Annotated in this window: 103 protein-coding genes and 1 other annotated feature (2 of these 104 only partly in view); of the genes, 46 read left to right on the top strand and 57 right to left on the bottom strand. The window is 63.6% G+C overall.

Going from position 1 to position 112,398, the window contains the following annotated elements; all coding sequences use genetic code 11:
• The 5 genes from kdsB to HV753_RS02110 all read right to left on the bottom strand — a co-directional run.
• Window positions 1-825 carry the 5' portion of a 3-deoxy-manno-octulosonate cytidylyltransferase gene (gene kdsB, locus HV753_RS02090; protein WP_175172764.1) on the bottom strand. 471 nt of this gene lie to the left of the window's left edge, so only the first 825 of its 1,296 coding nucleotides appear in the window; its start codon is at window positions 823-825; the stop codon falls past the left edge of the window.
• Window positions 826-835: 10 nt separating this feature from the next.
• Window positions 836-1,690, bottom strand: coding sequence for a 3-deoxy-8-phosphooctulonate synthase (gene kdsA, locus HV753_RS02095; protein WP_175172765.1), 855 nt, complete (start codon window positions 1,688-1,690; stop codon window positions 836-838).
• An 81-nt stretch (window positions 1,691-1,771) separates the two neighbouring features.
• Complete coding sequence (locus tag HV753_RS02100; protein WP_175172766.1) at window positions 1,772-3,103, bottom strand: aminotransferase class I/II-fold pyridoxal phosphate-dependent enzyme; 1,332 nt, start codon at window positions 3,101-3,103, stop codon at window positions 1,772-1,774.
• A gap of 20 nt (window positions 3,104-3,123) precedes the next feature.
• The gene (locus tag HV753_RS02105) at window positions 3,124-10,743 is read right to left on the bottom strand and encodes a type I polyketide synthase (RefSeq protein WP_175172767.1); all 7,620 of its coding nucleotides are present in this window, start codon (window positions 10,741-10,743) and stop codon (window positions 3,124-3,126) included.
• Window positions 10,744-11,469: 726 nt separating this feature from the next.
• Complete coding sequence (locus HV753_RS02110) at window positions 11,470-12,066, bottom strand: RBBP9/YdeN family alpha/beta hydrolase (RefSeq protein WP_175172768.1); 597 nt, start codon at window positions 12,064-12,066, stop codon at window positions 11,470-11,472.
• Window positions 12,067-12,336: 270 nt separating this feature from the next.
• Here HV753_RS02110 and HV753_RS02115 point away from each other — a divergent pair, with 270 nt between their 5' ends.
• The 5 genes from HV753_RS02115 (at window position 12,337) to HV753_RS02135 (ending at window position 17,895) form a co-directional block, all read left to right on the top strand.
• Entirely contained in the window at window positions 12,337-13,464 is a 1,128-nt protein-coding gene (locus HV753_RS02115; RefSeq protein WP_175172769.1) for a branched-chain amino acid ABC transporter substrate-binding protein, read from the top strand.
• Window positions 13,465-13,685: 221 nt separating this feature from the next.
• Window positions 13,686-14,387, top strand: a complete 702-nt coding sequence (locus HV753_RS02120) for a response regulator (protein ID WP_175172770.1) — start codon at window positions 13,686-13,688, stop codon at window positions 14,385-14,387.
• Window positions 14,380-15,687 carry an ATP-binding protein gene (locus tag HV753_RS02125; protein WP_175172771.1) on the top strand — a complete coding sequence of 436 codons (1,308 nt, stop codon included), beginning with the start codon at window positions 14,380-14,382 and terminating at the stop codon, window positions 15,685-15,687. The genes HV753_RS02120 and HV753_RS02125 overlap by 8 nt, the downstream gene beginning before the upstream one ends.
• Before the next feature lie 141 nt (window positions 15,688-15,828).
• Window positions 15,829-16,929 (top strand): serine hydrolase domain-containing protein, encoded by a 1,101-nt coding sequence (locus HV753_RS02130; RefSeq protein ID WP_175172772.1) that lies wholly within the window; start codon window positions 15,829-15,831, stop codon window positions 16,927-16,929.
• Between the two features lie 63 nt (window positions 16,930-16,992).
• On the top strand, window positions 16,993-17,895 hold the full coding sequence (locus HV753_RS02135; protein ID WP_246288121.1) for a MipA/OmpV family protein: 903 nt from the start codon (window positions 16,993-16,995) through the stop codon (window positions 17,893-17,895).
• A 92-nt stretch (window positions 17,896-17,987) separates the two neighbouring features.
• Here HV753_RS02135 and HV753_RS02140 read toward each other — a convergent pair whose 3' ends face one another.
• The 4 genes from HV753_RS02140 to ugpB form a co-directional block, all read right to left on the bottom strand.
• Window positions 17,988-19,076 carry a sn-glycerol-3-phosphate import ATP-binding protein UgpC gene (locus HV753_RS02140; RefSeq protein WP_175172773.1) on the bottom strand — a complete coding sequence of 363 codons (1,089 nt, stop codon included), beginning with the start codon at window positions 19,074-19,076 and terminating at the stop codon, window positions 17,988-17,990.
• A 46-nt stretch (window positions 19,077-19,122) separates the two neighbouring features.
• Window positions 19,123-19,974 (bottom strand): sn-glycerol-3-phosphate ABC transporter permease UgpE, encoded by an 852-nt coding sequence (ugpE, locus tag HV753_RS02145; RefSeq protein ID WP_175172774.1) that lies wholly within the window; start codon window positions 19,972-19,974, stop codon window positions 19,123-19,125.
• A gap of 21 nt (window positions 19,975-19,995) precedes the next feature.
• On the bottom strand, window positions 19,996-20,877 hold the full coding sequence (gene ugpA / locus HV753_RS02150) for a sn-glycerol-3-phosphate ABC transporter permease UgpA (RefSeq protein WP_175172775.1): 882 nt from the start codon (window positions 20,875-20,877) through the stop codon (window positions 19,996-19,998).
• 260 nt (window positions 20,878-21,137) lie between these two features.
• Window positions 21,138-22,451: a sn-glycerol-3-phosphate ABC transporter substrate-binding protein UgpB gene (gene ugpB / locus HV753_RS02155; RefSeq protein WP_175172776.1), complete on the bottom strand. Its 1,314-nt coding sequence runs from the start codon at window positions 22,449-22,451 to the stop codon at window positions 21,138-21,140.
• A 193-nt stretch (window positions 22,452-22,644) separates the two neighbouring features.
• Here ugpB and proC point away from each other — a divergent pair, with 193 nt between their 5' ends.
• The 7 genes from proC to HV753_RS02190 all read left to right on the top strand — a co-directional run bounded on the left by proC (window position 22,645) and on the right by HV753_RS02190 (window position 29,413).
• Complete coding sequence (gene proC, locus HV753_RS02160; RefSeq protein ID WP_175172777.1) at window positions 22,645-23,478, top strand: pyrroline-5-carboxylate reductase; 834 nt, start codon at window positions 22,645-22,647, stop codon at window positions 23,476-23,478.
• Entirely contained in the window at window positions 23,475-24,029 is a 555-nt protein-coding gene (locus tag HV753_RS02165) for a queuosine precursor transporter (protein WP_175172778.1), read from the top strand. Before proC ends, HV753_RS02165 begins: the two co-directional genes overlap by 4 nt.
• A gap of 450 nt (window positions 24,030-24,479) precedes the next feature.
• Window positions 24,480-25,595 carry a high-affinity branched-chain amino acid ABC transporter substrate-binding protein gene (locus tag HV753_RS02170; RefSeq protein ID WP_175172779.1) on the top strand — a complete coding sequence of 372 codons (1,116 nt, stop codon included), beginning with the start codon at window positions 24,480-24,482 and terminating at the stop codon, window positions 25,593-25,595.
• 191 nt (window positions 25,596-25,786) lie between these two features.
• Entirely contained in the window at window positions 25,787-26,713 is a 927-nt protein-coding gene (gene livH / locus HV753_RS02175) for a high-affinity branched-chain amino acid ABC transporter permease LivH (protein ID WP_175172780.1), read from the top strand.
• Window positions 26,713-27,948 (top strand): high-affinity branched-chain amino acid ABC transporter permease LivM, encoded by a 1,236-nt coding sequence (locus tag HV753_RS02180; protein ID WP_175172781.1) that lies wholly within the window; start codon window positions 26,713-26,715, stop codon window positions 27,946-27,948. Before livH ends, HV753_RS02180 begins: the two co-directional genes overlap by 1 nt.
• Complete coding sequence (livG, locus tag HV753_RS02185) at window positions 27,945-28,712, top strand: high-affinity branched-chain amino acid ABC transporter ATP-binding protein LivG (protein WP_175172782.1); 768 nt, start codon at window positions 27,945-27,947, stop codon at window positions 28,710-28,712. The genes HV753_RS02180 and livG overlap by 4 nt, the downstream gene beginning before the upstream one ends.
• Entirely contained in the window at window positions 28,712-29,413 is a 702-nt protein-coding gene (locus HV753_RS02190; RefSeq protein WP_175172783.1) for an ABC transporter ATP-binding protein, read from the top strand. Before livG ends, HV753_RS02190 begins: the two co-directional genes overlap by 1 nt.
• A 775-nt stretch (window positions 29,414-30,188) precedes the next feature.
• Here HV753_RS02190 and cuyB read toward each other — a convergent pair.
• The 3 genes from cuyB to HV753_RS02205 are packed head-to-tail and all read right to left on the bottom strand — an operon-like array spanning window position 30,189 to window position 33,401.
• Window positions 30,189-30,932 (bottom strand): cysteate racemase, encoded by a 744-nt coding sequence (gene cuyB / locus HV753_RS02195; protein ID WP_175172784.1) that lies wholly within the window; start codon window positions 30,930-30,932, stop codon window positions 30,189-30,191.
• Window position 30,933: 1 nt separating this feature from the next.
• Window positions 30,934-32,415 (bottom strand): N-acyl-D-amino-acid deacylase family protein, encoded by a 1,482-nt coding sequence (locus HV753_RS02200; RefSeq protein WP_175172785.1) that lies wholly within the window; start codon window positions 32,413-32,415, stop codon window positions 30,934-30,936.
• Between the two features lie 8 nt (window positions 32,416-32,423).
• Window positions 32,424-33,401: a Bug family tripartite tricarboxylate transporter substrate binding protein gene (locus tag HV753_RS02205; RefSeq protein WP_175172786.1), complete on the bottom strand. Its 978-nt coding sequence runs from the start codon at window positions 33,399-33,401 to the stop codon at window positions 32,424-32,426.
• Between the two features lie 119 nt (window positions 33,402-33,520).
• On the opposite strand from HV753_RS02205, the gene HV753_RS02210 reads away from it, so the two are divergent.
• On the top strand, window positions 33,521-34,489 hold the full coding sequence (locus HV753_RS02210; protein ID WP_175172787.1) for a LysR family transcriptional regulator: 969 nt from the start codon (window positions 33,521-33,523) through the stop codon (window positions 34,487-34,489).
• A 67-nt stretch (window positions 34,490-34,556) separates the two neighbouring features.
• Here the strand turns inward: HV753_RS02210 and HV753_RS02215 are convergent, their stop codons facing one another.
• Complete coding sequence (locus tag HV753_RS02215; RefSeq protein ID WP_175172788.1) at window positions 34,557-35,168, bottom strand: glutathione S-transferase family protein; 612 nt, start codon at window positions 35,166-35,168, stop codon at window positions 34,557-34,559.
• Between the two features lie 193 nt (window positions 35,169-35,361).
• Between HV753_RS02215 and HV753_RS02220 the strand changes: the two genes are divergently transcribed.
• Both HV753_RS02220 and HV753_RS02225 read left to right on the top strand, forming a co-directional pair.
• Window positions 35,362-36,477 (top strand): PQQ-dependent sugar dehydrogenase, encoded by a 1,116-nt coding sequence (locus tag HV753_RS02220; RefSeq protein ID WP_175173638.1) that lies wholly within the window; start codon window positions 35,362-35,364, stop codon window positions 36,475-36,477.
• A gap of 3 nt (window positions 36,478-36,480) precedes the next feature.
• On the top strand, window positions 36,481-37,119 hold the full coding sequence (locus HV753_RS02225) for a glutathione S-transferase family protein (RefSeq protein ID WP_175172789.1): 639 nt from the start codon (window positions 36,481-36,483) through the stop codon (window positions 37,117-37,119).
• Window positions 37,120-37,148: 29 nt separating this feature from the next.
• On the opposite strand, the gene HV753_RS02230 is transcribed toward HV753_RS02225, so the two are convergent.
• Window positions 37,149-38,057 (bottom strand): DMT family transporter, encoded by a 909-nt coding sequence (locus HV753_RS02230; protein ID WP_175172790.1) that lies wholly within the window; start codon window positions 38,055-38,057, stop codon window positions 37,149-37,151.
• Window positions 38,058-38,127: 70 nt separating this feature from the next.
• Window positions 38,128-38,505, bottom strand: a complete 378-nt coding sequence (locus tag HV753_RS02235; protein ID WP_175172791.1) for a DUF423 domain-containing protein — start codon at window positions 38,503-38,505, stop codon at window positions 38,128-38,130.
• Window positions 38,506-38,655: 150 nt separating this feature from the next.
• Here HV753_RS02235 and parS point away from each other — a divergent pair, with 150 nt between their 5' ends.
• The gene (parS, locus tag HV753_RS02240) at window positions 38,656-39,141 is read left to right on the top strand and encodes a type II RES/Xre toxin-antitoxin system antitoxin (RefSeq protein WP_175172792.1); all 486 of its coding nucleotides are present in this window, start codon (window positions 38,656-38,658) and stop codon (window positions 39,139-39,141) included.
• The gene (locus tag HV753_RS02245; RefSeq protein WP_175172793.1) at window positions 39,138-39,650 is read left to right on the top strand and encodes an RES family NAD+ phosphorylase; all 513 of its coding nucleotides are present in this window, start codon (window positions 39,138-39,140) and stop codon (window positions 39,648-39,650) included. Before parS ends, HV753_RS02245 begins: the two co-directional genes overlap by 4 nt.
• 119 nt (window positions 39,651-39,769) lie before the next feature.
• Here the strand turns inward: HV753_RS02245 and HV753_RS02250 are convergent, their stop codons facing one another.
• Together HV753_RS02250 and HV753_RS02255 are read right to left on the bottom strand one after the other, a co-directional pair.
• The gene (locus HV753_RS02250) at window positions 39,770-40,831 is read right to left on the bottom strand and encodes an alcohol dehydrogenase (RefSeq protein ID WP_175172794.1); all 1,062 of its coding nucleotides are present in this window, start codon (window positions 40,829-40,831) and stop codon (window positions 39,770-39,772) included.
• Window positions 40,832-40,868: 37 nt separating this feature from the next.
• Window positions 40,869-42,077, bottom strand: a complete 1,209-nt coding sequence (locus HV753_RS02255; RefSeq protein ID WP_175172795.1) for an ABC transporter substrate-binding protein — start codon at window positions 42,075-42,077, stop codon at window positions 40,869-40,871.
• Window positions 42,078-42,303: 226 nt separating this feature from the next.
• Between HV753_RS02255 and HV753_RS02260 the strand changes: the two genes are divergently transcribed.
• The gene (locus tag HV753_RS02260; RefSeq protein ID WP_175172796.1) at window positions 42,304-43,044 is read left to right on the top strand and encodes an IclR family transcriptional regulator; all 741 of its coding nucleotides are present in this window, start codon (window positions 42,304-42,306) and stop codon (window positions 43,042-43,044) included.
• 17 nt (window positions 43,045-43,061) lie between these two features.
• Here the strand turns inward: HV753_RS02260 and rocF are convergent, their stop codons facing one another.
• A complete protein-coding gene (rocF, locus tag HV753_RS02265) occupies window positions 43,062-44,000 on the bottom strand; it encodes an arginase (protein ID WP_175172797.1) in 939 nt (312 codons plus the stop codon).
• Window positions 44,001-44,022: 22 nt separating this feature from the next.
• Window positions 44,023-45,258, bottom strand: a complete 1,236-nt coding sequence (rocD, locus tag HV753_RS02270; RefSeq protein ID WP_175172798.1) for an ornithine--oxo-acid transaminase — start codon at window positions 45,256-45,258, stop codon at window positions 44,023-44,025.
• Between the two features lie 203 nt (window positions 45,259-45,461).
• On the opposite strand from rocD, the gene HV753_RS02275 reads away from it, so the two are divergent.
• On the top strand, window positions 45,462-46,244 hold the full coding sequence (locus HV753_RS02275) for a MetQ/NlpA family ABC transporter substrate-binding protein (RefSeq protein ID WP_246288173.1): 783 nt from the start codon (window positions 45,462-45,464) through the stop codon (window positions 46,242-46,244).
• A 13-nt stretch (window positions 46,245-46,257) separates the two neighbouring features.
• On the opposite strand, the gene HV753_RS02280 is transcribed toward HV753_RS02275, so the two are convergent.
• Window positions 46,258-47,454, bottom strand: a complete 1,197-nt coding sequence (locus tag HV753_RS02280; protein ID WP_175172800.1) for an MFS transporter — start codon at window positions 47,452-47,454, stop codon at window positions 46,258-46,260.
• 91 nt (window positions 47,455-47,545) lie between these two features.
• Between HV753_RS02280 and HV753_RS02285 the strand changes: the two genes are divergently transcribed.
• Window positions 47,546-48,016, top strand: a complete 471-nt coding sequence (locus tag HV753_RS02285) for an Lrp/AsnC family transcriptional regulator (protein WP_175172801.1) — start codon at window positions 47,546-47,548, stop codon at window positions 48,014-48,016.
• A gap of 22 nt (window positions 48,017-48,038) precedes the next feature.
• On the opposite strand, the gene HV753_RS02290 is transcribed toward HV753_RS02285, so the two are convergent.
• The 8 genes from HV753_RS02290 to HV753_RS02325 form a co-directional block, all read right to left on the bottom strand.
• On the bottom strand, window positions 48,039-49,211 hold the full coding sequence (locus HV753_RS02290) for a metallophosphoesterase (protein ID WP_175173639.1): 1,173 nt from the start codon (window positions 49,209-49,211) through the stop codon (window positions 48,039-48,041).
• A 99-nt stretch (window positions 49,212-49,310) separates the two neighbouring features.
• Window positions 49,311-50,537: an alpha-hydroxy acid oxidase gene (locus HV753_RS02295; protein WP_175172802.1), complete on the bottom strand. Its 1,227-nt coding sequence runs from the start codon at window positions 50,535-50,537 to the stop codon at window positions 49,311-49,313.
• 143 nt (window positions 50,538-50,680) lie between these two features.
• Window positions 50,681-51,550: an archaetidylserine decarboxylase gene (asd, locus tag HV753_RS02300; protein WP_175172803.1), complete on the bottom strand. Its 870-nt coding sequence runs from the start codon at window positions 51,548-51,550 to the stop codon at window positions 50,681-50,683.
• A 109-nt stretch (window positions 51,551-51,659) separates the two neighbouring features.
• Window positions 51,660-53,291 (bottom strand): ATP-binding cassette domain-containing protein, encoded by a 1,632-nt coding sequence (locus HV753_RS02305; protein WP_175172804.1) that lies wholly within the window; start codon window positions 53,289-53,291, stop codon window positions 51,660-51,662.
• 261 nt (window positions 53,292-53,552) lie between these two features.
• Entirely contained in the window at window positions 53,553-54,422 is an 870-nt protein-coding gene (locus tag HV753_RS02310) for an HpcH/HpaI aldolase/citrate lyase family protein (protein ID WP_175172805.1), read from the bottom strand.
• Window positions 54,423-54,459: 37 nt separating this feature from the next.
• Window positions 54,460-55,179, bottom strand: a complete 720-nt coding sequence (locus HV753_RS02315; protein WP_175172806.1) for a response regulator transcription factor — start codon at window positions 55,177-55,179, stop codon at window positions 54,460-54,462.
• Window positions 55,180-55,524: 345 nt separating this feature from the next.
• Window positions 55,525-56,010 carry a hypothetical protein gene (locus HV753_RS02320; protein ID WP_175172807.1) on the bottom strand — a complete coding sequence of 162 codons (486 nt, stop codon included), beginning with the start codon at window positions 56,008-56,010 and terminating at the stop codon, window positions 55,525-55,527.
• Between the two features lie 119 nt (window positions 56,011-56,129).
• On the bottom strand, window positions 56,130-56,729 hold the full coding sequence (locus tag HV753_RS02325) for a GNAT family N-acetyltransferase (RefSeq protein WP_175172808.1): 600 nt from the start codon (window positions 56,727-56,729) through the stop codon (window positions 56,130-56,132).
• Window positions 56,730-56,837: 108 nt separating this feature from the next.
• Between HV753_RS02325 and HV753_RS02330 the strand changes: the two genes are divergently transcribed.
• Window positions 56,838-58,076 carry an NAD(P)/FAD-dependent oxidoreductase gene (locus tag HV753_RS02330; protein WP_175172809.1) on the top strand — a complete coding sequence of 413 codons (1,239 nt, stop codon included), beginning with the start codon at window positions 56,838-56,840 and terminating at the stop codon, window positions 58,074-58,076.
• Between the two features lie 24 nt (window positions 58,077-58,100).
• On the opposite strand, the gene HV753_RS02335 is transcribed toward HV753_RS02330, so the two are convergent.
• Window positions 58,101-59,228 carry a 3-deoxy-7-phosphoheptulonate synthase gene (locus tag HV753_RS02335; protein WP_281370963.1) on the bottom strand — a complete coding sequence of 376 codons (1,128 nt, stop codon included), beginning with the start codon at window positions 59,226-59,228 and terminating at the stop codon, window positions 58,101-58,103.
• 283 nt (window positions 59,229-59,511) lie between these two features.
• On the opposite strand from HV753_RS02335, the gene HV753_RS02340 reads away from it, so the two are divergent.
• Together HV753_RS02340 and HV753_RS02345 are read left to right on the top strand one after the other, a co-directional pair.
• Window positions 59,512-60,732, top strand: a complete 1,221-nt coding sequence (locus tag HV753_RS02340; protein ID WP_175172810.1) for an EAL domain-containing response regulator — start codon at window positions 59,512-59,514, stop codon at window positions 60,730-60,732.
• 139 nt (window positions 60,733-60,871) lie between these two features.
• Complete coding sequence (locus HV753_RS02345) at window positions 60,872-62,182, top strand: ferredoxin reductase family protein (protein WP_175172811.1); 1,311 nt, start codon at window positions 60,872-60,874, stop codon at window positions 62,180-62,182.
• Window positions 62,183-62,189: 7 nt separating this feature from the next.
• On the opposite strand, the gene HV753_RS02350 is transcribed toward HV753_RS02345, so the two are convergent.
• Both HV753_RS02350 and HV753_RS02355 read right to left on the bottom strand, forming a co-directional pair.
• The gene (locus HV753_RS02350; protein ID WP_175172812.1) at window positions 62,190-63,833 is read right to left on the bottom strand and encodes a mucoidy inhibitor MuiA family protein; all 1,644 of its coding nucleotides are present in this window, start codon (window positions 63,831-63,833) and stop codon (window positions 62,190-62,192) included.
• Between the two features lie 180 nt (window positions 63,834-64,013).
• Window positions 64,014-64,913: a LysR family transcriptional regulator gene (locus HV753_RS02355; RefSeq protein ID WP_175172813.1), complete on the bottom strand. Its 900-nt coding sequence runs from the start codon at window positions 64,911-64,913 to the stop codon at window positions 64,014-64,016.
• A gap of 105 nt (window positions 64,914-65,018) precedes the next feature.
• On the opposite strand from HV753_RS02355, the gene HV753_RS02360 reads away from it, so the two are divergent.
• Both HV753_RS02360 and HV753_RS02365 read left to right on the top strand, forming a co-directional pair.
• Complete coding sequence (locus HV753_RS02360) at window positions 65,019-66,308, top strand: MFS transporter (protein ID WP_175172814.1); 1,290 nt, start codon at window positions 65,019-65,021, stop codon at window positions 66,306-66,308.
• A gap of 11 nt (window positions 66,309-66,319) precedes the next feature.
• Complete coding sequence (locus HV753_RS02365; protein ID WP_175172815.1) at window positions 66,320-66,718, top strand: VOC family protein; 399 nt, start codon at window positions 66,320-66,322, stop codon at window positions 66,716-66,718.
• On the opposite strand, the gene HV753_RS02370 is transcribed toward HV753_RS02365, so the two are convergent.
• Window positions 66,715-67,161, bottom strand: a complete 447-nt coding sequence (locus HV753_RS02370; protein WP_425485868.1) for a flagellar transcriptional regulator FlhD — start codon at window positions 67,159-67,161, stop codon at window positions 66,715-66,717. The genes HV753_RS02365 and HV753_RS02370 overlap by 4 nt on opposite strands.
• A gap of 163 nt (window positions 67,162-67,324) precedes the next feature.
• Between HV753_RS02370 and HV753_RS02375 the strand changes: the two genes are divergently transcribed.
• The 3 genes from HV753_RS02375 to HV753_RS02385 all read left to right on the top strand — a co-directional run bounded on the left by HV753_RS02375 (window position 67,325) and on the right by HV753_RS02385 (window position 71,641).
• Window positions 67,325-68,041 carry a DUF2325 domain-containing protein gene (locus HV753_RS02375; protein ID WP_175172817.1) on the top strand — a complete coding sequence of 239 codons (717 nt, stop codon included), beginning with the start codon at window positions 67,325-67,327 and terminating at the stop codon, window positions 68,039-68,041.
• A gap of 72 nt (window positions 68,042-68,113) precedes the next feature.
• The gene (locus HV753_RS02380) at window positions 68,114-71,119 is read left to right on the top strand and encodes a PAS domain S-box protein (protein ID WP_175172818.1); all 3,006 of its coding nucleotides are present in this window, start codon (window positions 68,114-68,116) and stop codon (window positions 71,117-71,119) included.
• Between the two features lie 165 nt (window positions 71,120-71,284).
• Window positions 71,285-71,641, top strand: a complete 357-nt coding sequence (locus HV753_RS02385; protein ID WP_175172819.1) for a superantigen-like protein SSL4 — start codon at window positions 71,285-71,287, stop codon at window positions 71,639-71,641.
• A 110-nt stretch (window positions 71,642-71,751) separates the two neighbouring features.
• On the opposite strand, the gene HV753_RS02390 is transcribed toward HV753_RS02385, so the two are convergent.
• Together HV753_RS02390 and HV753_RS02395 are read right to left on the bottom strand one after the other, a co-directional pair.
• Window positions 71,752-73,209, bottom strand: a complete 1,458-nt coding sequence (locus HV753_RS02390; protein WP_175172820.1) for an RNA polymerase factor sigma-54 — start codon at window positions 73,207-73,209, stop codon at window positions 71,752-71,754.
• Window positions 73,210-73,362: 153 nt separating this feature from the next.
• Window positions 73,363-74,307, bottom strand: coding sequence for a sigma-54 interaction domain-containing protein (locus tag HV753_RS02395; RefSeq protein ID WP_281370968.1), 945 nt, complete (start codon window positions 74,305-74,307; stop codon window positions 73,363-73,365).
• A 266-nt stretch (window positions 74,308-74,573) separates the two neighbouring features.
• On the opposite strand from HV753_RS02395, the gene HV753_RS02400 reads away from it, so the two are divergent.
• Window positions 74,574-75,953, top strand: a complete 1,380-nt coding sequence (locus HV753_RS02400) for a sigma-54-dependent transcriptional regulator (protein WP_175172821.1) — start codon at window positions 74,574-74,576, stop codon at window positions 75,951-75,953.
• A 51-nt stretch (window positions 75,954-76,004) separates the two neighbouring features.
• On the opposite strand, the gene HV753_RS02405 is transcribed toward HV753_RS02400, so the two are convergent.
• Entirely contained in the window at window positions 76,005-76,373 is a 369-nt protein-coding gene (locus HV753_RS02405; RefSeq protein WP_175172822.1) for a hypothetical protein, read from the bottom strand.
• A gap of 134 nt (window positions 76,374-76,507) precedes the next feature.
• Between HV753_RS02405 and HV753_RS02410 the strand changes: the two genes are divergently transcribed.
• Together HV753_RS02410 and HV753_RS02415 are read left to right on the top strand one after the other, a co-directional pair.
• On the top strand, window positions 76,508-76,729 hold the full coding sequence (locus HV753_RS02410; RefSeq protein WP_175172823.1) for a hypothetical protein: 222 nt from the start codon (window positions 76,508-76,510) through the stop codon (window positions 76,727-76,729).
• A gap of 97 nt (window positions 76,730-76,826) precedes the next feature.
• Complete coding sequence (locus HV753_RS02415; protein WP_175172824.1) at window positions 76,827-77,417, top strand: hypothetical protein; 591 nt, start codon at window positions 76,827-76,829, stop codon at window positions 77,415-77,417.
• 12 nt (window positions 77,418-77,429) lie between these two features.
• Here the strand turns inward: HV753_RS02415 and HV753_RS02420 are convergent, their stop codons facing one another.
• On the bottom strand, window positions 77,430-78,317 hold the full coding sequence (locus HV753_RS02420) for an SDR family oxidoreductase (RefSeq protein ID WP_175172825.1): 888 nt from the start codon (window positions 78,315-78,317) through the stop codon (window positions 77,430-77,432).
• A gap of 178 nt (window positions 78,318-78,495) precedes the next feature.
• On the opposite strand from HV753_RS02420, the gene HV753_RS02425 reads away from it, so the two are divergent.
• Entirely contained in the window at window positions 78,496-78,672 is a 177-nt protein-coding gene (locus HV753_RS02425; RefSeq protein WP_175172826.1) for a CsbD family protein, read from the top strand.
• Window positions 78,673-78,699: 27 nt separating this feature from the next.
• Here HV753_RS02425 and HV753_RS02430 read toward each other — a convergent pair whose 3' ends face one another.
• Complete coding sequence (locus HV753_RS02430; protein WP_175172827.1) at window positions 78,700-79,041, bottom strand: ElaB/YgaM/YqjD family protein; 342 nt, start codon at window positions 79,039-79,041, stop codon at window positions 78,700-78,702.
• 77 nt (window positions 79,042-79,118) lie between these two features.
• Window positions 79,119-79,451, bottom strand: a complete 333-nt coding sequence (locus HV753_RS02435; RefSeq protein WP_175172828.1) for a four-helix bundle copper-binding protein — start codon at window positions 79,449-79,451, stop codon at window positions 79,119-79,121.
• A gap of 145 nt (window positions 79,452-79,596) precedes the next feature.
• Here HV753_RS02435 and HV753_RS31190 point away from each other — a divergent pair, with 145 nt between their 5' ends.
• The gene (locus HV753_RS31190; RefSeq protein WP_246288123.1) at window positions 79,597-79,860 is read left to right on the top strand and encodes a hypothetical protein; all 264 of its coding nucleotides are present in this window, start codon (window positions 79,597-79,599) and stop codon (window positions 79,858-79,860) included.
• Window positions 79,861-79,881: 21 nt separating this feature from the next.
• On the opposite strand, the gene HV753_RS02440 is transcribed toward HV753_RS31190, so the two are convergent.
• Window positions 79,882-80,913, bottom strand: a complete 1,032-nt coding sequence (locus tag HV753_RS02440; RefSeq protein ID WP_175172829.1) for a DNA topoisomerase IB — start codon at window positions 80,911-80,913, stop codon at window positions 79,882-79,884.
• Between the two features lie 187 nt (window positions 80,914-81,100).
• On the opposite strand from HV753_RS02440, the gene HV753_RS02445 reads away from it, so the two are divergent.
• From HV753_RS02445 to HV753_RS02455, 3 genes are all read left to right on the top strand, one after another.
• Window positions 81,101-81,262: a hypothetical protein gene (locus HV753_RS02445; protein WP_175172830.1), complete on the top strand. Its 162-nt coding sequence runs from the start codon at window positions 81,101-81,103 to the stop codon at window positions 81,260-81,262.
• A gap of 61 nt (window positions 81,263-81,323) precedes the next feature.
• Window positions 81,324-81,476 carry a DUF3309 domain-containing protein gene (locus HV753_RS02450; protein WP_006222114.1) on the top strand — a complete coding sequence of 51 codons (153 nt, stop codon included), beginning with the start codon at window positions 81,324-81,326 and terminating at the stop codon, window positions 81,474-81,476.
• Window positions 81,477-81,638: 162 nt separating this feature from the next.
• Window positions 81,639-82,595, top strand: a complete 957-nt coding sequence (locus HV753_RS02455) for a 2-hydroxyacid dehydrogenase (RefSeq protein ID WP_175172831.1) — start codon at window positions 81,639-81,641, stop codon at window positions 82,593-82,595.
• A gap of 21 nt (window positions 82,596-82,616) precedes the next feature.
• Here HV753_RS02455 and HV753_RS02460 read toward each other — a convergent pair whose 3' ends face one another.
• The gene (locus HV753_RS02460) at window positions 82,617-83,453 is read right to left on the bottom strand and encodes a universal stress protein (protein ID WP_175172832.1); all 837 of its coding nucleotides are present in this window, start codon (window positions 83,451-83,453) and stop codon (window positions 82,617-82,619) included.
• 127 nt (window positions 83,454-83,580) lie between these two features.
• Window positions 83,581-85,719 carry an FUSC family protein gene (locus HV753_RS02465; RefSeq protein ID WP_175172833.1) on the bottom strand — a complete coding sequence of 713 codons (2,139 nt, stop codon included), beginning with the start codon at window positions 85,717-85,719 and terminating at the stop codon, window positions 83,581-83,583.
• Between the two features lie 340 nt (window positions 85,720-86,059).
• Here HV753_RS02465 and HV753_RS02470 point away from each other — a divergent pair, with 340 nt between their 5' ends.
• From HV753_RS02470 to HV753_RS02480, 3 genes are all read left to right on the top strand, one after another.
• Window positions 86,060-86,971 (top strand): EAL domain-containing protein, encoded by a 912-nt coding sequence (locus HV753_RS02470; protein WP_175172834.1) that lies wholly within the window; start codon window positions 86,060-86,062, stop codon window positions 86,969-86,971.
• A gap of 164 nt (window positions 86,972-87,135) precedes the next feature.
• Window positions 87,136-87,315 carry a hypothetical protein gene (locus tag HV753_RS02475; protein ID WP_175172835.1) on the top strand — a complete coding sequence of 60 codons (180 nt, stop codon included), beginning with the start codon at window positions 87,136-87,138 and terminating at the stop codon, window positions 87,313-87,315.
• A gap of 232 nt (window positions 87,316-87,547) precedes the next feature.
• Complete coding sequence (locus HV753_RS02480; RefSeq protein WP_175172836.1) at window positions 87,548-88,651, top strand: DUF748 domain-containing protein; 1,104 nt, start codon at window positions 87,548-87,550, stop codon at window positions 88,649-88,651.
• 6 nt (window positions 88,652-88,657) lie between these two features.
• On the opposite strand, the gene HV753_RS02485 is transcribed toward HV753_RS02480, so the two are convergent.
• From HV753_RS02485 to HV753_RS02520, 8 genes are all read right to left on the bottom strand, one after another.
• The gene (locus tag HV753_RS02485) at window positions 88,658-90,115 is read right to left on the bottom strand and encodes a SulP family inorganic anion transporter (protein WP_175172837.1); all 1,458 of its coding nucleotides are present in this window, start codon (window positions 90,113-90,115) and stop codon (window positions 88,658-88,660) included.
• Window positions 90,116-90,204: 89 nt separating this feature from the next.
• Window positions 90,205-90,257: a sequence feature (sul1 is cis-regulatory element that is thought to sense ions involved in sulfur or methionine metabolism; They are found in Alphaproteobacteria), on the bottom strand.
• Window positions 90,258-90,338: 81 nt separating this feature from the next.
• Window positions 90,339-92,474 (bottom strand): TonB-dependent receptor, encoded by a 2,136-nt coding sequence (locus tag HV753_RS02490; protein ID WP_175172838.1) that lies wholly within the window; start codon window positions 92,472-92,474, stop codon window positions 90,339-90,341.
• A 48-nt stretch (window positions 92,475-92,522) separates the two neighbouring features.
• The gene (locus tag HV753_RS02495; protein ID WP_175172839.1) at window positions 92,523-92,927 is read right to left on the bottom strand and encodes a DUF2946 family protein; all 405 of its coding nucleotides are present in this window, start codon (window positions 92,925-92,927) and stop codon (window positions 92,523-92,525) included.
• 45 nt (window positions 92,928-92,972) lie between these two features.
• The gene (locus HV753_RS02500) at window positions 92,973-93,686 is read right to left on the bottom strand and encodes an MgtC/SapB family protein (protein ID WP_175172840.1); all 714 of its coding nucleotides are present in this window, start codon (window positions 93,684-93,686) and stop codon (window positions 92,973-92,975) included.
• 207 nt (window positions 93,687-93,893) lie between these two features.
• Window positions 93,894-94,277, bottom strand: coding sequence for a hypothetical protein (locus tag HV753_RS02505; RefSeq protein ID WP_175172841.1), 384 nt, complete (start codon window positions 94,275-94,277; stop codon window positions 93,894-93,896).
• Between the two features lie 344 nt (window positions 94,278-94,621).
• Window positions 94,622-95,536, bottom strand: coding sequence for a c-type cytochrome (locus HV753_RS02510; protein ID WP_175172842.1), 915 nt, complete (start codon window positions 95,534-95,536; stop codon window positions 94,622-94,624).
• Complete coding sequence (locus HV753_RS02515; protein ID WP_175172843.1) at window positions 95,533-97,305, bottom strand: GMC family oxidoreductase; 1,773 nt, start codon at window positions 97,303-97,305, stop codon at window positions 95,533-95,535. The genes HV753_RS02510 and HV753_RS02515 overlap by 4 nt, the downstream gene beginning before the upstream one ends.
• Window positions 97,298-98,113, bottom strand: a complete 816-nt coding sequence (locus HV753_RS02520; protein WP_175172844.1) for a gluconate 2-dehydrogenase subunit 3 family protein — start codon at window positions 98,111-98,113, stop codon at window positions 97,298-97,300. The genes HV753_RS02515 and HV753_RS02520 overlap by 8 nt, the downstream gene beginning before the upstream one ends.
• 115 nt (window positions 98,114-98,228) lie before the next feature.
• On the opposite strand from HV753_RS02520, the gene HV753_RS02525 reads away from it, so the two are divergent.
• From HV753_RS02525 to HV753_RS02540, 4 genes are all read left to right on the top strand, one after another.
• The gene (locus HV753_RS02525; RefSeq protein WP_175172845.1) at window positions 98,229-98,621 is read left to right on the top strand and encodes a hypothetical protein; all 393 of its coding nucleotides are present in this window, start codon (window positions 98,229-98,231) and stop codon (window positions 98,619-98,621) included.
• Window positions 98,622-98,983: 362 nt separating this feature from the next.
• Window positions 98,984-100,561: a TerC family protein gene (locus HV753_RS02530; protein ID WP_175172846.1), complete on the top strand. Its 1,578-nt coding sequence runs from the start codon at window positions 98,984-98,986 to the stop codon at window positions 100,559-100,561.
• A 265-nt stretch (window positions 100,562-100,826) separates the two neighbouring features.
• Entirely contained in the window at window positions 100,827-101,810 is a 984-nt protein-coding gene (locus HV753_RS02535; protein WP_246288125.1) for a DUF1254 domain-containing protein, read from the top strand.
• Window positions 101,811-101,831: 21 nt separating this feature from the next.
• A complete protein-coding gene (locus tag HV753_RS02540; protein WP_425485869.1) occupies window positions 101,832-102,815 on the top strand; it encodes a SphA family protein in 984 nt (327 codons plus the stop codon).
• Between the two features lie 88 nt (window positions 102,816-102,903).
• Here the strand turns inward: HV753_RS02540 and HV753_RS02545 are convergent, their stop codons facing one another.
• The 3 genes from HV753_RS02545 to HV753_RS02555 all read right to left on the bottom strand — a co-directional run bounded on the left by HV753_RS02545 (window position 102,904) and on the right by HV753_RS02555 (window position 104,604).
• A complete protein-coding gene (locus HV753_RS02545) occupies window positions 102,904-103,317 on the bottom strand; it encodes a hypothetical protein (protein WP_175172847.1) in 414 nt (137 codons plus the stop codon).
• Between the two features lie 223 nt (window positions 103,318-103,540).
• Window positions 103,541-104,161 (bottom strand): FMN-dependent NADH-azoreductase, encoded by a 621-nt coding sequence (locus HV753_RS02550; protein ID WP_175172848.1) that lies wholly within the window; start codon window positions 104,159-104,161, stop codon window positions 103,541-103,543.
• Window positions 104,158-104,604: a GNAT family N-acetyltransferase gene (locus HV753_RS02555; RefSeq protein WP_175172849.1), complete on the bottom strand. Its 447-nt coding sequence runs from the start codon at window positions 104,602-104,604 to the stop codon at window positions 104,158-104,160. Before HV753_RS02555 ends, HV753_RS02550 begins: the two co-directional genes overlap by 4 nt.
• Window positions 104,605-104,700: 96 nt before the next feature.
• Here HV753_RS02555 and pdxR point away from each other — a divergent pair, with 96 nt between their 5' ends.
• A complete protein-coding gene (pdxR, locus tag HV753_RS02560; RefSeq protein ID WP_175172850.1) occupies window positions 104,701-106,143 on the top strand; it encodes a MocR-like pyridoxine biosynthesis transcription factor PdxR in 1,443 nt (480 codons plus the stop codon).
• Here the strand turns inward: pdxR and HV753_RS02565 are convergent.
• Together HV753_RS02565 and HV753_RS02570 are read right to left on the bottom strand one after the other, a co-directional pair.
• Entirely contained in the window at window positions 106,140-106,619 is a 480-nt protein-coding gene (locus HV753_RS02565; protein ID WP_175172851.1) for a carboxymuconolactone decarboxylase family protein, read from the bottom strand. The genes pdxR and HV753_RS02565 overlap by 4 nt on opposite strands.
• A 98-nt stretch (window positions 106,620-106,717) precedes the next feature.
• On the bottom strand, window positions 106,718-108,043 hold the full coding sequence (locus tag HV753_RS02570; protein WP_175172852.1) for an ATP-binding protein: 1,326 nt from the start codon (window positions 108,041-108,043) through the stop codon (window positions 106,718-106,720).
• Window positions 108,044-108,342: 299 nt separating this feature from the next.
• On the opposite strand from HV753_RS02570, the gene chrA reads away from it, so the two are divergent.
• Window positions 108,343-109,599 (top strand): chromate efflux transporter, encoded by a 1,257-nt coding sequence (chrA, locus tag HV753_RS02575; protein WP_175172853.1) that lies wholly within the window; start codon window positions 108,343-108,345, stop codon window positions 109,597-109,599.
• On the opposite strand, the gene HV753_RS02580 is transcribed toward chrA, so the two are convergent.
• Both HV753_RS02580 and HV753_RS02585 read right to left on the bottom strand, forming a co-directional pair.
• Window positions 109,596-110,390: an enoyl-CoA hydratase gene (locus HV753_RS02580; RefSeq protein ID WP_175172854.1), complete on the bottom strand. Its 795-nt coding sequence runs from the start codon at window positions 110,388-110,390 to the stop codon at window positions 109,596-109,598. The genes chrA and HV753_RS02580 overlap by 4 nt on opposite strands.
• A 30-nt stretch (window positions 110,391-110,420) precedes the next feature.
• Window positions 110,421-111,611 carry a multidrug effflux MFS transporter gene (locus tag HV753_RS02585; RefSeq protein WP_175172855.1) on the bottom strand — a complete coding sequence of 397 codons (1,191 nt, stop codon included), beginning with the start codon at window positions 111,609-111,611 and terminating at the stop codon, window positions 110,421-110,423.
• Window positions 111,612-111,710: 99 nt separating this feature from the next.
• Between HV753_RS02585 and HV753_RS02590 the strand changes: the two genes are divergently transcribed.
• Window positions 111,711-112,034 carry an Rdx family protein gene (locus tag HV753_RS02590; protein ID WP_175172856.1) on the top strand — a complete coding sequence of 108 codons (324 nt, stop codon included), beginning with the start codon at window positions 111,711-111,713 and terminating at the stop codon, window positions 112,032-112,034.
• A gap of 116 nt (window positions 112,035-112,150) precedes the next feature.
• Here the strand turns inward: HV753_RS02590 and HV753_RS02595 are convergent, their stop codons facing one another.
• Window positions 112,151-112,398, bottom strand: partial view of a tripartite tricarboxylate transporter permease gene (locus tag HV753_RS02595; protein WP_175172857.1) — the 3' portion only. Its footprint extends 1,282 nt past the window's final position; only the last 248 of its 1,530 coding nucleotides appear in the window; its start codon lies beyond the right edge, outside the window; it ends in the stop codon at window positions 112,151-112,153.

The following is a 112,398-nucleotide window of genomic DNA, read 5'->3' on the forward strand; positions in this document are numbered from 1 at the left end:
CAACTGGCCGTTGGTCAGAACTCCGTCGACATCAGTGATGACAAGGCGAACGTCGGCCAGTGAGGGAGCGACCTTGATAGGACGTCCGCTGATCAACGCGCGGACTCGCTCAAGGCATTGTGGGGTGTCGACGCCTGGGCCGGTTGGATCAACGCGAAAGGCGCGAATTCGCATGCCTGCGGCTAGCAAGCGAAGCTGTTCGAGTTTTTCTGTCTGTTCCATCCGTGGCTGAGATAAGGTCGCATACTGGATAACGACATCGCGCCGGTACGCATAGACGCCAACGTGCTTGAGATAGCCAGGTTTGGTGTCGTTGTCGCGTGGATAGGGGATAGGGGCGCGACTAAAGTAAAGGGCGTCACCGTTGTCGGCGAGTACCACTTTCACCGTATTGGGATCGAAAGCCTCGTTGGCTTCGATTTCATGGCAGAGCGTTCCCACGTGAACGTTGGGATCTGAGAGCATGCCTTTAATCAACAGGTCGATATCTGAAGGGCGAACCAAAGGTTCATCGCCCTGCAAATTGACGTAGATATCAGCTGACACGGACTGTATGACTTCGCTCAGGCGATCCGTACCCGATTGGTGATCGGTGGATGTCATCAAGACATGTCCACCAAACGCCTTAACGGCATCCGCTACTCGTAGATCATCTGTCGCGACTACGACGACGTGCGCCGCTGAAACTTCAAGGGCGCGATCGTGGACATGTTGAACCATGGGTTTGCCAGCAATGTCGGCGAGCGGCTTGCCGGGTAGGCGGGAAGAGTCATATCTTGCCGGGATAACAATCGCAACGCGCGGCGCTTGAAAAGGAGTGGTCATGTCTCTTTCTTCACTCGATGATAAGCGGCGGGAAAGACTTGACCAGATCGTCAATGGCTTTGACCTGAGTCAGATAGGCTTCCAGATGCTCCAATGGCAGGGCGCTCGGGCCATCACATTTTGCCTTGCTAGGTTCCGGATGAGCCTCTAGAAACAAGCCGGCCAGATTCAGTGCCATGGCCGAGCGGGCAAGCTCCGCACTTTGCGCGCGGCGACCGCCAGAAGCGGCGCCACCAGGATCCCGCTGCTGCAATGCGTGGGTTACATCGAAAATGATCGGGAGATTGCCGCTGGTCTGTTTCATCACTCCAAAGCCCAGCATGTCGACCACCAGGTTGTCATATCCGAAGCAGGAGCCACGGTCGCAAAGAATGAGCTTGTCATTGCCAGCTTCACGGAATTTCTCCACGATATGGCTCATTTGCGACGGGCTAAGGAATTGAGGCTTCTTGATATTGATGACCTTGCCGGTCTTGGCCAAGGCGACAACCAAGTCCGTCTGGCGGGCCAGGAATGCTGGCAATTGCAATACATCGGCAACTTCGGCAACCGTGGCTGCCTGCCAGGATTCGTGTACGTCGGTGATCACGGGGACGTCGAATTCGGCCTTCACCGCCTCGAAAATTCGCATGCCTTCGTCAAGCCCCGGCCCGCGGTACGAGTGAATCGACGATCGATTGGCTTTGTCAAAGCTGGCCTTGAAGACATACGGAATTCTCAGTTTCTGAGTGACGCGCACATACTCAGCGCAGGATCGCAGGGCGAGATCCTTGGATTCCAGGACGTTAATGCCTCCAAAGAGGACAAAAGGGGAATCATTGCTGACTTGGATGTTGTCACGAATAGTGATGACGTGCGCACTCATTGGATACTCCGTAGTTATTCTGATTTTGCGGGCTTACCTTGAAACATGCTTCGATGCATCGTTGGCCCGCGCGTGCAGGCTCTATAGCAGCTCACCCACGATTTTTACCGTGGCACGAACTTGCTCTTCCGTATGCATGCAAGAAATAAAAAACCTCAACCGCGCCGATTTCTCCGGCACCGCGGGGTAAAGAATTGGCTGCACGTTGATCCCTTGCTTGAACAACGCTGCTGACATGCGTGTCGCCTTCAACGAACTTCCCGTGATCGCCGGCACGACAGCCAGCCCGCAGCTCGTCCCCGTATCAATCCCCGCTGCCTTGGCCTGTTCCAGGAAATACTTCCCCCGCGCCTGCAACGTTGCCACTCGATCCGGCAGTTCCTTCATCCGTCGCAACGCCGCCAAGGACGCTGCCGCAACGCTAGGCGGCATGCCGACGCTATACAGAAAACCAGGCGCCAGGAACTTCAAATGCTCCACCAGCGCCGTCTCTCCTGCGATGTATCCGCCGCAGCCCGCCAGCGTCTTGCTCAGCGTGCCCATCCAGATATCGACGTCCTTGCCTTCCACGCCAAAGTGCTCGCGGATGCCATAACCGCGGGCGCCCATGACGCCTAGCGAGTGCGCTTCATCGACCATCAGAAAGGCGCGGTGCCGTTGCTTGATCTCGATGAAGCGAGGCAGGTCCGGGTAGTCGCCGTCCATGCTGTAGATGCCTTCCAGCACGATCAGCACCCGTTCAAATTGGTGGCGTTGCTCGTTCAGGATGGTGTCCAGCGCTTCCCAATCGTTGTGCGGGAAGGGCAGGCGGCGGGCGCCCGACAGTTGGATGCCTTGCAGGACGCTGTTGTGGATCAGTTCGTCATGCAGGACCAGATCTCGCGGGCCGAACAAGTAGCCGATGGTCGATACGTTCGTCGCGTGGCCGCTGACGAAGGTGATGGCGTCGTCCACGCCGTATAGCGCGGCGATTTCTCGTTCGAGTTCGCGGTGCACGGGACGTTCGCCCGAGACCAGGCGGCTGGCGGAGACCGAGGTGCCGTAGCGGTCGATGGCGGCTTTCGCCGCGGCCGTCACCACCGGGTCACCCGACATGTTCAGGTAGTTGTAGCTGGCGTAGTTGATGAACCCCTGGCCGCTGATTAGCGTATCGGCGCCAGCGGTGCCTTCGTGCAGCTTGAAGAACGGGTTCTTCACGCCCAGGCGCTTGGCGCCGTCGTTGATGATGCGCAGCTGCTGGTAGCCGGGATGCAGATGAAACCGGTAGTGTTCTTCCGGCACTTCAGCTTTCTTCTCGGCGGGGCGCACGGGCGCCTGGCCGCCAGGAGCCGTGGCCTGGCGCAGTTTGCGCTCCAAGGCCTGCTGGATCAGCTTGTCTTTGATGCCGGCCGCAAGGCCCGGCAACTTCTTCATGGTGCTCAATTAATTCTGGCCTACTGGATCATGCGTTGCATGGGGAGACTGCCGTTCATCTTGATTTCGTCGACGAAATCCGACACGGTGCCGGACCCGACTTCGGCTGCGTGGTTCGCAACGACTTGCTGAACGCTGGCGGCCACGGCGTCGCTTTGATCATCGTGTTCGTCGCGTAGCAGCAGCACCAGTCGTTCTGCCAGCTTGGCGGGCGTGGGGCTTTCATTGAGCGCCATCACCGGCAGGCGGATGCCGAAGCGGTTCTCCAATGCAACGACCAATTCCACCCCCATGAGTGAGTCCAGGCCCATGTCGTAGACCGAACGGGTGGCTTCGATCTTGTCCGAAGACACGCGCAGGATCTCGCCGATTTCTACCTTGAGCATGTCGGTGAAGCGTTCGTGCAGGGCGGCATCATCCAGCGTGGCGATCAGGTGGGCGATATCGTCAGCGCCGCCATCGTCGTCAGCGTTGTCGCCTGCCTGACGCGCGATTTCAGAGAACTTGGGCAGATTGGCCGTGGGAAGAAAGCGGCTAAGCGCGCGCCATTCGAGCTCCAGCACGCCAAGGCCCGACGTATCCGCGATCACCATGGCTTCAAGTGCATCCAAGGCGACTTGCGATGCCAGGGCACCACCGCCCATGCGGCCTTGCAGCGCGTCCTTGATCTTTTGGTTGCGGGCAAGGAAACCAACATCGTCGATGGCGCCCCAGCGCACGCAGGTGGCGGGAAGCCCTTCCGCTCGACGTTGGGCGGCCAGCCGCTCAAGCCAGCTATTGGCGGCGACGTAATTGCTTTGGCCGGGATTGCCGAACAAAGTCGTGGCGGACGAGTAGACGATGAATAGATCCAGCGGCAGGGCGCGAGTCAGTTCATGCAGGTGTTGGGCGCCAAGGACCTTGGCAGCGAGCGTGCGCTCAATCTGCGCAGGGGTCGTGCTGCGGGCCAGGCCGTCGTCGATCACGACCGCCGCGTGAACGATGCCCTTCAGGGGAGGCATGGTACCGGTGGTTTCGTTGAGCAAAGAGGCCAGTGCATGGCGATCGGTGACGTCGCAGGCGGCGGCGTGGACCCGCACGCCCTGGGCCTTGAACGCCGACAAGGCGGCTTGCGCGGCGTCGCTGGATGGGCCGCTGCGGCTGATCAGGATCAGGTTGCGGGCGCCCTTGTCGGTCAACCATTGGGCCGTGCGCAGGCCGAATCCACCCAGGCCGCCCGTAACCAGATAGGTGGCGTCAGCCGGCAGGCTAAGGCCGGAGGCTGCGTGGGGGGCTGGCGTGTGCACGCCGCTGATGCCGTTGCGGTAGGTGACGACGATCTTGCCAACTTGGCGAGCCTGCTGCATGTAGCGGAAGGCGTCGACGATGTTGTTCGCGTCAAAGACGGAATAGGGCAAGGGGTGCAGTACACCCTGGCGGAACAACGCCATCATCTGACCGAACAGGCGTTGGGTCAGGTCCGGGCGTTCGTTCATCAGTTGATCGGCATCGATGCCGAAGTAGCTGATGTTGTTGCGGAACGGACGCAGGCCGATGCGCGTGTTCTCGTAGAAGTCGCGCTTGCCCAGTTCCAGGAAACGTCCAAACGGTTTCAGGACGCGCAGATTGCGATTGATGGCTTCACCGGCCAACGAATTCAACACGACATCGACGCCACGACCACCCGTGTCGGCGAGGATCTCGTCTGCGTAGGAAAGCGAGCGCGAGTCATAGATATGGCGCACGCCCAACAGGCGCAGCAGGTCGCGCTTTTCGTCGGAACCGGCAGTGGCGTAGATGTCCGCGCCCAGCCATTGCGCAAACTGGATGGCGGCGATGCCGACGCCGCCGGCTGCACCGTGGATCAGGATCTTTTCGCCTTCTTCCAGCCGTGCCAGGTGGTGCAGGGCGTAGTAGACCGTGAAGAAGGTGCTGGGGATCGTGGCCGCGGCCTCGAACGAGAAACCCTCAGGGATATGCGAGATGGCGCTGGGCTTGGTGAGCACGCGGTCGCCGAAGCTGGCGGGGCCGAAACCCACGACGGCATCGCCCACGGCGTAGCCTTCCACGTCCGATCCAACCCGGATCACGGTACCCGAGAATTCCAGGCCCAGCGTCGGGCCGGCAAAGCCGTTTTCGATGGCTTCGTCGGACAGCAGGCCCAGCGCATACATGACATCGCGGAAGTTCAGGCCGGTGGCCTCGATGCGCACCTCAAGCTCATCGTCGGCGGGGGCAGGCGCGGGGCACGATTCCCAGCGCAGATTGCGCAGCTGGCCCGGGAACTCGAAGCCCAGGCGCACGGCTTGTGAGGCCTGGGCGTCGGCCACGGCGGGCGTTGGGCGTGAGGTCTGACGCAGGCGCGGGGCGTAACGTGCGCCGGTTTCGTCGAAGATGATTTCGTCTTCGCTATCGACGCAAGTGAACTCGCGCATCAAGGCATCGGTCAGGCTGCCGGCCTGGGCCAGCGGCAGATCAACCATCCGGATGCGGAAATTGGAGGCTTCGTTGGCCAGCGTGCGGCCATAGCCCCAAAGCGCGGCATCGTTCAGCGCGTGCATGGCGGCCGGCGAGTCGGGCGCTCGGCGTAGATACTGCACGGCATCCGCGGTGATCAGCCATACGGTCGCGGCCGTCTGCGTGCGTTCGCACGCTTGGATGACGGCAGCCGCTGTTGCGCAACGCCGGGTTTGCAGGGTGAGCAATTCGTCTGGTGTCTGGTGGGCGTCGGCCCAGGTCAGACCATCCAGGTGGATGACGTGGTTGACCGGACCCGTGGCACCGTTGCGCAGCAAGCCGTCCAGTTCGTCCGCCGCGGTCAGCGTGGCCAGGCGGACGTGATGTCCGGAGGCTCTCAACTTGGCTTCCAGCGACAGCGCCAATCCCGCGCCATGCTCGGGGTTGTGGTCGGCCAGGATCAGCCAATTTGCGGGGGTGTTTCCGGAATCGGCCTCTGGTGCGGCTGCTGAGGCTTGCTCGCCATCCAGACGAGCGGTCAACAAATACGCGCCGCTTGAGAACGACGGCGAGAATTCAAGCGGGCTGTCGCAGACGAACCCCAGCGATCGGAGTTCGTCCTGCCAGAAATCGGCGGGTTGCTGCGTGGACAGTTGTTCGCCGCCTTCTCCGGTTTGCCACCAATTCTGCCTGCCGCCAAACACGAAGTCGCCCCAGGCTGCCGGGTGGGCAGCGCAGAACAGCAAGACGCCATCCGCCCGCAGGCTGGCGCGCGCATGGCGCAAGGCCGCGCGGGCGGCTTCCAGCGTGTCGAATTCGCAATGGAAGATGGCCAGATCGTTCAGCGCCGTGGGAGCTACGCCGCCTTCGCCGATGAGCTCAGTCCGGGCATTGGGGTAGCGTTCAGACTGTTGATGGACGACGTGATCCAGCACGTCTGCGCTGTTCGATGCATAGCAGTAATCCGCGACGTTGAAATCCAGCGAGTCGCAGCAACTGAAGGCGAAAAGTGGTGCGGCCTGGCCCACTTCCAGGATGGCCAGGCGTTGGCCGGGCTGGCGATTGGCCTGTGCTTGTGCCAGTACGGTCTGCAAAGCGGTGCCCAGGCGTTGGCTGCTGGCGGCGCCTAGCGCGCTGCGGCTGATCGACGCGGGTGTGCTGGCACGGGGGCAAGTGGCGTCCAGTGTGGCTTCACCGCGTAACAGGGCAGGCAGGTGCAGGCCGATGCGGCCCACCGCATGGACGATCTGGGCGTAATCCGGATATTCACGCAGCAGCGTATTCCAGATGTCCGTGGTGCCGCTTTCATTGTCGCTGCGCAGCGGCAGATGGATGCCGGCGGCGCTGGCTTCAGCGTAGCCGGCGGCCGTCAGGCGCGAGATGGTGTGCTGGAGCAGTAGCGCGGAGTCGGGCGCGTAGCGGCTCAGTTCGAAGACCAGGGCTTGTGGCAGAAGCACGCCATCAGGCGCGATCTGACGCAGCGCATCCAGGGAGAAGCCGTCGCACAGGCTTTCCAGCAGGGGGTCGACTTCCTCGGCATAGCGGGCGTGCGAGCCATCTTCCATGCATTGCGCAAGCGCGCTGGACAGCACGGTGCGCAGCAGGTCGGCGTTCAGCGGATTGGGGCCAAACGGCGCATGCGGGCGTGGCGTGGCAACCGTATCCAGGAAGTTCAGGTGGTCGGCGGCCGGTTTGCGCAGGCGGATGCTGCGGAAACGGGCTTGCTCGACGGCCGCGATCTGTTCGCCGGCGGCGTTGTAGAGTTCGAAACTGGCAGTGAGCGAGTGAGGCGCGCGGCGTTCCAGCCGCACGCGGGCGGCCGCAGGCTGGCCGGCGTGCGCTCGCAGGCTCAGACGCCCGATCTTGGCCGGTACGAAGGCAATGCCCTGGCCCATCGCGGGATCATCGCGCAGCAATTGAATGATCAATTGGAAAGCGCAGTCGAGCAGCGCGGGATGCAGGTGTGTCGCGCCAAGTTCGCTTGCAATGCAAGGGTCGGCTTGCAAGACCGCCAGGACGCTGCTGTCGGATTCCATCCAGCCATGCGTCACGGCGCGGAAGGCTGGACCGTAGTCCAGGCCCACTGCGCGCGTCAGGGCATTATGGGTGTCGCCGGTAAAGTCGGGGGCACGGTTGGGCAGCGTCAGGGTGGGCTGGGTCAGCCGCGCTGGACGCGCTTCGCGCAGCAGGCGGCCGCTGGCATGCTTGCTCCACGGTTCCGTGCTGTTCGTGTCTTTGGCGTTGATGCGGAATCGGCCGTCGGAGTCGTCCAGCACAAAGCGAGTCAGCTTGCTGGGCGAGGCGTTCAGCAGCAGCGGGGCGTGGATTTCCAGCTCTTCAAGTTCGGCACAGTCGCCGTCTTGCCATTGCAGAGCCGCCGCCAGCGCGATTTCGGCGAAACCGGTGCCGGGGAAGACCACGGCATCGCCGACGACGTGGTCGGCCAGCGCCGGATGCGACTGGGTATCCAGCTGGTTTTCCCAGGTGTTCTCATGCTGCTGCAAGGCATAGCCCAGCAGCGGGTGTACGTGGCGCCGCGATAGCAGGCCAAGCGATTCTGCGGTGGTGGGATGCCAGTGGCGCTCGCGCTGCCATGGGTAGGTCGGCAGTTCGACCGCCGGGCCTTCCCAGGGAAAGAGCGATTGCAGATCGATCTGGCCGCCGCTGACGATGACTTGCCCGGCTGCCGTCCAGATTTTCTCGGGATCGTCGCCGCCGCGGGTGGCGGTGCTCAGTACGCGCCCGTGCATGTCGGCCGTCTTGAGCGTGTCGTTCAGGTAGGAACGCAGCAACGGGTGCGGGCCGACCTCGACGAAGATGTTATTGCCTTCGGCTGCCAATTGATTGGCGGCTTGCTCGAAGCGCACCGGCTCGCGCACGTTGTGCCACCAGTAATCGGCGGTCAACGCGGTGCCTTCCAGAAGCGCGCCGGTGACGGTGGAGTAGAAGGGGATGTCGTTCGCACGCGGTTGGATGCCGGCCAGCGCATCCTGGATGCCCTGTTCGATGGCATCCATCGCGGGGCTGTGGAAGGCGTAGTCCAGGTCCAGGCGACGGAAGAACAGTGCCTGCTCGCCCAGTGCGGCCTCAAGCAGGCTCAGGGCTTCCGGTGAGCCGGCCACGGTGGCGCCTCGGCTGCTGTTGAAGCCGGCCACGCACAGGCGGTCGCCCAGGTTGTGCTGGGCGATCAGCGCCAGCGTTTCTTCCCCGTTGATGCCAACAGCCGTCATGCGGCCCTGGCCCTTGGTTTCGCCTTGCAGGCGGCTGCGTTGGAAGATGACGCAGACGGCGTCGGGCAGGCTCAGCGCGCCGCAGGCCCAGGCCGCGGCGACTTCACCGACGCTGTGGCCAATGACGGCCGACGGCACAACGCCGCGTTGCGCCAGCATCCGTGTGATGCCTACCTGTAGCGCGAACAGGGCGGGTTGGGCGATTTCGGTGCGTTCGTAGCGGTCGTCGCCGTTTTCACCGGCCAATTCCTTGTGCAGCGAGAAATCGGCGTATTGCGAAAACAGGGCGTCGACTTCGTCGATGGCCGTGGCGAACACGGGATCGGACAACAGGCGTCGGCCCATGTTGGCCCACTGCGAGCCATTGCCTGAATAAACCATGACGGGGCCGCGCGCTTGCTTCAACGCGGTGCCGATCGTCACTTCGTGCCTGGGTTCGGCGTCGTCACCGAACTGCTGAAGCAGGTCGGCGATGGTATTGCATTGGGTGCCAAAGACGACGGCGCGTTCCGTGTGCCAGTCACGCCGCATCGCCGCATGATAGGCCGCGTTGTAAAGAAACTTGGCCGGCTGATCGCGCAAGACGGCTGCCATCTGAAGCGCAGCGGCTTTCAGGGCTTGGGGCGATTTGCCCGACACCAGCACCGGAATCGGCGCGGTCTTGGCCATTTTGCCTTCGACGGCCGGGCTGCGCGGAGGGGCGCTTTCCAGGATCACGTGGGCATTGGCGCCGCCGAAACCGAACGAATTCACGCCTACGACAAGCTTGCCTTTCTGGCGCAGCTTGCGGTTCTGGGTGACGACATCCAGATTCCAGTTCTGGAATTCAATCTTGGGATTGAGTGTTTTGATGCCAATGGTGGCTGGCACCTCGCGGTGGCGCAGCACGTACATGGCCTTGACCAGGCCAGCCACGCCCGAGGCCGCTTCCAGGTGGCCCAGATTGCTTTTGACCGAGCCGATGGGCAGCGGCGCGTCTTTGCCGCGCTGCTGCGCCAAGGCTGCACCGATGGCGCGGGTTTCGATCGGGTCGCCGACAGCCGTGCCGGTTCCGTGCGCTTCCAGGTAATCGATATTGGCGGGTGAAATGCCTGCCTGTTCGTAGACCTGGCGCATCAGCGCGGCCTGCGCGTCGGCGCTGGGCACGGTCAGGCCGGACTTGCGGCCATCGGTATTGACGGCTGATCCCGCCACGACGGCCAGGATGTTGTCGCCGTCGGCAACGGCTTGGTCATAGTCTTTCAACAGAAAGATGCCGCCGCCTTCCGACCGGACATAGCCGTCGCCCGCGGCGTCAAATACGTTGCAACGCCCGCGGGGCGACAACATCGATGCCTTGGAGAAGGTAATGAAGCCGTAAGGATGTAGGTGCAGACTCACGCCGCCGGCAAGGGCCTGGCTGCATTCGCCGGAAACGATGGCGCGGCACGCTTGGTGGAATGCCACCAGGGACGACGAGCACGCGGTGTCCATGGCGATGCTGGGGCCGCGCAGGTCGAAGAAATACGACAAGCGGTTGGCGGCGATGCTGGCCGTGTTGCCCGTCGCCATCGATGCATCGACGGCATTCAGGTCTTCGGCCAGGCGATAGGCGTAGTCAGAGCTGGCGATGCCTATATAGACGCCGCAATTCGTGCCGCGCAGGGTGGACGGTCGCACGCCCGCTTGCTCCATGGCTTCCCAGCTCATTTCCAGCAACAGGCGTTGCTGGGGGTCCATGAGCGCGGCTTCACGCGGGGAAATACCGAAGAAGCCGGCGTCGAACCCGGCAATGTCACCGATGGAGCCGGCGGCAAAGGTGTAGGCGGTGCCGGGATGGTCCTTGGCGGGGTGCAGATAGGCGTCGGCGGACCACCGGTCCTCGGCAACGCGGGAGACCAGGTCACGGCCCTCCAAGAGAGCAGGCCAATAGCTGTCCACGGTGGTGCTGGGGAATCGGAACGATAGTCCGATGATGGCAACGCGCTTAGCCATGCAGTGTCCTTCTAACCCCGTCGACGCCCGACGCGGTATATGAGTGCGGTCTCGCCGCAAGGGGAAATAGGGGCCGGTTGTGGCCTAGGTGCCGGAGTGGTCGACGCCTTGTCAATCAGACCAAGACTGAATCTGTGGCTGACGTTCAAGTGCGGCCGATACGGCCCGATTTGGCGGTTCTCCCTATTGCTGCCATCTCGAGGATGGCCCCCGTACTGTCTTGGACACTGCGTTGGCGCCGCTGCCGGAGCGCCATGAAAATGCTCGTTATGCTCATTACCTGATTTGTCTGTTTTCCTGTCCGACCAACAATGGCTTCTTCTCCTCTCGCGTTGCAAGCGGTGGGCCTTCGTATGATGTTCGCGCAGAAACAAATTGATTTTAATTGCGTGATTTTACTGTATTTGAAGGCTTCAACCGCCAAGCTCCCGGCGCGTGGAACCGCATGGCCTCGGGGGCAACGTACGCAACGGCCCTTTCATTTCGCTGTCTTAATGCTTCTGGGGGCGTAGGATATCAATCATTTGTAACTTGTATTGGGCAAGATTAATCAAAACGATTCAGGCGTGACGAAAATCGAGCCCATTACTGTCAAGACCCGCAAAACTTGCAAGAATCAGCTAAAAGTCAGGTGAAATTCGTGCCAGGCTAGGGAAACTAACCCAAAATTTTCGACAAAAAAAAGCGCGCATGTTGCGCGCAATCCATCAGGCGTTACAAAAAGATTCACGGCAGGCCGCATACGGGCACGGGTGAAATGCGCTTGCCCGGCGGGGCGATGCGCCATGAGGCGCGGCGGCGTAACGCACCGAAGATCTTCAGGCCCTGGGGCCAGTCGGCCAAGCCGCTATCCGCGTTGATGTGTCCGGCGCCCGACAACACAATCACCCGGCTGCCCCAGTCTTGGGCAAAGGCGCGGGCACGCTCCAGACGGCAGTAGGGGTCGTCGTCACTGGCGATCACCACGCTCTGGAATGGCAGGGATTGACGTGGGATGGGGGCGAATCCGCGTAGGCAGGCTGGCGCGTCGGCGCGTTCCACGTCGGCAGGGGCGACCAGCAGCGCGCCTGCCACCTTGGCGCGCAATGGGACGGGCAGGGCGGCACTGATCAGACAGCCCAGGCTATGGGCAATCAGCAATACCGGGCTGCGAGCCTGGTCGACTTCGGAGGCCAGCGTGGAGATCCATTCAGGCGCTTCCGGGTTTTCCCAGTCGCGTTGTTGGATGCGCACGGCGTGAGGCAACAAGGTCGCCCAGCGCGATTGCCAGTGGTCTGGTCCGGAGTTTTTCCATCCGGGGACGATGATCGGTTGGAGTCTCATGGCGGCCATGATGCCGCGACGCTTTAGTAACTCAAACGAATAAATCGTCTTTTGCATATACGTTGGTGGGCATAAGGTGGCAGGCCGGCGCGATGCGGCACCCAACCGCCTGAAGGCCACGGGAAGTCGGGCCGGATGGGCTCCAGATGCCAGGTTTTTTCAGTGTATGCTTGCCGTGCAAATGCACAGTAACGGGGCGTGACCACATCGCTATCCGGCGTCCGCCCAGTTCAAAAACCAACGATTACAAGCGATTAGAGGAGTCCACTCATGAAGCCAGTATTTCGTCTGACCCCGGTCATTGCGGCGCTGGGAGTCGCCGCTGGCCTGACGTTTGCGGCGGGAGCGCAAGCGCAAACCATCAAGATTGGCGTTGTCGGCCCCACCACCGGCGCCGTCACCCAGTACGGCGATATGGTCCGTGAAGGTGTTGATACCGCGGTCGAGCGTATCAATGCGGCTGGCGGCGTGAACGGCAAGAAGCTCGAAACGGTGGTGATCGACGATGGCTGCGAGCCCAAGCAGGGTCCGGTTGCCGCCAATCGCGTCGTCAACAGCAAGATCGGCTTCGTGGTGGGCCACGTGTGCTCGGGCGCGACCATCGCCGCCGCGGACATCTACAACAACGAAGGCGTCGTCATGGTGACGCCGTCGGCGACGGCGCCTGCCGTGACCGATGGCAAGAACTATGAGTTCATCTTCCGCACGATCGGCCGTGATGACCAGCAAGGTCCCGCGGCCGCCAAATTCGTGCTGGAGAAGATCAAGCCGAAGAAGGCTGCCGTGCTGCACGACAAGCAGTCGTATGGCCAGGGCATCGCCACGGCCGTCAAGAACGACCTGGAAAAGGGTGGCGTGCCGGTCGCGGTGTTTGAAGGCATCAATGCCGGCGACAGCGACTATTCGGCCGTGATCACCAAGCTGAAGAGCCAGGGCGTGGATTTTGTCTACTACGGCGGCTATCACCCTGAAATGGGTCTGTTGCTGCGTCAGGCGGCCGAGCAAGGCGTGAAGGCCAAGTGGATGGGACCGGAAGGCGTGGGCAACCCGGACATCAACGCCATCGCCGGCGACGCCGTCGAAGGCATGTTGCTGACCCTGCCGGCCGACTTCACCCAGAACGCCGCCAACGCTGACATCGTGAAGTCGTTCGAGGCCAAGAAGCGCAATGCGGGCGGCGCCTTCCAGATGACGGCCTACACGGCCACTCAGGTCATTGCGGATGGCATCAAGGGCGCTGGCTCCGATGACCCGACCAAGGTTGCCAAGTACCTGCACGCCAATTCCTTCGATACCCCGATTGGCAAGGTGTCGTGGAACAAGCAAGGCGACTTGACGAACTTCTCGTTCGACGTGTTTACCTGGCACAAGGATGGTTCCAAGACCGTCTTCAAGTGATGCGCTGGCGGGCTCGGGGTCAATAGCCCTGATGCCCGTGGCATCAAATGTGGGCACGCAAGCGTCCACATGACCGCCGGGCCGGAAGCCACAGTCTTCCGGCCCGGCTTTTGCATTGGCACGCCGCCCGTCGGGAACCGGATTGCAGCCCCGGTGTCGAACGGCCGGACCACCGCACGCGAAAGCGATGCGACCCCTAGACCTACTCTTGTCCGCCTACTATGACCAAGGCCCTGCTAGTCGAAGACGATCCCAAGCTGTCGCGCCTGATCGCGCAGTTCTTGGAGCAACATGGGTTCAACGTCGCCCAGGCTTATCGTGGCGACCATGCCGTGGAAGCCTTTCGTCGGCATGATCCGGCGATCACCATTCTGGATCTGATGCTGCCCGGCCGTGATGGCCTGCAAGTGTGTCGAGACCTGCGCGCGTTCTCTTCCGCGCCCATCTTGATGCTGACTGCGCGCGAGGACGACCTGGATCAGATCCTGGGGCTGGAGTCCGGCGCTGACGATTACGTCATCAAACCCGTTGAACCCCGGGTGTTGCTGGCGCGGATCCGGGCGCTGATGCGCCGTCACAACCAATTGGACGAGCCGCCGGAACATCTGGAGTTCGGGCCGCTTGTCATCGACCGGCGAACGCGCGCCGTCGTTCACGCGGGGGTCGAAGTCGATCTCACGACGATGGAGTTCGAAATGCTCTGGGCCCTGGCCAGCCAGGCCGGCCAGGTGCTGACCCGCGACGATTTGCTCAACGCCGTCCGGGGTATCGAGTTCAACGGACTGGATCGCAGCGTGGACGTGTGCGTCAGCAAGCTGCGCCGCAAGCTGGACGATGACCCACGCGATCCCGCGCGCATCAAGACCGTGTGGGGCAAGGGCTATCTGTTCTCGCCGAAGGCACACGAGGGTGGCGATGCTTAAGTTCGTCCTGCGGCTCTTCGTGGTGCTGGCGATCGGTTTCGTCATCTCCAACGAAGTGGTGGACCGAACCGCCAATTACTTCTTTGAGCCGGTCAACGCGGCGTATGCGCGTGAAGCGGTGCGAGGGCAGCTTCATAGCCTGACCCAAGAGGTGGGCAAGATTGCGCCGGAGGCGCGCGCCGACTATGTGCGCGATGCCCTGGTGCCGCACTACGGCCTGGGCTTGAAAGTGCTGGCCCCCGCCGACTACGAGGCTGCAAGTTATCAACTGACGGATGATGAGCGCAAGACGATCGCCGAAGGCGGGTTCTTGCAGCGCGACAAGCTGATGACGTTTGTGACCGCCATCCCGGGGCCGGGGGCGCAGTGGCTTGAAGTGAAGATGCCGCCAGAACCGCCCATTGGCCCGTGGGTGATCGCCGCGATCTATTCCGCGCTTGGCCTGCTGCTTTGCGCGTTCATGCTGGTGTGGGCGCTGCCCATTTGGCGTGACCTTGAAGCCCTGAAGACGGCGGCCCAGCGCATGGGCCAGGGGGATCTGCAAGCGCGGGCGCGGTTGTCGCGGCATTCCAGCATTCGCAATCTGGGTGACACGTTCAACCAGATGTCCGACCGCATCGGCGCACTGATCAGCAATCAGCGCGACCTGACCAATGCCGTGTCGCATGAGCTGCGCACCCCGATTGCCCGCCTGTCCTTTGAACTGGACATGATCGACCGCGAAGGCGACCCGGCTGCGCGCAAGCGGCTGGTCGAGGAAATGAAGAGCGACGTGGCCGAGCTGGACAGCATGGCTTCCGAGCTGCTGATGTACGCCCGCCTGGAGCACAAGAACGATGATGTCGCGCTGCGGGCGCAGGATGCGCGCGGTTGGCTGGATTCCGTGGTGCAGCATGCCGCCTACGAGGCGGGCGTGTCCGGTGTGCATTGTGTCGTGTCGCAATGCGACGTGGCCGACGTGCGGCTGCATCAGCGTTACATGACGCGGGCGCTGTTGAATCTGCTTCAGAATGCCATCCGCCACGCGGGGGGCCGTGTTCAAGTTTGCCTGACCAGTCCGGCGCCGCAGGAATACGTGCTGACGGTGGATGACGATGGTCCGGGAGTGCCCCCCGCCGATCGCGAACGCATCTTCGAGCCCTTCATCCGTCTGGACGAAAGCCGAGACCGCGGCACGGGCGGCACCGGGCTGGGGCTGGCCATTGTGAGCCGCGTGGCAAGGTGGCATAACGGCACGGCCGTCGCGACTGATAGCCCCTTGGGCGGCGCACGTTTCATCGTCAGCTGGAAGGCGGCCTGACAGCCGCCTGCGCGCAGGCGTAAAGAAACTTCACAAAGCGTTCCTCCAATCTTCACAAACTCCATACAAAGCGGGAAAGATCCGGTTTAGGCCCGTGGATAGCATGACGGCATTCTCCTGTCTTAGGGTTTGCAGCAAGTCATGTTCTCTCTTAGCCGCCTGGTTGCCATCGGGTCGTTGCTGGTCGCCGCAGGCGGCTGCCAGCATCTGCCGCCGTCCGCGCCGCCCACGGTCGCCAAAGGCGACTACAACGCGGTCCTGGGCTACCTGGAGCAGCGCATCCCGTATGACATGGGCAGGCACAAGGTGCCGGGCCTGTCGATTGCCATCGTGGATGACCAGCGTGTGGTCTGGAGCACGGGCTTTGGCTACGCGGATGCCCACCGGCATCGCACCGCAACCAGCGATACGCTGTATCGCGTAGGCGCCATCAGCAAGATCGTCACCGCGGCAGGGGTATTCCGCGCGTCGGACGAAGGCCGGCTGCCGCTTGATGCGCCTGCCGGCCAGAGCTTGCCAGACTGGCAGCTACAGCCCCGTCGCAATGCGATGCAGTGGATGGGGGCAGACCCGTACACCGCCCGCAATCTGCTGACGCTGCATCCGGCGACCCTGGAAGACACCATGGGCCGTGCGCGTGCCGACATGGCCTATGCCTTGTTGGGCGACATGGTGGCGTACGCCGCCAAAGAGCCGCTGGACACCTATGTCCGGCGCACCATCCTGCAACCGTTGAATATGCCGCGCGCCGGCTATCAGGTGAATGCCCGCATGCTTGAGTTGCGCGCGGCCGGATATCGCCTTGGGGTGCCCTGGGCCGAAACGCCTCAGCCCAATGAGGCGGCGGACGGCCTGTGGATGAGCACGGCCGAGATGGCTCGGTTTTCAAGCATGTTGTTCGCCGGGGGCGTATTCAGGGGCGCGCGCGTGCTCAAAGATGAATCCGCGCAGGCCGTGTTGAACCTGGAAACGGTATCGGGCGCCAGCCTGGACCTGAGCTGCCGCTTGGCGCTGTCCTGGCTGGCCGCGCCCTGCGGCGAAGACCTTGTGGGCGGCGGTTCCCTGCGCGAGCACAGCGGCGCCACCGAAGCCTTCCACGCCCGGTATCTGCTGGCGCCTCAAGACAAGCTCGCCGTTTTGGTCATGAGCAATTCCGATACGAGTGAGCCGTTGGTGGCCGCCGTGTCGACGTTGGCCATGCGCTTGATGCAGCAGGCCAAGCAAGGCCCCGACATCCACTGATTTTCACCCTGCGGGCGCCTGACGCCCGTCTTTTTTTCAACCTCGTTTCCTCTGGATGCTGTTATGAAGCGATTTTTCCGTTTGTCTTTCGTCCCACGTCGTGTCGCCGTGGCCGGCCTGTTTGCCGCCGTGCCAGTGCTGCCAGCGGCCGCTGGCGAACTTGTTGTGGCGGAAGCCAGTTCGGTCTACGGGCAGCGGGGCGCAAGCTCCCGGGGGTTGACGGTGGCAACCGGCGAGGACCGCCCCGAAGGGCAATGGACCTTCTACGGCACGGCCGGGGTGGGCTATGCGCCGCGCTACAGCGGTAGTGACGAGAGTTCGGTCGCGCCGATCGTGGGCCTGGGTGTGCGCAGTCCGAACGGCTTCTTTCTGGGCACGGATCACGGCTTGGGGTGGGAGACACAGGCGCTGGACAGCACCTTCCGCTTCTATGTGGCGCCCAGTGCGTCGCGCAAGGATCACAAGAAGGGGTTTCAAGGGTCGGACAAGCTGCGCGGCATGGGCGATATCAAAAGCCGTGCGCAGATCGGCATGGACGCCGAGACGGCGCTGGGGCCTGTCGTGCTGTCTGCGACCGTGGCGCACGCATTCAAGAAGGGTGACGACAAGGACGTCGGTAGCGCCTATACGATGTTCAACCTGGGCGCCAGCACGACGGTGTATGAAGGATCGGCGGGTTCGGTGTCGCTGGCACTGAGCGGCACGCTTGGCGACGGCAACTACATGCGCACCTGGTATGGCGTCAGCGGCCAGCAATCGGCGAAATCCGGGTATCGCCGCTACAACCCGAAAGGCGGCCTGGAAAGCGTGGGCTTGGGGGCGACGTGGACGCTGCCGGTCACCGAGTCCTGGTCGTGGACGGTGGCGGCCGAAGCGCGGCGATTGTTTGGCGATGCGGCCGACAGTCCCATCGTGAAGGACCGCAACCAGTACTCCATCGGGACGATGGTGACGTATACGTATTGAAGATGGGGAAGAAACCGCCCCAGGACGGGGCGGGTTCGGAGGGGAGGGCAGGCCATCCGGCCGCCGGTGCCCCTCCGGGCGTGCAGAACCGCTTACAGGCCTTGGACGCGGCGGCCGGTGTCGGCTTCAAACCAATGCAGCGGATGGCGGCCGTCCGGGCCCACATTGACGCGATCGCCCACCTTGGCGGACGACTCGGACAATTGGCGGGTGGTGCAGCGCACGACAAGCGTGGTCTTGCCGCAACGGCAGTGCACCAGCTGTTCGGAGCCCAGCGTTTCGACCATTTCAACTTCGGCCGGCACGCCTTGCGTGTTCAGCAACATGTGTTCGGGCCGCATGCCCATGATGATCTTGCGGCCACGCACCTGTGCGGGCACTTGCAGCGGCGAGATCTCCAGTGCCATGCCGTCCGTGGTTTGCACGGTGCCGTCGCCGGAAACCTGGACTTCCATCAGGTTCATCGGGGGCGAGCCGATGAAGCCCGCGACAAACGTCGAGGCGGGCTTCTCGAACACCTCCATCGGGGTGCCGATCTGTTCGGGCACGCCTTGGTACATGACGATCATGCGGTGGGCCAGCGTCATGGCTTCCACTTGATCGTGCGTGACGTACAGGCTGGTGGTGCCCAGGCGCCGATGCAGCTTCATGATTTCCAGGCGCATCGCCACGCGCAGTTTGGCGTCCAGGTTCGACAAGGGTTCGTCGAACAGGAATACCTTGGGTTCGCGCACGATGGCGCGGCCCATGGCGACCCGTTGGCGTTGACCGCCGGACAGGGCGCGCGGGCGGCGATCCAGCAGGTGGCCCAGTTCCAGGATCTGCGCGGCGATGTCCACGCGCTTCTTGATCTCGTCCTTGGAGAACTTGCGGATCTTCAAGCCGTAGGCCATGTTCTCAAACACGGTCATGTGCGGGTAGAGCGCGTAGTTCTGGAACACCATCGCGATGTCGCGTTCGGCCGGCTCCAGGGTGTTGACGACCTTGCCGTCAATCACGATGTCTCCGCTGGTGACGGATTCCAGGCCGGCGACCATGCGCATCAGCGTGGACTTGCCGCAGCCAGACGGGCCGACGATGACGATGAATTCACCGTCTTTGACATCCATGTCGATGCCGTGGATGACCGGCACATTGCCGGCATAGGTTTTCTTGACGTTGCGGAAGCTGAGAGTAGCCATGTTTATTCGTGTTCGGAGTCGTGTTCGGGTGGGCGCGGCGTGGGGGTCATTTTTCCGTGTCGACCAGACCCTTGACGAACCATTTCTGCATCAGGATGACGACCAGCGCCGGCGGAATCATGGCAAGCATGGCGGTGGCCATGGTGATGTTCCATTCGGTCACGCTGTCACCGCCGCTGATCATCCGCTTGATGCCGATGACGACGGGGTACATGTCTTCCTGGGTGGTGACAAGCAGTGGCCACAGGTATTGGTTCCAGCCGTAGATGAACTGGATCACGAACAGGGCGGCAATGCTGGTCTTGGACAGCGGCAGCAGCACGTCGAAGAAGAAACGCACCGGACCCGCGCCGTCGATCCGGGCGGCTTCAATCAGCTCGTCCGGGACCGTCAGGAAGAACTGGCGGAACAGGAACGTGGCCGTGGCCGAGGCGATCAGTGGCAGGGTCAGGCCGGCGTAGCTGTTGAGCAGGCCCAGGTCCGCCACCACCTTGTAGGTAGGCGCGATCCGGACTTCAACGGGCAGCATGAGCGTGACGAAGATCATCCAGAAGAAGAACATGCGGCCGGGAAAGCGGAAGTACACCACCGCGAAAGCCGACAACAGGGAAATCGCGATCTTGCCGATGGAAATGCACAGCGCCATGATCAGGCTGACGTACATCATGCGGCCCACGGGAGCGCCCGACGAACCGCCGGACGAGCCGCCGAACAGCGCCTGCATGTAGTTATCGACAAAATGCGGACCAGGAATCAGCGACATCGGCGCTTGCGCCACTTCCTGGGCGGTCTGGGTAGACGCCACGAAAGTGATGTAGAGCGGAAATGCCACCATCGCCACTCCGCAGAGCAGAATGAAGTGGGCCAGAATATCCAGCCAGGGACGGCGTTCAACCATTGTTATTAGCCTCGAACAAAATCAATACTGCACTTTGCGGTCGACGTACCGGAACTGTACGACCGTCAAGGCAACCACAATGAACATCAGCACCACGGACTGGGCCGCGGAAGAACCCAGGTCCAAGCCACGGAAGCCGTCGCTGTACACCTTGTAGACCAGGATCGAGGTCGACGTGCCGGGACCGCCTTGCGTGGTGGTGTCCACAACGGCAAAGGTGTCGAAGAAGGCGTAAATGATGTTGACGACCAGCAGGAAGAACGTGGTGGGCGACAGCAGCGGGAACACGATGCTCCAGAAGCGGCGGGCAGGGCTTGCGCCGTCGATCGCAGCCGCTTCGATCAGCGAACGCGGGATCGATTGCAGGCCAGCCAGGAAGAACAGGAAGTTGTACGAAATCTGCTTCCAGACGGCGGCAACCAGCACCAGCATCATGGCCTGGTTGCCATCCAGCCGGGGGTTCCAATCGACGCCGGACTTGCGCAAGGCCACGGCCAGGATACCGACGGAAGGCGAGAACATGAAAAGCCAGAGCACGCCGACGACGGCAGGCGCCACGGCATACGGCCAGATCAGCAGCGTCTTGTAGAGTCCTGCGCCGCGGATCACGCGGTCGGCCATGACGGCCAGCAGCAAGGACACGCCAAGACCGACCACCGCCACCAGGATCGAGAACACGGCGGTGACGCGGAAGGAATCGAGGTAGGCCTGTTGCGAGAACAGTTCCATGAAGTTGTCCAGTCCGACGAACTCGGAGGACAAGCCGAAGGCATCCTCCAGCCGCATGGACTGCCACATGGCTTGTCCGGCAGGCAGGAAGAAGAAGACCACGGTAATGATCAGCTGCGGCAAGAGCAGCAGATAGGGCAAGGTCTTATGCCCAAATACAACACGTTTTTCCATAGGGGGAACCCAAGGTACAGAAAAGCGGCGGTTGGATTAACCGCCGCTTGAAACCGCTTTCATAAAAATACGATAGGCTTAAAGCCCTAAAAAAACCAGGGCTTTAAGCCTTGCGCTTGCTTTCCGCGTCGGTGTCCGTAAGGGGTTCCCAGGGGGGCCTCGAGGCGATCCGTGCGGCGATCCGGTCCAACCGCTAAGTGCCTGTCATTGCATGAGAAATGCATATTGACGAGCCCCTGCGGGTGTCCCGGAAAAGGGCGTTACTTTACACTCTTCTCGAACTTCTCCAGCAACTCATTGCCGCGCTTGACGATGTTCTCGGCGCCGTCCTTGGCGGTAACCTTGCCGGCGACGATGCGTTCGATTTCAGCGTCCTCGATTTCACGGATCTGCGGCAGGAAGCCCAGGCGCAGGCCACGCGATTGCGCGGTGGTTTCCACGTTCAGCTGCTTCACGCCGACTTCGGTGCCCGGGTTCTTGTCATAGAAGCCGTCTTTCTTGGTCAGTTCGTAAGCCGCCTTGGTGACCGGCACATAGCCAGTCTGCTGGTGCCAGCGAGCGGCGATTTCCGGGCTGGCCAGGAACTTGAAGAACGCGGTCACGCCCTTGTACGTTTCCGGCTTCTTGTTGGCGAAGACCCACAGCGAAGCGCCGCCGATGATGGTGTTCTGCGGTGCGCCTTGCACGTCGGCGTAGTAAGGCAGGGTCGACGTGCCGAATTCGAACTTGGCGTTCTTGGCGATGTTGGCGCGCAGGCCGGACGAACCGGTGATCATGGCGCACTTGCCGCTGATGAACAGCGAGTTCGGCTCATCGCCGCGGCCGCCGTACATGAAGATGCCTTCCTTGCCCAGCTTGGCCAGGTTTTCCAGATGGCGCACGTGCAGCGGGGTGTTGATGGCGATACGGGCGTCCAGGCCGCCGAAACCGTTGTCCTTGGTGGCGTAAGGCACGTTATGCCAGGCCGAGAACGTTTCCAGCTGGACCCACGACGGCCACGACGTGGTGTAGCCGCATTCCTGACCGGCGGCCTTCAGCTTCTGGCCAGCGGCGGCAAGCTCTTCCCAGGTCTTGGGCGGCTTTTCGGCGTCCAGGCCAGCTTTCTTGAAGGCGTCCTTGTTGTAGTAGAACACTACGGTCGAGCTGTTGAACGGCATCGACACCAGCTTGCCTTCGGCCGACGAGTAGTAGCCGGCGACCGCGCCGATGAATTCCTTCGGATCGATCGGGTTGCCGACTTCTTCCGACATTTGCTGTACCGGCTTGATGGCGCCCTTGGCGTACATCATCGTGGCGGTACCGACTTCAAACACCTGGAGGATGTCCGGGGCGTTGCCCGCGCGGAACGCGGCGATGCCGGCGTTCATGGACTCACCATAGTTGCCCTTGTAGACGGCCTTGATCTGGTAGTCAGGGTTCTTCTTGTTGAACTCGTCAACCAGGCCGTTCACGCGATCGCCCAGCGCGCCTTCCATCGAGTGCCAGAACTGGATCTCGGTGGCGGCATGCGCGGAGGCGCCTGCGAAAGCCGTCATGATGGCGGCAAAGGTTAAAGCAATACGGTGGGATCGCATGATTAGGTTCCTCCAGTTGGGCGTGTCGCGACCGGGTTGTCCGGGCACGGAAAACACGACACCTTATGAATTGTTTGTGACAAAACCGTGACTTTCACATCACTCTAAACGCCTGTCAAATTGCGCGTTTTAGGCGCGAACGAACATTTGATTATTTTTCCCCAACGAAGCCGACCGTTTACAATGCGCAGCTATGAAAAACGAACTTTCGATTGCGTTCATTGGCGGCGGCAATATGGCGGCTGCCCTGGCCTCCGGCCTGGCTGGCAAAGTATGCCCCGCCGGGAACATCCATGTCATTGACATTAATGAGGATGGGCATGCGGCTTGGCAGGCCCGCGGCATGACCACCGCGACAGCTCCCGGCGAGGCCTTGGCGCGATGCCGGGTATGGGTGTTCGCAGTCAAGCCACAGAACATGAAAGATGTTGTGGCTTCCACACGTCAGTGGTTGCGCGACGACACCTTGGTGGTAAGCGTTGCCGCCGGAATCCGCGCCGATACGATGGCCGGGTGGCTGGGCACGCCCGAGGCACCTTTCCAGCGTCTGGTGCGTTGCATGCCAAATACGCCGGCGCTGGTCGGCGCGGGCATCACCGGCCTGGCCGCACTGGATGGCGTGGATCAGGCCGACCGCGAGTTGGCCGCCCGTTTGCTGGCCAGCGTGGGGCAGGTGGTCTGGGTGGCGGACGACGCCGCGCTGGACGGCGTGACCGCATTGTCGGGCAGTGGTCCGGCGTATGTGTTCCTGTTTTTGGAAGCGCTTGTCGCGGGCGGCGTGAAGGTCGGGCTGACCGAGGCGCAGGCCAAGCAATTGGCATTGGGCACGCTGGCCGGCGCGACGAAGCTGGCGGCGGAGTCTTCCGAGCCCTTGGCGGTGCTGCGCGAGCGCGTCACATCCAAGGGGGGCACCACGGCGGCTGCCTTGGCCGCATTCGGTGACGCGGGATTCGCCGGCATCGTGGCGGATGCCATGGCCGCCGCTGCCCGCCGTTCACGCGAATTGGCGGAGGAGTTCGGCAAATGAACACGGTAAGCCCGGGCTTTCCTGCCATGAGCCGCGTGCAGTTCGGCATTGCCGTGCTGAGCATGCTGCTGGTGGTGGTGGGCTCGAATATCCTGGTTCAGGTGCCGCTCAACGACTGGCTGACCTGGGGTGGATTGTCGTACCCGGTGGCCTTCCTGGTGACCGACGTATTGAATCGCCGCTTTGGCCCGGCGGCCGCGCGCCGCGTCGTCTGGTTTGGTTTCGCGGCGGCGCTGGTGGTGTCGTTCTGGGTGGCATCGCCGCGCATTGCCTTGGCCTCGGGCCTGGCCTACCTCTGCGCGCAACTGGTCGACATCCAGGTCTTTGACCGTTTGCGGGACCAGCGCTGGTGGCGTGCGCCATTGGTATCGGGCGTGCTGGGCGCGATCCTGGACACGGCGGTGTTCTTCAGCGTGGCGTTCGCCGCCACCGGGGCACCATGGACGACCTGGATGATGGGGGACCTGGCGATCAAGCTCGTCGTCAATATCAGCATGCTGGCGCCGTTCCGTGCGTTGATGTGGAATCTGGCCAAGCCGGCCAACGCCTGATCGCAGTTTGCAGGTGGCGGGCGGCGCTGAAGAGGCGCGCATCAGGGCGATTAATGCCGCCCTGATGCGCGCTTTTTTATTGGGCCGATAATCATTATTCGTAAGTCCCGCGTAAGGACTGTATTTAAATGCATTGTCGAACAGTGTATTAATGATTTTTCATATATTGCGCCAAGCACAAGTCCTAGTGTCACACCATTGGATAACTAAGGGAAAGTTGCGATTTATCCAGGGAATTCATGGACTTGCCATCTGGATCCGTCACGATTAAAGGTTCGGCGGAAAATATTGGGGATTACACGCAGTGACAGTATGGCGGCTTGCTTCCAGAATACCGCCCACACCGTGTTTTTGCCCAAGAAGCCGGCGACGCGCGATACGGATTGCGGGGTATCCACCCGATAACCCGTCTCGATCAGAGCCGCTCAAAACCTCGCTGGAGAACTCCGCATGAAGTTTCTGAATCGCCTTACCCCGGTAGCCATGGCGCTTGGGGCACTTGCCTTGGCTGGCGCCGCGCACGCCGCCGATACGATCAAGATCGGCATTCCCCAGCCCATGACCGGTCCCAACACGCAATATGGCGACCAGATCCAGGCCGGCGCCTTGACCGCCATCGAGACCATCAACGCCAAGGGCGGCGTGAAGGGCAAGAAGCTTGAGCCGATCCTGATCGACGACGGCTGCGAACCCAAGCAGGCCGTGCCGGCCGCCAACCGCGTGGTCAATTCCGGCGCCAAGTTCGCCGTGGCCCATGCGTGCTCGGGCGTGACCGTCGCCGCCGTGAAGGTCTATGAGGAAGAGGGCATTGTCGGCATCACCCCGGGCGCCACGTCGCCCCTGGTGACGGACACCATCAAGCCGCATTATTTCTTCCGCACGATTGGCCGCGACGACCAACAAGGCCCGTATGCCGCCAGCTACATTGCCAAGACGCTGAAGCCCCAGAAGGTCGCCGTGCTGCATGACAAGCAGACTTACGGTTCGGGCGTGGCCACGCAGGTCAAGGATTCCCTGGCCAAGGAAGGCGTGAACGTTGCCATGTTTGAAGGCATCAACGTCGGTGACAGCGATTACTCGGCCATCATCACCAAGCTGAAGTCCGCAGGCGTGGACCTGGTCTACTTCGGTGGCTACCACCCCGAACTCGGCCTGCTGCTGCGCCAGGCGCGTGAACAGGGCCTGAAGGTTCAGTTCATGGGTCCGGAAGGCACGGCCAACCAGGATCTGGTGGCGATCGCCGGCCCGGCGATTGACGGCCTGCTGGTCACGCTGCCGGCTGACTTCACCAAGCTGCCTGGCAACGAGAGCATCGTGAAGGCCTTCAAGGACGCCAAGCGCGATCCGGACGGCGCCTTCCAGATGCCGGCGTATGCCGCCGTGCAGATCCTGGCTGACAGCATCAACGCGGTGGGTGAGGATCCCGCCAAGGTGGCTGACTACATGCACAAGACCACGTTCAACACCGGCATCGGCAAGGTCGAGTACGACGCCAAGGGCGATTTGAAGAACTTCGAATTTGCCGTTTACAAATGGGACAAGAACGGAAAGAAGACCCAGCTGTAAACTCGCGATCCCGCCGGCGCGGTGCCGGCGTGTAGGGCCTGTCGTCTTCGTTGTGCCGTAATCCGCGTAGCGATGCGCCAAAAGCGCTGTGCGGCCGGCATGGGTTGACCACAGGCTCTTATAAAATACGCCCAGGTTTCCGGCTCCGGGTCTCTCCACCGGGGCCGGAACCATTTGGAGCAAGAGAAATAATGTCCGACCTCATACCCCAACTTACCCAGCAATTCTTCAACGGATTGTCCCTGGGCGCGATCTATGCGTTGATTGCCATCGGCTACACAATGGTCTACGGCATCATCGGTATGATCAACTTCGCCCACGGCGAAATCTATATGATCGGCGCCTATGTCGGCCTGGTCACCTTGACGTCCATCGGCACCAATAGCGGGCTGCCGGTGCCTTTCATCATCGCCGCCATGCTGCTTGTCGCGATTACCGTGACCGGCATCTACGGCTTCTCCGTTGAGCGCGTGGCCTACCGCCCCGTCCGAGGCAGCCCCCGTCTGGTGGCCCTGATCTCGGCCATCGGCATGTCGATCTTCCTCCAGAACTGGGTTGCGCTGGGCCAAGGCGCGCGCGACATGGCTGTGCCCTCGCTGGTATCGGGCGCCGTGCAGTTCCACATGGGGACTGATTTTGATGTGACGGTGCCGTATTCGCGCATCATGATCATCGTCGTGACGGTGGTGCTGATGATCGCGCTGACCCTGTTCATCAAGTATTCCCGCATGGGCCGTGCCTCGCGCGCCTGCTCGCAGGATATGCACATGGCCAATCTGCTGGGCATCGACACCAACCGCGTGATTTCCTTCACGTTCGTGATGGGCGCGATCCTGGCGGCAGTGGGTGGCGTATTGATCGCCATCACCATCGGCAAACTGAATCCCTTCATCGGCTTCCTGGCCGGCATCAAGGCCTTTACGGCAGCGGTGCTGGGCGGTATCGGCAGCATTCCCGGCGCGATGCTGGGCGGCGTGCTGCTGGGCTTGGCCGAAACCTTCGCGGCCGCCTATATCTCGTCACAGTACAAGGACATCGTGGCGTTCTCGCTGCTGGTCCTGATTCTGTTGTTCCGTCCCACCGGGCTGCTGGGCAAACCTGAGGTGGAAAAAGTCTGATGTCGAAAAACAATATTAAAAACGCCACGATGGCGGCCGTCCTGACGGCGGTCATCGTTACGCCGGTCTTCGGACTGCAACTGATTCGTCAGGGCGCGCGCACGTCGATGGAATCGCACTGGGGGCTGGTGGCGCTTGCCGCTGGCGTGGTGTTCCTGTTCCAGATGCTGCGTCCGTGGATTGCCTTGCCGTTCAAGAAGCTCAAGACGGCGCTGCCGACCTTGCCGTCGGCACCTGCGAAAAGCCACAAGGGGCTGGCGCTGTTGCTCTTGGCGATAGCGGTCGTATGGCCGTTCTTCGCCGGGCGCAGCTCGGTCGACATTGCCACCTTGGTGCTGATCTACGTGATGCTGGGCCTGGGCCTGAACATCGTGGTGGGTTTTGCCGGCCTGCTGGACTTGGGCTTTGTCGGCTTCTATGCCGTGGGCGCCTACACCTACGCCTTGCTGTATCACTGGGGCGGCTGGAGCTTCTGGGAAGCGCTGCCGTTCTCGGGTGCGGTCGCGGCATTGTTCGGCTTCGTGCTGGGCTTTCCGGTGCTGCGCCTGCGAGGCGACTACCTGGCGATCGTGACACTGGGGTTCGGTGAAATGATCCGGCTGCTGCTGATCAACCTGAATACGTTGACCGGTGGTCCGGATGGCATTTCCGGGATTCCGAAGCCGACCGTCTTCGGCCTGGAAATGACGCGCCGCGCCAGTACCGAGGGGGGCACGACCTTCCATGACTTCTTCGGCCTGACGTTTCAGAACCAGGACATGGTGATCTATCTGTACATGATGGCGCTGTTGCTGGCGCTGATCACGCTGTTCGTGTCGACGCGCCTGATCCGCATGCCGGTGGGACGCGCCTGGGAAGCGCTGCGCGAGGATGAGATCGCGTGCCGTTCGCTGGGGTTGAATCCCACGCGCATCAAGTTGTCCGCGTTCACGCTGGGCGCCACGTTCGCTGGTTTTGGCGGGGCGTTCTTCGCCGCGCGCCAAGGCATGGTGAACCCGGAGTCCTTCACCTTCATCGAATCCGCGCTGATCCTGGCCATTGTGGTGCTGGGCGGCATGGGCTCGCAGATCGGGGTGATTCTGGCAGCCGTGTTGTTGACGGTGTTGCCGGAGCTGGCGCGCGAATTCGCCGAGTACCGGATGCTGATGTTCGGTCTGGTGATGGTGTTGATGATGATGTGGCGTCCGCAGGGGTTGTTGCCCATGAAGCGTCCCCACGTGGAGCTGTCTAAATGAGCGAGGCATTGCTGAAAGTATCCGGACTCACCATGCGGTTCGGCGGCCTGTTGGCCGTCGACAGCGTGGCGTTTGAAGTCAAATCGGACGAGGTGTTCGCCATCATCGGCCCCAATGGGGCGGGCAAGACCACGGTGTTCAACTGCGTGGGCGGCTTTTATGCGCCGACCGCAGGCGACATCATCATGGACGGCAAGTCGATTACCGGCCTGCCCAGCCATAAGGTCGCCCGTCACGGGCTGGTGCGCACGTTCCAGAACGTGCGCCTGTTCAAGCAGCTGACGGTGTTGGAAAACCTGTTGGTGGCGCAGCACACCCAGGTCGAATCGCGGCTGTTGCCCGGGCTGTTGAAGTTAAAGAGCTACCGTCAGTCGGAAACCGACGCGCTGGCGCGTGCGGCGCAGTGGCTGGACTTCATGGGGCTGCGCGAATTCGCCAACCGCGAAGCGGGCAACCTGGCATACGGCCACCAGCGCCGCCTGGAGATCGCGCGTTGCATGATCACCAAGCCGCGTTTGTTGATGCTGGACGAGCCGGCGGCGGGCCTGAATCCTCAGGAAAAGCGCGATCTACAGTCGCTCATCGATCAGTTGCGACGCGAGTTCGGCGTCGCGGTGCTGCTGATCGAGCACGACATGAGCCTGATCATGGGCATTTCGGATCGGATTCTGGTCATGGAGCACGGCAAGCCCATCACGACCGGCACCCCCGAGCAGGTGCGCAACGACGAGCGCGTCATCAAAGCGTACCTGGGGGAGGAATGATGCTTAAGCTGGAAAACATACACACCTACTACGGCGCGATCCAGGCGCTGAACGGCGTGTCGGTGGACGTCAATAAAGGTGAGATCGTCACGCTGATCGGGGCCAACGGCGCCGGCAAGACGACGCTGCTGATGACGGTCTGCGGCAACCCCCGGGCGCGTGAAGGAAAAATCACGTTTGAAGGCGAGGACATCACCAACAAGGACACGCACCACATCATGCGCAATGGCATTGCCATTTCGCCGGAAGGTCGTCGCGTCTTCAAGGATCTGACCGTTGCCGAAAACCTGATGATGGGCGGCTTCTTCTTGAAGCGCACGGAAATCGAGGCAGGCATCGAGCACGTCTACGGTTTGTTTCCGCGCTTGAAAGAGCGTTCCAGCCAGCGCGCGGGTTTGATGTCGGGCGGCGAACAGCAGATGCTGGCCATCGGCCGGGCGCTGATGACCCGTCCGCGCTTGCTGTTGCTGGACGAGCCCACGTTGGGCCTGGCACCGCTGGTGATCGCGCAGATCTTCGACATCATCCGCGAGATCCGCGAACAAGGCGTGACGGTGTTCCTGGTGGAGCAGAATGCGAACAAGGCGCTAGGCGTGGCCGATCGCGGCTATGTGCTGGAGAACGGCCGTGTCGTGCTGCAAGACACGGGTGCCAATTTGCTGGTCAACGATCAAGTCCGCCGGGCTTACCTGGGCGGCTGACGATCAGTTCGACATTCCCCGCGAAGGGAAATTGGGGCGCATCGAGAGATGCGCCTTTTTTTTCGATGGGGAAGTGATGGGTTGCGCGCGCTGATCAGCGGCGTTCCATTGTCATTCGTCTCGCGCTACACCCATCCTACGAGAACCGGTCCGCGCTTCGTAGGATGGGTGTAGCGCGCGGAAGACAAGCGCAAGAACAAGGTCTCCAACGCGCGCAACCCATCAAGCGACCCGTCCAACATTCCCCGCCAAGGAAAACAAGCGCACATCGAATATGCATTTCTTTCCACCCGTAGGATGGGTGTAGCGCGCGGAAGACAAGCGCAAGAACAAGGTCTCCAACGCGCGCAACCCATCAATCGACCCGTCCAACATTCCCCGCCAAGGAAAACAAGCGCACATCGAATGTGCATTTCTTTTCACCTGTAGGATGGGTGTAGCGCGCGGAGGAAAATCATAAGCACAAGGTCTCCAACGCGCGAAACCCATCAGGCGACCCGTCCAACATTCCCCGCCAAGGAAAACAAGCGCACATCGAATGTGCATTTTCTCCACCCGTAGGATGGGTGTAGCGCGCGGAAGACAAGCGCAAGTACAAGGTCTCCAACGCGCGAAACCCATCAGGCGACCCGTCCAACATTCCCCGCCAAGGAAAACAAGCGCACATCGAATGTGCATTTTTCTCCACCCGTAGGATGGGTGTAGCGCGCGGAGGAAAATCATAAGCACAAGGCCTACACAGCGCGCGAAACCCATTCTCAACGCGCGAAACCCATCACGCCGCGATCAGTTGTTTTGCCAAATCTGCTTCGTAATGCGCGATGGCCGCGCGGGCGAGGGCGTCGATGGAGTCTGTCAGCGTCACGCCCAGGCTTGGGCGCAGAGCGTGTGGCACGGCCAGCGGCAGTTCGGTGCAGCCGAGCACGACGGCGTCGGCGCCGCGGGCCTTCAGGAGGGCGATGCAATCGGCGGCAGGCGCGAAGGCGGCTTCAAGCTGGTTGCCTTTGACGGCGCGGATCGACCCCATGCAATAGCGTTCAACTTCGTCGTCGTCCGGCACGATGCATTCGTAGCCTTGGGCCTCGAGGTGCTTTTGGTAAAGGCCTAGTTTCAAGGTGGCCGCCGTGCCCATCAGGCCGATGCGGCCGCGTGGCAGGCCTAGCCGGCGCAGATCGTCGATCACGGCCTGGATGATGTGCAGCACGGGCAGGCGAGTGGCTGCGGCGATCTCGTCGTACCAAAGGTGCGCCGTGTTGCAAGGGATGGCGATCAGTTGCGCGCCCGCTTGTTCCAGGAAACGTACACCGCCGACCATGTAAGGCAGGGGGCTTTCGCCACCCGCCATGTAGGCACTGGAACGATCAGGGATGCGGGGGTCGTTGCGCAGCAGGGTGGGGATGTGCTGCTGGTCGATCGCGGCGGGGGTAAGCGCCGCCAGGCGCAGGGCAAAGGCCGCCCCGGCCATGGGGCCCATGCCGCCTAATACACCCAGGTAGCAATCCTGGGAAAACGTCTTCACTTTATAAACTCCGTGGTAATGCATCGCCGGGCGTCAGGACCTGGCCCGGGCGTTCAGCGCTGGTCCGTTCCCCGTCCCAGACACGCTTGCCGTTGACCCACACCGCGTGGACGCCCTGGCTTGCCTGAATGGGAGCTGAAAAAGTGGCCACATCTGTCACCGTGGCGGGATCGAACAGCACCAGATCGGCATGATAACCCTCGCGCAGCGCTCCGCGCTCGGCGATGCCGTATTGGTCAGCCGCCAGGCCGGTCATCTTGTGGATCGCGGCCTCTAGCGACAACAGCTGTTGTTCGCGCACCATGGTGCGCAGCACGTTGGTGAACGTACCCCATTGGCGGGGGTGCGGATGCGGGTCGAAGGGCAGGCCGTCAGAACCGACCATCGTCAGCGGATGCGTGAAGATGCGGTTGACGTCGGCAGGGTCCATCAGGAAGTAGATGGCGCCAGCAGGGGCCAGCCGCGCCACGGCGGCCTCGTCGTCCAGCCCCAGTTCTTGCATGACCGCGCTGAAGTCGCGCCCAGTGGCTTCGGGGTAGCCCTTGGACCAGGTGATCATCGTGCGGCTGGCCAGCCGCGCGCGATCCAGGCGCAACATCGTGGAGGTCGCCGGGTAGGGGTGGCAGTCCAGGCAGACGGGCTGGTTGGCGGCCGCGCGGCTGATCAGGTCCAGCGTTTCGCGGGTGCGGCCGTGATTGCGTTCGCCCGCCAGCTTGTGGTGCGAGAACACAACGCGGCAATCCAATTCGCGGCCAATCAGCAGCGCCTCTTCCATGGCCGGCACGATGTGGTCGGCTTCGTCGCGCAGGTGCGTGGCGTACAGGCCATGGCGGCCCGCGGCCTGCATGGCCTTCAAGGGTTGGCAGACATCGATGATTTCGTCGGTGGGCGCGGCGCTGGCTGGCGGGTAGAACGTGCCGGTGGAAACGCCGAAGGCGCCGGCGTCCAGCGCTTCCTGCATCAGGTCGCGCATGGCGGCGCGTTCGGCGTTGTTGGCAGCGCGCGAGGTGTCGTCCATGACGGCCACACGCAGGGTGGTGTGCCCGACCAACGGAATGACGTTCACGGCGGCCGGCGTGGCGCGCAGGGCGTCCATCCAGGCGCGGAACGTGCCAAAGCGGAACAGATCGGGCGGGCCGAGCAGGTCCAGCGGTTGCGGGATGGCATCGCGCTGCAAGGGCGCCAGGCTGATGCCGCAATTGCCGGTGACAACCGTCGTGATGCCTTGCGATACCTTGGGCAGCATGTCGGGATGCGCCAGCAGGTAGCCATCATCGTGGGTGTGCGAGTCGATGAAGCCCGGAGCCAGCACCTGGCCCCGGCCGTCGATCACCGGCACGCCCGCAGGGTGGGCGAAGCTGCCCACCGCCACGATGCGCTCGCCCAGTACCGCCAAGTCACCCTGGCGCGCGGGCCCGCCAGATCCGTCGATGAGCGTGGCGCCGGCCACGATGAAGTCTGCCTGCAAGGTGCGATCCGTCATGGGGCTGCTTAGTCCAGTTTTTCGATGCCGGCGGTTTCGATGATCTTCTGCCACTTGGCGGTTTCACGATCGATCAACTGCTTGAATTCCTCGGGCGTGCCGGTGGCGGGTTCGGCGCCAAGCGTTGCGAGGCCCGTGCGTACTTCAGGGGCTTGCAGGGCTTTCTGAATGGCGGCGTTCAGCGTGGCCACCACGTCGGCGGGGGTGCCTTTGGGGGCAACGACGCCACCCCAGGCGACCGTCTCATAGCCCTTCAAGCCGGATTCGTCCAGCGTGGGCACGTCGGGCATCAACGACAGGCGTTTCAGGCTGCTGACGCCAATGGCACGGACCTTGCCGCTCTTGACCAGCGGTGTGGCTTCCGAGGTATTGACGAAGAGGTAGTCCAGGCGGCCACCCAGCAAGTCCTGGATGGCGGCGGGGCCGCCGTTGTACGGGATGAACATCACGTCGACCTTCGCCATGCTTTTGAAGAGTTCGCCGCCCATGTGGCCGGTGGTGCCGACGCCCGAGGCACCGTAGGACAGGCGGCCGGGCTGTTGGCGTGCACGCTCGATCAGGTCTTGCACGCTCTTGACGGGGGAGTCAGCCGGCACAATCAGCGCGTTGTACAGGTCGAACATGTGGGCGACCGGCGTCAGGTCCTGGTCCACGTCGTAGGGCAAGCGCTTGAACAGCGAGCGGTTCACGGCCAGCGTGTTGATGTTGCCGTAGCCCACGGTATAGCCATCGGCGGCGGCGCGCTTGACTAGCGCGATACCGATGTTGCCTGCGGCACCCGGACGGTTTTCAACGACCATCGTGGCGCCCGTGTCGCGGGCCAACTGCGTGGTGATCAGGCGCGACAATACGTCGGGCGAACCGCCGGCGGCGGACGGCACCACGAACGTGATGGGCTTGTCGGGATAGGTGCCGGCGGTGGCGGTGCCGATCAGGACGGCGCTGACCGCCAGGGCCGACAGGCTTCGGAAAAAAAGGTGGCGCATGGTGGAATTCCCCTTGTTTTGTTGTGTTGAGGGGCGCAGATTACACCTGCATTGCGGCGCTGCATCATCGAAAAATGTGGCAATCCTATAATCCGCCGTTATCGATCAAGGGGAAAAATTTGGATGCGGATGTCTACGGGGACGAGGTTGGCCCAAGCGCGGGACGGCCGTTGAATCTGCGCCAGATCGAGGTGTTCCGGGCCATCATGATGTCCGGTTCGATCAGCGGTGCGGGACGCATGCTGCATGTGTCGCAGCCCGCTGTCAGCCGGGTGCTGGCGCTAACGGAAAGCCGTCTGGGCTACCGCCTGTTTGAGCGCGTGAAAAGCCGTCTGTCGCCCTCGGCCGAGGCCCGCAGGCTGTATGCGGAAGTCGAGCAGGTCTACGGCGGCATCCAGCGCGTGAATGATCTGGCGGCCAGCTTGGGCCAATCGGGCGCGGGCATGCTGAAGATCGTGGCCAGCGCCAGCTTCGGCCAGCGCCTGATTCCGATGGCGCTGGAGCGCTTCCGTGGCCGCAATGCGGATGCGCGGGTGGATTACCGCAGCGTCACGTTCGACGAACTGGCGGCGTACTTTCTATCTGGGCAGGCGGACATCGGCATTTCCATGCAGCCTCCCGATCACCCCAACTTGACTTCGGTTCGGCTGGCACGGGTGCCGGTGGTCTGTGCATTGCCTGCGTCCCATCCGCTGACCCGCCGCGATGTGGTGCGCCCCGAGGACTTTTCATCGGCGGCGTGGATTGGCTATCCGCGGGATACGCCGTTGGGGCGCGCGTTGCAGCCGTTTTTTGGCGGCGGCCCGCGTCATGCCGCAGCGATAGAAGTGCATTCGCCCGTGACGGCCTGTTCGTTTGTACAGCAGGGGCTGGGACCGGCGCTGGTGGACGCCTGGTGCATCGCGCCTGACCAGGCGGCGCACATGGCGCTGCGGCCCATCGAGCCTCAGGCCCACGTCGAGATCTGGGCCACGCATTCAAACCTGAGCGCGCCACCGCTGTTGGCGCGGCGCTTCCTGGCGGCGGTGAAGAAAACGCTGGATGGGGAGGCGCAACCCGGCATGGCCGGTGCGCCGGAGGAGGACTGAGGCAGGCGGTCACACAGGCTAGGGCGACGCCGGAGAGCCCGCGATCGCCTTCGCCCTTGATGGTGCGTTACAGGCCTTCGGCTTTCAGGGCAGCCTGGACGCCCTTGTCGGCTTCCATGCGCTTGAAGAATGCCGCCAGATTCTCCAGGCCGGACAGATCCACTTCCTTGGCATGCGCCCAGCGCAGCACGACATACAGATAGGCGTCGGCGATGGAAGGCGCGTCGCCCGTCAGGTAGGGCTTGCCGGCCAGTTGCGCGTCCAATTGCCCGAACAGCTTGGTCAGCAGCTTGGAGGCCGAGCCGGCCAGTTCCTTCTGCGCGCCTTCCTCGGACAGGAAGCGCTGCGCACCAAAGATCATCGAGAAGGTCTTGTGGATGTCGGAATTGATGAAGCCCACCCACCGGCGTACTTCCGCCCGCGAACGGGCGCTGCCGTCGCCCAGCAACTTGCTTTGCGGGGCTTGTTCGGCGATGTATTCCAGGATGGCGGCGTTTTGCGTGACGGCCCAGTCGCCATCAACCAGCGCGGGCACGGCGCCCAGCGGATTCACCTTCAGAAAGTCGGGCGCCTTGAGCTCTTCACGGCTGAGCTGATGCGTTTCGTAGGGCTTGCCAACCCACTCCAAAACAATGTGGGAAGCGAGCGAGCACGCGCCGGGCATGTAGTACAGTTTCATGTGATGGAGTCTCCTGAGAGGAAGGACGGGAGGCACCCGTCCCTGGGCGCTATGGTACGCCACACGCGGCGCAGGCTGCGTCTTGCCACCACGCCATCCGTGCCCGCATTCAACCCAGTTGCCGCCGGAGATCTCCATGCCGTCACGTCCCGCCGCGAGCACGCGCGCGATTCCTCTGTTTGTTTCCTTGTCGATGACGGTTGCGGGCGCCGCGTATCTGGCCGCGCCTGCCCAGGCCGCGCAGGAACCTCCGTCGGTTGCGGCTCGTGTCACGCCCGTCGTGGGTGGACTGGAACATCCTTGGGCGATGGCCTTCCTGCCCGACGGCGGCGTGCTGATCACCGAACGGCCCGGTAATCTGCGTTTGCTGCGCACGCCGGGCGGACTGTCCAAGCCGTTGACGGGGCTACCCAAGGTGGCCGCGCAGGGGCAGGGAGGCTTGCTGGACGTGGCGCTGTCGCCGGATTTCGCGACCGATCGTTTCGTGTATTTGTCTTATGCGGAGTCTGACGGCGATAAAAGCGGCACAGCGGTTGGCCGGGGGCGTTTGTCCGATGACGCGACGGGCCTCCAGGACTTCAAGGTGCTATTTCGTCAGGCCCCAAAACTGTCGTCCGGCCTGCATTTTGGATCGCGCCTGGTGTTTGACGGCAAGGGTCACCTGTTCATCTCGCTGGGTGAGAACAACCAGCGTCCCACGGCGCAGGACCTGGACAAGCTGCAAGGCAAGGTCGTGCGGATCAAGGTGGACGGCACGGTGCCGTCCGACAATCCTTTTGTCGGCAAAGCCGGCGCCCGGCCCGAGATCTGGTCGTACGGGCATCGCAATCCGCAAGGCATGGCGCTGAACCCGTGGTCCGGTGATCTATGGGAAAACGAACACGGTCCTCGTGGGGGCGACGAGATCAACCTGATCCAGCCGGGCAAGAACTACGGTTGGCCCTTGGCGACTTACGGCATCAATTATTCGGGCCAGCCGATACCCGAGGCCAAAGGAGAAACCGCGCCGGGCACCGAGCAGCCGCTGTTCTGGTGGGCGAAGTCTCCGGCGATCAGCGGCATGGCGTTCTATGACGCGGATCGCTTTCCCGCGTGGCGCAATTCCGTGTTCATCGGCGCGCTGGCCAATCAGAATCTGATCCGCCTGACGCTGGACGGCAATCGGGTGGTGGCGCAGGAGTGGTTGCTGGTGGACCGCAAGAGCCGGATACGCGACGTGCGGCAGGGGCCGGACGGTTATGTGTATGTGTTGACTGACGCATCGCCCGGCCAATTGCTGCGGCTTGCGCCGGCGGAATCGGGAGGGTGAGCGATGAAAACCTATGAACTGATCGGCTCCGCCGGCTGTGGCTCGGCCATTGTGGAGATGGCGCTGGTGCTGGCCAATGTGCCGCATACGCTGACGGACGTGCCCTACCAGAAGCCCGGTCTCGAGCGCGACAGGCTGCTGCATTTGAATCCCTTGGGTCAGGTACCGACGTTGATTACGCCGGATGGCGAGGTCATGACCGAAAGCGCGGCGATGATCCTGCATTTGCACGACGTGGCGCCGCAAGCTGGCCTGGCGCCGGGGCCAGACAAACCCGAGCGAGTGCACTTCCTGAACCTGTTGCTGCGCCTGGTCGCGGCCATCTACCCAACTTTCACCTACGGCGACAACCCGCCGCAATGGACCACGGAAGGCGCGGCGGCGGATCTGTTGCGTGAGCGCGTGCACACCCGGCGAGCCGAACTCTGGCAGGAACTGGAGCGCCAAGCCGGCACGCCGCATATGCTGGGACGGCGTTTTTCGGCGCTGGACTTATATGTGACGGTCATGACGCACTGGCGGCCCGGGCCCGCGTGGTTCGGCGCGGTGTGCCCGGCGTTGACGGCCGTTGCGCGTGAAGCCGCCTTGGAACCCAACGTGGCGCGAGTACTGCGCCGCAATTTCCCGCCGCCAACGGAATAGCCTGCCAGGGGGAGCGGGCTGGCGTGGCGCTAGGCCTTGCCGCGCCGCTTGCCTTTCGCCCGTGCTTCGCGCACGGCGATGTAGACGCCGCTCCCCGCAATGAACAGCGCGCCTACATAGGCGAAGGCGTCAGGCGCTTCGCGCCAGAAAATCCAGCCCAGGATCGTGGCCCAGATCAGGCCGGTGTAGTCGAACGGCGCCACGACGGAGGCCGGACCAATCCGAAATCCCTGCGTGATCAACGCCAGCCCCAGCGTGCTGAAGAGCGCGACGCCGCCGAAGTACGGCAAGTCTTCCATGGCTGGCGTCTGCCACACCCAGGGCAGCCCGATCGCGCTGCAAACCAGTTGCCCCAGCACGATGTAGAACGTGGTCGTCAACATGCCTTCGGCCCGGCTGATGCCGCGTGCGGTAATCATCATGACGGCGTAAAGCAATGCGGTCGTCAGAGGAAGCAAGGTGGCGGGCTGGAACGCCGCGGACCCGGGGCGCACCACGATCAACACGCCCACGAAACCCGCCAGCACGGCCAGCCAGCGCTTGCCGTCCACGCGCTCTTTCAGGATCAGCACGGACAGCGCCGTCACGAATAGTGGCGCCGCGAATGCGATGGCGGTGGCCTCGGCCAGCGGCAGGGCGCGCAAGCCCAGGTAGAAGCAACAGGCCGACACCACGTTGATGGCGCCGCGCGTCAGGTGCAGGCCCGGATGCGTCGTGCGCAGCACGCGGCGTCCGCCCAGCGACAAGGCCAGCGCGGTGACGAAGGGCAAGGCGATCAGGGCGCGCAGGAACAGGATTTGCAGCGGGTTGTAGTGGGCGCCCAGCCATTTGGCGTTGGCGTCACTGAGGGTCAGGAAGAATATGCCGCCCACCACGCAGGCGATGCCTGCGGCGGCGGAGTGGTCCCGGGCGGCGGGTAATACGGTCGAGGAAGACATCTGAAACCTGCAAGGGCGGCGGTTCCTGCCGCCGTGGGGAAAGGGAACGTGCGTAGTGATGGGCCGACGGTCAGCCTTGGGCGCGGTAGGCGGCCAGGGCCACCATGGCCCAGGCGGCCAGGAAGGCCGCGCCGCCGATGGGCGTGACGGCGCCCAGCCAGTGCGTGCCGGTCAGCGACAGCAGGTACAGGCTGCCCGAGAACAGCACGATGCCCGCGAACATGACCAGGCCGGCAGCCGACAGCAGGGGCGAACCGAAGCGGGCGCCCAGCAGTGCAATGATGAACAGACCTAGCGCGTGGATCAGGTGGTACATCACGCCGGTTTGCCAGACGGACAGCAACTCCGGGGTCAGCATGCGCTTGAGCCCATGGGCGCCGAAGGCGCCTGCGCCCACCGCCACCATGAGATTCAACGCCGCGAGTATCGTGAGCTGCCGATCCGTCATTGCCAGTCCTTGTAAGTGATCGTGTGTAACGCTGCCTATGATATGCCCAAATGCGGTGCACGCTGGGGTAGGCCGACGGAAATCAAGGCCTTGAAATGGAAGTTCCAAATGGGATATTATAAATTCTGTTTGGAAATTCTTGGAGCCGTCATGAGCATCGCTATTGCTGGAAAGGCTACGGACAAGCGGGGCGCCACCGCCAAGCGTCCGCCGCGCCATACGGCAGTCCGGGCCAAGCAGCTATTCCTGGAATTGGTCGATAGCCCATTGAGCGACATGGCGCGCGACGTGCGGCGCGGCCTGCCCGCGCAAATGGTCGATGACGCCGCCGACTTCCTCCAGGTGCCCAAATCGGAAATCATGGCCATCACCGAGGTGAAGGCCGCATCGCTGTCTCGGTGGACCCGTGAAGGGCAGATGTTGCCGTTGGGGGAGTCCGACCGGTTGGCGCGGGTCGCGCGCGTGGCGCGGGTGGCCCGCCAAGTATTGGGCAGCGACGAAGAGGCGGTGCTGTGGCTGAATACGCCGGTGCCGGCGTTGGGTAACGTCAAGCCGCTGTCGTTGCTGACGTCGGACGCCAGCAGCCGCATCGTGGAAGACACCTTGGCGCGTGCCGCAGCCGGCGTTTACGCATGAGGGACTACGTTTCGTTATGGCGCATCGGCACCACGGCGGGAACGTATCGGGCGGATGATCTGAGCGGCGCGGGCGCGGCGGCAGTGGGCGGACGTTACAACAGCCCTGGCACGGCGGTGGTCTATACCTCGGCCAGCGTGGCGCTGGCAGTGCTGGAGACGGTGGTGCATTTTGCCGCCCGCGCTTCCGAGCAAGCCAACCGATATCTGATCGAAGTCGCCGTGCCGCAAGCCATCTACGACGCCAGGCAGGCGCTGACGGTGGATCAGTTGCAGCGCGACTACCCGTTCTGGGAAGCGGTGCCGTTTGCGGAAGCGTCGCAGGCCGTGGGCGACAACTGGGTGGCCTCCGGTGTGTCGGCCTTGCTGGAACTGCCCAGCGCCATCGTCGGATACCGTGGGGTGCCCGATTGCAATGTGCTGATCAATCCGGCGCATCCGGACGCCGAACACATCGTGGTGGTCCGGCGAGAACGCTTTATCTACGATCCCAGAATTCGGCCGGGATAGAGACAGATTCCCCCACGCCTGGCGCGCGTGCTGCCCGCCATGCGGGCGGTTTTGCCTAAAGGCGGCCTGGCAGTAAAAAAGGGAGCGCAAGGCTCCCTTTGTTTCAGGCGAAGCGGCGATCAATCCACTGTCAGCACGGCGCGGCCCACCACCTTGCCGGCCCGCAGCGCGGACAGCACGCTGTCGGCTTCGGCCAGGGCGTGGCGATGCACCGGCATCGGCGGCACCTTGCCCGCGCGCACCAGTTCCATCAACTCTTGCAGTTCGGTCAGGTTGCCTACGTAGCTGCCGATGATGGACATGGCCTTCATCGGGATCAGCGCGATCGGCCACGCCGAGGCGCCACCGAACAGTCCCACGATGATCAGCTTGCCGCCCTTGGTCAGGAAATCGAACGCCAGCGACGTCGTGGCGGGCGCTCCCACCAGGTCGATCGCGGCCTGAACGGGCTTGCCGCCGGCGGCCTTGATGATCTGCTGCGCGGCGTCGGGCGCGGCGCCGTCAATGGCGGCCAGCGCACCGGCATCCAGCGCGGCTTGCCGCTTGGCGGGGTCGATATCAACCACGATGGCGCCCGCGCCGCCCAGCGCCTTGATCAAGGTCAGGCTCATCAGCCCCAGGCCGCCTGCACCGAAGATCACGACCGGATGCTCGCGATAGATATCGGCGCCGATCTTCTTGAGCGCGGAGTACGTGGTCAGGCCCGAGCAGGCGTAGGGGGCGATCTGCGCGGGGTCCAGGTCTCCGATGTCGATCAGGTATTTCGGATGCGGCACCACGATGTGGTCGGCATAGCCGCCCGCGCGGTGGACGCCCAGGCATGCGGGCGCGCTGCAATGGTTCTCCATGCCCGACATGCAAGACGGGCACTTGCCGCAACCGATCCACGGGTAGACCAGGTAATTGCGATCGTTGGACAGCCCCGAGGCTTGCGGGCCGGCCGCCACGACGGCGCCAACCGTTTCATGGCCCATCGTCAGCGGCAGCGACACGCCACGGTCCTTCAGCGACAGGGTGCGTCCCTGGCCCAGGTCGTAACCGCCTTCCCATAAGTGGATATCGCTGTGGCAAACGCCCGCCGCGCGGACCTTCAGCAGCACCTGCGTCCCTTGCGGGGTGGGCGTGGGCTGCTCCATTGCCTGCAAGGGTTCGCGGAAGTTGACGACGCAATAGCACTTCATGGGATTGTCTCCTTTAGTGATTCTTATGGCCGGGGCACTACTTTTTTACCAGCGGGCATTCACTGTCGGCCAGCGACACGAACACCTTTTCGCCGGGCACCGTGGACAGAATACGGTAGAAGTCGCCGGGATATTTGGATTCGGCGGGCTTCTTCACTTCCACCAGGTACAGGTCCATGATGACACGCCCGTCCTCGGGGCGGATCCGGGCATTCTTGATCAGTTTGGTCGTGATGGGCAATTCACGCATCTTTTGATTGACCGCGGCGCCGTCGAAGGTGCCGGCGGCCTGGGCCGCTTGCAGGTAATGCGTGGTGGCGACGTAGCTAAGCGCCTGCACGATCGAAGGCGGGCGCGTGACGCCCATTTTCTTCTGCCAGCGTTGCGTCCAGGCGCGCGTATCCTCGTCGGCGTCCCAGTAGAAGCCGGTGGGGAAGGTCAGCCCCTGCGCCACGGGCAGCCCCATTGCCTGCACGTCGTTGATGAAGGTCAGGAAGGTCAGCATGCGCTGCTTGCCGCCGGTCAGGCCAAATTCCTGTGCCTGCTTGATCAGGTTGACCAGATCGCCGCCCGCGCTGGCCAGGCCCACGACGTTGGCCTTGGATGCCTGCGCTTGCACCAGGAACGAGGCGAAGTCCATGGCGCCCAAAGGATGGCGCGTACTGCCGAGCACCTTGCCGCCTGCGTTCTGGACAAAGCGGGTGGCATTGCTTTCCAGCGATTTGCCGAAGACGTAGTCGGTGGTGATGAAGTACCAGGACTTGCCGCCGCTTTCCACCACGCTCTTCACGACCGCGTTGGCCAGTGCGTACGTGTCCGGCGCCCATTGCGTGCTGAGGTTGCTGCATTGCTTGCCGCTGAAGTCGCCGGCGAAGCCGCCGCTGATCAATGCCGTGCCGCCTTTTTCCTTGGCCACGCCTTGCGCCGCCAGGCCGGCGGAGCTGGCACCACCGTCCACCACGGCCACCAGGCCCTGCGTATCGAACCAGCGGCGAACCAAGGCCGACGCCACATCGGCCTTGTTCTGGTTGTCGGCGCCTACGACTTCCACGGTCTTGCCGGCCACTTTGCCGCCGAAGTCCTCGACGGCCATGCGCACCGACATTTCCGAGCCCAGGCCGCCCAGGTCCGAATAGATGCCTGAACGGTCATTGGACACGCCCAGGCGCACGACATCGGATTGGGCTTGGGCCGCGGACGCAGCCATCACGGCGGCAATGGCCGCCAACAGGGGGGTGATACGCATCTGTCTGTCTCCCCGGCCCGATGCCGGGCCGAATATTGGAATTGTGGTGTTGACGCGGTACCGCTGTTCGATGCGCCGGTTCTCCAGCCGGCTGAAATTTATTTCTTATTGGTGAATATAAATTCCTGTGCAAGAATTTAGGTTCGCCCATATGAAAAGTCAACATAGTGGATTACCTAGCAAAGTGGGGTTTTGCTTGAGGGAAATCCGAACAGGGGTCGTCACCATGGAAGTGAAATTAGTCGCTCGGACGCTGGATCTGATCGAGCTGTTCGCGCAGACGCGCCGTCCCATGTCATTGACCGAACTGGCTCAAGGCCTGGGGGCGCCGATGTCCAGTTGCCTGGCGCTGGTGCGCACGATGGTCGCGCGCGGCTACCTGTATGAAGTGCGTCGGCGGGGCGGGTACTACCCAACCGCCAGGCTGCAAGCCCTGAGTGCACAGATCCAATCGGGCGACCCGTGGTTGGAGCAGGTGCGGCCGCATCTGGCGGCGTTGCGTGATGCGGCCAATGAAACCGTGATGCTGGGCAAGATCCAGAATGGCGCGGTGGTGTTTCTGGACGTGGTGGAGTCCACGCAGCCGGTGCATTACGCGGCGCGTCCCGGCGCGCGCCGGCCGCTGCACACCAGTGCGGTGGCCAAGGCCATCCTGGCTCGGTTGGGGCCGGCGGAGCGCGACAACGCCTTGGCAGAGGCGGACTATGCGCGGTACACGGATCGCACGCTGGTCACGCGCGACGCATTGCGCGCCGAGCTTGAACAGGTAGCCGAACAGGGCTGGGCCGCGAACGTGGGCGAGAGCGTGGGGGACTTGACCGGACTGGCCGTTGCCTTGGACCTGGGCGGCGAATGGTACGCCTTGTGCATGGCCGGACCCACGCCCCGCGTGTGGGAACAGCGCGAACAGAACCTGCGCCATTTGCTGGCCGCAGCGGAGGCGATCCGCCGCGCGCGGGCTGACTGACCGTCAAGGCATGCGGGTCAGGATCCGCGACGCATCAGCGTGGATTTACCGAACAGGCTTTCGATCAGGTCCACCGCCAGCTCGGCTGTCTTGTTGCGCACATCGAAGGCGGGGTTCAGTTCCACCACGTCCAGCGAACGCATCAGGCCCGTGTCCGCGATCATTTCCATGCACAACTGCGCTTCCCGGTAGGTCGGGCCGCCCGGTACCGTCGTGCCCACGCCGGGGGCGATTTCCGGGTCCAGGAAATCCACATCGAAGCTCACGTGCAGATGGGTGTCGGCGTCCAGGCCGGCCAGCGCGGCTTCCATCGTGGCGCGCATGCCCATCTCGTCCAGGTAGCGCATGTCGAATACTTCCAGGCCGGCCTCGTGCACCAGGCGCTTTTCACCCTGATCCACGCTGCGGATGCCAATCTGGCGAACCCAGCCCGGTTCGATGTCCGGCGTCTGGCCGGACATGCCGGTGATCTGTTCGGGGCCTTGACCGCACAAGCAGGCGACCGGCATGCCGTGGATGTTGCCGGTGGGCGTGAGCGCGTTCGTATTGAAGTCGGCATGGGCGTCCAGCCACAGCACGCGCAGCTTCTTGCCGGTTTCGCGGCAATGGCGCGCGACAGCGCTGATCGATCCGATGCCCAGGCAGTGGTCGCCGCCCAGCAGGATGGGCAGCCGGCCTTCAGCCAGTTCCGCGTACACGGCGTCATGCACCGCCTGGTTCCACGCGGTGACTTCTTCCAGGTGGCGATAACCATCCACGGGCGGCAGCCACGGGTTGGCGGGACCGTACAGATTGCCACGGTCGGTCACTTGGAAGCCTTGGGCTTCGATGACGGCGCCCAGGTCGGCCACGCGCAAGGCTTCCGGGCCCATTGATGCGCCGCGCGCGCCCGCGCCGATATCCGTGGGGGCGCCGATCAGGGTGATATGGGTAGGCAAGGGGGCAGTGTTTTGCACGTGGCGGGCTCCGATGGGTGCGTCAAGGGGCGGATAGTACCGCGGCAAGTTGGTCACATGCCCAGTCGATCTGTTCGCGCGTGACGATCAACGGCGGCGACAGGCGTAGCGTGTGGCCATGCGTATCCTTGACCAGCATGCCGCGTGCCTGCAAGCGTTCGCACCAGCGGCGCGCGCCGCCGGCGTCGGGTTCAAGCTCAACCGCCAGCATCAGGCCGCGTCCCCGCACGTCGCGCACGGGGCCGGGCAGCGCGCGCAGCCGTTCAAGGAAATAGGCGCCGACGGACGCCGCGTTGTCGATCATGCCTTCGTCGGTCAATACTTGTAGGGCCGCGCGGGCCACGGCGCAGGCCAGCGGATTGCCGCCGAAAGTGCTGCCGTGCTGGCCCGGTTGGAACACGCCCAGCACATCGGCGTTGGACAGTACCGCTGACACCGGATAGAAGCCTCCCGATAGCGCCTTGCCGATCAACGTGACGTCGGCCTCGATGCCTTCGTGCTCTTCGGCCAGGAGCTTACCCGTGCGGCCCAGCCCGGTCTGGATCTCGTCAAGTATCAGCGTGATGCCGCGTTCGGTGCAGCGCTGGCGCACGCGCGTGAAGTAGCCGGCCGGGGGCAGCACCACGCCGGCCTCGCCCTGGATGGGTTCAACCAGGAAGGCGACGGTGTTGGGTGTGATGGCGGCATCGAAGGCATCGAAGTCGCCAAAGGGCACGACCTTGAAGCCGGGCGCGAATGGGCCGTAGCTGCCGTAGGCGTCGGGGTCGGTGGAAAATCCCACGATGCCCAGCGTGCGTCCGTGGAAATTATTGGCGCACACAATGATCTCGGCCTCGTCCGCAGGCACGCCGCGCACTTCGTAGCCCCATTTGCGCACGGCCTTGATGGCGGTCTCGACGGCTTCAGCGCCGCTGTTCATGGGCAGGATCTTGTGCGCGCCGGTCAGCCGCGCCAGGTCTTCATAGAACGGAGCCATTTGGTCATGGCGGAAGGCCCGCGACGTCAGCGTGAGCTTCTGGGCCTGTTCGGTCATGGCCGCCAGGATGCGAGGATGGCAGTGGCCTTGGTTGACGGCGGAGTAGGCCGACAGGCAATCCAGGTACTTCTTGCCGTCGACGTCGTACACCCAGACGCCGCTGCCGCGGGCGATCACCACATCAAGAGGATGGTAATTGTGCGCGCCCAATTGGTCTTCGATTTGGTCGCGGCGGCGGGCCGCAGACCGGGCGCCGGGCAGGGTGGTCAGCACGGAGTTCATGAAGCCTCCCGGAGGGACGGATTGCAACCATCTTAGCGCTTGTCCGCGCGCCCGGGCATTGCCATTGCGTGACAAAGGCTTTTCGCGGATTGACGCGCAAGCTGCTGCACAATAGCGCCTGCGCCGGCATGCGTCCGGTTTTCGATGACTCCTGGATTGCCTTCATGCTCTCTCACCACCTGCTTTTGAAACTGACGCGCGGCATGGCCGTGGCGGCCTTGGGCCTCGCGGCGTGCGCCACCGTGATGGCGCAGGAAAAGCCATTGCGCATTGGCGTGATCCCCAGCGTGGCGAACGAAGCAACCGAGCTGGCGATTGCCCAGGCGAAAAAGGAAGGGCTGGACGTCAAGCTGGTGGAGTTCAATGATTGGGTGCTGCCCAACATCGCGGTGGCCGATGGATCGATCGACGCGAACTTCTTCCAGCACGAGCCGTTTCTGCAATTGTTCAATCAACGGCGCGGCGCGAATCTGATGCCGATTGCCTACGGCTATTCCACCACGATCGGCCTGTTTTCCAAGAAGCTGAAAAAGGGCGATACGGTGCCAGACGGCGCAACGATCGCGGTGCCCAATGATCCGGTGAACACCGGACGGGCCTTGCTGCTGTTGGAATCGATCGGACTGATCAAGCTGAAACCGGGCGTGGCGCATCAGGCCACCTTGGAGGACGTGGTGTCCAATCCCAAGAAGCTGAAATTCGTGCAGATCGAGGGTTCGCAATCGGCACGTACATTTGACGATGTGACGGCGTCCGTCACCTATACGACGTTTGCCAAGCAGGCCGGGCTGAATGAGAAGGACGGCCTGGCGTTCGACAACACCGACGCCGCCAGCATCCGTCGTTACGCCATCCGCTGGGTGACGACGCCGGACAAGGCACAAGATCCGCGCTTGCTGAAGTTCATCTCGATCTATCAGCACTCGCCGGAAGTCAAAAGCACGCTGAAGCGCCTGTACGGCGATCTGATCAGCTTTCCCTGGTAAGCCGGCGGGGCGCTCAGGCGGTGGCTTCGCCGCGGGAGGAGCGGCGGCCGTTCAAGCGCCAATGCAGGCCGACGGCGGCCATGGTCACGGCTGCCGACGCGCATAGCCCCAACGTTTCAAATCCCGCATGGGTGTAGAGCGTGCCAGCGACCGCCGTGCCCACGCTGGCGCCCAAATACGTGGTGCAGGTGTTCAGCCCCAGCACTGCGCCGCGTTCGTCCGGACGCGCGCGGGACAACAACAGCACCAGCAGATTCAAGCTCAGCTGAGAGGCGGCGCCCCAGAAGGCCGCAATCGCCAACACGGCGGCCAACGAATGCGCCGCCGGCAGCAGCGCCAGATAGACCAGCGCGATGGCACCCAACCCCAGTGGCAAGGCACGGCGCGGCCCCAGCCGTTCGATCAGGGGAGCTCCCGCGATGCCTGCCAGCAAGAAGCCGGCGCCGTAGGCAAACGCGATGAAACCGACCTGCCCGGCGGACAGTGCCAGCAAGGTGCGGACATGGTCCGCCAGAAAGGCATACACACCGTAGAAAGCCGACGAAAACGCGAAGCAAGCCAGTAGCAGCACCGGCACATCGCGGTAGGACAAGGGCGCCAGCAGGCGCGACAGACGCAGCGGTGCGGGGTTTTCGGCGCGGCGTTCCGGTAGTTTGCGCAGGCCCAGCAGGGCGGTCGCGGCGCACAGGGCCAGGACGCCGTACGTGGCTCGCCAGCCCACGGCATCCGAAATCAGGGCGGACAGCGGCACGCCCGCCACCAGCGACACCGACCATCCCGCAATGACGCGGCCCAGTGTGCGTGCCTCCTGGCCGGGTGGCGCCACCAACGAGGCTGAACCGTAGGCCGCAGGCAGGATGACGCCCGCCGCGGCGCCCGCCAGCGCCTGTGCCAAGGTCAGCACGATCCAGTGGGGTGCGCTGGCCGACAGGATCAGCGCCGCAATCAAAACCAGCATCGCGCCCAGCAATGCACGGCGGATGCCGATGCGGTCGATACGCGCGGCCAGGAAAAATGCACTGGCCGCCGTGGCGGCGCCATAGGCGGAAATGGCCGTGCTGATGGTCAGGGCGGAGGTCGAAAACGAACCTGCCACATCGCTCAGAATGGGGCTTAGCGCCAAGCCATTGGAGCCGACGACGCTGACGGCGAACATCAATGCGGGGACGGATGAGGGCGTGCGGGTGTTGCGGTTGCTACGGGTCTGCATGCCGGAATTTTATTGGAATAAAATAAGGGTTAACTCCGATATTTCCTTATTCCATAAAAGTTCGAATGCCGTAAGGCAGAACCTGATTCCGATGCCAGACCTGGACGACCGCGACCGAAAACTATTAACGCTGCTGGCGGACGACGCCACGCCCAGCTATGCAGAATTGGGGAAAATGCTGAACCTTTCGGCCCCGGCAGTGCACGAACGGGTCAAGCGCCTGAAGCGCGACGGCCTGATCAAAGGCATCGCGGCCAAGCTGGACGGCGCCCGTATTGGCCGGCCCTTGCTGGCGTTCGTGCATGTGGACACGAACAACTGGAGCATCACGCAACAAGTGCTGGGTCTGGCCGAGCTGACCGAGGTCGAAGAGATCCACACCATCACCGGCAAGAGCGCCATGCTGCTGAAGGTGCGCGTGCGTGATACCCAGGCGCTGGAATTGCTGCTGGCGCGCATTCACAAGATTGACGGCATCACCAACACCACCAGCGATATCGCATTGACCAGCTACCTGGAACGCGGGCCGCTGCCCGATACCACGCCTGACGCGCAGGCCTGAGACGGTGCGAGCCCGTGCGGGGTTAGCCGCGCGCCGAAGCGGTGCGCAAGCGTAATCGCGTGATCTCGGACGGGGCTCCCAGGCGCTTGGGCGGACCCCAGTATCCCGTGCCCCGGCTGGTGTAGACCCACATCTTGCCCAGCCGATGCAGGCCAGCCGTGAACGGTTGCTGGAAGCGCACGAAGAACCCCCACGGAAAGAACTGGCCGCCATGGGTGTGGCCGGACAGTTGCAGGTGGTAGCCCAAGGGCTCGGCCGCGGCCGCGCTGCGGGGCTGGTGCGCCAGCAATATCTTGGCGCAGGCATCTGCCGGGGCGCCCGCCAACGCGGCCTTGGGGTTGCTGCGTTGCTGCGGGTCGAAGGCCCCGGCGCTGTAATCCGTCACGCCGGCCACCACAATGGGAAGGCCCGACGGGTGGATCACGGCATGTTCATTCATCAGCACGCGCAGACCCATGCGGCGGAATTCCGCCACCCAGGGCGTCGCGCCTGAATAATATTCGTGGTTGCCGGTCACCAGGTAGACGCCGTAAGGCGCACGCAACGCGCCCAACGGGCTGGCCTGCGGTGCCAAGTGCTCGACGCTGCCATCCACGACGTCGCCGGTGATGGCGATCACGTCGGGCAACAGTTCATTCACGGCATCGACGATGGCCTGCACATAGTGCTTCTTGATGGTCGGGCCAACGTGGATGTCGCTGATCTGCACAATGGTGAAGCCGTCCAGATCTTGTGGCAGGCCGGGGATCGGCACCTCCACGTCGACGACCCGTGCCCGGCGGCGCGCGTTGTAGAACCCGATCAGCGTGTCGGCCAGGGCCAGTGCGGCAACGGCCCACGCGCTGATGCTGCGCAGCCGTGTCCACGGCAGTTCGCTTCCCGCAGCCAGGCTGACCAGCCAGGTCAACAGCAACGCCGCGTCGCGGATCACCGTCAATACGAACAGAGATGAAAACAGCCCCATCGCGATCAGGCCGACCCACGCGATGCGGTCGCCCCAAGGCGGATGCACGGACGAACGCCCCAACATGCCCAAGGGGATCAATATGCACGACAGGATCAAGGCAAGAATGGCGGCGGTGGCGCCGGCCGGGTTCAGCAGCGCGTCGGGAATCAAGCGTGCGCCGACATAGACGTGGGCTAGCGCCCCGAGTGTCAGGAAGCGCAGGAAAAACGAGGATTGGCGTAGGGACACGGCAGGCACGGGGGCACGCCTGCGTGATGGGCCGGCGCGCGTAGCAAGGGAACCGTCATTCTATGCCGCGCTCCGGCCCTCGGTTTGCTTTGGTTGGCGTCAGCCCCCGACGGATCCCTCCCGCCATAGGAGGCTGGCGTCCATCTCCCGGACGCGGTTGATGCCCAGCATCGCCATATTGCGGTCGACTTCGGCGCGCAACAGGCCAATGGCGTGGTGGACGCCCGCTTGTCCCCCCACCGCGGCGGCGTAGTTGAAGGGCCGGCCCACGAAGACAAAGTGGGCACCCAAGGCCAGCGCCTTGAGCACGTCGCCGCCGCGGCGCACGCCACTGTCCATCATGACCGTCATGCCGCCCGCCGCGGCAACAACCGCAGGCAGGGCGCGCAACGGCGAGATCGCCCCGTCAAGCTGACGGCCGCCGTGGTTGGACACGATCACGCCATCGACCCCATGTTGGCGGGCCAGCGCCGCGTCTTGCGGATGCAGGATGCCTTTGATGATCAAGGTGCCGGGCCATTGCTTGCGGATGCGCGCCACGTGTTCCCAACTCAGGTGATCGCGGGCGGTGAAATCACGCAGCACCGATGCCGACACGATGGGAGCGCCGCGCGTGGCGAATGAGTTCTCGAAGTGCGGCATGCCGTGCATCATCAAGGTGCGCAGGAAGGTGCCCGCGAGCCAGCGTGGCCGGGTCAGGCCATCCCAGGCCAGGCGCAGGCTGGGCTTGAGCGGCGTTGCGAAACCGGTGCGCACATTGTTTTCGCGGTTGGCGGAAACGGGGATGTCCACGGTCAATACCAACGTTTCGTACCCGGCGCGGCGGGCGCGTTTGACCAGTGCGTCGATCTTCGCCGGGTCGCCGGGCAGGTAGGCCTGGAACCAGGTGCCGGGCGCTTCGTGGATGACCTCTTCCAATGGGATGAGGGACGTGCCGCTAAGGATGGCCGGGATGTTCTGAGCGCGCGCGGCGCGCGCCAGCATCACGTCGCCACGGTAGGCGGACAAGGCGCTAATGCCCATCGGGGCGATGCCGAACGGCGACGAGTAGCTGCGCCCGAACAGTTCGGTCTGCTGCGTGCGCCGGGACACGTCGACCAGTACGCGAGGCATGAAGCCGTACTGCGCGAACGCGCGCCGGTTGTCTTGCAGCGATTGGTTGTCTTCGGCGGCGCCCGCGACATAGCCGAAGATGGGGCGGGGCAGACGCCGCCGCGCGGCCGCTTCAAAGTCCTCCAGGGACAACATGCGGGCAAGCGCGCGTGGCAGGGGCTGGCAAGTGGCGGCGCCATCGGGCGCGGCGGCGGGCAGGGCGGTGGTTGTCATGGCGGGCCGGTAAAAGCCCGTAATCTAGCAACGCCGCTTTATCGCATAAAGCGAATAAATTATGAAAAGCTATTTCGCTTAAAGAGAAATAGCGGCTGCGGCGCGCAATGCGAGCACGCCGCAGGCACGACGGGGTGGCCCGTTCAGGCTTGCTTGGGCAGAGCCAGCAGTTCGCCCATGCGGACGGGGCCCAGTACCGACGGCGTGTCGGCCCAGCGGATCTTGTCCGGCCCGAACAGGACGATGGCGGTCGATCCCAATTTGAAGCGGCCCATTTCGGCGCCCTTGGCCAGGTGGATTGGCGCACGGGCCACGTCGTCGTAGCGCACGGATTTCACGCGGCGCTTGTACGGCGTGACCAGGCCGGCCCAGACGGTTTCGATGGACGCCACAATCATCGCGCCAACCAGGATGACCGCCATCGGACCATGCTCGGTATCGAACAGGCAGACAACGCGCTCATTGCGCGCGAACAAGCGCGGCACGTTACGAGCGGTCAGCGGGTTCACCGAGAACAGGCGGCCCGGGACATGCACCATTTCGCGCAGCGTGCCGGCAACCGGCATGTGCACACGGTGATAGTCCTTGGGCGACAGGTAAATGGTGGCGAATTCGCCGCCTTGGAACGGCGCGGCGCGTTCGGCGTCGCCGCCCAGCAGATCAACCAGGCCGTAGCTGTGGCCCTTGGCCTGGAAAATGCGGCCATGTTCGATGGCGCCCATCTGGCTGATGGCGCCATCGGCCGGACACAACACCGAGCCGGGTTCGTCGTCCAGCGGGCGCGCATCGTCTTTCAGTGCGCGGGTGAAGAAATCATTGAAGCAATCGTAGGCCAGCGGATCTTCTTGCACGGCCTCGCTCATGTCCACGCCGTATTTGCGGACAAAGCGCGAGATCATCCAATTCTTGACCGCGGGTTCCCGGCAGTCGGAGGCGTATCCGAAGAAGCGCGACACCAGATGGTGGGGCGCAAGATACTGGCTGGCGAGAAATACTTGGTCTTTGATCGTCATCTACGAGCGCTGAAAAAACTCGTCCCGCGAACAGCGGGACGTGGTTGAAGGTTGCCCGCACAAGTCTGATTAATGACCGGTGCGGGCAATTCGCGGGATTGTAACGCGATCAGGCCGCTTTGGCCGCCAATTTGGTCTTGTAGAGCCAGTCTTTATAGTCGTCCAGGTCGCCGTCGAACGGGCTGACGGCGCCATCGGCCACGATGATGAATTCATCCGTGGTTGCGCGCAGCAGGTGGCGGTCGTGCGAGACCAGCATCAACGTGCCTTCAAATTGCGCCAGCGCGGTGGTCAGCGCTTCGCGCGTTTCCAGGTCCAAGTGGTTGGTCGGTTCATCCAGCAGCAGCAGGTTGGGGCGTTCCCAGACAATCAGCGCCAACGCCAGCCGGGCCTTTTCGCCGCCAGAGAATGGGGCGATGGAGCTGGTGGCCATGTTGCCGTTGAAGTTGAAGCTGCCCAGGAAGTTGCGCAGTTCCTGTTCGCGCACGGTGGGCGCGATCTTCGTCATGTGCCACAAGGGTGATTCGTCGTGGCGCAGCATTTCCACCTGGTGCTGGGCGAAGTAGCCGATGGACAGGCCTTTGTTGAATTGCGCGTCGCCCGCCAGCGTGTTGAGTTCGCCCGCGATCGTCTTGATGAACGTGGATTTACCTGCGCCGTTGATCCCCAGCAGGCCGATGCGCTGGCCCGCTTGCAGCGAGAAGTTGATGCCCGACACGATGATCTTGTCGGACACCGCTTGCGTGTCTTCGTCTTCTAGGCGATAGCCCGCGCTGACTTTCTCCATCGTCAGCAAGGGATTCGGCGCGCGCAGCGGCTCGCGGAATTCAAACGAGAATTCGGCGGCGGCACGCAACGGCGCCACTTCTTCCATGCGGGCCAGGGCCTTGATGCGGCTTTGCGCCTGGCGTGCCTTGCTGGCCTGGGCCTTGAAGCGGTCGATGAAGGATTGCAGGTGCGAGCGTTGGCGCATCTGCTTTTCCATCATGCCTTGCGCCAGTTCCAACTGGGCGGCGCGCTGGCGTTCAAACGACGAGTAGTTGCCCGAGTAACGCTTGAGCTTGCGTTCATCGATGTGGACGATGACGTTGACCACGCCATCCAGGAAGTCGCGATCGTGCGAGATGACGATGAGCGTGCCCGGATAGCGCTTCAGCCAATCTTCCAGCCAGATGATGGCGTCCAGGTCCAAGTGGTTGGTGGGCTCGTCCAGCAGCAGCAGGTCGGACGGGCACATCAGCGCTTGCGCCAGGTTCAGGCGCATGCGCCAGCCGCCGGAGAAGCTGGTCAGCGGCAGATGCATCTGCGCTTGGGTGAAGCCCAGGCCTGTCAGCAACTGCTCCGCGCGCGAATGCACCGTATAGGCATCGGCATCCGCCAGCGCGGCATAGATGTCGCCCATGCGCAGACCGTTCTCGGCGCTTTCGGGTTCCGCTTCCAGTGCGGCCAGTTCCGCTTCCAGCTTGCGCAGCGTGACGTCGCCGTCAATCGCGTATTCGATGGCCGGGCGGTCCAGTGCGGGAGTCTCTTGCGCCACATACGCCATGCGCCAGCTGGAGGGGTAGTCCAGATCGCCTTGGTCTGCGTGCAGCGTGCCGCGCAGCAGACCGAACAGGCTCGACTTGCCGGCGCCATTGGCGCCGATCAGGCCGATCTTGTCGCCGGGGTTCAGTAGCAGGTCAACCTTGTCTAGCAAGGGCTTGACGCCGCGCATGAGTGAAACTTGTTGGAAGCGGATCATGAATCGTGTGGCTGGGGGTGGCGCGGCAGGCGCGCGGCAAGGCTCCCGCCACAAGGCGCGGCGCAAAAAAGGGAACCGGGGCGGGATCGCGCGCGAAGCGGGGGAACTGATGGGTGCAGTCGGGCGCGAAGGCGAAAAAAACGGGTGGCCCGGTTGGGCTACCGTCTAATCGTGGGCGCTATTGTACCGGGCCGCGCGCATTGGCGCAGCAATCCGTGAATATCGGGGTCAGCGACAGACGTCGTTTCGGCTGAAATCGGCTTATCCGGCCGCGATGGCGGCGGCCAACGCCAGGACGCGCTCGGCTTCCTGCGCGTGCAGGTTTTCCACCAAGGTGCCGTCAACCACGGCCACACCCTGGCCGGCGGCTTGCGCGGCATGCCAGGCGTCCAGGCGCTTGCGGGCGCTGGCCAGTTCCGCATCGGTGGGAGCGAATGCCGTGTTCGCCGCGGCGATCTGCTTGGGGTGGATCAACGTCTTGCCATCAAAGCCCTGGTCACGCCCTTGGTGGCAGGCGCTGGCCAGGCCAGCATCGTCTTGCAAGTCCAGATGCACGCCGTCCAATACGATCAGGCCATGTGCACGCGCGGCCATCACGGCAAGGGACCGCGCCAACAGCGTTTCTTCGCGCGTGGGTGTGTGGCGCGCATGCAGATCCTTGACCAGATCGGAGGTGCCGACCACGATGGCGGCCAACCGGGGGTGGCCCCCCGCGATGGCATCCAACCGCAGGAAACCCAGCGGCGTTTCGGCCATGGCCCAAATGGGCAGGTCCGGCGGTGCGCCCGCGGCGTCCAGTGCCTGCGCCAGCGCGGCCAATTGGTCAGGCGATTGCACTTTGGGCAGCAGCACCGCATCGGCACCGGCCTGGGCGATGGCGCTCACGTCATCCAGGCCCCAGGGCGTGTCCAGCGCATTGATGCGCACGATGCATTCGCGCCGGCCGTATCCGCCTTCACGCAGCGCGCGGGTGATCTGCTCGCGAGCCAGTGCCTTGGCATCCGGCGCAACGGCGTCTTCAAGATCCAGAATCAGCGCATCGGCATCCAGGTTGCGCGCCTTGTCCAGCGCGCGGGCGTTGGCGCCGGGCATGTAGAGGACGGAGCGGCGAGGGCGGATGGGAAGCGTCATGAACGGGAGCAATAAGAAAGAGGCAATAAAAAAGGGATCAGGACTTGAGATTGCCGACGATCTGTACCGGTGTGGTACAGACATAGCCTACGCCATACACGGTGCGAATGCCCATGTCGCCGCCGGCTTGCTCACGCAGCTTGCGGCGCAACCGGTGCATGTGCGCATCCAACCGATGGGTGTCGTAGGCGTCAGTGCTGGCGCCCAGCGCTTCGACCAGGCGCGTGCGCGACAAGGGCAGCGGCGCGGCCTGGATCAGCGCGCCGATCAGCCGGCTTTCGGTATCGGTGATGTCCACGCAGATTTGAGCGGGCGACACCAGTGTCCTGCGCGCGGGATCGAAGCGCCAGGCATCGGATCGTGCGTCGTCGGTATCGGCGGGCGGCACGACGCGCAACCGGCGAGCCAAGGCCACCAGCGTGGCGCCCAGCTCGGCCAGATTGACGGGTTTGGTCAAATAGTGGTCGGCGCCCAGGCTCAAGCCCGACACCTTGTCTTCGCTGAGCAGGCGGCCCGTCAGCATGACGATGCCCATCAACGGGTAGGTGGTGCGCAAATGCGAGACGCGCGTCAGGGCGTCGCCGTCGGGAAGCATCGCGTCCAGCACCAGAATGCCGGGCGTGACGGTAAGCAATAGCTGATCCAGCTCGGCCAGTGAGCCTGCGGTGAGGATGGCCTTATCCAGGCCCAAGTCCTGGATGTATTCGGCGATGGTGTCGCGCCAGTCTCCGTGGTCATCAACGATGATGATCGTCACGGCGCGGTACATCCTTGCGTTTGCACGCAAGGCGCTCCAAGGGCAAACACGCTTTTCGCTCCTGACATGCGACGGCTTCTATTCTGGGGGAGTCCGCTTGCGCGGGCGCACGGCCGAATTGGGCGCGATACGTTTTGTATCGTTGGCGCTTGCGGAGAATATCATCATCCCTGATGCGGCGGCGCCGCAAGCCTGCGGGATGTCATCCATGCGTGAAAGAAACACCGCATGGTCAAAAAATGCGCAACCCGGAAGGTGTCGCCTGAACCGCCATCCCCGGGCGCTCCGAGGCCGTCTTATCCACAGAAACTGTGGATAAGAGGAAACGGGCTGGCGCCATCCGATTTATGTAGGCAGGTATTCCACCGGCACGCCGTGGGGCACCTTGCGCATGCGGTCGCGTTCGATGCGCGCCGCCGAGAATCGAGTCTTGCGCGCGGCAGCATTTTGCAGCAGCACGGACAGCACGGCGCCTTTGTCCTGGATCCATTGCGTTTTGCCGCGCAGCAGCTTCACCGCGTTCTCCACGGTGCCCAGCCGATACGACATGCTGTTGATCTGTACCGAGGTCTTGCCGTTGAATGCCGATGGTTCCTGCTCGGTGATGGCGGCGGCATCCAGATTGCTGCTTTCGTGATCCACGCGGTAGATGAATTTCAGGCCGCTATGCGGATCCTGGATCACGATGAGCTTTTCCGAACCCGAGACATCGGACAGCATGCCGATGACAAGCGATTCGACCAGCTGGTTGCCCCGCTGTTCTTCGGTGTAGATGAAAATGCTGTGGCGCACCAGAGGGATTGCGGCCGGGACAAGGGGAGAGCGGTCCATACCTGACTTGAAAAGGGCGGCGAGGGCAACGGGAACCATCATCCCGCCGGTACTGCGATAACGGTTCCTGCTTGCGTGAACGCGGGAACCGGCTGCGAAAAGAGCGATACGCGCAGGCGCTATTGCGGGCGATGCATGCGTGCCAAGAGGCGCGCTTTCACCGACGGCCAGTCCTCATCGAGGATGGCGTAATAGACCATGTCGCGGGTGCGTCCCGATTGCGCGATCAGGTGCTTGCGGAACACACCTTCTTCGACGCCGCCGATACGGAGAATGGCTTGCCGCGATTGCGTATTGCTCAATTCCGTCTTGAAGACGACCCGTATGATACCAATTGTTTCAAAGGCGTGCCGCAATAATAGAAACTTGGCTTCAGTATTGGCGCCAGAACGTTGGACGGCTGGGGTCAGCCAGGTAGCCCCGATTTCCAGCCGGTGGTGCGATAGCGCGATATCCATGTAGCGCGTGGCGCCAATGATCTGTCCCGAGCTTTGCTGCACGATGACAAACGGCAGGCAGGCACCCTCACGCTGTCCCGCCAGCGCGCGGTCCACATAGCGTTGCATGTCCTCGGCCGAGGCCACGGGTTCAGGCTGCAAGCGCCAGAGTTCCGGATGCAGGCCGATTTGGCTCAGCGCATCGGCGTGGCCGGCGGCAAGCGGCTCCAGGCGAACAATGTCGCCTTCAAGCGTCACGGGTTGCAGCAAGGGAAGAGGCATGTCGAAGTCCTGAGTCAACCATGGGCTTGAGCGGCAGTCGCGCATTGCGTTGAATTCTACGCTCGCGTCCGCTTGCCGAACACGGGCGTCAGGCGCAGAATGCGGCGCATGAAAACAGACGTTGTGGTTCTTGGCGCGGGCATCGTTGGGGTCAGCACGGCGCTGCATCTGTTGGCGCGCGGCCGTTCCGTTGTATTGCTTGACCGCCGCGGCCCCGGCGAGGAAACCAGCTACGGCAACGCCGGCCTGATCGAACGGGCCAGCGTCATTCCCTACGCCTTTCCCCGCGATTGGCGCAGCCTGTGGCGCTATGCGCTGAACAACACGCCTGACGTCAGCTATCACCCGCGCTTTCTGCCGCGCATCGCGCCATGGCTGCTGCGCTACTGGTGGCATTCCTCTCCGGCGCGGTTGGCGCGCGCGGCCGATGCGATGCTGCCGTTGATCGAACGCAGCGTGGCCGAACACGATGCGTTGAGGGACGACGCGCAAATCGCCCATTTGTTTCGCCGCAACGGCTGGATCGACGGCGTGCGCACGGAAGAGGGGCTGGCCCGCGCCATTGCCGAGGCTGATGCGCTGGCGCCGTACGGGCTCAATTACCGCGTGCTGGACCGGCAGGCATTGACCGCGTTGGAACCGTCGCTGTCGTCACGGATGGTGGGCGCGGTGCACTGGCTGGACCCCGTCAATGTCTCAGATCCGGGTGCGGTGACCCGCGGCTACGCGGCGCTGTTCCAGCAGCGTGGCGGACAACTGGCGCGCGGCGACGCACGCAGTCTGAAACCGTCGGGCGACAAGGGTTGGCAGGTGCAGGGCGAGGATGGACTGATTCAAGCGCGCGATGTGGTCGTGGCGCTGGGGCCATGGTCGCCAGACATTCTGCGTCCGTTGGGTTACCGGATTCCCATGGCGGTCAAGCGCGGCTATCACCAGCACTTTGCGCTGGAAGACGGTGCGACCTTATCGCACCCGGTGGCGGATATCGATAGCGGCTTCGTGGTGACGCCGATGACACTCGGCGTGCGGCTGACGACCGGCGCGGAATTCGCGGCGCGCGATGCGCCGCCGTCGCCCATTCAGATTCAGCGCACGCGGACGCTGGCGGCCCAGTTATTGCCCTTGGGGGCTGCGGTCGAGGCCGAACCCTGGATGGGGTGCCGCCCATGCATGCCGGACATGCGTCCGGTGATCGGACCCGCGCCCCGGCATGCCGGACTGTGGATGGCCTTCGGCCATGCGCATCACGGCTTTACGCTGGGTCCGGTGACTGGCAAGCTGCTGGCCAGCCTGATCACCGGCCAGGCGCCGGACATGGATCCGGCGCCCTACGCCTTGCGCCGCTGACGCCGGACTGGCCGGACAGGCCGGTCAGGCGGCTGCTTTGTCGCGGCGTTTGCGCACGGCCTGAGCCAAGGTTTCAAGCACCGGTTCCGTCTGGGACCAACCCAGGCATGCGTCGGTGATCGATACGCCGTGGCGCAGCGGCTGGCCAGGCTTCAACTCCTGGCGGCCTTCTTCAAGATGGCTTTCGATCATGACGCCGGTGATGCGGGCATCGCCTTGGGCGAGCTGCGCGGCGATGTCGTTGGCCACGTCGATCTGACGCAGATGGGACTTGTTGGAGTTGGCGTGCGAGCAGTCGATCATGACCTGTTCGCGCTGGCCTGCGGCGCGCAAGGCGGCGCAACAGGCATCGACGCTGGCGGCGTCGTAATTGGGGCCTTGCTTGCCGCCGCGCAGGATCACGTGGGTGTCCTGGTTGCCGCGGGTTTCAAAAATGGCGGCCATGCCCATCTTGGTCATGCCCATGAAAGCATGCTTGGCGCTGGCAGCGACCATCGCGTCAGCCGCGATCTGCACGCCGCCGTCGGTGCCGTTCTTGAAGCCCAACGGGCAGCTCAGGCCAGAGCTCAGCTGGCGGTGGCTGGGGCTTTCGGTGGTGCGCGCGCCGATGGCGCCCCAGGCGATCAGGTCCGCGATGTACTGCGGGCTGAGCAGGTCCAGGAACTCGGTGGCGATGGGCAGGCCCAGGCCGCTAATGTCCAGCAGCAGTTCGCGGGCGCGGCGCAGGCCTTCATTGATGCGGAAGCTGCCGTCCAGGCGCGGGTCGTTGATATAGCCCTTCCAGCCGACGGTGGTGCGAGGCTTCTCAAAATAGACGCGCATGACGATCAGCAGGTCTTTCTTGTGCTGGTCGACGGCCGCACGCAGTTGGCGCGCGTATTCCATCGCCTGTCCGTGGTCGTGGATGGAGCAGGGGCCGACCACGATCAACAGGCGGTCGTCGCGACCATGCAGCACATCGGCGATCTGGGTGCGGCTTTCTTCGACCAGCGTCTGGATGGCCGGGGAAACGGGCAGTTCGTCCTGGAGTAGCGCAGGCGAGATCAGGGGACGCACGGCGCTGATGCGGGTGTCGTCGGTGCGCGTATTGTCCTGGGTCGAGTCGGCCGTGCCGACCTCGCGGTCGTGCTGGGGGTCGTCAATGCGGGTCAAGGGATGCTCCGTGCCATAGATGCGTAAAGACGTCCATTATCGCACCCGCGGCCCATGGGTGCGCTGGACGGCGGCGTCTGTCTGGACGAGAGCGGGCGTTGCCGTTGGGCAACGGCGCGCGCCTATCGGCGGAAGATGGTCCAAAACCTAAGCCTATCGGCACGGAATTAGCATTAACCCGTTCTCGATAACGACAGATCGCTAGCGGATGCCGTAGGATGGAGTCCAGAGATTTCAGGCGGCCTCCTGCGAAGGCCCGCCCTATAAGCTAGGACTCAATGCAATGTTAAAAACCGACGCCGGAGCCAATCGACGGATTCTTCTGGTGGAAGATCACCCCGTCGAGCGCGCCTACTTGCAGAACATGCTTCTGGCGTTGGGATATCGGCGTGTTGCCGGCGTGGGAAGCAGCACCGAAGCGGTCAGTGCGCTGGGCCGCCAATTCTATGATCTGGTGATCAGCGACATCGTCATGGGCGATGGCGACGGCACGCATCTGCCCAATGAATTGCGGCGGCTGGCCGACGTCGGGCGGTTGAAGTCGATGCCGCCCATCATCTGGATCAGCAGCTTGAGCGACGAGCTGCTGCAATCCCATGTGCGGCTTGCGCTGCAAGCGGGATGCCCATCGGCGCAGGCGCTGTCCAAGCCCGTATCACGGACTTCCATGCAGCAGGCGATCAAGGCGGCGTTGCAGTCCACGGATGATGTGACCTCGCCGCGTCAGCAGTCGGTTCGGCGCGATGTGATCGAAGCCGAACTCGGGCGGGCCCTGATCACCGGCGAAGGCATGAGCGTGGTGTTGCAACCGCAGATCAGCCTGTCGACCGGCCAGGTGCTGGCCGCCGAGGCCTTGTCCCGCTGGGACCATCCCGAATTCGGCGCCATTTCCGCTGCCGATTTCGTCCCCGCCGCGCATCGTCTGGGCATGGACCGGATGCTGTTTCTGCGCGTGACCGACCGGGTCATCGAGGTCTTGCAACGCATGCATGCCGAGGATATCGCGGTACCGATCGCGATCAATGCGTCATCGTCCACGCTGTGCTCGCGCGACTTGCCCACCTTGCTGGAAAGGCGCGTGGGGCAGGCGGGGCTGCCCGCCCGGCTGGTGAAGATCGAATTGACCGAGGATGAGCCCGTCAACGATTGGCTGGCGCTGTCCTCGGTGCTGAACTTGTTGCGGGTGCGGGGGTTTGAATTGGCCATGGATGACTTCGGCGCGGGCATCGCGTCGATGCGCTTGTTTTCGGCCATGCCGTTCACCGAATTGAAAATCGATCGCGACTTCATCGTGCACATGCACCGCGAAGCGGCGTCGCGCGCGGTGGTGGCCGCGGCGATCGAAATGGGCCGCGTGCTGGGCCGGCGTGTGGTCGCGGAAGGGGTCGAGCAAGACCGGGACGTGCAATTGCTGCGCGAACTTGGCTGCGACGCGGCGCAAGGGTACGGTTTGTCGGTCCCCCTGGACGCCGACACTTTCATCGATTTCTGCCGTCGGCACTAAGTTCGGGTCGCAGGCTCCGGGGCGGCATCGTTGGCCGCCTCCATTGATACGAATCAACGTTGCGGGGCCGCATCGCGAACATCGGCATTCGCAGCGGCTACCATGGTTGCTTCAAGGGTCTCCCTGGAGTGATGATTCGATGCGACGCACGCTTGCCCCAGTCTTGCTGTTGTCCTTGCTGGCCTGGGCCGCCGCTTATTGGACGGATCCGCCCGCCGAACTCAATATCTGGACCGCGCGCACACAGCTGATCCTCCTGACCGGGCTGGCCGCATATACGCTGATGGCGCTGATCATGCTGTTGGCGGTGCGTCCGAAATGGCTCGAATCCCGGATGGGAGGGCTGGATCGGATGTATCAGCTGCACAAATGGAGCGGCATCCTGGCCACTGTCCTGGCCGCAGCCCATTACCTGATCAAGTTGAGCAAGCCGTTATTGCTGACCATGTTCGACCCGGTGGCGAAGACCCCTCGGGCGGCGGCGTTGCTGGATATGTTCCGTGGGTCCGCCAAGGATATCGGCGAATGGGCCGTCTGGATTCTGGTGGCGCTGGTGCTGCTGACGCTGTGGCGGCGGTTCCCGTATCGCGCGTGGCGCCAAGTCCACCGCATTGCCGCAGTGATCTTCCTGGTGGTGGCGTTTCACGGCGTGGTGCTGACGCCTGCCGCGTGGTGGTGGCAGCCGGCAGGCTGGCTCGTGGCGGTGGCAACCGGGGTGGGGTCCGTGTGCGCGGTGCTGGCGTTGACCGGCCGCATCGGCCGCACCCGGCGCTACAAGGGTTTGGTCCTGGCTACCGATGCCTTGTCGGATGACATTCTTGCAGTGACCTGTAGGATCGAGGGCGATTGGCATCATCGAGCAGGCCAATTCGCCTTTCTGACCACCGACCGCCGCGAAGGCGCGCATCCCTTTACCGTGTCGGGCGCCGATGATGGCACGGGGCGTGTGCAATTTCTGATCAAGGCCTTGGGCGATTACACGCGGCACCTGCAATCGCGCTTGCAAGCAGGGCAAGCGGTGACGGTCGAAGGGCCATACGGATGTTTCGATTTTCAGCGCGACGACGGCCGGCCACAGATCTGGGTGGCGGCGGGTATCGGCGTGACGCCGTTCATTTCATGGCTGGAGTCGTTGCAGGCCGAGCCGGATAGCGCGCCATTGGCCAGCCTGTACTACTGCGCGCGCAATGCCGAGGATGGGCCGTTCGCGCAACGGTTGCAGGCGCTTTGCGAACGAGTCCCTCGGGTGACGCTGCACGTTCGATACAGTGAAACCCAAGGGCCGCTGTCGGCCGATGACTTGCTTGCGGACCATCAGCCCGATGCGCCTTGGCCCAGCGTTTGGTTCTGCGGCCCAACCGGATTCGCGGATGCGCTGAAAGACGGACTGCACCGGCGGGGCATGCCGGTGCGCCAGTTGTTCAAGCAAGAGGTGTTCCAGATGCGCTAGGCGCGGATCAAATGCCCGACACGTCGATGTCGCCCGGATAGTCCACCGAGAATTTCAGCACGGTCTCGCGCGATTTTCCGGGTTCCAGTTCCCAGTCCCAGGCCAGCTTGCCGTCTTCTTCGCGCTTGATGTCGCGGTCGGCGGGCGAAAGCAGCTTCACCACGATCTTCTCATTGCGCGAGATCGGCAGGCGGTCCTTGAACACGATCTGTTCTTTCGTGGCCTTGTTGTTCTTCACGGTGATCTTGTACTCATAAGTCACGCGCTTGCCACTGCCCGAGAATCCCGTGCTTTCCGTAAAGCGATTGACCAATTGGCGTTTGATGGAGATGCCATCGTCCGCGCCCATGGCCAGTTCGACTTTTTCGCCCGGCATGACGGCCTTGATCTGGCTGGACGCCACGAAAGCGTCGTCCAGGAAGGTATTGAGCGGGCCAGCCAGGAACGGGAAGTCCGTATTGTTGCTGGCCTGGGCGGTCAGGAAGACGGCTTCGCGCAGCGCGGGCGTGGACTGGTATTGCAGCGTGGCGGGCAGCTTGGCCGTGGCGATGGCGACTCGTTGCGACGAATTGTCCGACGGCAGCGTCGCCGGGTTCTTGATCTGGAACGAGGCGCTGGTGGCTTCCGTCTGCATCTGGGCCGTGGCCACATCGACGGCTTTGGCCATGGGATCTCCCATGGCTTCGTCATAGGCCTGGCTGGGCGCGCGCGCACGCTTCACGGACATTTCGGCGCTGACGGCGGGGGCGGGCGCCACCGGGCGGGGCGGCGGAGGCGGCGGGGCGGCTACGTCGATGATCCACGGTTGCAGCGTAGGTGCGCCGCCGCCCAGTGACGGGCGCGCGGTGGATAGCGTCAGCTTCACGTTGTTCCAGTCTTCGCCCGTGTTCTGGCGGATGACGCCGAAGTAGCCCAGGTCGACCGTGCGGTCGGCCGGACGCAAACGCGCATCGTAGGCGGGCGTCCAACGGGCGCCACCCACGGCATACGACACGGCCAGATCCACCTTGCCTGCGCGGGCAAGATTGACGCGCAGCGTGACGGTCTTGCTGCGGCGGGTCAACTGGCCTTGCAAGACGTCCAGCTGGCTCTGGAGCGCGCCCAGTTCGCGCTCCAGCACGGCTTTGCGCTCGGCCACTTGACGCAAGCTGGCCAGGGTTTTGCCCAGGCTGTCCGCGCTGAGCGTCTGGATCGCCTTGAGTTCGTCCAGCGTCAGGCGGGCGCCTTCTTTCGCGGGTTCGGTCGCACCGCGCTGCATCATCAGGACCAGCTCGCGCTGGTTGTCCAGCACGGTGGCCTCATCGTCCAGTTCGGCTTGTTGGGCCTCCAGCTTGCGCACTTGTTCCTGTAGCGCGCGGACACGCTCGTTGGCCGTGTCAGCCTGGTAGGCGTCACGCACCTTGACGTCCAGCAAGGCGGCCTGGCCGGTGCTCTTGGCAGACACTTGCAGGGAGTTCTCCTGCAAGGAGACGGGCAGGTTCTCAAGGACCAATTCATGTTCGCCAGCCGTCAGTTCGCTGCTGGCCGATCGAGTCACCACCGCGCGGTCCTGATAGACCGTCACCGAGCCGATGGAAGAGGCCAGCCCGGCGGCTACGCCCAGGCCGGGAAGGGATGCTGCGATGGCAAGGGCCAGAAGAGTACGTCGCACTAGGTCACCTGTAGGAAGGTTGAATTCGGTGGGAGCACGGCCCAGGTTTAGGGACGGTTCGCCGATAGCGCGACAATTTACCCTGCACCTCGCGCGACGAGTTTACAGAAAATGACAAAAGCGACAGGGCAATACCGCCCCGTTTTTTCGCCCGCTCTTGATGCCTGTTGCGCGTGGCGTTCAAAGCCGTTCCGGGTGGGCCAGCCGGCGCAGCATGTCAACGGCGTTACCGGCCGCGACCGATCGGTCATGGCGCCGGTAGGCGATGTCCAGCAAGGCGTGTGGGGCGTCGCCGTCGATGGGACGATATTCAATGCCTTCGGCGCCCATGTGGCGCATGGCAGCCGGCACCACCGAAATCCCGACGCCCGCCGCAACCAGGCTGACGATGGACGCCATCTGCGGCGCTTCCTGGATGACGCGCGGGGCAAAGCCTGCCCGCTGGCAGGCGGATTGGATGGCGTCGTAGAGTCCCGCGCCGATCGGGCGCGGATACAGCACGAAGTCTTCGTCGGCGAGTGCCGCGATGGGTACGCTGTGCCGGGCGCTCAAGGGGTGGCCCGGGGGCAGGGCGACCAGCATGGGTTCGTCCAGCACGCGCTCCGATTCAAATTCCGGATCCAGCACATAGGGGGGACGCACAAACGCCACATCGACCTCACCCAGACGCAACCCGCGCAGCAACGACTGGGTGTTGCTTTCCGTGAGCGTGACGCGCACGTCCGGGTACCGGTCGCGAAAAGCGCGGATGGCGCGTGGCAGATAAGGGTGGAACACCGCCGACGCCGTGAATCCCACCGTGACCGCGCCACGTTCGCCCCGGCCCAGGCGACGGGCGGTGTCGATGGCGCGATCCGCGCTGGCCAGGATGGCTCGGGCGTCTTCCAGGAACTGGGCGCCGGCTTCGGTCATTTCGACGCCGCGCGGCAGTCGCAGGAACAGGGGCGTGCCGATTTCACGTTCAAGTTGCTGGATTTGCTGACTGAGTGGCGGTTGGCCGATACCCAGGCGGGCCGCCGCCCGAGTGAAGTGCAGCTCTTCAGCGACCGCGGTGAAATAGCGCAGATGACGGAGTTCCATCGTTTATAAATATGACTTGTGTGAGTTTCATATATTGGACATATGTAGGGGAAAAGTCTACTGTGTGGTCACGGGCTGCATGCCCGTTGCCTTTCGAGAATCTTGATGTCTTCCCCCTCTGCCAGTTCATCCTCCCCGGCTCCCTCCGACACGCTAGCCCGGGGCACGCCCGGGCTGCGCCGTGCGCAGTGGGCTCTGTTCGCCGCCGGCTTTTCCACCTTTTCCTTGTTGTATTGCGTGCAGCCGCTGATGCCGCTGTTCACCCGCGCGTTCGAGGTGTCGCCGGCGCAAAGCAGTTTGGTGCTGTCCGTATGTACCGGTCTGCTGGCCGTGGCCATCTTCTTTGTCGGCTTGTTCTCGCAAGCCTTGCCGCGCAAACGGGTCATGGCGTTGTCGCTGTTCGCGTCGGCCGTGCTGGGCACGATCGCGGCAGTGGCGCCGGACTGGCATAGCCTGCTGGCGTTGCGCGCATTGCAGGGGGTGGCGATGGGGGGCGTGCCCGCGGTGGCCATGGCCTATCTGGCCGAAGAGGTCGAGCCCGACACCCTGGGTTTCGTCATGGGCCTGTATATCAGCGGCAGTGCGTTTGGCGGTCTGTCCGGCCGGGTCATCACCGGCCTGGTGTCCGATCACTTCGGCTGGCGCGTGGCGATGGGCACGCTGGGCCTGCTGGGCGTGGTGGCTGCCGTCTTGTTCGTCTGGTTGCTACCGGCGTCGCGCCGCTTCACGCCGCAACGCGGCCGGGGCTGGGCCGGCGTGTGGGGGGACGTACGCGCGGGGGTTGGCACGCATCTGAAGAACGGCCCCTTGTGTGCGCTGTTCGCGATGGGTGGGCTGTTGATGGGCGCATTCGTCACGCTCTACAACTACGTGGGCTTCCGGTTGCTGCTGCCGCCGTTTTCGCTCAGCCAGACCTTCATCGGGTTCATCTTCGTGGTCTACCTGGTGGGCATCTTTGCGTCGACCTTCTTCGGCCGGCTGGCCGACCGCCACGGCCGTGGCGTGATGTTGTCGGCCGCCACGGGTCTGGCGCTGGCGGGATTGCTGTTGACGCTATCCGATATCTTGGCCGTGCTGATCGGCGGAATCGTCCTGTTCACATTCGGCTTTTTTGCGGCCCATGCGGTGGCCAGCGGCTGGGTAGGGCAGATGGCGCGTGGCTACAAGGCGTTGGCCGCGTCGCTCTACTTGTTGGTGTACTACGTCGGGTCCAGCGTGCTGGGGGCGTGGGGCGGGCATTTCTGGGCCGCCAGCCAATGGCCTGGTGTGGCCGGGATGGCCGGTGGGCTGCTGGCACTGGCGCTGCTGATCAGCATGGGCTTGGCGTGGCGGACACGCGGCAATCTGACGTCACGCCGGAATTGGCAAGGCATAATTCCGCATTCCTCGGACTAGCGAGCGGCCTCATGTTTTCACATCTTTGCATTGGCGTCGGTGACTTTGAACGCGCATTTGCCTTCTATTCCGCACAGGCCGATGCGCTTGGACTGCGCTTGCGGTTCGTGGAACGGGACCGTCCCTGGGCGGGCTGGCAGCCATCCGCAGGCGGCAGGCCACTATTCGTGATCAATGCGCCCCATGACGGGCAGGCCGCCGCGCCGGGCAACGGGCAGATGACGGCATTCCTGGCGTCCGACCGCGCCACGGTGGACCGCTGCCATGCCCTGGCGCTGTCGATGGGCGCTACGTGCGAAGGACCGCCAGGGCTCAGGCCCGAATATCACGCGGACTATTACGGCGCCTACTTCCGCGATGCCGATGGCAACAAAATCTGCATCTGCTGCCACGATCCGGCAGCAGGCTAGGGCTGCTCGACCATCTTGCGTTCAGGCGGTGCGCCGGTTGATAGCCGGGAGGCCAGCGTGGCGTCGATGCCCTGGCTCAGCGCCGACAACAGCATGTGCGGCGCCAGATCCAGTTGCGCCAGCAGCACGCTGCACCGCGACATCTTGACCAAATCATCATGCTGCAAGGCAGCCAACCACTGGCAGGCAGGTTGCGAAATCTGTAGGCCGGCCATGGCGGCGGCATTTCCCGTGCGCGCCATGCGCTGCAACAGCAGCAGGTACATCAGGTTGGTTTCGTGGATATCGCGCAGAAGTTCGGTGGATCTCGGCATCGGGCACCCCTGACTTCGTTGATTCCGCCAGACGGCCGCGGCCGGTGGGGAAGGGCGCGTGGCGTCCTCAGGGGAACGTCTATTCCAAACCCGGAAGGGGCTTGCGTGCCGATATGGTTTGTCGATCATATTTAAGCGACCAGGGCGCGTCAGCTATGGATTTCCCTGTACGCGATCCGGTGATATCGTCATTACCTAAAAACGACGCATTCTCATTTATAATTGACGGCATGCCAAGTGGCGCGTGCCGGGGTTTCCCGCGCGAGGTTCCTGTTTCACCCCGAGGGCTGCGATGAATTCTTCCCACCTTGACCGCCAGACGCTCCAACGCGAACACGCGGCATTGCTTGCTGCCTACGGCCAGGCGCAATCGCATTGCAGTCAGTTGCTTACCGCGCAAACGGCGCGGATCCTGCAACTGGAGGCCGAAGCCATGCGCTTGCGCGCTGCGGTCATTCAGCGCGACACCGCCTTGGCGTGGGCCCGCGAAGAGCAGCGGACCTTGGAAGGATCAATACCCGGCTTGCCCAAGCGCGTGGCGCTGGCGCGACGGGTCACGCAACTGATGGAGCGCGTGCAGAGCCTGATGCGGGAGCGGCTGGCGTGGCAGGACCGAGCCAGTCAGGCACGAGCGCGTCCGGTTGAGCCGCTGGCGGAATCCAGGGTCAAGTCTCCGGCGGTGACTGCCGTTGCGCTGCGGCAGAAGTCCGTGCTTTGCGTGGGGGAAGATGCCATGGCGTTGATGTTGACGCGCAAGGTCGTGGAAATGGCCGGTGGCCGTTATCTCGGCCACAGCGGCGAGGGCGATGCCGATGGCGCGACGCTGGAGGCCAGCCTGGTCGCCGCGGATCTGGTGATCTGCCAAACGGGTTGCGTCAGCCATGGCGCATATTGGCGCGTCAAGGACCATTGCACCCGCACCGGTAAGCAGTGCGTGCTGGTGGACAAGCCGGAAGCGCTGAACGCCTTGCGCCTGGACCAGGAACAGGCGTTCGAGCAGGAACGGTAGCCTCGCGTTACCTAGCGTTTCGGCAACGTGGCACGGCCCCGCCATACAGTAGGTACTGGCTAAGGGGCAGATATGTTGAAAAAACAGGATCACGTTGCTCTTCCTTGGGCCGATACGCTGGCCCGTCTGGAAGATGAACGCATCATGCTGCAACGGATTGCCGCCGGCATGCCGCTTGCGAACGTCCTGGAACTTGTGTTGCAAGCCATCGAAGCGCAGTCCAGCGTGGAACTCCGCGCGGCGATCGCATTGATCGACGATACCGGGACGTTCCTGGTGCAGGCGGCGGCGCCCAGCCTGCCCGTGGCATTCAGCCAGGCCGTGCAGCGCACGCCCATCGGGCCGCATATGGCGTCATGGGGCACGGCGGCCTATACGGGCACGGCCGTCTATGTGGAAGACATCGCCTCGCATCCCGACTGGGAGCGCTGGCGCGACCTGGCGCTGGCGCATGGGTTGCGGGCGTGCTGGTCCACGCCGATCAAGGCGCCCGATGGCCATTTGCTCGGGGTCTTCTCGAACTACTACAGCGCTGTCCGGTCGCCAACGCCGTACGACATCGATGCCATCGCCGTGGTGACGCGCAGCGCCGCACTGGCGATTGAACGACACCTGACCGACGCCGCGCTGCGCGATAGCGGCGAGCGCTGGCGAGCCATGTTCGATGGCATGCAGGAAGCGTTCTTCCTGAGTGAAGCGCTGCGGGACGAAAACGGCCGCATCGTGGACTTCCGCTTTCTGGAGGTCAACCCTGCCTTTGAACGTCAAAGCGGCATGAAAGAGGGTGACACGCTGGGCCATACCTTGCGCGAGATGATTCCGGGTGTGCCCGGGCAGATCATGGACGCCTTCGCGCAAGTGGTGGAAACAGGCGAGCCGACCCAGTTCGAGTTTGCGGTGCCGGCACCCAAAGAGGCCTGGTACGAGGCGCGAGCGCGCAAGGACGGCGCGGATCGCATGATGGCGCTGTTCCTGGATGTCACGGCGCGCAAGGCTGCCGAAACCGAGCTTTGGGAAGGGCAGCACCGCAAGAATTTCATGTTGTCGTTGGGCGATCGCATGCGGGAACTGCACCAGCAGTCCGAAATCGAACATGCGGCCTGCGCCGGGCTGGGCCAGCATTTGGCGTTGGGCCTGGTGGCGGTGGCAGACTGGTCGGGCAATGACAGCGATGCGGTGGCATTGTCGACCTGCTGGAGATCGGAGGCCGATCGGGCCACGCAACTGGCGCCGGTCCCGGGTCTGCTGGGAGACGAATTCAAGGCCGAGTTACGCAAGGGCCGCACGGCTTATCTGCAACCCTTGGTGGCGGACCAGGACGGTGAGATCCGGCCTTCCGCAATCGTGGTGCCCATGCGTCGTTGGGGGCGGCAGGGGGGCGCGTTGCTGGTGCGCCCGAAGGGCGGCAGCGGACTCAAGGGTAGCGATATTGCCTTCATTGAAGAAGTGACGGAGCGCATGTGCGATGCCGTCGAACGGTCGCAGTACGCCCGTACGCTGGAGCATCGTGTCGAACACGCCATTGCCGAACGTGACCGTATCTGGCGCCTGTCGCCGGAATTGCTTGCCGTCGTCGATGGGCAGGAACGCTTTGTCAGCGTCAACCCCGCAGTGCGCCCGATCCTGGGTTGGAGCCCGGAGCAGTTCCTTTCCATGGGACTGACCGAATTGGTCCATGCGGACGATCAGGCCGCCACGCGCGCCGCGATGGCGCAGGCATCGCGCATGGACCCGACCCAGGCGGTGCGCCATATGGAAAACCGGCTGCTGGGGCGGGATGGCACCTACCGCTGGATCACGTGGAGCATGTCGTGGTCACAGGACAGCCTGTACATGACGGGCCGCGACGATACGGACTTGAAGGCGCAGGCCGAGATGCTGCGCGATACCGAGCAGGCCTTGCGACAGTCGCAGAAAATGGAGGCGGTGGGGCGCTTGACCGGCGGTATCGCGCATGACTTCAACAACATGCTCCAGGGCATCACGGGCGCCTTGTACCTGATCCGTCGCAAGCTGGCCGCGGGCACGCCGGACCAGGCGCAACGCTTCATCAATGTCGCCATGGATTCCGCAAACCGCGCCGCGCATCTTACGCAACGGTTGCTGACCTTTTCCCGGCGGCAGCCCATTGACCCCAAACCGTTCAGCGTGGCGTCCACGTTGCAGTCCATGGCGGATCTGTTCCATCGCTACACGGGCGAGCGAGTGCACTTGCTTTTCGAGCTGGAGCCCAGCCTGTGGACCGTGCGGTGCGACAAGAATCAATTTGAGAATGCCCTGTTGAATCTGGTGATCAACGCCTGCGATGCCATGCCCAATGGCGGCGCGTTGACGATTGCCGCGTTGAACCAGTCGTTGGATGCCACGCTGTTGCGCCAATTCCCGGGCGTGAGTCCAGGCGATTTCGTGGAGGTCTCGGTGACGGACGTGGGCTGCGGCATGCCGCCGGACGTGCTGGCGCACGCGTTTGATCCTTTCTTCACCACCAAGCCGTTGGGCGAAGGGACCGGCCTGGGCTTGTCGATGATCTATGGCTTTGCGAAGCAGGCCGGCGGCATGGCCACGTTGGAGAGCGCGGAGGGCCAGGGAACGACGGTCAGGCTGTTCCTGCCCAGATACGATGGCATGCCGGATACGGCACAGCGCCAGGAGGCTGCCGCGCCGCATTCGGCCGGTGTCGGACGGCCGTCCGTGGTGGTGCTGGTGGAGGACGATTCCAATGTGCGTGACATGGTGCATGAATGCCTGGTGGAACTGGGCATGCAGGTGCTGACGGCCTCCGACGGCGAGGCGGGGTTGGAGCTGGTGCTGGCCACGGCAGGCATCGATCTGCTGGTGACCGACGTGGGCTTGCCCGCCTTGAATGGACGGCAACTGGCGGATGCGGCGCGGGCGGCGCATCCTGGGTTGAAGGTACTGCTGATGACGGGTTATGCCGAAAGCGCCTCGCATGACCGCGGGTTCCTGGCATCCGGGATGGAGCTGATCGTCAAACCGTTCTCGCTGGACGCGCTAGGCGAACGGGTGCAACACATGTTGGCCACGCCCCACGAGGCTGGCCCTGGTGCAATGACCTGAGCGTTTTCCTGGCCGAGAGGCCAGTGTTGCAAAGACAGGTAAAAAATACCCGTCCGCACACTCCGGCTGCGTCGTGTCGCGACGAGGGGCACGGGAACATGGGATCCGATTGGCGGGAACAAGGCTTGCGTGCAGGTCCTTGCATTCCAACCAAGGAGCCTGACTATGAAGATCCGTGCCATGACTTGCACTTTTGTTCTGTTGACGGGCCTGACGGCCACCGGCGCGGTGCTGGCCCAATCCGCCAGCCCGACCACGCCGTCGTCCACGCCGAACGATCCTGGTGCCGCGCAGCCGAATCGTCCCTTGCCGGCGGGGCAGATGGCGCCCGCGCCCAACGCGACGCCCTCCACGGGCACCGCACCGCCTGCGATGCAGCATAACGGAACCATGTCGTCGGGCAAGAAACACGCCGATGAAACGCCGAAACGCCCGCGCGAAGCCAATGACAACGTGCCGCGCACGCCTGCGGCCGGCGCTGCGCCGCCTCCGGGGTATCCGAATTCGGGCGGTTCCAAGTAAGCGTCCTGAAAGAGGTCATCCGTGAAAAGGGCTTCCCTCGGGGGAAGCCCTTTTTTTGTATTCGCGCCGGTCAGGTTGGCCGGCAGATGAGGTTCGCGCCAAGGGTGGTGCTAGTGTTGGCGGCGCAGCTCCGCTGGTGGCACCCGCAGTTGCCCCCGGTACTTCGACACGGTGCGGCGGGCCAGCAGAATGCCGCTTGCGGCCAATTGCTGAGTCAACGCCACGTCGGACAGGGGCATGGTGGGGTCTTCGGCGTCGACCATTTCCTTGATCAGGGCGCGCACTGCCGCAGCGGAGCATGAGCCGCCCGATTCCGTTGCCAGTTCGCGCGAGAAGAAGTGGCGGAATTCAAAAACGCCTCTAGGCGTGACCATGTATTTGCCTACCGTGGCGCGTGACACCGTGGACTCGTGCATATCCAGATCGTCAGCCACCTCACGCAGCATCAAGGGGCGCAGCGCCACTTCACCGTATTCAAAGAAGGTCTGCTGGCGTTTGACGATCGCCTCGGCCACGCGCTGGATGGTCGTATAGCGCTGCTCCACGTTGCGCACCAGCCAACGCGCCTCTTGAAGCTCTTGCGCCATGGGGCTGCGGTCATCCAGACGGGCGCGGCGGAACAAATCCGCGTAGGTGTGGTGCAGGCGCGCGTGCGGCATGGCATTGCGGTTGGGCAGCACACGCCAGCGGGCGTGCCATTTGTCCACGAAGACGTCAGGGACGACGTATACCGGTGCTTCGGCGCTATAGCGTGCGCCGGGTTTGGGGTCCAGGCTGCGGATCAGCGCGCAGGCATCGCGCAGCGCCTCGTCGGAACAGTCCAGCAGCCGGCGCAAGCCAACGCAGTCGTTCTTTCCCAGCCTGTCCAGGTGTTCACGCACGATGCGCAGCGCTAGGTCGCGGGTGGACGGGGCAACCGTTCGCGCGGCGGCCAATTGCAGCGACAGGCATTCCGTGAGGTCCCGAGCGCCCAGGCCGGGCGCATCCAATTGCTGCACCAGGCGCAAAGCGGTAGTCCATTCCGCGTCATCGGGCGGCGGGCTGAATTCGGGCCGATCCGCGCTGCAAAGAGTGGCGAGCGGAACGCGCAAATAGCCGTCGTCGTCCAGGGCATCAACGATGAATTCGGCCAGCAGCCGGTCACGCGGCTGCAAGTGATAATTGCCCAGGTCAAGCGATAAGCGCTCTCGCATCGACAGCGATGCGCTGGCCCACTGGCCCAGGTCTTTGCCGTCACCGCTCATCCCGGATGGCGGCGTGGGGTAATCGCCTGAATAGGTCGGGGCGTCGGGCGGCGCGTCTTCGGCGTCGGAGGTGGGGGTGGGCTTGTGCTCGGACGGCGGATCGATGTTGCTGCCGTGGCTGGCTGGCGCCGAACCCGGAAAACCAGGCGTGGGTTCGGCGTCCTGTTCGTCGCCGTCTTCAAGAAAGGGGTTGGTGGCAAGCGCATGCTCCACCGCGGTTGTGAATTCAAGCGCCGACATTTGCAGTAGTTTGACGGACTGCTGTAGCCGGGGCGCCAACGTCATCTGCTGGCGCAGGCGCAATTCTTGCGTGGGATGGCCCAATCGAGTCTCCTTGCCGGAAGCCGCTGGACGCGGCTCATCCTGGTATTCAAGCAAACTCCATGCCAAGTTCCTGTACGGGCAAGAACGGGTAAGGAGTGGCCCCACGGGCGCTTGCGGGCGAAGACGGTATTACAAGCCGGCGGTAAGAATTGCTCAGCGATCCGCCAAGCTGTCCTTTTCGTAGACGTCCAGCCGGTTGTACAGCGTCTTCAGGCTGACGCCCAACGTGTCTGCGGTCAGGCGCTTGTCTCCGGCATGGTGCGCCAGTGTCGCCAGAATGAACTCTCGCTGGGCGGACCCCAGCGGCATTCCCACAGGGAAACGCAACGCGCCGTCGCGGATTTCTGCTCGCTGGCCGACAGGGGTTCTTGCAGGCATATCGGCATCCAATTGGGTGTCTGCAAGGATGAAGGCGCGCTGCACCGCATTGCGTAGTTCCCGCACGTTGCCCGGCCAGTCGTGCTGCGAGATTGCGTCCAGCATGCGCTTGGAAAATGTCTTCTGCGTCTGATACTGCGTATTGAGGGTAGCCAGGAACCGGTGCGCCAGGATCAACGCATCGTCCCCGCGTTCTCGCAACGGCGGCACGCGCAACGGGATCACCAGCAGCCGGTGCAGGAAATCCTGGCGCAGCCGGCCATCGGCGACGGATGCCGCAGGGTCACGGTTGCTCGCGCAGATGATGCGCACATTGGCGCGCAGCAGGTCTGATCCGCCCACGCGCTGATAGGTGCCCGCTTCCAGCACGCGCAAGAAATGCACCTGCATGTCGGGGGGCATCTCGGTGACTTCATCAAGGAACAAGGTGCCGCCGCTGGCGTATTCAAAGTAGCCCGCGTTTTGGGCGATTGCGCCGGTGAAGCTACCCTTTTCGTGGCCGAACAATTCGGCATGGGCAAGCGTGCCGCTGATGGCGCCGCAGTTCACTGCTACGAAGGGCTGGCCGCGCCGATCACTGGCGTCGTGGATGGCGCGCGCCACGATCTCTTTGCCGGCGCCGCTTTCGCCCACGATGAAAACGCTGGCGTCGGTGGCGGCCGCCAATTGCAACTGGCTGCCCAGCTTTTGCATGACGGGCGACAGGCCTGTCACGTCCATCGGAAGGGCGGGGGACGCCAACGCATCCTCGCGCCCGGTGGTGGTGCGATTTGCCATGCTGATACCTCGGCCCGCGCTAGGCCTAGTCGCGACTTTTTCATCGTAGTGTCCCCATTCGCTCAGGATTGCGACCAGTTGCAAGTATTCGAAAACTTTAGTGGTCGGTATCGAATGTTTACGCTTCGCCGCGCCAGAGTGATTATTCTCATTCCCATGTGAATGCGTGGCGTGCGGCATCCGGCTGTACGCGGCGATACGGAGAATCTATGCCTCATTTGCTGATCGTGGACGACGACGACGCGATACGGGAAACACTCGCCGAAATGGGCCGTGACAGCGGCTTCTCGGTGGCGGTGGCGGGCAGCGTCAAGGACGCGCTAATACAGCTGGAACGTCAAGCGCCGGATCTGGTGCTGACTGACGTTCGGCTGCCTGGCGGCAATGGCATGGACATTTTCAAGAATGTTGCCGTGGCCAGTGCCGAGGTCGTGGTGATGACTGGCCACGGCACGGTCGACTATGCCGTCCAGGCCTTGAGACTGGGCGCCAGCGATTTTCTGGTCAAGCCGATCTGCATGGATCGGCTGAATGGCATTCTGACGCGGGTCGCCGCCAATGCGGGCGGTGACTTGCCCGGCATGCCGTTCGAGGAAGCCGGCCGCTTTGGCAAGCTTTACGGCGCATCCGACTGCATGACGCAGTTGTACCGCCAAATCGGGCGCGTGGCGCCCACCAACGTCACGACCTTGCTGATCGGCGAAAGCGGCACGGGCAAAGAGCTGGCCGCCCATGCCATCCATGAATTGAGCACGCGCCGCCAACGCCCGTTCATCGCGGTCAACTGCGGCGCGATTTCCCCCAATCTGATCGAAAGCGAAATGTTCGGCCATGAGCGCGGCAGCTTCACGGGCGCCGACCGTCAGCACAAGGGCTATTTCGAGCGCGCCGATGGCGGTACCTTGTTCCTTGATGAAGTCACCGAAATGCCGCTGGACTTGCAGGTCAAGCTGCTGCGGGTACTGGAGACCGGGCAATTCATGCGGGTGGGCACCAATCGCGAAATCGGCTGCGACATTCGCATCGTGGCCGCCACCAACCGCAATCCGGAGCAGGCGGTGCAGGACGGAAAGCTTCGCGAAGACCTGTATTACCGGCTAAGCGTCTTTCCCATTGAACTGCCGCCGCTGCGCGAGCGCGGCGACGATATCCTGTTCCTGGCGCAGCGCTTCTTGCAGGCGCAGAATCAGGAATCCGGCAAGAACAAAGCCTTTTCGACAAAGGCGGCCGATGCGCTGATGCAGTACGAATGGCCGGGCAATGTGCGCGAACTCAAGAACTTTGTCCGCCGTGCATTCATCATGGCCGACGGCGATGTGCTGGATGTGGACCTGCTGGCCCCGCACGTGTCGCCAGGCAGCGACGCGACGGAGGGGCAGGTCAGTGTGCCGGTGGGCGAAACGCTGGCCGAGGCCGACCGCCGGCTGATCCTGGCCACGCTGGCGCGCTGCAATGGCGTGAAGAAGCAAACGGCCGCCATGCTGGGTATCAGCCCCAAGACGCTATACAACCGGCTGGAGGAATATGCGGCGGCTGGCTACGTTCTGCCCGGGGAAGAGGGGGCAGGCGAGCTGCGCGACGCGGGCTAGGCAGGACACCGCCCGGCGCAGGCCAGGCACGGGCGGCGTTCGTGGGCGGGATTACTTGCCGTAGCGGGTCTTCAGATCCGCCATGCAGGCATCCTTGCCATTGCCGGACATGGCATCGCACTTTTCCTTGCCTACTTTGTAATCGGCGTCGTTGCGGACCTTGGCGGCGTCATGGTTGGCTTCGGCCTTTTCCTTGCCCGCCTTGGCATCTGCCCGCGCCTTGTCCCGGGTCGCTTCAGCCTGCTGTTGGCAGACGTCCTTCTGATTGCCCTTCATACCGTCGCATTGTTTTTTATCCATTTTGTATTGATTGTCGATCTGCTCGCTACTGCGTATCTGCGTGCTTTGCGCGGAAGCCTGGAACGCCAGGGCGGACAGGCACAGGGCGATGGCGGGGCAAACGGTTCTGGACAGATTCATGATTGGCTCCTTTGGGTAGAGGTCCGATAGATGAAAGCGGACCCACACCGGTGCCAAGCAAGCCGCGTTCCCGGCATGGCCAGGTACGCGGCTTGCGCAACCTCTGACCCATCAAGGGCAACGCGGAGAAAGAGATGACACAACACACCAAGCACGATTCGACCAAGCCCAAGGCGAACGCCCCAAGCGACGAGACGGATGCAGCGCATCGCAGCGGACAGTTCGGCGCGGACAAGCCGGGATTCGGCAAGCAGCCGCAACCCGCGAAGCGGCCAGCCGACAAAACGCCCAATACCAAGGGGGCGGAATATGAAGAGGGCGGGCAGTATCCCGGCACCCGTCCCGGCGGGAAATAGGGGGCCGGGCTGGCGTCCGTCAGTCGGGGGGCGTGCCATCTCCCGGCGGGCATGCCAGTTGCTGCCTCTGCTGCACATATTCATCCGGGAGATCGTCATGTCCATGATTGTCGCCGCACGCTTCCAGACATTCGACCAAGCCGCCCTGGCCGCCAACAAGCTCTTCGCCGAAGGCTTCACGGAAGATGACGTGCATACGTTCTACATCAATTCAGCGGGCGAACATGGCCGCTATCCCCTGGGCGGCGACCGCGCGGCGGATCCCGACTCCAAGGGGGGGCATTGGGGCGCCGTGGCGGGCGCATCGGCCTTGGGCTTGGTTTTCGCGCTGCTGGGCGGCCTGATCGCGGCGCGTTTGACGGCGCCGCTGCTGATTGTCATTGCCGCCGCGGGCGTGGGCGCGTACCTGGGAGCTCTGGCGGGCGCGTTGTGGATCGTCGGACGGGACAAGCGCCGGAATCCGGCCGAGGCGCGCGCGCAGGAGAATCATCCGCCGGTGCGCGCGGCGGGCGTCATGCTGGCGCTGCATGTGCCTGTAGGACAAGAAGGGCTGGCGCGGCGGGTGTTGCGCGAATCGGGCGGTCATGACATCGAGCGGGCGAACGGCCGGTGGCTGGACGGCAAATGGGAAGACTTCGACCCCTTGACCCCGCCCCGGCACGTCGAGGCGCCCACGTCGGTCGCCTGACGGCGCGGCGCGTCAGTCGCCCGCGCTGCCCGTGATCGGCAGCACGATGCCGGTGATGTAGCTTGCGCAAACCGGAGAGGCCAAAAAGACATAGGCGGGTGAAATTTCTTCCGGTTGCGCGGGCCGCCCCAGATCCGTGTGTTTGCCAAATTCCTTGATGTCCTCCGGGCGTTGATCGGCGGGGTTCAAAGGCGTCCAGACAGGACCTGGCGCGACGGCGTTAACGCGGATTCCGTCATCAGCCAGATTCGCGGCCAGGGATCGCGTGAAGGCATGGATGGCGCCTTTTGTGGACGAATAGTCCAGCAGCCTGGCGCTGCCCCGCAGCCCGGTCACCGAACCGGTATTGATGATGGACGCGCCCGCCTTCAAGTGCGGCACCGCGGCCCGGGCCATGTAGAAATAGGCTGTGATGTTGGTGCGTAGCGTTTTTTCCCATTTCTCGTCGCTGATGGCGGTCAGCGTATCGGTGTGCTGCTGGTAGGCGGCGTTGTTCACCAGGACATCCAGTTTGCCGAAGCCTTCGATCACTTGCGCGACGGCTTGTTCGCAGAAAGCGGCATCCTGCACGTCGCCCGCGATCAGCAGGCAGCGCCGGCCTTCGGCCTCTACCGCGCGACGGGTTTGCTCGGCGTCTTCGTGTTCGTTCAGGTAGACGACGGCGACGTCCGCGCCTTCGCGCGCGAAAAGCACGCTGACCGCGCGGCCGATGCCCGAGTCTCCGCCCGTGACAATGGCGGCCATGTCTTGCAGTTTGCCGCTGCCGCGATAGCCCGGCGCCTGATACTGAGGCTTGAGTTCCATGTCGGCCTCGCTGCCAGGCTTGTCCAGATGCTGTTCTGGCATGGGCGGCACGGGGTGCGGACGGTCGCCGGTGCCGGTTTTGCCGGGCTTGCTCATGCGGTGCTCCCTAGAGTCGTCGCGCGCGAATGGCGCGTTGCCATCCAAGCAAGCAATTGGCGTTCCTGGCGGCAGTCGCGCCCGCCGCGCGTGCCGTGGGCACGCGCCTTGCTATGGCCTTCGCAGGCGCCAGCCATGGCGCCGCCAACCCAACCACTCGATGAAAAGTGAGAGAACCATGAACAAGGACCAGGTGAAGGGCAGGGTCAACGAAGCCGTCGGCAAGGCGAAGGAAGTCGCCGGCAAGGCGACCGGCAGCACGTCCACCGAGCTCAAGGGGACGGCCCAGAAGGTGGCGGGCAAGACGCAGGCCGCCTATGGGGATGCCAAGGACAAAGTGCAGAAGCCGGACTGAGTCCGGCGGGTCCGACTCCCGGCGCGGCTATTGGCGTCCCACGATGACGCCGAACAAGAACGCCGCGCCGGCCACCAGCCCGATGGCCTGCCACGGGCGGGCGTGAATGTACTCTTCCGTGCAATCGATGGTCTCGCGCATCAGGTCGCCGGCATTGTCGGAGGCGTCACGCAAGCTGCGCCGCGTGGCGATCAATTGATCCGACAGACGTGTTTTGAGCGCATCCAGATCGGTCGGATCGGCATCGCGCAATGTAGCTTCAATTTCATCAATCCAACTTTCCGGATGGCGCGCGCGCCTGCGCGACCCACGATTGTCCGGCCCGTTCTCGGGAAAATCGGAAGGCAAGGGGGTGTTCGTAGAGGCCATCAGAAAGCTCCTGGCGATCGGGCGGGATTTGCCGCCAGCGCGGATCGGCCCGTGCGGCCGCGCGGCGTGTCGAGGCCTTAAGCCTCGAGCATGTCTTGGCAAGCCAGCGTGCAGGCCAGGCATGCCCCGGCGCAAATCTGGCAATGCTCCATGTCCTGGTGGGGAGCGCAGGCCCGCGCGCAGGCATCGCAGATCAATGCGCATAAAGTACATAGCGCGGTAGAAAACTCCCCGTCGCGCGCAAGCATCGCGGCGCACAGCCGGCAGACATCGGCGCAATCCGTCGCCAGGCTGATGCAGCGCTTCATGCGGGCGGCGTTGATTTCCAGACTGGTAGCGGCGCACTGGTCGCAGGCCACCGCGCATTCGTAGCAGGCTTGCACACATTGCTCGAAGTTGGGGTCTCGCATTGCATCTCCTTGTGAGTGCCCGTGGCGCTTGGCGAAGACACACCCGTCCAGGCGGGCACATCCGCTTGCAATTTGAAGGTACTGACAGTGCGTTATCCCGGCGCTGGCGGTAGGATGAAGCATCGAAACCCGGCAGGAGATCCCAATGAAGACTCGATCCGCTTCGACATCAACCACCCCTGGCCACACGGGCGCGGCCGCAAGGCCCGATGCCGTGGACAACGCTAAGATACTGCCCCCTGGCGGTCCCGTCGATGTGCCGAAACAACCGGTCAAACCAGACGCCTCCACGCCTGATGAGGCGGCTGGCGATAAGCGTGCGGTCGTTGACAATCAAACGGAATCTAACTGGGCGGACGGCGCGGCGCCACAACCACGGGCAAAGAACGCCCGCTCATCCCTTTTCTGACGGCACGCCGGTGTCTGCCTTCTAAGTGGCAGCGGGCAGCCCGCGCAGGAACGCCAGCAAGCGCCGCTCGTCCGCGGCCAGGCCGCGCGGGCCGTCTGGCGCCCGCGACTTCGGCGGCAAGGCGCCCGCCAGATAGGCCTCAAGCACGCTGGGGTGCACGTAACAGGCGCGGCACACTGCGGGGGTGTTGGCCAGGCGCTGCGACACCTGCTTGATGACGTCCACCACGGTCTGTTTGGCTTGCGCCTCGTTCTGGTAGGGCTGTGCCTGCAACGCGGCGTGCGCCAGCACCGATCCGGCCCAGGTACGGTAGTGCTTTGCCGTGAAATCGCCTGCGCCGGCGGCGCGTAGATAGGCGTTGACGGCTTCGGAGTCCACTGGGTGTTTGCCGCCTTCTTCATCCAGGTACTGGAACAGCTGCTGGCCTGGAATTTCCAGGCAACGCTTGATGATGCGGGTCACGCGGCGGTCAGTCACCGTGACATCGTGGGGTACGCCGCTTTTTCCTTGGAACCGAAACCGCAGGCGGCTGCCCGCCACGGTGGCGTGCCGGCGCTTCAGCGTCGTCAGGCCATACGACTTGTTCGCGCGGGCGTACTCGCGCGCGCCGATGCGGATCAAGGTGGTTTCCAGCAGGCGGACCAACGTGGCGATCACTTTCTGCTGCGCCAATCCGTTCGTGCGCATGTCCCGGTCGACTTGCCGGCGGATGCGCGGCAACGCCTGGCCAAAGGCCAGCAGGTTTTGATATTTGTCGGCATCGCGCAGCGCGGCCCAGCCGGGGTGATACCGGTACTGTTTGCGTCCCCGCGCGTCGCGCCCGGTGGCTTGCAAATGACCATGGGGCAGGGGACAGATCCACACGTCCTCATAGGCAGGAGGAATCACCAACGCCTGGATACGGGCGATCTCGGCCGCGTCCTCGATGCGCTTTCCCTGGGTATCCAGGTACTGGAACGCGCTGCCATTCACGCGGCGCCGGCGGTAGCCAGGTTGCGTGTCGTCAACGTAGACCAGCGCGGCAAGCGCGGGCTGCGAAGTGGGGGCGTCCATGTTGTCTCCGGCCACGTGAGTCGCGCCTGCGAGCAAGCCGCGTGCCCAGTTGTGGTGTTGCCTCGCGGCGGCGCATGCCGGGCACGGCGCTTGCTGAGGCAGTGGGCAGCAACAACATCAGCGATCCGATCGTTGCAGGCCGAGGCGCATCACCGCGCTTGGGCAAGAATTCCTACAGGAGAGTGCCATGCATGCCACATTGCAGCTACACGTGCCGCCCAAGCCCGAGCCGATTCCGCCCGGGTCGCCGCCAGGGGATCTGCCGGTGGAGCCCGATACCGACGAGCCGGAGGTGGATCTGCCCCCGCTGTCGCCACCGATCAAGGAAATCGATCCTCCCAAACGCTGATGCCGCATGCCGCTGAAAACTCGAATCTGAAAACTCGAATCAATAACGACGAGGAGTCATCATGTCGACCATTCTGCTGATCATTCTGATCCTGCTGCTTATTGGCGCTGTACCGGCCTGGCCACACAGCAAGGGCTGGGGCTATTACCCCAGCGGATTGCTTGGCATTGTCGTGATCGTGCTGATCGTGATGCTGCTGATGGGGCGGATATAGCGTCTGACGGCCGGTTGAACGCCGGGCACACGTAGCCGTGGCGGCAAGCCGGCCGTCTTGCAGGGAATGGTCGCCCACTGGACGGTGGGTAGCGCAGGTGCGTGGCGAGGCGTAAGATTTCCCGGCCTTTTCGCAGCCATCCGCCTATCCGGCAACAGCACAATGACCATTCCCTTATTGATTCTGATCGACAGCGTGCAGGATTTCCTGCCCGCGATTGAAGCCCGTGGCTTTCAGGCCCTTTACGCGCCGACGGCACAGGCCCGCGCGCAGGCCATCCGCGACCATGCCCAAGACATCCGCATCGTGTTGACGCGCGGCGCAACGGGATTTCACGCCGATGAAATTGCAGTCTTGCCGAAGCTGGAAATGATCTGTTCGCTGGGGGTGGGCTACGAGAACATCGATCTGGATGCGGCCGCGGCGCGGGGCATCATCGTCACGAATGGTCCGGGCGCCAACGCGGTGTCGGTGGCCGACCACGCCATGGCGTTGCTGCTGGGCGTTGCCCGCCATCTTCCCCAGGCCGATGCCTGGGTGCGGCAAGGACACTGGAGCGGGTTCATGGGGCCGCAGGTCACGGGCAAGCGCCTGGGCATCCTGGGCCTGGGCACGATCGGGATGGAAATCGCCAAGCGCGGCGCCAAGGGGTTCGACATGAGTGTCGGGTATTACAACCGGCGCGCGCGTCCGGAATCCGGCTACACCTACTTCGACAATCCGCGTGACCTGGCCGAGGCTTCCGACTTCCTGGTCGTGGCAACGCCGGGCGGCCCGGGCACCCGGCATCTGGTGAATGCCGACGTGCTGGATGCGTTGGGCCCGAATGGCTATCTGGTGAATATCGCGCGCGGCAGCGTGGTGGATACCGCGGCCTTGATCGCCGCGCTGACGGAAAAGCGCATTGCGGGCGCCGGTTTGGACGTGGTGGATGGGGAACCGCAGATTCCCGACGCGCTGAAACCATTGACCAACGTGGTCTTGACGCCGCACAGTGCGGGCCGTTCACCCGAAGCCATCGCGGCGATCGTGGCGTTGTTCTTGCAGAACGCCACGGCGCATTTCGGCGGCCAGCCTGTGTTGACGCCTGTCGTCCACGCGCAAGCCGAAGCCGCCTGAGTTCAGCCTATTGGTGGGGTCTCAATGCGAGAACATGATCGGCACGGTCATGCTCTTCAAGATGGACGCGGTAGCCCCGCCCATTGCCCATTCACGGAACTTGCTGTGGCCGTAGGCGCCCATGACGATCAGGTCGGCGCTATGGTCGGCGGCCGCGTTCAGGATGGTGCTGCCGACGCCGACGCCCTTGATGTCGCGGCGCACGTGGTCCGGGGCGGGCATGCCTTGGGCGATGCAGTACGTGGCCAGATCTTCAAAGGGCACGGCTGGGCCTTTCTGCGTGGATCCGCCTTCGTCCATGGTCAGCACCACCAAGTGCGATGACAGGCGCAGGGCCGGCGCCGCGTCCGCGAGGGCGCGCGCGGCTTCGCGGCTGCCGTCCCAGCAAAGCAGTACGCGGTCGCCCACGGTGGAGAATTGACCGCTGGAGGGCAGGACCAGCACGGGGCGGCCGGCGGTCAGCAACATCTGCTCGACAAATTCGATCTCGTGCGCCGCTTCGACGTCATCGCGGTTGAACTGGCTGACGATGACGAGATCACTGGTGCGTGCATACAGGGCCACGCATGCGCTGGGTGAGGTGTCGCCAGCGCGCACGACGGCCGGCACATCCGCTGCGGCGGCGGCTTCCAGGAATGCATCCTGCACCGCGCTGCGATTCTGCGCCTGCAATTCCTTCATGACGTTCAGCGTGCGCGACATCAGCACGGATTCACCATAGTAGTGCTGGGGAGGCGCGGCGCTGGCATAGATGCCGACCAGCTCGGCCCGATGACGCTTGGCCAGCGACAACGCCAGATCAGTACGGCGTTTGCAGTCGAATCCGTGGTCCAGGTGTACGGCAATGCGGCGATACATGCGGGTCTCCTTAGTAAGCGTCCCATAGCAACATGGTTGCGCTTTCTGTCAGGACGGCCCTTGATGCGTGTCAAACCGTCCTCAGAATCCTGGGGATGGCGCAAAGGGGCGGGCATGCATCGCCGGACTACTGGGGCGGATCTTTTTCGATGCGGTCACGCAGTTGGCGGACCTGTCGCGCCTGCTGGGCGATGCGGCCAAGCGGTTCGGCCAGCACGGGGTCGGCCGAGGTGATGGCGGCGGGTACCACCCACTGACGGGCAGAAGCGTCCGGCGCATGGTCCTGCGGATGCAGCGCGTGCGCCAGGACCAGTCCGTAGCGACGCAGCGCCTCGGCGGCGGGGGCGTCCGCAGGTAGGGCGGGTTGTATTTCCAGCACCGTTCCTGCGGCGGTGATCCGGCGCATGGCGTTCAGCAGGTTCACTGCGGTGTCCACTTTGCGGTCGCGGTGCACGGGATTCTGCTGCAAGCGTTGCAACGAGGCTTCAGCGTTGTCAGCCGACAAGCACGCCTGACGGCGCAGCGCCACGATGCTGGTGTCGTCCGGGTTGGCCGCCTGGCCGCTTTTCTGCCGGATCAGCGCCAACGCATAGGCTGCGTGCCGGTCCAACGCCCGGGTCAAGGCGCCGGCCAATTGCCGGGGTTCTTTCTCTGGCCACACCAGAAAACCCACCAGCAGCGCAAGAATCCCACCCAGCACGCTGTTGAAGGCCCGCAGCGCCGCCAATGTCGGTTCATAGATATCGGGCTGCTGAATATGGCTGACCAGTACGAATTGCGAGGTCAGAAAGAACGTGAACAGGGCGTAATGGATCGTGCGCGCGGCGAAGGTGCCCAGCGCAATGGGCAGCACCGCCAGCGCCACCGACAGCGGAGTGGTCAGCAGCAAGCCCAGCAATGACGCCCCGATGGCCCCGGCCACACTGCCAATCACGCGCTCGACGGTACGCTGCCAGGTGGTGGCGAAGTAGGGCTGAAGGATGAACACCAGCGTCAGAGACATCCAATAGCCGTGATTGACGGCGAATGTCTTGGACAAGGCCACGGCGATGGTGGCGCCCACGCCTACCCGCAAGGCATGGCGGAAGGCATCGGATTCCACGCCCAGATTCTGGCGCAGCGTGCGCCAGGCCTGCCGCATGCGAGACGTTGCCCGCAGGCTCTGGGCGGGTGTGGCAGGTGCGTCATCCTGGTCGAACAGTGCCTGCATGATGGCCTGCGCTGTATGCAGCAAGCGATCCAGCACGGGCACCACGGTCGCCAGATCGGGCGCATAGGCCGTCGCGCCGCCGCGCAGGTCGTGCAAGCCTGCGCCAAAATGGGCGAGCCGTTCGCGCAGGCATTCCGCCTGCTTGGGGTCGCTGACGTCCGAGGTGCTGGCAATGGCGTTGCAGACGCTGGCGTAGCGGTGCAGTGCGTGCGACAGATGCGCGCCGGCGCTGCGGCCCAGCCATTGCGGCGCGTGGGATTCCAGCAGGTCGGCAGCGGCCACCAGCGCGATGAAGCTGTCTTCGGCGCTGTCCAGCAGATAGGTCAGTTGATTTGCACGGGAGCGCCGTGACGGGCGCGTGTCCTGGACTTCGCGGATGCGGATCCGGGCGGCTTCCAGGGCGGCGCGCTGGGCGCTGCGTTGTGGCTTGGTCACGGCCGTCCAGGCCTGTGGACCTGCCGCCGGAGTCAGGCCCGAATACATACCCGCCAGCGCATCGGCAAAATCCGCCAGTCCACGGTAACAATGCGCGACCGCATGGGTGGCGTCTTTCCAGGGCCGCCGGCGCCATACCAATGCGGTCATCAGGATGGCCCAGACCGCGCCGGCCAGGAAGAACAACGTATAAGACAGGCTTTCGGCCAGCGTTGGCGCAGGCAGCTCGGCCGCCACCACGAAGCCGGCCGAAAGCAGCGTGCCCACGATGGCTGCCGCGGGCCCCAACACGCGCAGCAGGCCGCCAAAGGTGCAGCAGACGAACGTCAGGGGCAGAAGCAACCATAAGTGGCCCGCGCTGGCGCTGGCCAAAAAGCAGAACAGGGCGCCGATCAGACCCAGCGCAAGCATGGAGCCTGCGCGCTGACGCAAGGGGCCGCCGGGGTCGCCGAAGCAGGCCCAGAACGCGGCGATCGCGGTCCAGCCCAACCGGGGTTCGTGCACCAGCACGGCGACGATGACAGGCGCGGCACTGATGGCGGCGGCTTGCAGGGCGTCCAGCCACAGCACATTGCGCAAAGACACGCGCCAACGGGAAAGCAGATTCGTCACGCTATTCATGAAGCAGAGAAGGGCCCGGAAGGCCGGAAGACGCAAACCCTAGCATGTCGACAACGGTGCTTTGACACCCTCACCGTCGTTGTCCACGGGGTAGGCAATTCATGAATCCCCATGTACGCACACAAATAGTTGCACTTGTGTGACTTTACCGCCTCTTAGGCGCAAAATTGCCTGGAACAATTGAGCAAAATCGCATAAAAAAACATTGGCGGTTCAACGCGCTGGAAATTTCTACCAGCGTCATGGCGGCAAGCCAGTAGCGAATACTCATGTCCCAATGTGCCTCTTTCTGCGCCCGGACAGCGCAGGCCATAAGCAGAGGCACGCGAGGAGTGTAGACATGACGCCCACTCACGAGGCTTCTACAGGCTCGGTGGTCAGCGACGAAGAGATCGCTGCCATGGTGACAGGAAAAGATGGCCTGCGGGTGCTGTTGCAGCCCCAGGTCGATCTGCTGACGGGCAGGATCGTATCCGCCGAAGCGTTGGCGCGATGGCAGCATCCTCGCCTGGGCATTGTCATGCCTGCTGAGTTCATCCCTGCCATCAATCGCATGGGGTTGGACACACTCCTGTTCGAGCGCGTCTGCGTGCGCGTGATCGATGTGCTGCTGACCATGCGCCGCGCGGGCATAGCGGTGCCGGTGGCCATCAACGCGCCGGCAACGACATTGTCCGACCAACGCGCGGTGCGATTCTTGCTGGACCTGATCCGCAGCGCCGAACTGCCGGCCTCGCTGGTACGGGTGGAACTGACGGAAGACCAGCCCATCCGGGAGTTGGACGTGCTGCGCGCGTCACTCATGACGTTGGAAGAGGCGGGGTGCGAGGTCAGCCTGGATGATTTTGGTACAGGGCACGCCTCGCTGAAGCTGCTGTCGGCCATCCCCTTGTCGGAAGTGAAGATCGACCAGTATTTCGTGACGCGCATGCGGCGTAGCGCGGTCGCGTTTGAAGTGCTTCGCACCGCTGCCGAACTGGCCACGCGCCTGGGCTGGCGTGTGGTTGCCGAAGGGGTGGAGAACGTTGCGGATATCCCCGCGCTGCGGGCCGCAGGTTGCCGTTATGGGCAGGGCTATGCGTTGGGCCGTCCGATGTCGCTGGATGAATTGATGCTGCGGTTGCGGACACAGCGCGACCGGGGCGAGCCCTTGGCCGCACCCGCCAACTATGCGTCGTCCTGGATCGAGGCCTTTGACGGCGCCGGCAAAGAGACGGAATCCGTATTTTCCGCAGGTGTCGCCACGCAATAACAGAGGCGGGTGGGGCCGACCGCTCGGGGGCAGATTTTTCCAACAAGGCCCGGACTTACCGGCCGAAAAATGGGGACTTCAATCTCCCTGCCGTCAGGGCGTTTGGGCACGTCAGTTGCTACTCCTGTTCCAGCGGAGTCCTTCCGCCTACTAGGAGACTTGTAATGTCCAATCAGAACCAGCCCGACCAGCAAAAGCAGCCGCAAAAGCAACAGGCTCAGGAAAACCCCAAAGACCGTACTCAACCGGGCCAGCAGCAGCCTGGCCAATCTGGCCAGACCGCCGACAAAGGCCAAGGCCAGCCGGGTCAGCAACCTGGCCAGCAAGACAAGGCGCAGCGCTGATACGCTGATTCCTTGATCGCGCCTTGACGTCCGGAAGCCGGCTGCGCGAATCCCAACGGCTCCGTCCGCGCCATCCACGGCGCGGACGGAGCCGTTTGCGCAAATGCAGGCATAAGCTGCCATCATCCCTTTCGTCCATTGAATAATGGCGCCATATCGTTGACCATTCTTTCTTGACCCTGCGCGCCGCGTAGGCTTTTTCAATTGTCGACCCCACAAACCAGGAACCGCAATGAGCTTGAACGCAGCCCCGTCGCGCCGCAGGTCGGTCTTGGGTACGACTCTGGCCGTTCTACTTGTTCTTGCCGCCTTGGCCGGGGTGTTGGCGTTCGCCGCCGTCCGTATCGCCGAACAACGGATTTCAAGCATGCTGGGGCCGCGCGGTCAGGTAGGCGACGTGAACGTGGGCTGGCGGCAGGTGGTGCTGACCGACGTGAAAGTGTCTGGCGCGTCGGGTCAGGCGGGCGCCAGCGCGAAGCGCGTGGTGCTGGAGCCAGAATGGTCGGCATTCCTGCACCATGAAGCCGTGTTCAATTCCGTTGTCGTTGAAGGCTTCGATTTTGCGGTGGTGCGTAGCGGTGATGGCGACATGCAGATTTCACCGGCCTTGCAAGCGGCACTCCGGACAGGAGACGGCAGCGACGGCAAGCCGCGGCGCAACATGCCGATCCGCATCGCCGAACTGGTCCTGCGCGACGGCCGCCTGGATTTCGAGGACGCCGTGGTGGCCAAGCCGCCGCACCGCATCCCCTTCAAGAACGTCCAGGCGCGGCTAAGCCCGGTGTCGGTGCCGGGAGACGGCGCGCATAGCGATATGGAATTCAGCGGCACGGTCGAAGACAACCGCAATGGGGAGTCCACCGTGCGAGCCCAGGGCTGGTTGCAAGTCGGCGGGACGGACGCCGATATGAAAGTGGCCGTGCGCAATATGGATATCCGGCACGCCGCGCCGTACCTGTCGGAAAAGGAAGCCAGTTCGCTGACGGGCGGTGCCATGGACCTGGACATGCATACCGTGATCGCCAAGCGTCAATTGCGGGCCTCGGGCACGGTCGCGCTGCGTGGGCTGGCATTCAGCGGCGACGGCAAACTGTTTTCGCTGCCGCGCAAAGCGGTGCTGGCGGCCATGAAAGACAAGACCGGCACCGTGCGTTTCGACTTCGTGTTGCAAGGCAGCCTGGACAACCCCAAGTTCTCGGTCACGCGCGGATTCGCGGCGCAAGTGGCGCAAGGCTTCGGCCACGCCATCGGCGTGGGTGCGGAAGGCGCGGCCGAAGGCGTGACCGGGGCCGTCAAGGAACTGGGCAACGCCTTGTCGGACCTGCTTAGTCCCTAGCCATTCCTAGTGTGCCGCGCCGGCGGCATGCTTGCCGATCAATGTGGCGCTGGCTTCGTTCAGGCCTGCGACGTCGACGGCCAGGCCGCGCCGCCGCAGTTTGGCAACCATCTTGTGCAGCGCATCGACCGCCGATATGTCCCAGAAATGCGCGTGAGACAGATCGATCACCACGGTCTGAACCTGCTCATGGAAATCAATGGCGGTGGCAAACCGTCCCGCCGAGGCGAAAAACACCTGGCCGGCATAGCGGTAGGTGCGCGTCGTGCCATCCTCGGACAGACTCGAGGTTACGCTCAGCAGGCCTTTCACCTTGCCAGCGAAGAACAGGCCGCTCAACAGCACGCCCGTCAACACGCCCCGGGCCAGATCGTGCGTCCAGACCACGACGATCACGGTGGCCAGCATCACCACGGACGATTGCCACGGGTGCGACCGCAGGTTGCCGAACGATTGCCAGCTGAATGTGCCAATCGACACCATGATCATGACCGCGACCAGCGCCGGCATGGGGATGCGGGCCACCAACGGCCCCAGCGCCACGATCAGGAACAGCAGGAAGGCGCCCGCCACGAAGGTGGACAGGCGCGTGCGGCCGCCGGACCTGACGTTGATGACCGATTGGCCGATCATCGCGCAGCCGCCCATCCCGCCCAGGAAGCCCGTGACGATGTTGGCGATGCCCTGGCCTTTGCATTCGCGGCGCTTGTCGCTGGAGGTGTCCGTCATGTCGTCGACGATCTGCGCCGTCATCATGGATTCCAACAGGCCCACCGCCGCCATGGTCAGCGAATACGGCAGGATGATGCGCAGCGTATCCAGCGTGAACGGCACGTCGGGGATCAGGAAGGACGGCAGGGCCGAGGGTAGCTTGCCCATGTCGCCCACCGTCGCCACGTCCAGGCCGCCATAGATGGACGCGGCCGTCATCGCGATGATTGCCACCAGCGGCGAAGGCACTACTGTAGTGACGCGCGGCAATAGGTAGATGATGGCCAAGGCGGCGGCGATCATGGCGTAGGTCATCCAGGTCACGCCCATCAGATGCGGCAACTGGGCCATGAAGATCAGGATGGCCAGAGCGTTGACGAAACCCGTGACGACCGACCGGGACACATACTGCATCAGCAGGTCCAGCCGCAGGAAACCCGCGGCGATCTGGAAGATCCCCATCAGGATGGATGCGGCAAACAGATAGCCGATGCCGTGGTCGCGCACCAGTGGCACCACCAGGACGGCGATGGCCGCGGTGGCCGCCGAAATCATGCCAGGACGGCCGCCAGTGAACGCGATGATCACCGCGATGGAGAATGAAGCATAGAGCCCCACGCTGGGGTCCACGCCTGCAATGATGGAAAAGCCGATGGCTTCGGGGATCAGCGCAAGCGCGACGAGCACGCCCGCAAGGATGTCAGCACGTGGATTGCTCATCCATTCGCGTTGAAGCTTGGAAAAGAAGGACATTGATTGGCTAACCTGAGGTCAGCAAGCGCCGGGCCTATTCCTGTCAGGAGGAAATGCGGAAGTACCGGTAAGAGCCCGGAATCGCTTGATGTTGTCCGGGGGATAGGCGCCCGGCCGAGCCACCCGGCATGCCGGGTCCAACTGGGATCGCAAGCTTGCGACCACCGCGTCCATTGCAGAAGCGGCGATCGCATTGTACATGCCGGGATGGTTCGTACGTCTTTCAGAAGCGGTAGTTGGCGCTCAGCTCCACCCGCCGGCCTTCGCCCAGCAGCCACTGCGTCTGGTTGTAGTAGGCGGTTTCGGCGTACTGGCGGTCGAACACGTTGAAGGCCCGTAGCGCCAGGCTCAGATCGCGCCGGGGCTCCCATTGCAGCGCAAGATTGGTCGTGGTGTAGCCCGCCATTTCAAGCCGGTTGGCGGCATCCGCATAGCGCTTGCCCACATAGCGCACGCCGGCGCTCGCCGTCCATGTCGGGGCGAACTTCCAGCTGACCCATGCGTTGGCCACGCGCTCGGGAACGTCGGTAGGAACATTGCCGTTGCGCGACACGGCCACACCGCCAACCGATTCCGTGAAATCGTCATAGCGCGCTCGCAGCGCGACGGCGTTCAGGTCCACCCGCCAGGTTGGCGTGAGCTCCACCCCCAACGTGGCCTCCAGGCCCCGCGAGGACTGTTCACCCACCTGAATGCGCAGCGCGGGATCGTTGGGATCGCGCGTGACCAAGTTGTTCTTGGTGATGTGATACGCCGCCAACGTCCATTGCCCCTTGTTGTCCCAGAACGTTTGCTTCACACCGATCTCGATCTGCTTGCCTTGAGAGAGCTCGTAGTCCTTGTTGGCAGGCGATAGCAGCAGAAGGCTGCCGATCGGGTCGGCGGCTTGAGCATATTGGCCGTAGACCGACAGGGTGGGCAGCACGTCGTAGACGGTGCCCAGGCGCCAGCCAATGTTGGTGTAGGTGTTGCGGAACGCTGTCTGGTCGGCCACCAGATCACGCCGCTTCAGGTCGATATGGTCATAGCGCAGGCCGCCCAGCACCGACCAGCGTGACGTCAGCATCAGGCGGTCCTCGGCGAACAGGGCGTATTGGCTGGCCGTGTTGCGGTAACGCGGCGTCGTGCCCGCCACATTGATGAAGCGCCCGTGGTCCACGTCGTACGGGTCCACCAGCGATGTGCCGGAATAGGGCGAGTTGTTCGTATGCTTGAGCGACGCGCGGTTCAGCTCGACACCCACGGCCACTTTGTTTGCCAGACCGAACAGGTGCCCGTCGAAGGCCGCGTCCGTCACCATGCCGGTCTGTTCCTGATCGTGGCCGATCTCGGTATAGCCGCTGCGCAGGATTTGGCCGGCGGGCGTCCAGGTGTAGTTTTCGGCGTCGCGGTAGTCGCGGTTGCTGCCAATGTAATAGAGGCGGCTGCGCACGGTGGTGGCCGCGTTTGGCGACCATTCGGCCTTCAGTTCGGTGCGGCTGTCGCGGTAAATGATCTTGCTGTCGGCCACGTTGTAATTCTGCTTGCGCAGGCCGTAATCCAGCGTGCCGTCGACGAGCGGGGTGCCGAAGTAGCGGGTGGGCTCTTGCCAGGCGTAGGCCTGCGTCAGCGTGATATTCAGTTCTGGCGACACGTCCAGCCGCAACGCCGCGGTCACGGCGGCATCGCGCGAGTCGCCCAGGCTGATGCCGGAGTCCGTATGGTTGCCGCTGACGTCCAGCCGATAGGACCATTTGTCATCCAGCGCGCCGCCGCTGCCGAAGCCGAAGCGTTGGGTGTCGTGCGTGCCGATGGTCGTCATCAGTTCGTTTTCGATGGGCCCGCGCGTGGGTTTCTTGGGGATCACGTTGACCACGCCGCCGATGGCGCCTTCGCCGTACAGCACGGAGGCCGGGCCGCGCAGCACTTCGATGCGATCCACAGCCCAAGGGTCGAAGATGAAGGTCTGGCCGACGCCGCCGTACTGGCGCACGCCGTCGTACAACTGCGCGACGGAGTTGGAATCGGTGAACCCGCGAGACGACAATGATGATCCGCCATTGCCGGGGTGGCGCATGGCGCTGATGCCAGCCGCCTGGGTAATGGCGTCGGTCACCGTCGTGGCGCCGCGTGCACGCAGCTGTTCGTTGCTGATGATGTCGATGCTGGCCGGCGTGTCGAAAGGCGTCAGACCCAGCAAGGTGCCGGTGGCCGCTTGCTCCAGCAAGGTGGGCGCGGGCGTGTCGCCAGAGACGGAAATGGCCGGCAATGTGGCGACGGGCGTGGTTTGCGCATGCAGCGCGGGCGTGAAGGCGAGCGCGGTCCAAATGGCCACGCGCCGCTTCAGGACGCGATGCGTCCTGGCGGAATAAGAAGACATGAGTGCTCTCGGTAAGCTAAGAGTTGCCGCGCCTGGGCGGCAGAGGATTTAGCGGGATACCGAGAGTGGGGGTGGGGCGCGGGCGCCTAACGGCGAGCCGGTGATCGAGGCATGGACAGGCCCGGGTGGCGCGCGGGCCGCCAGGGGGTGCGCCATGACCGCCAGTGCCGCCGACAGCAAGACGGGCGAAGGCGGCAACGCCACGGCGGCAAGCGCCATCCCGACGGGGCAGGTGGCTGCTTGCGCGGCGTGCCGTTCGTCTGGCGCATTGTCTTGCTTGGAAGGTCCGGACACCCAGATAGGGCCTGCCGCCGAGCACAGCTGGATCAGCGTGCCGCCCTGTTGCGTGGCAGGCATGAAGCCCTGCGGGACCATGGCCTTCAACACGAACAGCATCAACACCAGCCAAAGGCCGGCGTTGCCGCGATTCAGGAAGGACAGATAGGGGCGCATGGTCGGCGCCCATTCTAGATTGTTTCGCCGCTGCCGTCCCGGGCATCAGACGGTGCGGGCGGCCCAGAACGCCGTGCGCACGGCGGGCGACGCGGCGATGCTCGCCGTCACGCGGTCCAGGTCCAGTTCGTCAACCGAGGCTTCGCTGAGCGCGGCTTCGATCTCGACCTCGTTCTCGCCGAATTGGTCGATCTTCAGTTCCGACAGCGGCAGTTGTTCGGCGTCCAGGACGTCTTCCAGGACGGTCATGGCAGCCTGCCGGTGTTCTACGTTCGCGATGACATGAATCACGTTCGTGACTTCCGTGGTCTGCGAATCCAACGGTTGGCGGTTCACGTAGCTGACGACGGGGCGCAGCAAGGTGTTTGCCGCCAGCACGAAGGCCGTGGCGGCCACGGCTTCCAGCATCAGTGACGCGCCCGCGCAGGCGCCAATCGCGGCCGACCCCCACAAGGTGGCCGCGGTATTCAGGCCGCGGATGCTGCCGCCTTCGCGCATGATGGCCCCAGCGCCCAGAAAGCCCACGCCCGACACCACATAGGAAATGACGCGGGCGCCGCCGTCCGCGCCACCCACGCGGAACGCCATGTCCACGAAGATGGCGGCGCCCACGGCCACCAGCACATTGGTGCGCAGGCCGGCCGTGCGCTGCCGGAACTGTCGTTCAAAGCCAACGATCGAGCCCAGTACGAAAGCGGTCAACAGGCTGACCAATGTATTGGCCAGGGTCAGGAATTGGATGTTCTCGAAGTTCTTCATTGTTTTATCCCTCGTTCAGCTTATGGGGGCTGCTTGGGGCCGTGAGGGGCCCTTGGCCTGCCCAGGGCATCAGGGCAGGTGCCAGACCGAGGCCAGCACCAGGCCCACCCCGACCAGCCAGATCAGCGCCAGGACCAGCACGCGCGCCAGCAACAGGACTTTGTACGGATCTTTCATGACAGTCTCCTTGCCAGAGAGTCAGGAATATCAGGCAGGCAGCACGGCGATGGCCGCACCCGCTTCGCTTTCCCATTGGACGCGGCGCACATCCGGGCTTTGGCCCAAGCGCAGCGCTACCGCATTGAGCAGGTTGCGCAGATGGGGCGGGCAGTGCAACGTGACGACGGTGCAAGCCAATTGGTCGGATTCGACACGCGAAATGCGCACGGCGAGCACCCGCAGGTCCAGCGCCTGTAGTTCGTAATACAGCTGCTTGCGCAGTGCATTCAGCGTGGCGCTGACACTGACGATGGTGAATTGATAGACCGGCGTGGCCGGCGCGTGTGCGGGCAGGGCGCCCAGCACGGCAGAACCCTCGGCGCGAGCGTCATAGGCCCGATCCAGGAAGGGAAAGATTTTCTTGATGCGCATGTTCGTCTCCTTGACAGGGGAGTACGGTGGAAGGTCCACAGGCATGCGCCGCCTGACCGGCAAGACGCGCGCGCAACAAGGCCCGCGTATCGCGTCGGTAAAGCGCTAAAGGGAGAGGGGCGGAAAGCCCAAGTCCTGGCTGATCGCAGGACTCACGCGGAAAGAGGGTTCCGCGGATCCTGCGTCAAGCGGCGCGAGCAGTCGGTGTTCGACTACATCCGTCGTTGTCCACAGTGATCTCTAGGTGGTTGAAAGTGCCGCGAGTATAGCGCCGCACTAGGGTAAACACCAAGAAAAAAACCTCCTGTCCGGCGCGCGATGTTCCGAGCAGGACAGGAGGCGGGTCACTTTGGCTTGGGTGGCGGGCCGGCGTAATACAGCGCCAGCGCCTCGATCTCGCTGTCGGTCAGCCGTTGCGAGAACGCACGCATGACGCCCACGTCGTCGTTTTGGCGAGAGCCGTTGCGAAAGGCGTTCATCTGGTCCGTGAAGTACTCCTTGGATTGTCCCGCCAGTCTGGGCAGCAAGGGGCCTTCGCCCATGCCACGCAGGCCGTGGCAGTTCGCGCAGGCTGGCAGGGCGCGCGCGCCATCGCCTTGCAGGTCCAGCTTGCGCGCCGCTTCGCCGCCAAACTCCCCGACGTGCAAAGGCGGGCCGGCCAAGGTGCCGTAATAGGCCGCAACCTGGCCGATTTCTTGTTCCGTCAGTGCTCGCGCCACGGTGTTCATCAGCGGTTGCACCCGCGTTCCGCTGCGGAAGTCGGCCAGCTGCTTGGCCAGGTACTCGCGGCTTAGCCCGGCCAGGTTCGGAAAGATGCCGCCGGTAGGGGTGATGCCCGCCGGCCCATGGCAGGCAATACAGGCTTGCACGCCGGCGCCGGGTTTTCCATTGGCCGCCAATTGCTTGCCGGCCTCCGGATCGGCACCGCGCAGGAAGCCTTCCCAATCAGGACGTGATGCACTGAAATCCAACGCGCTTCGGCCCGGTACCGGAGCACTGGCGGCGGCGGCCGCCGTTGGGGCAGGCGCCGTGGCCGGCGTCGTGGCGGAAGAGGGCGCCGGCGCCGGCGGCTTGACGGCAGGCGCAGGAGCGGGCGCAGGAGCAGGGGTAGCGGCAGGCGGCGCGGTGACGGCACTTGCGCGGATCAAGCCGTCGCCGCCTGTGCCTATCATCTGGTGGGCCGTGGCGATCAGCGTGACAAGCGGCGGCGCGATGATGAGCAAGACCGCGATGGTGAGGCCTTTGCGATGTTCGATCATGATGACACCAGCCGCCCCGGCGAACGCAGATAGTCCGCCTTGATTTTCTCAACGATCCAGTAGGCGGTGGCGCCCACGGTGCCTGTCGGGTTGTAGCCCGAGTTCTGCGGGAACAGCGCCGCGCCTGTCACGAACACATTGGGGACATCCCAGCTTTGCCCATATCGGTTGACGACGCTGGTCTCTGGGTTGTCGCCCATGGCGGCGCCGCCCGTCAGGTGCGTGGACTGATACACGGTGGCCGAAAAAGGCCGTTTGCGCGGACCCGGCTCGGTTCGTGAAATGCCTTTCATCGCGCGTCCGATTTCGTCGCCCTTGGTCGTCAGGAAGGCCGACATGCGGATGTCGTTGTCCGGAAAATCGTAGGTGACACGCAGCAGCGGCAGGCCCCAGGCATCCTTGTAAGTGGGGTCCAGGCTCAGATAGCCGCCGCGCCAGGGCTGGGCGGAGCCGGTGATCGTGATGGACGCGGAATGGTTGTAGTAGCGCTTGACCGCCTTCTTCCAATCGCCCCCCCATGACGGGGTGCCCTTGGGCGTGGGGTGATAGCCGATGGGAGCCCCGCTGACCACCTGGATTTGCAGATAGCCGCCGCCCACGAAGCCCAGCGGGCCGTGGTCGAAATTGTCGGCACTGAAATCGTCCATCGTCACCGCGACGGCGCCGGCGCCCATGAAGGGGTTGATGTTGACGGACTCGTCGAAGAACAGGTTCACGCCCGAGGTCGTCTGGTGCGTGTAGTTGCGGCCCACGACACCGGTGTTCGTCACCGGGTCATAGGGCTTGCCGATACCCGAGAGCAGCAACAGGCGCACGTTGTTGATGCCAAAGGCGCACAGCACGACGATCTCGGCGGGTTGGAAGATCTCTTCGCCAGCGGCGTCCACGTAGGTCACGCCGCGAGCGCGCTTCTTGTCTGGCGTCAGCTCCACGCGCAGCACCTGGGCGCCAGTACGGATTTCAAAGTTATCCATCTTCATCGCGACGGGCAGGATACAGACCTGTGGCGATGCCTTGGCAAAGTGTTCGCAGCCGAAGTTGGAACAGAACCCGCAGTAGACGCAAGCGCTCATGTGCAGGCCTTCGGAATTCACGTAGGGCCGGGTACAGAGTGCGGACGGTTGCACATAGGGGTGATAGCCCAGTTTTCTTGCGGCCTCGCCAAACAGCGCGGGGGCATAGGGCACTTTCATGGGGGGATTGGGATAGGGCCGTGATCGCCAGGGTTCAAACGGGTTGCCGCCTTCCTGCTTTTCCCCCTTGAGGTTGCCCGCCTGTCCGGAGGCGCCGATCAGATAGTCGTATCGATCGAAGTAGGGCTCCAGTTCGTCGTATGTCAGCGGCCAGTCCTGACAGGTCAGTTCCTTGTCGAAGATGCCGGCCCCATAGCGTTCGGTGTAGTGGCTGCGGATGCGGAAGTCCGTAGGGTCGAACCGGTAATACGCGCCGGACCAGTGGTTGCCTGCGCCGCCCAGGTGCGTGCCGGGGTACGCGAACTGCCAGCGGCGCATGGGCAGCGCCTTCTGGTCGGTGCTGTTGCGGAACGTGAAGGTCTCGGTGGCGGCATCCTGATGCAGCTCGTGGCGCCGTGTGTACTTCAGTTCGTCATGGACGTTCGGTCCTTGGAAGTCGGGCGAAGGCCAGCGGGCCTGGCCCCGTTCCAGCACGACCACGCGCTGTTTGGCGGCGGCCAGTTCCTTGCCGATGATGGATCCCGTCCAGCCGCCGCCGATGATCGCCACGTCCACCGCGGGTAAGGTCTTAGCCATGCGAGTCTCCCGGCTTCATCGCGTGTCCCACGGCATTGGCGATGGATACCGGCTTGCCGGCCCAGATGACGCCGTGCCGTTCGATGTCGTTTGAAAACGAAGCAAACGCGCCAGGGAATCCCACCAGTTTCCAGCCCACCATGTCGGCGTTGCCGCCGTATAGCGGGTCGGAAAAGAAACCTTCGATGGTGGCATCCAGCAATGCCTGGAAGAAGACGTCGGATGGCAACGGCGAGAAATCCGGTTTGCCAGCCTGCAAATCGTGCAGCCAGGCGTCCTGTCTGGCTGCATCCAATTCCGCAAAGGGGCGGCCGTCTTGCTTGCGCGTTGCTGCGTCCAGGGCGGCAAGTCCGCGCCGGATCATTTCAGCGGGGGTGAATGACAGTTGGTAGCCCTGTTCCGGTGTGCCTTTCTCGAATGGGCCTTGCCGGTAGAACTGGCTGCCGGCGCCCCAGGCGCCAGCCAACTGCCCATCGAGAAACCGGGTGACGCCGGCCTCTTTTGCACCTGGCCCCAATTCGTCGGCGGGGATGAGGCGGGAGGCAATCGCATCCATCGCGAGCGCTTCCTGGGCATTGAAGAATTGAAGCGCGCGGTTCAAGGGTGGGGCCGCGGCGTGTGGCATGTCGCCTTGAGCCTGGCCGGCGGCGGCAGGGGCGTCGGCGGGCGCACTACGTGCCTTCACGGCCCACGCCGCGCCGGGCACCCCGACGGCCAGCGCCTTGAGCAATCCGCGCCTGCCGGCGACAGGCGGATCATCCGTGCGTTGAGGGTCCGGCGAAAGATCGTCCGAGGGTTGATCGTCCATGCATCACTCCAGCATTGGGGCAGGCACGTAACTTGCCCCTGGGTGAAAGAGATCCCGCACCAACTCGTTATCTGTCGGCGCTTAGTTTGTCACTGTTTTTGATTTGGAGACAACCATGAAAAGCCACAAACTGCTACTGCTGTCCGCCTTCCTGGCGATCCTTCCCTGGCACGCGGCCGGGGCGCAGACCGCGCAAGCGGCCTTGGTGGCCCAGGCCGCGGCGCCATCGCAGCCGATGCCGACTGCCGATGAGAAGACGGCGCCCGCCAACGCCATTGGCAAGCCCGTCCCCGGCGCTCGAACCACGGATGGGAAAAAAATGCCATCGATTGAAGAAAATGACACCAAGTCCAAGGCGGGATCCACGCCCAGGCAAAAAGACCCCGGTGCGGACACGCGCGGCGGGCAGCAGGGCACGCCTGCCGGCAAGACGGGAGCACCGGACAACGCCGGCATGCCGGGCTCGGGCGCATCCTCGGGTTCGGGTGGCTCTGCGGACCCGCGTTAGCCGCCTTGGCGCGGCCGCGACTTGCCTTCTTGCGGGATTCCGGTAGGATTCAGGTTCCTGTAAGAACGAGAGCACGGCGGTTTTTACGCGCTATAACTGTCTACCGGCAGTCTGCGAACTCCGCCCACCATGACCGAAGACCCCCCTCCTAGTAGGGCGCCACGGCGCCCAGCATTCCTTCCTGTTTCCTCCACGGCCTCCGGCTTCCGGCGTGCCGATCTGGCCCGCGCCATCGCTGCCACGCCTCAAGTGGCATGCCGAGCACCGCCCGCGGCCGCCCATCTTCCCTCGCTTGATCACGCTTCCCCCTTTCAGCAAGGCGGCGCTTTCGTGCGCGCTCGCCCGTTTTTCGTGGATTAACGATGATTTTCGACTGGATGAACGACCCCACCGCTTGGCTTGGCCTGGCGACGCTGGTCATTCTTGAAATTGTTCTGGGCATCGACAACCTGGTGTTCATCGCCATTCTTGCCGACAAGCTCCCTCCGGCGCAGCGCAACCGCGCGCGCCTGATCGGCCTGAGCCTGGCGCTGATCATGCGGCTGGGGCTGCTGGCGAGTATTGCCTGGGTCGTCACGTTGACGGCGCCCTTGTTCACGGTGTGGGGGGCCGAAATCTCCGGCCGCGACCTGATCCTGATCCTGGGCGGTTTGTTCCTGCTCTTCAAGGGCACCATGGAGCTCCATGAACGGGTGGAAGGCAGCGCCGGCCATGACTCCGGTCAGAAACCCCAGCATGCGGTGTTCTGGCAGGTGATCTTGCAGATCGTGGTGCTGGACGCCGTGTTCTCGCTGGACTCCGTCATCACTGCGGTGGGCATGGTGCAGGACCTGAGCATCATGATGATCGCTGTCGTGGTGGCGATGGCCGTCATGATGGTGGCCAGCCGCCCGCTGATGGCGTTCGTCGGCCGTCACCCCACGGTGGTGATCTTGTGCCTGGGACTGTTGCTGATGATCGGCTTCAGCCTGGTGGCTGAAGGCCTGGGCTTCCATGTGCCCAAGGGCTATCTGTACGCCGCCATCGGTTTCTCGATCTTGATCGAGCTGTGCAATCAGTTGGCTCGTCGCAACCGTGCCAAGGGCACGCATGCGCTGGGCCGGCGCCAACGCACGGCGCGGGCGGTCCTGCGGCTGCTGCGTGCCGGGCGGGCTGGTCAGCCCGGCCATCAGGCCGATGAAGTCGTGGCGTTGGTTGACAGCGCGGGTGACGAACCGGCCTTTGCTCCAGAAGAAAGCTCGATGATCGAGCGCGTGTTGTCGGTTGGCGCGCACGACGTGCGCTCCATCATGGTGCCGCGCGGCGACATGACGTGGCTGGATGTGTCCGACACGCCCGATATCGTCGTGCGCAAGTTCGCCACCGGCCATTCGCGCTTGCCTCTGTGCGCGGGCGATGCGTCCAATATCCTGGGCGTGCTGCATTTCAAGGACGTGCTGCCGCTGTTGCAGAACCCCGGCCCCATTGACCTGGTGGAGCTGGCCCGCGAACCGCGTTACGTCATGGAGACGACACCGGTGTTGAAGGTGCTGGAGGAACTGCGCGCATCCCGCGATCACATGCTGATTGTCGTGGATGAGCATGGCGTCTGCGAAGGACTGGTCACGCCGATGGATGTCCTGACCGCGGTGGCCGGTGATTTGCCGGAGCATAGCGAAGAACAAGCTGAAGCATTGCAGTTGTCGGACGGTTCATGGTTGCTGGAAGGCCGGTTGTCGGTGGGCGAGGCCGCCCGGCTGCTGAATGCGCCTTCCTTGGCGGACGATTATCCGGACGCCACCCTTGCAGGTTGCCTGTTGCGGGCAACGGGCCGGATACCGGATGCAGGCGACACCGTGACCTTGCATGACTGGAGTTTTGAAGTCACGCGCCGGGATGGTCTGCGCATTCATCAGGTGCATGCGCGCCCGCCTGAATCACTCATTCCGACATCTGCCTGAACGCATCGAAAGCAGTAGGCACAGCGGGGACACCGGTTTGGTGTCCCCGCTGTTTTTCCGCAACGGGCAACCGCGCAGTTTGATGTGCGGACAGAGGAGAAACCCGGGGCAGTCCTGCCTTGAGGCGGTACTTGGGGAAAGCAAAACTCTGTGAGAATATTGCGAAGGTTGAATCTTCCTTAGTACGTATATTCATCATCAAGAATAGATTCCTTGCACTACCGCATGTCTTTGCAATTTGTGAATCCCGAGTGGAGAGCAGCGCATGGACGGTTTGAGGGCCGCATCGCAAGAATCGGGCAAGGAATGGATGACGACATGGCTGGCCTTGGCCATTGTTGCCGTGACGGTATTGACGGGTTGTGCCAGCAAGCCCGCGCCGATCCAGGACGAATCATTGCGCCGCACGGCCAAGGAGGCATATCTCTATGCCTACCCCATGCTCAACAACTACAAGACCATGTATGAGCAGGCGATCAATCCTGACGGCAAAGCGTATGTCGGCGGTTTTGGCAAGTTCCGCCATGACGCGCCGCCTTACCCGCCGGAAAATCGCGAAATCGTCACGCCCAACAATGCCACTGCCGACTCATGGGCTTGGTTGGACCTATGGGCGCAGCCCTGGGTGCTGAGCCTGCCGGCCACGCCGAAAGACCGCTACAACGTTTTCCAGATGGTGGATCTGTACACCCACAGCTTCGCCTGTGCGGGGGTACGGGCGACCGGCTTTGCGGCGGGGAACTATCTGATCGCGGGACCGCGTTGGACCGGGGACAAACCCAAGGGCATCACCAAGGTGTTTCGATCCGAAACGGACTTCGTTGGGATCCTGGGCCGTACCCGCCTGAAGGGGCCGTCGGATGCCAAGAACGTGCAGGCCTTGCAGGCGAAATACCAGCTGCGTCCATTGAACGAGTTCCTGCACCAGCCGGCGCCCGCGGCATCGCCTGGCGTGGAGTGGTTGCCGTGGGACGAACAGCGGGCGACGTCCGTGGACTTCATTGCCTATCTGAACCAGTTGCTGGCCTTCACGCAGCCGCAGCGGGCGGCTGAACAAGACAGGATGCGGCGCTTCGCCTTGATCGGCATCGGGCCGGGCAAACCTTTCGACGCCGCCACGTTGGACCCCATCACGCGCGACGCGATCGAACAAGGCGTGGCCGACGGCAAGGCGGCATTGTTGCAAGCCGAGAAGCAGACGCGCTCATCCATCGGGCTGTTCGGGTCACGGGCCGAGTTGGCGCCCTGAGGCAAACGAGAGAGGAAGGCAATGATGCGGAAATGCACACGCCGGATCGTCTGGCGCAACGCGATGGCGCCATGGCTTGCAATGGCCGCGCTGGCTGGGCCTTCGGTGTCGATGGCAACCGAAGGCGCCCTGGGCCGCCAGATCACGGGGACCAACGTACAACCGAATGCGGGCATTGTGTCGCCAGAACCGATCTGGGCCGTGAATTTCGCCCAGATCTATCTGGACGGCAACATTGGCGGCGGCCGCGAAGTACCGGTGGGAGGACGAACGTCGCTTGGGCTGAACGGCAAGGTGGCGTTCACGCTGGCGACCGTCCTGAAAACGTGGGATACCGGTCCAGGGCGCTGGAATTTCGCGTCCAGTTTCACATTGCCCTATGTCTGGACCAAGGTTGATTCCAAACTGACCGGTCCCGGGGGGCGGGTAACGGGCCAAAGCGATACGGCGTCGAACCTGTTTGATCTGTATTTTTCGCCCATCATCGCTGGCTATCATTTTTCCGAAACGTCACATATGGCGCTCAGCCTGAATATCTGGGCTCCCACCGGCAAGTACAACGCCGACGACATGGCCAACCCCAGCCTCAACAACTGGACCTTCATTCCGCAGGTGGCCTATACCAAGATTTTCCCGGAGTCCGGCTTTCAGCTGGATACCGTCGCAGGGGTGCAGTTCTACACCCGCAACAGCGCCACGGAATATCGAAACGCACCGATTTTCAGCCTGGACGTGATGGGCCGCAAGACGTTCAGCAATGGTGTCAGCGCCGGTTTGATCCTTGGCACCATCCAGCAATTGGGTAGCGACAAGGGGCCAACGGCTGACCGCTTGAACGGCTTCAAAGGGCGTGACTGGGCATTCGGTCCCATCGTGACGTACGACACGAAGCTGGCGGACAAGCGTTCCTTGTCGCTCAGCTTGCGTTGGGTGCCGACTGTCAGCAGCACCAACAGGCTCGACAGCTCCAGCACGTTCATGGGTACCGCTACGCTCGTTTTCTGAGTTGGGCGACGCCCAGGGACCAAGCCTGGCACGCAATGATGGTGGCAACGCTTACTGCCGATGATTCATGGGCGCAGCGCAATGGCAGTCAACTGCACACTCGCCGCCAGGGCGCGATACCGCGAGGCGGGCAGTAGCCCGCGCATGGCGTGGCGATCGAGACGCCGCTCTGGCAGCGCAATTCAGGCGCTTTGTCACCATAGGGCACCGTGCCCTGGCAATCGCAACTGGCCAGCCCCGCACCCGATGGCAGCTTCTTGATGGCGGGCGTCGCATCCAGGGCGGACGCCGCCGCGGTGTCATCACTATCATCGCTATCGATGACAGCCTGCACTTTCGCCTGGGGCATGGCGCAGGCCCTGGCAATGGCTTTCACCGATTTTCCTTCATCCGACATCGACCGTATTTTCTTATCCGTGCAGGCGGCAACGGCGCTGCCGGAATACGCGGCAAATAGCACGAACAGCAGCATTGCCGGAAGCACAACCCGATACAGGATCATCACGTGTCTCCAGCATATCGATGGGGTTGGGGAGTACGCCATCAGTGTGATGGCGCCGACTTTTGCGACTTAGCGTAGTGCGCCGATTTCCGCAGTGTCAATGCAATACGCTTGAATTATCAGGCCGACGGCGGCTTAGTCTCCGTCGGCCGTTCGGACGTGCCCGAAATGCCCGGTAAGCCTGAAAGGATCAGGATTTACCAACCGCGATGACCCGACCTGGCTATGCCGTCCATGACGGATGCGCCGCGATGGCGGCTTCGGCCCGGGCTCGCGCCGCTTGCAGCGCGGGCTCGCCGCGCGCGGTGCCTTCCACTGAGAAATACGTCACGCGCTTCAAGCCGATCGTGCCCAACACGTGGGTCAGGTAGGGCGTCAGGAAATCAGGCTGGCGGGCCGCATCGCCCGAAAACTCACCGCCGGATGAAATGGCCACATACACCGGCCGGTCGGGCAGGTTGCCGATCTTGCCTTCGGCCGTGATGCGGAAGGTGCTGCGCACCCGCACCACATGATCGATCCAGACCTTCAATGACGACGGCACCGTGAAATTGTGCATCGGTGTCGCAATGACGATCTGCGTCGCGTCCTGCAAAGCCTGGATCAACTGGGCGGATAGTTGCAGCGCGCCGCGTCCCAATACGTCTTCGGCCGGGTCGACGGGTGCGCTCAGCGCGGCGGCGTAGTCATGGTCGACATGGGGCAGGGCGGTAGCGTCGAGTTCAATGATCGCGGGCGCCTGGGGGCCGGCGGCGGCGATCAGGCGGTCAATGATGCGTTGCGACAGGCGGTGGCTTTCCGAGTGTTGGCCGCGCGGGCTGCAAGTGATGTGAAGAATACTCATGCGACAGGGGCTTCCAGGGGCTTGCTGAAACGGATGGCGCTGGTCAACAGGCCTTGGCGAAAATAGAAATACTGGGCCAGCGAATTGGCCAGGCCCGTGTCCAGCACGAATTTAGCGCAGCCGGCCTCGCGGGCAATGCCGTCCAACGCCTGCATCAAGCGGCTCCCCCAACGGCCGCCACGGCGGGTGCTATCCACCACCAGGTCATCCACGTACATGAAGCGGCCATAAATCAGGTTCTCTTGATAGCGGTAGCCGGCCAATCCCACGACCTGGCCGGCGTCGAAGGCAGCCAGCAGGTGATAGCTTTCCGAGCGCATGCGGGTGATGCGCGCGACAAAATCATCGCCATCGGCAAGATGGGGCCGTAGTTCCCGCATCAGCGGCAGGCAGGCGCGCAGGTCGTCGTCGGTGTCGATATGTTTTAAAGCGGAGTCTGTCATGGAGCGATTCTTGACGGTTTAGGGAAGAACAAGACACCATCGTAGAAAGACCATGACATAATTTGAAGGGCCATAAATTGCACTTTGGACTATGCCATGACTGATCGCCGCCCACAGGACGGGCTGCCGCCGCTTGCTCCCAATAGCGCGGACCCGCTCTACCGCCAGATCTACGACCGGTTTCGCAGCGCGATCGCGCAAGGCACCTTGGCGCCGGGCGACCGTATTCCGTCGGCGCGGGCGCTGGCCAAGGAAATGGGCGTGGCGCGCGGCACGATCGAAGTGGCGTATTCGCTGTTGGGGACTGAAGGCTATATCCAGACGCGCGGGCAGGCCGGCACGATTGTCGCGCCGGATCTACAACCGCAGGCGCCGGTGGCCGCCGTCGTGACGCCGCGCGAAATGCCGGACGATGAACATGGCTGGCATCGTCCGGCTACGATCCTGCCGTTTCAGATGGGGCTGCCGGCGCTGGACGAATTCCCGCGCAAATTGTGGGCCCGGCTGGGCGCCCGGCAATTGCGCAGCGTGCAAGCGCCGGATCTGTCCTATCCCCCGTCCAACGGCTTGATGGGATTGCGCATCTCGGTGGCGGCCTATCTGCAAGTGGCGCGCGGCATCCATTGCCAGCCGTCGCAGGTGTTCATCACCTCGGGCTACAACCATACGATGCAGTTGATCATGCAGGCGCTGCTAGAGCCCGGTGACCCGGTGTGGGTGGAAGACCCGGGCTATCCGCCGACACGCGCGTTGCTGGCGCAGGCCCGCATGCAGGCGGTTGCCGTACCGGTGGACGCGGACGGACTGATCGTCAGCGAAGGCATCACGCGATGCGTCGGAGCCAAGGCGGCCGTGGTCACCCCGGCGCATCAAAGTCCGCTGTCCATGTCGCTGTCGTTGCCCAGGCGGCAAGCTTTGCTGGAATGGGCGGAACGCCAGCAGGCCTGGGTTGTGGAGGATGATTACGACGGTGAATATCGCTATGTCGGCCGTCCCTTGCCGGCGTTGAAAAGCCTGGATGCGCAGGGGCGGGTGCTGTATGCCGGGTCGTTCAGCAAGGTGCTGTTTCCCGGGATGCGGCTGGCGTATCTGGTGGTGCCCGAGGCGAAAGTGGCGCGTTTTGATCGCATTTGCAGATTGTTGTCGGGCACCGCGCCGGGGTTGACCCAGTCCATCCTGGCCGCCTTCATCACCGAGGGGCATTTTGGGCGGCACATCCAACGCATGCGGCGTCTGTACAGTGAACGCCGCCGTGCCACGGCGGCGGGCCTGAGCGCCGCGCTAGGTCCGCGCATGCCGATCGATCCGCAGCCAGGCGGCATGCATTTGCTGGCACGCATGGAAGGCAGGCTGACGGATCAGCCGCTGGCCGCCCGGATGCTGACGCAGGGCCTGTACGCGCACCCGCTGTCGCGCTGGTCGTCCCTGCCGGATCCGCAATCAGGCCTGTTGCTCAGCTTCACCAACATTGCCTCCGAAGCGCAGGCCCACGAATTGGGCCTGCGGATCAAGGCGCTGATGTCAGAGACGACGACCTAGCTCAGTCCGGCTTTGTCCAAGCCGAAAGCGGTGTCGGCGGAACCCGGTACCGCCCGGAAAGCGATATTCAAACGGTTCCAGCCATTGATGGCGACCACCCGGAATGTCAGGTCCGATATTTCGGATTCGGACAATTGTTCACGCACGTGCTCGTACACCTCGTCGGACACCCCGTGCGGGGGCAGGGTGGTCAGGGCTTCGGTCCAGGCCAGCGCGGCGCGTTCGCGTGGCGAGAACAGGGTGGATTCGCGCCAGATGGCAATGTGGTGCAGGCGGAGCTCGCGTTCGCCGTGAAGCTTGGCTTGCTTGACGTGCATGTCCAGGCAGAAGCCGCAGCCGTTGATCTGGGATGCTCGAATGTCGACGAGATCGCCGAACTCCTCGATCACCGGCACTTTTTTCATTGCGGCACTGAAGTCCATGTACTTCTTGGACAACTCGGCGGACACCTGGAAGTAATTCAATCGCTGGCTCATTTGCCTACCTATCTGAGGGGCTGTTTTCGAGTGGGGATCATGTGTCCGAATCATGCGCCCGATTGGCCCAGGTCTAAAGTGCCATAAATGGTGTTTAGTTATGGGCCATGATTAAAAGAAAGCCGTTCAATGCCCGGCCAGCTGAGCACGAACCGCGCCCCGCCCAGCGGGCTGTCCAGGATCTTGATCGTGCCACCGTGACTTGCCACCACCCGTTTGACGATCGCCAGCCCCAGGCCGGCGCCGCCTGTGCCCCGGTCCCGGCTTTCGTCCAATCGGACGAAGGGGTCGAAGACCCGTTCGCGGTCTGCTTCGGGGATGCCGCCACCATCATCGTCCACCAGCAGTTCATAGCCGTGTTCAGCGGTTTCCCGCAGTTCGATTTCGACGCGATGGTTGGCGTAGCGCACCGCGTTTTGCACCAGATTCAATAGTGCGCGGCTCATGTAGCGGGGGTGCAGCCTGACGTGCGCGGGATAGCCGTCGCGTATGTGGCATTGGATGCCCCGGGTGTCGGCCTGATGGGCGACAAGCGCCAGCGCTTCGCCCAGCCAATCGCACACGTCCACGGTTTCCAGCCGCATGGTCTCGTCGGAGGGCCGCTCCAGCCGCGCGTAGACCAGAAGCTCGGCCACCATCGCCTCCAGTTCGGAGATGTCGGCGCGCATGTCTTGCAGGATCTGGCCCCGCCGGGGCAGGTATTGATCGTGGCCCAGCATGTCGACTTCAAACGACAGGCGGGCCAGCGGCGTGCGCAGTTCGTGCGAAACGGCGTTGGTCAGGCTGCGCTGGTTGTCGATCAGCGCGGAGATCCGTTCGGCCATGTGATTGAAGCTCTCGCCCACATGGCGGATACCCGAAATGCGGGATAGCCGCACGCGCACGCCCATATCGCCCTGACCCATGCGCAGTGTCGCATTGCGCAAGGCGTCAAGGTCGCGCCAGATGGGCAGCGCCCATCCCAGCAACAGGATCACCGCCAACACCATGCTCAGCGCTGCCCACGCGGACCAGGTGATCCACCGTTCCATCGAGGGCTCTAGCGGCAATCGGATGTCCAGCCACTGCATGGGCTCGCCGGGCAGACGGGTCAGGTAGGTGTTGTAGTCGTCGCGCATGAGAAAGCCCGTGCGATCCAGCTGTTGCTGTTCCGCCGTCGTCGGCGTGACGTCGCGGTCAGGCAGCAGCGTCAGGGCAAGGCCATAGTGCGGCAACAGTTCTTTCTGGATATAGGCTGCGCGGGCTTCTGGCTCGACGGGATCAAGATCCTTGTGCAGGGCGTAGATCTGGCCGCGCACCGCCCGGTAGGACAGGTCGGCGCTGAGCGAATCCAATAAGTAGCCGAAGCTGACATTCACCAGCTGCGTTGCCACCACATAGCCGATGGTGGCAACGAAGAAAATGCGGATCGCGAACTTGAGCATTACGGGCCGTTCCTATGGTGCCGTGGCGTACTGCGTGGCGCGAAGCTGACGTTCGGACTGCCGGCGCGGATCATGCGGCCATGCCTGGATGATCGCGCATGCTAGCGTTGCGCGAATGCCGAATCCGTAGAGATTTGTGCGGCAATTGTGAAGATTCATGCAGTAAGGCGATGCCAACGGAGAAGTGCGCATGGCGGGATAAGCCCGTCAGACCCGATTGAAACCGGCGCGTACCCCGGCTATAAGCATGAAGAAGGGGCGAAAATCCCGTGCCCCGTACGCCAGCGAAGCCCAGTACCATGCCGCACCCGCCCCCCCACGACGAGCACGTCGCCAGCAGGCCCGTCACGCACGAGCACCAGGACACCGGCCGCGGTTCCTGTCTGGAAGTCTTCCTGATCTTCCTGCGCCTGGGCCTGACCTCGTTTGGCGGACCTGTCGCGCATCTGGCTTACTTTCGCGCGGAATTCGTCGACAGGCGCCGCTGGCTGGATGATTACGCCTATTCGGATCTGGTGGCGCTATGCCAATTCTTGCCAGGGCCGGCAAGCAGTCAGGTCGGCATGGCGATCGGGCTGCGGCGCGCAGGCTGGGCAGGCATGCTCGCGGCCTGGCTGGCTTTCACGCTGCCAACCGCGCTGGCGTTGATCGGTTTCGCATTGGGTCTGGCGCATTTCGGCTGGTTGGTGCAGTCGCCCGTGATACATGGCTTGCAGGTGGCCGCGGTGGCGATCATCGCGCAGGCCGTCTGGGGCATGGGCCGCACGCTCTGTCCGGATCGTCCTCGCGCCGGATTGGCGGTAGCCGCTGCCCTGATGACGGTCGTGCTGCCCACGGCCTGGGGGCAAGTGGGCGCCATCCTGCTCGCGGCCGTGGTGGGAGGCACCGCACTGCACGTGCCGCCCCGGCCCATCCTGGCCAACCACTCACAAGGCGCCTCCCGGCGCGCAGGCTATATCGCGCTGGCGTTGTTTGTCATGCTGCTGGCAGGGCTGCCCGTCTGGGCATCGCTTGCCGGGACGCCGCTGGCCGAGCAGATCGCCGGCTTCTATCGGGCGGGCGCACTGGTGTTCGGTGGCGGCCACGTCGTGCTGCCCCTGCTTGAGGCCACCGCGGTGTCGGGCGGCATGGTGTCCAACGCTGATTTCCTGGCGGGCTACGGCGCGGCGCAGGCCATGCCTGGCCCCTTGTTCGCGTTCGCCGCGTTCCTGGGCACATTGTCGTCCGGTCCACTCTCGGGGTGGGCTGGGGGATTGGTGTTCCTGGTGATGGTCTTCCTGCCAGGCGCGTTGCTGTTGGCCGGCGCATTGCCGTTCTGGGAAAGCCTGCGCCGCCGGCCAGGCGTGCGCAACATGGCCGCCGGCGTGAACGCCGCCGTGGTGGGTATCTTGCTGGGCGCCCTATATGACCCGGTATGGACCAGCGCCATCCTGAGCAAGGCGGATTTCGGCCTGGCGCTATTGTTGTTCGCGTTGCTGGTCTACGCGCGCTGGTCGCCAGTCTGGGTCGTGCTGGCCGCCGCCGGTGGCGGCTGGGCTCTGGCCTGGTTGATCTAGGACTGCCAGCGGGGCGGGCGCTTTTGCAGAAAGGCGTCGATGCCTTCGCAAGCATCGGCTTCCATCATGTTGCGCGCCATCACATCGCCTGCATAATCGTAGGCGTCGGCCAATGCCATCTGCCTTTGCTTGTAGAACATGCGCTTGCCGTAGCGGATGGCGCTAGGGCTTTTCGCCAGGATATCGCCCGTCAGGGCGCGCACCCGCGCGTCCAGTTCGGCTTCGGGCACGGCGTCATTGATCAGGCCCCAATCGACGGCCTGGGCAGCATCGATGAAGCGTGCCGTCACCAGCATTTCAAAGGCGCGCTTGGCCGACACGTTGCGGCTCAGCGCCACGGCGGGCGTTGAGCAGAACAATCCGACGTTGATGCCGGACACGGCAAATCGCGCATTGTCGGCAGCGACCGCCAGATCGCAGCTGGCCACCAGCTGGCATCCGGCCGCGGTGGCAATGCCCTGCACCTTCGCGATAACGGGCACCGGCAAGGCCTGGAGACCCTGCATGACGCTGCCGCATTTTCGGAACAACGCCCGGTAGTAATCCAGCGAAGGCTGGCTGCGCATTTCCCGCAGGTCATGGCCCGCGCAGAAGGCGCGGCCGGCGGACTCCAGCACCACGCACCGCACGTCGGGATCGCGCTCCAGGGCGTCTATCTCTTGCTGCAAGGCGCTAAGCAGGCCTTCGGACAAGGCGTTGAACTGCGAGGGCCGGTTCATGCGTAGCGTCACCACGCCGTGCTCAGCGGTGCGCAGAAGCAGCGGTTGATCCGCCGATGTCTCCAAGGCCATGTCGTCTCCAGGAAGGGGGCATCCTGGATACTAGCGCACGCCGCTTCGTCCGGGTGACAGGCACAGCAATGGCGCCACGATCGCTGCGCCAATCAGGGCCATCGCCGCTTGTGGCGCCATGCCGCTATCCAGCAGCAAGGTTGCGATGACGGCAGAGCCGCTCATCTGAAACAGGCCATACACGGCGGCAGCCGTACCGGCGCGCTCGGCGAATGGCTCCAGCGCCAAGCTCAAGCCCGATCCCAACGCCAGCGAGAAACCGACCGTCAGCACGGCCACCGGCAACATGAAGATCCACGCAGACAAGGGCGCCCACAGCCACGCGGCGGCATGCATGGCCGAGGCCAGCAACAGCGCCACCATGCCGACCCGCACCATCGTCTGGCGTCCGAAGCGCGCAATGAAGGTCGGCGCCAGGAAAAAGGCGGCGATATTGATGGCGGCGTTGCCGCCGAACCAGGCGGAGAAGCCCAGCTCGGTATATCCCAATTGCTGCACCAGCACCACGGGGGCCGCCGATACGAACACCAGAATCATCGCCATGCCCGCCATCCCGAACATCGCGAAGTACAAGAACCTGCCACTGGTAATGATGGGCAGATAGCGGCGCAGACTGTAGAGCGCGCCGTGAGGTTGGGTCGGCGTCGCGCGGGTTTCCTCGAAGCGGCGGGCCAACAGCAGCACCAGAGCCAGCGCGAACAGCACCATGAACACGAACGTGCTGCGCCAGCCGGCATGCACGGCAAGAATGCCGCCCAACAGGGGCGCCAATGCAGGCACGGTGCACAAGGCGCCATTCAGATAGCTGTACACGCGGGCACCCACCGCGGGGCTGAAGCGGTCGCGCACGGCGGCAAACGCCACCAACGATGCCGAGCACGCGCCCAGTCCCTGAATGACGCGCGCCGCATAAAACATGTCAAGCGACGGGGCGGCGGCGCCCAGCGCGGAACCGGCCAGATAGGCCAGCGCGCCGCCCAGCGCGACGGGTCTGCGGCCGTAACGGTCAGCCAGCGGGCCGATCAGCATCTGGCCCAGCCCGACCGCGAAAATGAACAAGGTGATGCTGGCCTGGAGCGCGCTGACCGGTTGGCCGAAGCCTTCGGCCATCGCGGGCAGGGAAGGGAGGTAAATGTCGATGCCCATCGGCGTCAACGTAACCAGTCCCATCAAAAGACCGATCAGCCAGCGTTGGCCTTGGGAAGATGCAGCAGACTTCATGGCAGGCTCTGGGCGCATTGCGCACCCGGGAAAACCCGATATTATCCATGAATGCGCCAGCCGGGCGCGGGCCGCGACGGCCACAGTAGAATAATCCTCATGAACACACCTGCCTTTCGTCCCCGCATCGTCATCCTCTACTGCACGCAGTGCCAGTGGCTGCTGCGCGCCGGATGGATGGCCCAAGAGCTCCTGTCCACGTTCTCGACCGACTTGGGCGAAGTCGTATTGCAGCCTGGCACCGGCGGGATCTTCCAGATCACTTACAACGGCGACCTGATCTGGGACCGCAAAAGCGACGGCGGTTTTCCCGAGGCCAAGGTATTGAAGCAGCGTGTCCGCGACCGGCTGGATCCGGGCCGCCCGCTGGGGCATATCGACGGCCATGTCGCCGGCCCGCTGGCCACACCTCCGGACACCTAGCGCGTTTTCCACCGATGCCATGCAGATAAAAAAGGCCGGTCTCGTTGAGACCGGCCTTTTGCCGTGCAGCCCGGCATGATCCATGCATCGCCCGGATCGGTGCCGCACGCGCAGGGTTACGCGGCGGATTCAGACTCTTGCAAGGCCGCGCGTCCCTTGTTGCGTTGCCGCACCGCCGACACGACCAGCAGCGCGATCAGCGCGACGCAAGCCAGGATGAAACCCAGGCTGATCGGACGCGACACGAAGATCGACAGTTCGCCGCGCGACAGCAGCAAGGCGCGACGGAAGTTCTCTTCCACCATCGGCCCCAGCACAAAGCCGAGCAACAGGGGCGCGGGCTCGAACCGCAAGCGGATCAACG

The organism is Achromobacter pestifer (assembly GCF_902859625.1).
GTDB lineage: Bacteria > Pseudomonadota > Gammaproteobacteria > Burkholderiales > Burkholderiaceae_B > Achromobacter > Achromobacter pestifer.

What these genes read in the sequence shown, in the direction of transcription:
- kdsA (WP_175172765.1), bottom strand. Translation starts at nt 1,690, where the DNA reads ATGAGTGCGCACGTCATCACTATTCGTGACAACATCCAAGTCAGCAAT.
- HV753_RS02100 (WP_175172766.1), bottom strand. Translation starts at nt 3,103, where the DNA reads ATGAAGAAGTTGCCGGGCCTTGCGGCCGGCATCAAAGACAAGCTGATC.
- HV753_RS02105 (WP_175172767.1), bottom strand. Translation starts at nt 10,743, where the DNA reads ATGGCTAAGCGCGTTGCCATCATCGGACTATCGTTCCGATTCCCCAGC.
- HV753_RS02110 (WP_175172768.1), bottom strand. Translation starts at nt 12,066, where the DNA reads ATGAGACTCCAACCGATCATCGTCCCCGGATGGAAAAACTCCGGACCA.
- HV753_RS02115 (WP_175172769.1), top strand. Translation starts at nt 12,337, where the DNA reads ATGAAGCCAGTATTTCGTCTGACCCCGGTCATTGCGGCGCTGGGAGTC.
- HV753_RS02120 (WP_175172770.1), top strand. Translation starts at nt 13,686, where the DNA reads ATGACCAAGGCCCTGCTAGTCGAAGACGATCCCAAGCTGTCGCGCCTG.
- HV753_RS02125 (WP_175172771.1), top strand. Translation starts at nt 14,380, where the DNA reads ATGCTTAAGTTCGTCCTGCGGCTCTTCGTGGTGCTGGCGATCGGTTTC.
- HV753_RS02130 (WP_175172772.1), top strand. Translation starts at nt 15,829, where the DNA reads ATGTTCTCTCTTAGCCGCCTGGTTGCCATCGGGTCGTTGCTGGTCGCC.
- HV753_RS02135 (WP_246288121.1), top strand. Translation starts at nt 16,993, where the DNA reads ATGAAGCGATTTTTCCGTTTGTCTTTCGTCCCACGTCGTGTCGCCGTG.
- HV753_RS02140 (WP_175172773.1), bottom strand. Translation starts at nt 19,076, where the DNA reads ATGGCTACTCTCAGCTTCCGCAACGTCAAGAAAACCTATGCCGGCAAT.
- ugpE (WP_175172774.1), bottom strand. Translation starts at nt 19,974, where the DNA reads ATGGTTGAACGCCGTCCCTGGCTGGATATTCTGGCCCACTTCATTCTG.
- ugpA (WP_175172775.1), bottom strand. Translation starts at nt 20,877, where the DNA reads ATGGAAAAACGTGTTGTATTTGGGCATAAGACCTTGCCCTATCTGCTG.
- ugpB (WP_175172776.1), bottom strand. Translation starts at nt 22,451, where the DNA reads ATGCGATCCCACCGTATTGCTTTAACCTTTGCCGCCATCATGACGGCT.
- proC (WP_175172777.1), top strand. Translation starts at nt 22,645, where the DNA reads ATGAAAAACGAACTTTCGATTGCGTTCATTGGCGGCGGCAATATGGCG.
- HV753_RS02165 (WP_175172778.1), top strand. Translation starts at nt 23,475, where the DNA reads ATGAACACGGTAAGCCCGGGCTTTCCTGCCATGAGCCGCGTGCAGTTC.
- HV753_RS02170 (WP_175172779.1), top strand. Translation starts at nt 24,480, where the DNA reads ATGAAGTTTCTGAATCGCCTTACCCCGGTAGCCATGGCGCTTGGGGCA.
- livH (WP_175172780.1), top strand. Translation starts at nt 25,787, where the DNA reads ATGTCCGACCTCATACCCCAACTTACCCAGCAATTCTTCAACGGATTG.
- HV753_RS02180 (WP_175172781.1), top strand. Translation starts at nt 26,713, where the DNA reads ATGTCGAAAAACAATATTAAAAACGCCACGATGGCGGCCGTCCTGACG.
- livG (WP_175172782.1), top strand. Translation starts at nt 27,945, where the DNA reads ATGAGCGAGGCATTGCTGAAAGTATCCGGACTCACCATGCGGTTCGGC.
- HV753_RS02190 (WP_175172783.1), top strand. Translation starts at nt 28,712, where the DNA reads ATGCTTAAGCTGGAAAACATACACACCTACTACGGCGCGATCCAGGCG.
- HV753_RS02200 (WP_175172785.1), bottom strand. Translation starts at nt 32,415, where the DNA reads ATGACGGATCGCACCTTGCAGGCAGACTTCATCGTGGCCGGCGCCACG.
- HV753_RS02205 (WP_175172786.1), bottom strand. Translation starts at nt 33,401, where the DNA reads ATGCGCCACCTTTTTTTCCGAAGCCTGTCGGCCCTGGCGGTCAGCGCC.
- HV753_RS02215 (WP_175172788.1), bottom strand. Translation starts at nt 35,168, where the DNA reads ATGAAACTGTACTACATGCCCGGCGCGTGCTCGCTCGCTTCCCACATT.
- HV753_RS02220 (WP_175173638.1), top strand. Translation starts at nt 35,362, where the DNA reads ATGACGGTTGCGGGCGCCGCGTATCTGGCCGCGCCTGCCCAGGCCGCG.
- HV753_RS02225 (WP_175172789.1), top strand. Translation starts at nt 36,481, where the DNA reads ATGAAAACCTATGAACTGATCGGCTCCGCCGGCTGTGGCTCGGCCATT.
- HV753_RS02230 (WP_175172790.1), bottom strand. Translation starts at nt 38,057, where the DNA reads ATGTCTTCCTCGACCGTATTACCCGCCGCCCGGGACCACTCCGCCGCC.
- HV753_RS02235 (WP_175172791.1), bottom strand. Translation starts at nt 38,505, where the DNA reads ATGACGGATCGGCAGCTCACGATACTCGCGGCGTTGAATCTCATGGTG.
- parS (WP_175172792.1), top strand. Translation starts at nt 38,656, where the DNA reads ATGAGCATCGCTATTGCTGGAAAGGCTACGGACAAGCGGGGCGCCACC.
- HV753_RS02245 (WP_175172793.1), top strand. Translation starts at nt 39,138, where the DNA reads ATGAGGGACTACGTTTCGTTATGGCGCATCGGCACCACGGCGGGAACG.
- HV753_RS02250 (WP_175172794.1), bottom strand. Translation starts at nt 40,831, where the DNA reads ATGAAGTGCTATTGCGTCGTCAACTTCCGCGAACCCTTGCAGGCAATG.
- HV753_RS02255 (WP_175172795.1), bottom strand. Translation starts at nt 42,077, where the DNA reads ATGCGTATCACCCCCCTGTTGGCGGCCATTGCCGCCGTGATGGCTGCG.
- HV753_RS02260 (WP_175172796.1), top strand. Translation starts at nt 42,304, where the DNA reads ATGGAAGTGAAATTAGTCGCTCGGACGCTGGATCTGATCGAGCTGTTC.
- rocD (WP_175172798.1), bottom strand. Translation starts at nt 45,258, where the DNA reads ATGAACTCCGTGCTGACCACCCTGCCCGGCGCCCGGTCTGCGGCCCGC.
- HV753_RS02275 (WP_246288173.1), top strand. Translation starts at nt 45,462, where the DNA reads ATGGCCGTGGCGGCCTTGGGCCTCGCGGCGTGCGCCACCGTGATGGCG.
- HV753_RS02280 (WP_175172800.1), bottom strand. Translation starts at nt 47,454, where the DNA reads ATGCAGACCCGTAGCAACCGCAACACCCGCACGCCCTCATCCGTCCCC.
- HV753_RS02285 (WP_175172801.1), top strand. Translation starts at nt 47,546, where the DNA reads ATGCCAGACCTGGACGACCGCGACCGAAAACTATTAACGCTGCTGGCG.
- HV753_RS02295 (WP_175172802.1), bottom strand. Translation starts at nt 50,537, where the DNA reads ATGACAACCACCGCCCTGCCCGCCGCCGCGCCCGATGGCGCCGCCACT.
- asd (WP_175172803.1), bottom strand. Translation starts at nt 51,550, where the DNA reads ATGACGATCAAAGACCAAGTATTTCTCGCCAGCCAGTATCTTGCGCCC.
- HV753_RS02305 (WP_175172804.1), bottom strand. Translation starts at nt 53,291, where the DNA reads ATGATCCGCTTCCAACAAGTTTCACTCATGCGCGGCGTCAAGCCCTTG.
- HV753_RS02310 (WP_175172805.1), bottom strand. Translation starts at nt 54,422, where the DNA reads ATGACGCTTCCCATCCGCCCTCGCCGCTCCGTCCTCTACATGCCCGGC.
- HV753_RS02320 (WP_175172807.1), bottom strand. Translation starts at nt 56,010, where the DNA reads ATGGACCGCTCTCCCCTTGTCCCGGCCGCAATCCCTCTGGTGCGCCAC.
- HV753_RS02325 (WP_175172808.1), bottom strand. Translation starts at nt 56,729, where the DNA reads ATGCCTCTTCCCTTGCTGCAACCCGTGACGCTTGAAGGCGACATTGTT.
- HV753_RS02330 (WP_175172809.1), top strand. Translation starts at nt 56,838, where the DNA reads ATGAAAACAGACGTTGTGGTTCTTGGCGCGGGCATCGTTGGGGTCAGC.
- HV753_RS02340 (WP_175172810.1), top strand. Translation starts at nt 59,512, where the DNA reads ATGTTAAAAACCGACGCCGGAGCCAATCGACGGATTCTTCTGGTGGAA.
- HV753_RS02345 (WP_175172811.1), top strand. Translation starts at nt 60,872, where the DNA reads ATGCGACGCACGCTTGCCCCAGTCTTGCTGTTGTCCTTGCTGGCCTGG.
- HV753_RS02355 (WP_175172813.1), bottom strand. Translation starts at nt 64,913, where the DNA reads ATGGAACTCCGTCATCTGCGCTATTTCACCGCGGTCGCTGAAGAGCTG.
- HV753_RS02360 (WP_175172814.1), top strand. Translation starts at nt 65,019, where the DNA reads ATGTCTTCCCCCTCTGCCAGTTCATCCTCCCCGGCTCCCTCCGACACG.
- HV753_RS02365 (WP_175172815.1), top strand. Translation starts at nt 66,320, where the DNA reads ATGTTTTCACATCTTTGCATTGGCGTCGGTGACTTTGAACGCGCATTT.
- HV753_RS02370 (WP_425485868.1), bottom strand. Translation starts at nt 67,161, where the DNA reads ATGATCGACAAACCATATCGGCACGCAAGCCCCTTCCGGGTTTGGAAT.
- HV753_RS02375 (WP_175172817.1), top strand. Translation starts at nt 67,325, where the DNA reads ATGAATTCTTCCCACCTTGACCGCCAGACGCTCCAACGCGAACACGCG.
- HV753_RS02380 (WP_175172818.1), top strand. Translation starts at nt 68,114, where the DNA reads ATGTTGAAAAAACAGGATCACGTTGCTCTTCCTTGGGCCGATACGCTG.
- HV753_RS02385 (WP_175172819.1), top strand. Translation starts at nt 71,285, where the DNA reads ATGAAGATCCGTGCCATGACTTGCACTTTTGTTCTGTTGACGGGCCTG.
- HV753_RS02395 (WP_281370968.1), bottom strand. Translation starts at nt 74,307, where the DNA reads ATGGACGTGACAGGCCTGTCGCCCGTCATGCAAAAGCTGGGCAGCCAG.
- HV753_RS02400 (WP_175172821.1), top strand. Translation starts at nt 74,574, where the DNA reads ATGCCTCATTTGCTGATCGTGGACGACGACGACGCGATACGGGAAACA.
- HV753_RS02405 (WP_175172822.1), bottom strand. Translation starts at nt 76,373, where the DNA reads ATGAATCTGTCCAGAACCGTTTGCCCCGCCATCGCCCTGTGCCTGTCC.
- HV753_RS02410 (WP_175172823.1), top strand. Translation starts at nt 76,508, where the DNA reads ATGACACAACACACCAAGCACGATTCGACCAAGCCCAAGGCGAACGCC.
- HV753_RS02415 (WP_175172824.1), top strand. Translation starts at nt 76,827, where the DNA reads ATGTCCATGATTGTCGCCGCACGCTTCCAGACATTCGACCAAGCCGCC.
- HV753_RS02420 (WP_175172825.1), bottom strand. Translation starts at nt 78,317, where the DNA reads ATGAGCAAGCCCGGCAAAACCGGCACCGGCGACCGTCCGCACCCCGTG.
- HV753_RS02425 (WP_175172826.1), top strand. Translation starts at nt 78,496, where the DNA reads ATGAACAAGGACCAGGTGAAGGGCAGGGTCAACGAAGCCGTCGGCAAG.
- HV753_RS02430 (WP_175172827.1), bottom strand. Translation starts at nt 79,041, where the DNA reads ATGGCCTCTACGAACACCCCCTTGCCTTCCGATTTTCCCGAGAACGGG.
- HV753_RS02435 (WP_175172828.1), bottom strand. Translation starts at nt 79,451, where the DNA reads ATGCGAGACCCCAACTTCGAGCAATGTGTGCAAGCCTGCTACGAATGC.
- HV753_RS31190 (WP_246288123.1), top strand. Translation starts at nt 79,597, where the DNA reads ATGAAGACTCGATCCGCTTCGACATCAACCACCCCTGGCCACACGGGC.
- HV753_RS02440 (WP_175172829.1), bottom strand. Translation starts at nt 80,913, where the DNA reads ATGGACGCCCCCACTTCGCAGCCCGCGCTTGCCGCGCTGGTCTACGTT.
- HV753_RS02445 (WP_175172830.1), top strand. Translation starts at nt 81,101, where the DNA reads ATGCATGCCACATTGCAGCTACACGTGCCGCCCAAGCCCGAGCCGATT.
- HV753_RS02450 (WP_006222114.1), top strand. Translation starts at nt 81,324, where the DNA reads ATGTCGACCATTCTGCTGATCATTCTGATCCTGCTGCTTATTGGCGCT.
- HV753_RS02455 (WP_175172831.1), top strand. Translation starts at nt 81,639, where the DNA reads ATGACCATTCCCTTATTGATTCTGATCGACAGCGTGCAGGATTTCCTG.
- HV753_RS02460 (WP_175172832.1), bottom strand. Translation starts at nt 83,453, where the DNA reads ATGTATCGCCGCATTGCCGTACACCTGGACCACGGATTCGACTGCAAA.
- HV753_RS02465 (WP_175172833.1), bottom strand. Translation starts at nt 85,719, where the DNA reads ATGAATAGCGTGACGAATCTGCTTTCCCGTTGGCGCGTGTCTTTGCGC.
- HV753_RS02470 (WP_175172834.1), top strand. Translation starts at nt 86,060, where the DNA reads ATGACGCCCACTCACGAGGCTTCTACAGGCTCGGTGGTCAGCGACGAA.
- HV753_RS02475 (WP_175172835.1), top strand. Translation starts at nt 87,136, where the DNA reads ATGTCCAATCAGAACCAGCCCGACCAGCAAAAGCAGCCGCAAAAGCAA.
- HV753_RS02480 (WP_175172836.1), top strand. Translation starts at nt 87,548, where the DNA reads ATGAGCTTGAACGCAGCCCCGTCGCGCCGCAGGTCGGTCTTGGGTACG.
- HV753_RS02485 (WP_175172837.1), bottom strand. Translation starts at nt 90,115, where the DNA reads ATGTCCTTCTTTTCCAAGCTTCAACGCGAATGGATGAGCAATCCACGT.
- HV753_RS02490 (WP_175172838.1), bottom strand. Translation starts at nt 92,474, where the DNA reads ATGTCTTCTTATTCCGCCAGGACGCATCGCGTCCTGAAGCGGCGCGTG.
- HV753_RS02495 (WP_175172839.1), bottom strand. Translation starts at nt 92,927, where the DNA reads ATGCGCCCCTATCTGTCCTTCCTGAATCGCGGCAACGCCGGCCTTTGG.
- HV753_RS02500 (WP_175172840.1), bottom strand. Translation starts at nt 93,686, where the DNA reads ATGAAGAACTTCGAGAACATCCAATTCCTGACCCTGGCCAATACATTG.
- HV753_RS02505 (WP_175172841.1), bottom strand. Translation starts at nt 94,277, where the DNA reads ATGCGCATCAAGAAAATCTTTCCCTTCCTGGATCGGGCCTATGACGCT.
- HV753_RS02510 (WP_175172842.1), bottom strand. Translation starts at nt 95,536, where the DNA reads ATGATCGAACATCGCAAAGGCCTCACCATCGCGGTCTTGCTCATCATC.
- HV753_RS02515 (WP_175172843.1), bottom strand. Translation starts at nt 97,305, where the DNA reads ATGGCTAAGACCTTACCCGCGGTGGACGTGGCGATCATCGGCGGCGGC.
- HV753_RS02520 (WP_175172844.1), bottom strand. Translation starts at nt 98,113, where the DNA reads ATGGACGATCAACCCTCGGACGATCTTTCGCCGGACCCTCAACGCACG.
- HV753_RS02525 (WP_175172845.1), top strand. Translation starts at nt 98,229, where the DNA reads ATGAAAAGCCACAAACTGCTACTGCTGTCCGCCTTCCTGGCGATCCTT.
- HV753_RS02530 (WP_175172846.1), top strand. Translation starts at nt 98,984, where the DNA reads ATGATTTTCGACTGGATGAACGACCCCACCGCTTGGCTTGGCCTGGCG.
- HV753_RS02535 (WP_246288125.1), top strand. Translation starts at nt 100,827, where the DNA reads ATGGACGGTTTGAGGGCCGCATCGCAAGAATCGGGCAAGGAATGGATG.
- HV753_RS02540 (WP_425485869.1), top strand. Translation starts at nt 101,832, where the DNA reads ATGATGCGGAAATGCACACGCCGGATCGTCTGGCGCAACGCGATGGCG.
- HV753_RS02545 (WP_175172847.1), bottom strand. Translation starts at nt 103,317, where the DNA reads ATGATCCTGTATCGGGTTGTGCTTCCGGCAATGCTGCTGTTCGTGCTA.
- HV753_RS02550 (WP_175172848.1), bottom strand. Translation starts at nt 104,161, where the DNA reads ATGAGTATTCTTCACATCACTTGCAGCCCGCGCGGCCAACACTCGGAA.
- HV753_RS02555 (WP_175172849.1), bottom strand. Translation starts at nt 104,604, where the DNA reads ATGACAGACTCCGCTTTAAAACATATCGACACCGACGACGACCTGCGC.
- pdxR (WP_175172850.1), top strand. Translation starts at nt 104,701, where the DNA reads ATGACTGATCGCCGCCCACAGGACGGGCTGCCGCCGCTTGCTCCCAAT.
- HV753_RS02565 (WP_175172851.1), bottom strand. Translation starts at nt 106,619, where the DNA reads ATGAGCCAGCGATTGAATTACTTCCAGGTGTCCGCCGAGTTGTCCAAG.
- HV753_RS02570 (WP_175172852.1), bottom strand. Translation starts at nt 108,043, where the DNA reads ATGCTCAAGTTCGCGATCCGCATTTTCTTCGTTGCCACCATCGGCTAT.
- chrA (WP_175172853.1), top strand. Translation starts at nt 108,343, where the DNA reads ATGCCGCACCCGCCCCCCCACGACGAGCACGTCGCCAGCAGGCCCGTC.
- HV753_RS02580 (WP_175172854.1), bottom strand. Translation starts at nt 110,390, where the DNA reads ATGGCCTTGGAGACATCGGCGGATCAACCGCTGCTTCTGCGCACCGCT.
- HV753_RS02585 (WP_175172855.1), bottom strand. Translation starts at nt 111,611, where the DNA reads ATGAAGTCTGCTGCATCTTCCCAAGGCCAACGCTGGCTGATCGGTCTT.
- HV753_RS02590 (WP_175172856.1), top strand. Translation starts at nt 111,711, where the DNA reads ATGAACACACCTGCCTTTCGTCCCCGCATCGTCATCCTCTACTGCACG.